The following is a 115,343-nucleotide window of genomic DNA, read 5'->3' as shown; positions in this document are numbered from 1 at the left end:
CTGGGCTCGAGCCAACCGTTCTTGATGCTCATCTTGGGCAAATGGCTGATGGGTTACCAAAGCAGTTAGCACAGCGCGGTTTGCTATGTCTTTGATCACTAAACGTTCTTGTGCATCCAGCTCAAAGCGCAAACGACACATATTGGTGTTGTGATTGACATAACCGTACGCCTCACCCTGCCCCTCTTTCATGACTTTTTCTAGTTCACTGTGAGGCACATATACCCAGCGGCTATCCCCTTTTTCCGATTCAGATACGGAAAGGTTGCTTTGCAGTAACACCAATTTCACTAAAGTCTTGGTGGGGCCAACTTGGTAATGTTTAGCTTGGCTAAAATCGTAGTGATATGACTGTTTCTTGCGCAGTCCTGTTGAGGTTTCTAAACGCAAATTCATCGCGAATTGTTCTTCAATTTCCTGCTGAATGTCGCTCAGCGACTCTTTAGCGTTATTGAGTTTAAACTCCACCTGCTTCTGATCAAAGGCATCTTCTAACGCATACTCTTTGAGCACAGACTGGACTATCTCTCTGGATTCTGGCGAGTTCCACAAGCAATGCTCAAGCAACAAAAGATCGAGCGGGTTGATACTGTCACGGCCATTAAAGAACGCACTGGCTTTAATAAGCTTAACGGCCTTTTTCCAGCGCCGGTCAGAAACATAAAGATCTTCTACCTCTTTCTCATGGGATTCGAGGCGCGTTTTTACTCGATACAGTTTATCGAAGACCTCGTCACTAATCGTCATTAGCTCAAGCTCTTGTTGCCACAAGTGATACTCTTCATCGGTAATAGTCAGCTCTGGTGGTACTCGAGCTTCTTGAGGAGTTCCGACGGTTAACATCGACTTAAAGTTCTGTCTGTCTTGAATTCGGTTCACAAACAGACGCACCAACATACGGTCATAGAGCGCATCTAAACCACTGTCTTCTTCCGGTAACTCGTTAGATGCAGAGACCAAAAGACGCATAGGCACTTTTTCAATGATGTTGCCATTTTTAAACGTCTTTTCGTTGACCACCGTTAAGAGCGTATTAAGAATTGCAGGCCCAGCCTTCCAAATTTCATCTAAGAAAACCACCTGAGCGGTAGGTAGATAACCTTCGGTTAAACGGACATAACGGCCGTTATCTTTCAATTCTTGAATACTTAGTGGACCGAACACCTCTTCAGGCGTGGAAAAGCGGGTCATTAAGTATTCAAAATAGCTGCTTTGATCAAAAGCCTGAATCAAACGTTTTGCGATCAAGCTTTTGGCAATTCCTGGGGGTCCTAAAAGGAACACACTTTCGCCACTGAGGGCAGCTAACAAACAGAGTTTGATCGTATGTTCACGCTCATAAACCCCTTCACTTAATGCTTTTGCTAGTTTATTGATACGTTCACAAAGCAAGGCCTTGCTTGCATGGTTAGCCTTAGGCGATGAAATCATAGTGGGTTCCTTGGCTAGCAAATAGAGTCTGTATTTTCATGTCATGCTTCTGTTGCATTGCGCTGCAAACTTGTACTTTTGTTCATTTGTGCGCAATTTTTAATTCAATGACCATATTTTTCATTATGTTTCTTTATTTATTGTTTGCAAATATAGGCAGAATAGCAACCTTAGTTTAACGAAAACGCCAAATGTATCTGGGTTAAAAACCCAATTTGCGCTATGGTACACACCCATTAAAGGGAAAATTATAAGATTAACGTCATGAACAGAATCATTCATCAGTGGAAAAAGACCATCGCACTTACCGAGCAAGAGATGGTTCTTCCCAACGGCAAATCCATTACTCACACCACCATCGCGCATCCTGGTGCGGCAGTCATCATTCCTATCACTGCAGAAAACAAAATTGTCATGGTGTATCAATATCGACCCTCTCTGCGCAAATGGATGCTCGAAGTTCCAGCAGGAACCATGGAGTTAGGCGAAAATCCGCTAACCTGTGCCGCACGAGAATTGGAAGAAGAGACCGGCTACAGCGCAGAAGAATTGACGGCATTAGGTCAGCTCACCCCGATGGCAGGCATGTGCGATGAAATCCAACATCTGTTCATTGCCAAAGGATTACACAAAACAGCACGTTATGAGTGTGATGAAGATGAGATTATTGAAGTTCGTTGTTACTCACTCTCTGAGCTTAAAACTATGGTCATCAATGGCGAAATTAGCGATTCAAAAACCATCGCTTGTCTCTATAAAGCCAAACTGTGCGGATATTTGGATTGACTCTTTTTGTTACCCTTTTTGTAAACTAGGGTAAAGACTTTATCCTATAATCAGACTCTGTGATTTCATTGAAGCGTTGTATTCTCATGAATCAAGTGACGAATAAACAAACGGTTAGGTTTAGTTTTTACTAAAATAAACCCAACTATCTTTGCCACTAGTTGATCTGGAGCGCACAACCACTTAGGCTCGTGCATCCAGCGAATTAATTACAACGACGATAATAATTTAGTGTAAACATGACAGAAAAACGACAAGGGCGCCGTAGTGCAGAAGACGCACTGAAAACCCGTTTTATCATTCTTACGGTCGCGGCGGACCTATTTTGTGAATTTGGTTACGCCAAAGTGTCACTGCGCCAAATCAGCGATAAAGCAGGTGTATCGCACAGCTTGTTGCGCCATCACTTTGGTAGCAAAGAGAAAATTTGGCATGCGATCAGTGATGGTTTGCATTCTTATATGTCTCAGTACATGAAATTGATCCTATCGCACATACCGCAGGAAACGCCCGCGAACATTATCCTGTATCGTTTCACTTTGCGTTTACTGGCGCACAGTTTAGTCAACCGCAAACCGATTCAGTTGATTGCTGATTCCGTACGTCAAGAAGAAGCGCTGTTCGATTATTACATTGGTACCGCTGGTGAAATCGAGCATCTTATTGAAGAGTTAGCCACTGAATATAATCACCAATTCCCAGATAAGAGTTTGAATGTGTGGGAAATGAAATGGCAATTACTCATGTTTGCACACAGTGCCGCGAGCCTAACCCCTTTCTTGAAAGAAACCTGGTCTCATGTCACCACCAATCTTGATGAGTGTTTGCTGCTGCATCTCAACTTGTTTAACCAAACATTAGTCGCCAAGTATCACGTCGATGAAGCCTATATAGAACATCCCCAAAGTGTGCAAGAACTGGTGTACGACATGAAATGCGACTGGGGTGATATCACACCGGCCTAAATGGTAGTAAACCGTTACACAGATTAAAAAAGGTGGCCTAGCCACCTTTTTTCGTTTTACGCTCTGTGCTCAAAACTCGCTATTTACTGCCGTGTTTACCACGTCCAGCATGAATCTTCAGCTTAGCTTTGAGTTTCCGTTTTTCTGATGAACGGCTGTTGCGTCTTGTGGTTCCCTCATCTGACACAGATTCACTAAATGTCGGTTCAAAACCGCTTAACCACTCTTGAGGTAAACGCTGATCGAGTAAACGCTCAATCGCAGTAAGCATCGGCTCTTCGTCGCGCGCCAAAAGGGACACCGCAAGCCCTGGATGTCCAGCTCGCCCCGTACGACCGATTCGATGTACGTAATCTTCTGCTTTGAACGGCATATCAAAGTTCACCACTTGCTCTAATTGTGCGATGTCTAACCCGCGTGCCGCCACATCGGTGGCAATAAGAGCTCGCACTTTCCCTGCTTTGAAATCATCAAGCGCTTTTTGACGTGCGCCTTGGCTTTTATCGCCATTAATCGAGACCGCTTTAATGCCGTCCAATTTCAACTCATCCGCCAGCGCATCACTGCCTTGTTTGGTTTTTACAAAGACCAATACCTGTTGCCAGTTACGCGAACCAATCAAGTAGGCCAAAAGCTCACGTTTACGCTTTTTATCCACCGGGTACACTTTCTGCTCAACGGTTTCTGCCGTTGAGTTTTGTGGCGTGACTTGCACCTCTTCTGGCGCTTCCATCATTCGATAAGCAATGGATTTTACTTTGGCATTAAACGTGGCAGAGAAAAACAGCGTTTGTCGCTCTTTAGGTAAGCGGCGCAGTACTCGTTGAATGTCTGGCATAAAGCCCATATCCAACATGCGATCAGCTTCATCCAACACTAAGGTTTGCGTGGTCGCAAGACTCAACGTCTTAACATGAGCATGATCAAGCAGACGACCCGGGGTTGCGATCAAAATATCGGCTCCGGCGACTAGCTTATTCACTTGCACTTTCATGCTGGTGCCGCCATAAACGGCAACGATGTTTAAAGAGGTGCCTTGGGCGTAAGCCTCTAGATTATCGAGCACCTGCTGAGCCAATTCACGGGTTGGAACCAAAATAAGCGTGCGCACTTCACCTTTAGTCAAAGGCTGTGCCGCTTGATCATCAAGTAGACGCTGAATTAAAGGCAAGCCATAAGCTGCGGTTTTACCCGTACCGGTTTGTGCTCCAGCCAACACATCGCGTCCGGCCAATACATGCGGTATTGCTTGTGCTTGAATCGGCGTTGGCTGATGGATATGCAAAGATTGAAGCTGAGAAATCAAAGCCGGATTGATGCCTAATTGGGCGAATGTTGATGGGGTGTCTGGCGTCTTTTCGGACATGATGTTTACCTGTTACCGTGAAGGACGCGAATTGTATCAGAACTGAATCCGTTTGGCTTCGTTTAACACTTGCGGATAAAAATCGGTAAATAGCGCCTGCAACTCAGCATAGTGAGTCAATAAACTCTCACTACAACGCGCCACGGGGGCGATACGTTCACTGCGCGTAGCAATACGCTTTAGCGCAAATTCAATGTTGTCCATCTCCTGATAAGACTCAAGCCAGCGTCCAGACCACATCCGCTCGGTCACTCGCAGATATTGCTCAGGTAAATCAGGCTCGTAGGATGATTTCACTTGTTGCTCAGCAGAAACGACAAACTCAAGCAATGCCAATTGGGAAAACTCTTGCCAACGTGTTGCTAAACAGTGATCCCAAAACATATCCAAGGCAATCGGAGCAAAACGCTGTAAGGGCTTAGGAAAAAGAGTTTTGGCTTGTTTAATAAGCTCATGGGTATCGGTATAAGCATCCACCCAACGATGAAGCAAAATTCCCTGCACGACGTCTTCACTAAAACGAGCTTGTGGCGAACCTTTAACAAAGTCTCCAAGCAGGTTACCAAGCAAATTACTTTCAACGTGATCAGCGATGTGCAAATGGGCGAGATAATTCATGCAGTACTAGAGAAAAAACAGAAGTGGAGAAAAACTTAAGCCAGCGCTAGGCGCTGGCTACTTGAGTTATGCGTGTGATGATTCACTTTCATCACTACGAGTTTCTTGATACTCAGTAAGATCAAAACCGATCTCCATTGCATCTAACAGTTCAAGACTATCGTCTTGCTTGTTCATTTGGTCACTCATAGTCGACCTCCTTCTTATCATTATTAACCCCGATGTATTCGTAATAACCACTTATCAATGGGTTGGCCTATCGCCACATTCACTTGTTATGAAACGCTCATTTGAGTTATCCCAATACGTTGGGTACTACCTAGCTAAACCTATATATCGTGTCGACGAACACGAGTTTCAAGAGCTTGGCCAGATAATGCAACGAAACCAATGTCGTTGTGTCCTTTTTATATCGCTTTTATGTCAAATAGATGACAAGCACAAAGCGAGCCTCTACGTGTAACACAAATTCGACATCCCTGTCACCACCACTTTGCATCAAAAAGCAACTGTAAAATTAATTGTACAAATTTGGATTTTTATTTTTACAAATAGATTGACTGGCAAGATTAAGTCTTAGAAAATAGCGGAAGAAACACAACAAACTGCTAGTTAGTTGACTAACAATCGAACAATACTCTTTAGCAAACACATTAATTCGTATAATAAAGTTTACATTATGATGAAATCAAAGCTTCTAGGTAGTACTTTGATCATTGCCGGCACCACCATTGGTGCAGGTATGCTAGCCCTACCGCTTGCCTCTGCTGGAATTGGATTTTCTACATCGCTGATGATCATGATCGCGTTGTGGATACTGATGTCATTTACTGCCCTGTTGATGGTTGAGATCCATCAATACGCTGACAGCAACGCGACGTTGCATACACTAGCGAAACAAATTTTAGGTGAGAAGGGCAAGTGGATTGCTACTTTTGCCATGCTATTTCTTTTCTATTCGCTATGTGCCGCTTACATCGCTGGTGGTGGTGCGCAATTTACCGACCGTATGCACGATATGCTAGGGTTAGATTTGCAAGGTCATGTGGGTACGCTGGTATTTACCATTATTGTTGCAGCGGTCGTGACTATTGGTACAAGTACAGTTGACCGCGTTAACCGCGTCCTATTCACTGGCAAAATCATTGCCATGGTGTTGGTACTCTTTTTCCTTGCGCCCAATGTGACCGAATCTTACCTGCTGAGTATGCCATTACAACAAGGCTTAATCGTGGCCGCTATTCCTGTAATTTTCACCTCGTTTGGTTTTCACGGCAGCATTCCGGCGATCGTAAACTACCTTGACGGCGACACTCCGGCACTGCGTAAAGCGATTATTTTGGGTTCTGCGATTCCATTGATCATCTACGTATTCTGGCAGCTTGTGACGCTTGGCGTGGTCAGCCAAACCGAGTTGGTGGATAACTCTGGCCTATCTGCCCTGATCAGCACTTTGGCGGTAAAAGTTCATCATTCCAATCTGAGCAATGTGATTGGCATTTTTGCTGACCTAGCCCTACTCACCTCATTTTTGGGTGTAAGCTTAGGTCTGTTTGAATTTCTTGGTGACATTTTGCGTAAGAACAGTAACGCAACGATGAATCGTCCGGTTGCTGCAGCCATTACCTTTGTTCCACCACTCGCATTCGCTCTGTTTTATCCTCAAGGCTTTATCATGGCATTGGGTTACGCGGCGATTGCACTAGCGATTTTAGCGATTTTCCTACCTCTGTTTATGGTAGTAAAAGTTCGCCAACAAGCGTCGTCAGCGAAATACCAAGTCAGTGGTGGTACTCCAGCTCTTGTTCTTACCGGTGTCGCAGGTGTACTCATCATTGGCGTGCAACTTCTCATCACTGCAGGTGTTCTACCAGCACTGGGTTAATCGCTCACTGCCGCAACCAACCACACCTCTTTACTCTTACCCCAGTCCATCATTCGGTGCGACTGGGGTAAGTGCTTTTAGTACCGCCTATTTTTGTTCGATCCATAAAAAGTTCAACACTCTGTCGCTTTAGTGCAACTGAACTGTCATTTTCCCCCAGCACACTCAACACCATAGGGTTCGACTTGACGGATTGCATGCTACACCTGCATCGCTATCAAAAAGTCAAAGTCATCAAGGTGAAAGAAAAAAGAGAGTTGGGATGCGCAAAATAAATTATTACTTATCCAGCGTGATGTATAGCCTGGTTCCCAATCCAATCATGCGCGGATATGTCAATTTCCGCCTCAACCGTCTAAGCACTGAACAACGTCAGTCATTACAACATCGGCTTAACTACTACCATCAAGTTCAATCCAGTTTCACCACGACCGCTAGCGCTAAACCAGTATCAGAATTTCGAAAGAATTGTGGCAGCACTTACTATTACGACATGCTCAAAGTGATCAAAGGGTTTGCACCCCATTTCGATTTTGACTTTATTCATGGTGATGTCACTGAGGTCCCGAGCTCTCCTACTTTTGTGAAAAGTCGCCCAATTGCAGGCAACAATCAAAACTCGATTTTGCTAAAGCTAAATGAAATTCGACACTATCGCTTTGTAAGAGATTCTTTAAGCTTTAGCGAGAAGTCGGATCAAGTGGTTTGGCGCGGCAGTGGTTTTCGCCCGAATCGACGTCTACTTTTAGAACACTATTTTCACCATCCTCGCTGCAACGTAGGTCGCACCGATACTGAAGATGCAGATCAGCTGCACTATGTTTTGCCCAAAATGAGCATCAAAGATCAGCTTAACTATAAGTTTATTCTGAGCTTAGAAGGCAAAGATGTAGCAACCAACCTCAAATGGATCATGTCCTCTAATTCGCTGGTGATGACACCTAAACTGGTCTATGAGACATGGTTTATGGAAGGGAAACTGGTTCCTGGAGTCCATTACGTTGAGCTTAAAGATGACTTTTCCGACCTGATTGAAAAAATGGACTACTATCTAGCCCACCCACAGGAAGCAGAACAGATCATTGCCAACGCTAACTTGTGGGTCGAACAATTTAAACAGCGCGATCAAGAGCGTTTACTTAGCTATTTGGTCGCAGAGCGTTATTTCGACCTGTCCCAGCTACCTCAACCCAAATCTGCCCCAGTTTGGCCTTGGCTTTGGAATAAAACCAAACCGACGCCTGAATCAGTTCAATGATTGTTCATCGTTGATGAGAAAATAGAACGCAAACAAAAAGCCGTCTGCCATAAGCAATAGACGGCTTTGTCTATAGAGAATTAAGCTAATTTGTACTTTAGAGTTTGAACTTGAACCAGTAGTAGAGGGTGTATTGATCCGTGTAGAACTCACTTGGATGATCCACCGGTAAACCTAATGATAAGGTGGTTTCATAACGTGGATGCGCTAACATCACTGAGAGTGCCGCGCCAACCACAGTGTCATTCGCGAGTGTGTAAAATCTATCTTGACCAATTTGCCCCATATCGACAGAGAGGACGGTCATTACAGTACCAACATCTTGGATATCGCCAAGATCATAATGAAAGTCGTTACGCCAAAAGTATCCTTCGCTTCCGGTAGTTTGCACGAACTCAAAGCCATGCAGAGCGTAATCGTTCACCACAGAAACAGGTGCATTACCCACTCGGTCTGAACTCCAGATCCCATAAAGATAAGTTGAGTAACCAAGACTGGACGTTAATGGATAGCCATAGCTAAGGGTCAATTCTTCTTTATGAACCTGTTGATAGGTATCCAGCGCTTGCCTAGAACCACTCTCAGACTCAGTCCACAACGTGGTGCGGCTCACCATAGGAACCAAGGTCAAATCGTTATCGAAAAGCTTGGTGCTGTACTCCATCGACAAGCTGATACGAGAGCTTTGCTCAGTGCGCACTCTTAAAAGCTCATCGACTTTTTCTTGTTTTAAAACGGCTTGCCCTAATGCAAAGCTAACCGAACCCAGTGCAGGAATAGCATCAACTAATGGCTCAACGGAGTACCATTGCCAAAGACGAGATGATGCGGCTGGTGCTAAATTCCAACGAACCGGAACAAGCTTGGTCGTCAAAGGTTGACAGGATGCTCTATCCCATCCTGTTTCTGTTACATAAGATGTAGAAATAGCAAGAGAGTCAAATGTCAGATCAGCCGGCTCACAGCGTTCATTTGATGAATTCAGATTAAGCAAAGGCGCAGACCAGCTCATCGCAGAGCTACTCATTAACGCTAGACTTAAAATGGTTTTGCCGACAGACACAATATCACCTCCGATTCTCAATGTTGGCAATTTTCATTCATTCTTAAGATCAATTTCAATACGACACGCAATCCAGTCGATCAATATCACATCAAATACCTCATTAGGATCATCGAACACTCACTTAGGTTATCGATAATTTTCACTTTATTGAGCTTACTAATGAAAATCATTTGTATTTGTCTTACATATATGAGAAAAAACGACCTTTGGTATTCACATTTTTACAATTTGCAATACGTTTCATAACAGAGACGTTGGTTAATAAGCAGTACAACAATGACTTCATTCGATTCTTTAATTGTTCGCCGTAACACTTTGCGAACTTGGCAGCAACACTTTACATTTTCGCCTCTTTTCCTTGCGATGCTCTCTTTACCAGCACTGGCTGAAGACGGACAGGCCGCGGCTAACCCCCAGACAACAGAAACCATCGTTGTGACGGGGCAACAGCATAAAACAACCTACACAATGCCAACCAGTTCGGTGGCGACACGCAGTAATGCCTCCATCATGGACATTCCTAAAGCAGTCACTACCGTCACCTCTCAGGTATTGCAAGATCAAGAATCGGATTCGTTGATTGATGCTTTGACCAACGTCAGTGGTGTAACTCAGACCAACGATATCGGCGGTAAAGAAGACGCGATCATTCGTCGTGGCTTTGGTTCCTCTCGTGATGGTTCAGTATTAACAGACGGCCTCAAAACTGCGCTACCTCATTCATTTAACGTCACGACCGAACAAGTTGAAGTGCTTAAAGGTCCTTCATCCACCCTTTACGGCGTGTTAGATCCAAGCGGTATGGTGAACGTGGTGACGAAAAAGCCACAAACCGAATTTGGTGCCAAAGTATGGTCCAAACTCTCGGCGATGGGGGCTGGTCGTTATGGTCAAAAATACGGTATGGATATTACCGATGGCATTAGCGACAGTAACTTTGCCTACCGTTTTATCGGCGAATATGAAGACAGCGATTACTGGCGCAATTTTGGCACCAACCGTAATTGGACTGTCGCGCCATCATTGATGTGGAGTACCGACAGCACTGAACTGGTTGTCTCATACTTCCACCAGCATTACCTGATTCCTTACGATCGTGGCACCATCTATGACACAACCAAAAATAAATTTGTTGATGTCAGCCGACGCACTCGCCTAGACGAAGCACTTTCAAAATACGAAGGTGATTCTGATATGGCAAAAGTTACGCTAAATCAGGCACTCAATGACACTTGGAATCTCGATACGCGTTACGCGTACTCGCAAGACGATTTTAAAGCCAATCAAGTTCGTACCTTAGGTTACAACTCAGAGACTGGCGCAGTGACTCGTCGCGCGGACGTTCGTGGTTTCTACAAAGTGAAAACACATGCGGTTCGCAGTGATTTGACTGGAAGTGTTGATCTGTTCCAAAAACAAAATGATCTGTTGTTTGGCGCATCATACGACAATGAAAAGACTCGCCGTTCAAAACTACAAAACTGTAATAAGAACTCTAATTTTAATGTCAACGATCCTACTTATGGCGAGATGGAAGGGTGTACTTATGACTCTTCAAGCTCTGTTTTGGAATATGAAACCATCAACACCGCTTCCGTTTACGGGCAAGATCAGTTCCACCTTAATGATGAATGGATCTTAGTTGGTGGTTTACGTTACCAACAATATGACATCGTGGCTGGTCGGGGCGATACAGAAAATACCGATACAGATGGTAATGCTCTGCTACCTAACGCTGGCTTAGTGTGGAAACTCAATCCTATGGTTTCCCTCTATACCAACGTGGGTAAAACATTTAGACCCAACAGCTCCATCACCAGTGAGTACGGTAACTTAGACCCAGAAGAAGGCATCTCATATGAAGTCGGCAGTAAATTCGACATTAATGAGCGCTTTAATGCCACTTTAGCCGCGTATCACGCACGTAAGAAAAACGTGGCTTACTCAGAAACGGTTAATGACAGTACTGTATACAACACCGCGGGTCTAGTTCGTTCACAAGGTATTGAATTTGATATGACAGCGCAGCTAACGGAACGCCTACAAGCGATTGGTAGCTACGCTTATACCGATACCAAAGTGCTCAAAGATCCAGATTACGAAGGTAAAGCATTACCTAACGTAGCAAAACATACGGCGTCTCTGTTCTTGTCGTATGACCATGGTAACCTAATGCAAGATAACGATGATCTTCGTTACGGTGGTGGTGTGCATGGCGCATCCAAACGCGCAGGTGACAACGACAACAGCTATTACTTACCTGAGTATGCCATAGCCGATCTGTTTGCTGCGTACACGTTCCATACCACCAATCCGATCAAAGTTCAGCTTAACTTGAACAACATTTTTGATAAGACTTACTACACCTCTTCCATCGGTAGTTCTGCCTACTCTATCGCTGTAGGACAACCGTTTAATGCGACATTAGATGTCAGCATGGCGTTTGGTGCGATGTAACAATCGCGCCAGGGCTCACAATCCGAAAGCAATGAGATGGGTTGCAACTGACAAAAAAACCACTGAAATACTCAGTGGTTTTTTTATTTATTTTCCGTAACAAGTTTTACGGTGCAAGTGTTTGCCAGAGCAAGTTTTTACCTTAGCAACGGCGCACTAAACTTCTGGATAACCCTGTGGGTTATGAGATTGCCAACGCCAAGTATCTTGAGTCATCTCATCTAAGGTACGTACCGCTTTCCAACCTAAATCGTTCTGAGCTTTACTTGGATCAGCCCAACACTCCGCAATATCACCTGGGCGGCGTTCAACCAACTTATATGGCACCGGTTTACCACACGCTTTTTCAAACGCTTTTACCATATCCAACACACTGTAACCATTACCTGTACCTAGGTTATAGATATGCAAGCCAGCTTGTTGACCAACACGGTTTAACGCAGCAACATGGCCATCAGCCAAATCCATCACATGGATGTAATCACGCACGCCAGTACCATCTTTGGTTGGATAATCGCTACCAAACACTGAAAGGAATTCACGACGACCAACAGCAACTTGAGACACAAACGGCATCAAGTTGTTTGGAATACCTTGAGGATCTTCCCCAAGTTCACCCGATGGATGAGAACCAACAGGGTTGAAATAGCGTAGCAGCGTAATGCTCCAATCAGGATTCGCTTTTTGGAAATCCGTTAAGCACTCTTCCACCATCAATTTACTGCGTCCATAGGGGTTGGTTGCACTGGTTGGGAAATCTTCGGTAATTGGCACACTCGCAGGGTCGCCATACACAGTGGCAGACGAACTAAAGACTAATGACTTCACGCCAGCTTCACGCATTGCAGCCACAAGGACTAGCGTTCCATTCACATTGTTATCGTAATACTCCAGTGGTTTTTGTACCGATTCACCAACCGCTTTTAAACCAGCAAAGTGAATGACCGCTTCAATACCATGCTGTTGCATAGTGCTGACAAGCAAATCCTTATTACGAATGTCACCTTGCACAAAGACAGGTTTAACACCAGAGACTTTCTCTACGCGCTCGAGTACGCTGGCTTTACTGTTGTAGAGGTTATCAAGAATAACAGGCGTCATCCCTGCCTCAATCATTTGAATGCACGTGTGGCTACCAATGTAGCCCATGCCACCTGTAACTAAAACCTTCATACCTAGCCTCCATTTAATGTTTGCCTGATTGTAACGGCTAATCAGAGGAAAATCACGGCCTTACCGAGTCAAACCGAGAGATTAACCCCACGTTGACATTACCCTGATCTCGGCTTAGAAAAGGGGTTAGCGTGTGATCAGTAACTTAGGTTACACTCGGCGCATTACGTCGAAAGTATTAGCTTAGGCGAAATACTCAAGCACACAGAAAAACTTGCACATCCGCCACGCGTTTTTCTGCACGAATCGAACATTCATGACTAGGCTTTAAATGGGCGCAGGTTGGACAAAAGGATACGCTAAGTGACCATACGAAACATTACGTTAAACTGCGATATGGGCGAAAGCTTTGGCGCTTGGAAAATGGGCGCAGATGAACAAGTAATGCCTTGGATTGACATGGCCAATATTGCTTGTGGCTTTCACGCTTCCGATCCTCATGTCATGAGCCGCACTATTGATCTGGCTATTGAACATGAAGTGATGATTGGCGCTCATCCAAGTTACCCTGATTTACAGGGCTTTGGCCGGAGAGCGATGGCGTTTTCGGAACAAGAAATCAGTGAGCTATTGATCTATCAAATCGGGGCGCTAAAAGCCTTGTGTGAGAGTAAAAATGCGCGTCTAGACTACGTTAAACCTCACGGTGCGCTCTATCACGACATGATGACACAGCCCGATGTGTTTCGCGCCGTGGTCGATGCTGTCTCTTGCTTTAATGTCCCGTTAATGATTATGGCAACGGCTAACAATCAAGATTTTTTGGATATCGCCGATTTGTATGACGTACCACTGCTGTTTGAAGCCTTTGCCGACCGGACGTATCAAGGTAATGGCCGTTTAATGCCACGTAGCGAAGCGGGTGCCGTCTTGACCAAAGAAGAAGATATTATCAATCAAGTAAAACAGATTGTGCGCTATGGCAAAGTTACCAGCGCGGATGGATTCGTTATTCCAATGGAAGCCGACACGCTGTGCGTGCATGGTGATAATAACGAGGCAATCGCGTTAATCGAAAAGATACGCTACCACCTCAATCCATAACGCACCTTCGCCCTCTTACTGGTAAACCACAGTTTACCAGTAAGATAAGCAGCGGTTATTCACCCACCACTCGTGCTAACGCTTGTGGATAACCGCGTTCATCCGCCATATCCAATGCTTTAGCTTCGACCTGCTGTGCGGTGAGATTCATACTCACAGGATGAGTTAACTCGATATCTTGAGATGCGTTTTCAGCGACCAAACACCACTCTTGAGCAATCTTTCGCACTGCAGATAGGGCTGATGAGCCTTTGACGATTTCAATACGGGCATAATGGTCGTCTTCGAAACTCACGTCAGCAGCTCGTAGGGTGGCATCGTCGCCAGGGATCTGCTGCGCACCAAACAGTGGCTTGCCCGCAATGCTCGCCGAACGAAACTTCGGCATAAACTGGCTCATGTGAGAAATAGCACGATCGGTACGTTCAATTTGAGCATCTAAGCTCCAGCCTTGATTTAGCTTCGCTTGCAAATAGCTAGGTAACACTGGCTGGGCAGAGCGTAAATCTGAGCTTACCAAACCGTCTTTAAACAGCGTGATACCTTCAGTCATACCATGCAGTTGAAACACCCCATCAGCGTACGGGGTAAGCTGCGCCATACCATTAGGTGTACCACGTTGACCGTGGAAAATGACCTCTGGCCATAGCTGCTGGCAATCAGGCCAATGCGTCACATAGGCCGCTTTAAACTCCACCAACCGCTTACGATAGTGACGAGCCATGTCATCGATAGAACCGGTCTGATAACCACAAGCGTTAATCACATAGTCGACCAGAACCTGCTCTTTAATACCACGCTCACTCAGTAACGTGACTTGCCACTGTGTTCCTGTGTATTCGAGATCAATCACTGTGGTTTGCGTGCGCACATCGCAATTAGGTAAACGCTCTAGCACTAACTCGGCGCTCGCGCCTAAACGAAATACGCTCCAGCCATATTCTTGCACAGCAATCAGCGGATACTTGATGGCATCAAGATCGATATTTTGTACGACGGGAATCATCCATTCATCGACGGTGCTAGGATGCTGAGGCTGGACGCATTGCTGCAGTGCCTCAAGTTCTGTGCGACTGTAGGTGCGAAAATAGTCTTGTGGATTACCCAACAGTTGATTACGAGCATCTTCATCGACCAAGCGTTGATAGGCCGAACGAATCGTATTTAAGCGCGGTAAGATCTCCAACGGATCACCCGGATCGCTGTGTGGCACTGCAATCACGGTTGGACGCTTATTCAGGGTGTGTGGATAAAGTCGTACCGTTTCTAATGATTGACGAAGTAATTCAATGCATTGCTGCTCAGAAATCTCGCGATAGAGATTGCCTCCCGCATGCAAGTGGCAGATCGGTGGTCCATTGACCAAACCTTCGCCCTTTTCGATCAAAAGCACGTCTTGACCTAATTCACCTAGATGCACTGCCGCCGTAGCGCCAGCCACACCGCCGCCAATAATTGCGATCTTAGGTCGGTTGGTTTGCAGGTCTGTCTTTACCATTACACTCTTACTCATCATTGTTGTGCGGCCATTCTAAAGCGAGTCGATTGTGAAAAAAATCACAAATTTTACGCGGTCTTAGCCTTTATCCATCATAACTTACACCATAGTAACAGCGAAGCAAACGAATGGCGAATCGACTTGTGGTACTAACAATATGCGTATACGTGAATACGTTTTTTTCAAGCCAAATATTTCAAAAAAAAAGCTTGACTGAGATCTTCGTGATCGTCAGTTTTTCGATTTTGTGCATAACGAATTGGGCTGATCCAACGGTGCTATAAAGGCTAGCGCCATAGTACAAGTTATCAACAGCCCAAGTTATCCAAAACTTTATCCACTGTTTTTGTGGATAACTAAATTTATCAGAAAAGAAAAAGCTAGCTAAACGCTTTATTTAAAGGGATTAACAAACGACGAAGCAAACTGCTCACTACCACAGCTAAGATGGCAAATGTTGCTATCGGAAGCACTATCCACAGCATAAAATGAAGCTTAGGTTGCATATCAAAGCCGTAGATCATAATCGCGCCGACCACGGCATCAGCCCCAATACATGCCACCCAACCTGCCACTAACGCCAGCAACCCAAATTCCGCCCAGATCGTGCGAATCACTCGTTGTCTGCTTGCCCCTAATGTACGATAGAGTTGAATCTCTTGTTGCCGTTGGCTCAAACTCAGACGCAGGAGTGTGAAAATTAGCAAAATCCCCGCGACAACGCCTAGTCCCGCCAACACAGTCATGGACCACACAATCTGCTGCAGGAGTTTTTCAATTTTGGCTCCCATTGAGCGGATATCAATTAAGCTCACCGTTGGATGCTGGCGAGAAAGCGTCACTAGCAACTGGTCATCCTTGGCACTAAGACGAAAACTCACTAGCCAAGTGGCAGGGACCGATGCCATCACATCAGGGCTAAAAATAAAATAGAAGTTGGGCTTCATCTGACGCCATTCTACATGACGCAGGGTATTCACTTTTGCAGTAAACGTTTCACTGTTAATCACAAACGTCAGTTCATCGCCTATGTTGATCCCGAGATCTCTCGCGAGATCTTCTTCGACCGAAACCGCGCCTTGAGCGTGCCAACTGCCTGCAACAATAGGATTGTAATCAGGTAAGGTTTCACCCCATGTAAAATTCAGCTCACGACCTAGCGCATCTTCCCCTTCCCGACCATTTGCACGCTCTTTCGCATTTTGCCCATTGATTAGCGTTAAACGACCACGCGAGATGGGATACGCCGGAGATCGTTCAACATGCGCCGCATCCAGTTCCTGTAGATAGCTCTCTTTTTCATAAGGCGCGATGTTAATGGCAAAGGCATTGGGCGCATCTGGCGGAAGTGTTTGCTGCCAATCGGCCAATAAATCGGTGCGCACCAACCACATCACCGCAAGCAGCATCAATGAGAGTGACAAAGCGCCAAATTGCAAAGCACTTGCAGACCCAGAACGTTGTAGTCGACCGATAGCCAGTTTAAATGTTGGGCTTAACGGCAAGTAGTTCGTCAATTTGGTGATCAGTAGCCCAACAATACCGAGCAATATAAACAGCACCACCATACCGATTAATACTAGCCAAATCAGCGTGTTGCCCTGATAGACATAAATCAAAGCGACCATAGGTAATAATGCAAGCCACCACGCTCTTTTGCGACCTTTCGCCGTTCCCTCATTCATCACCTGAGCCGCACGAATCATCAGCAGCCGATCGAGTGGAATGCCTAGCGCAGGTATGGCGATCAAAAGACTTGTGAGTAAAGCAAAACCTAATGGAGCCAACCCATAACTGGGTAACGGATTGGGGAGCATGTCAGTTAACGGAACACGTAGCAGCATTTCTAACCCAACCCCAACTAAACTGCCGAAAACAGCTGCCACACCATAGAGCACCAAGGTTTGAATCAGCAGCCAACGCACAATCCAAGTGCGACTTGCCCCTAGACTCTTCAACATAGCAATGGTTTGCTGGCGAGAAGCGACATAATGCTGACAGGTCAATACCAAGGTCGTCGCCGCCATGATAATCACTATTGCGACCGCCAAAGAGAGGTATTGCTGAGTGCGCTCAAACACATCACTGGTGCGACTGGTGCTGCTTTGATCACGCCAGCGATCGCTTGGCGTTAACACCACTTGCTGTTTCAGTGCCTCAATCGCGCGATTGCTGCCATTAACAAACAGTTGATACTGAACTCGACTCCCCATTTGCACAGCACCGGTTTTGGCCACATCATCTTGATGAATAAGCACTGCCGGCATTTGTTGGAAAGGATTAAAACTAAGCCCTGGTTCTTCGGCGACTCGCCCAGAGATCGTAAAGTCGGCATCACCAATGCTCAAACGGTCCCCAACATTGACGTCCAGTAAAGAGAACAGCCGTTCATCTAACCAAAGCTCACCCGGCTTTACGTGTTGATCAACCTGATTATTGGCTCTAATTAGACGCATCTCTCCGCGCAGAGGATAAGCACTGTCGACCGCTTTCACCGTGACCAATTGCATTTTGTCATCGGCGCTAAATGCCATGGTGCCAAACCGAGTTAACAGTGACGTAGTCAGAGGCAGATTATTGACAGCTTGCCAAGTTGGCTTAGTGATGGGATTGCCAGAAACCAGCACGGTATCTGCGGTTAAGGCATCTTTACCTTGTTTGACCACCACCTGCTCCATACGAGTAGCCAACGCGGTCAAGGCAAACACGCAAGCGATGATGAGAATCAGTGCAAGCGCAAGTGGCCAGAGTTTTCCATGGCGAATTTCGGCTAGGCTCCAACGCAATAAGCGGCCATTTAACTGACCTTTGGTCATTAACTGCGGCTGATTAGGATGACTCATACTCGCTCCTCCAGTTCGCCGGCATGCATGTAAAAGCATCGCTGACAACGAGCGGCGAGTTCTGGATCGTGAGTCACCAAAACCAAGGTTGTGCCGTTATCCTTATTGAGCTTAAACAGTAAGTCGATTACGGTTTGCGCAGTTGCTTGATCGAGATTACCCGTTGGTTCATCGGCAAACAGAATTTGTGGTTGAATCATGAAAGCTCGTGCCAAAGCCACACGCTGCTGCTCACCACCAGATAATTGTGCTGGAGAGTGATGTAAGCGATGACCCAGTCCCACTTGCTCAAGCAGCGCCTTGGCTCGTTCAGTGTTTTCCTTTTCGCCTTTGAGCAAGCAAGGTAAGGTAACATTTTCAAGGGCGGTTAAACTTGGGATCAACAAAAAGCTCTGGAACACAAATCCGATAGAGTTGGCTCTTAGCGCTGCTCTTTCCTCGTCATTTAAGGTGCTAAGCCCCTGTCCTAGTAGATGAACTTCCCCTTGCGTGGGCTGTTCAAGTCCAGCCAACAAGGTCATTAAAGTGGATTTGCCCGCGCCAGATGTCCCAACAATAGCCACCGTCTCTTCGGCATGAATTTGTAAACTAACATTTTTTAGGATTGTTAATTGCTCTTGTTTGGTGGAGACTACTTGAGTTAACGATGTCGCAGAAATAATGGATGATTGCATGATTCGAAGACTTTCCTTGCTGTTACTGTTGCTGTGTTCCACCAGCGCTACGAGTCAAACATTAATGATTCTCGGAGATAGCCTTAGCGCAGGTTACCAAATGCCAATCGAGCAGGCTTGGGCCAGTTTACTCAGTCATGAACTGAGTGAAAAAGGAAAAAATGTTACGGTTGTTAACGCTAGCATCTCAGGTGACACATCCGGTAACGGTTTAGCTCGGTTACCCGGATTGTTAACAAAACATCACCCTGATGTTGTATTGGTCGAGTTAGGGGCAAATGACGGGCTACGCGGTTTTCCTACTCCCTTGATTACCAATAACTTACGCCAAATTGTACAACAAATACAGGCCAGCAATGCAAAAGCACTTGTGATGCAAATTCGTATGCCTCCCAATTATGGCAAGCGCTATACCACTATGTTTTATGAGGTTTTTGCTAAGGTAAGTGAAGCGGAAAAAGTTCCTCTTATTCCCTTCTATCTTGAACAAATCATCACCAAACCAGAGTGGATTATGGCCGATGGTTTACACCCTAAGCCAGAAGCACAAGCATGGATCGCCAACTACATGGCTAACGAATTACTCCCATATTTATAACAAATATCACCACTTTTAATGGTCTAGCTCAATAAAGCCCCGCGGAATATAAGGTATTCTCGTCCCTTCTGTTCAACACGATGGTGACACTAATGCACATAGAACCCGTTATTAAGGGTGTGGTGGCAAAAACCGCCCATCCATTAGGTTGCGAGCAAGCTATCTTGCAGCAAATTGAGTTTGTTAAAAAAGCAGAGCCTATCACTCAAGGGCCAAAACGAGTTCTGATTCTCGGCGCATCTTCTGGTTACGGTCTAGCAGCGCGTATCGCTCTCACGTTTGGTGGCGCTCAGGCTGATACCATTGGCGTATCGTTAGAAAGAGCTCCATCAGAAACGCAAACTGGCAGCGCTGGCTACTACAACAATTACTATTTCAAGAAGCACGCGGAAAACGCTGGTAGAACTGCAGTAAATATCAATGGCGATGTGTTCTCTCAAGAACTAAAAGATCAAGTCATTGAAGCCATCGAAACCTATTTCGAAGGCGAAGTCGATCTCATCATTTACAGTATTGCCAGTGGCAAACGTCGTCAGGCGAATTCCGATCGTTTCTGGCATTCGTTTATCAAACCGATTGGTGACACAGTAGCGGGGTCGACGATCATTCTTGAAGATGATCGCTGGCAAAATCTTCAACTCACACCAGCCACGGATGATGAGCTGCACAGCACGATCAAAGTGATGGGCGGAGAAGATTGGGAAAACTGGGTTGATGCCTTAATCAACGTTGATTCTATCGCCCAAGGGTGTAAAACCATCGCGTTCTCGTACATGGGACCAGAGATCACTCATCCGATTTATCTTGATGGCACACTTGGCCAAGCGAAAATCGACCTGCATCAAACCAGCCACTCGCTGAATTTGAAACTGGCTAACTATGACGGCGGAGCTTACGCTACGGTGTGTAAAGCCGTTGTGACTAAAGCGAGTATGGTGATTCCGGGTCTGAGCCCTTATATGATCGCTTTGTATAAAGTGATGAAAGAAGCAGGCACTCATGAAAATACCATTGGTCAAATGCAACGTCTATTTCGCGAGAAACTCTACGGACATGACAAAGTACGTGTCGATGGCGAGCGTCTAGTTCGCATGGATGACCGCGAGTTGGCTCCTGAAACTCAGGCCAAAGTGAATGCCATCCTAAGCGAACTCAACGAAGCGAATTTCCGTGAACTTGGCGACTACGCTGGATTTAAGCAAGAATTTATGCAGCTTAACGGCTTTGGCTTTGACGCAGTGAACTACCAACAAGACGTTGACCTGAGCCAATACGTAAACCAAGACGACGAATAATGTCTTCGTTTTGACGCTGTGAATACGAATAGCCTGATGTTTCCTCACCAAGTGTGACAGAAAAATCAGGCTTTTTTGTGTTCATTTCCATCAATCTACAGCGAATGCTGCGCTAAGTTGCTATCCTGACTTTACTCTGGAGAATGCGGTTTCTATAATCCCCCTCCTTTTACCTCAGACGAGACGAGCTGTCATACTATGGATCAATTAACCTCAAGACTGAAAAAACTCGAAAAACAGAATTATCGTGCCTATCAGCAAATCAAAGGTGAATATGACTTCGGTGACTTCACCCTGTTTATCGATCACATCCAGTCCGATCCATACGCGCCAGCATCGCGTTTACGCGCATTTCGCGCTTGGGCACCCTCAGGATTGGCTTTTCTGCGCGACAAATCGGCAGCTTACCAAATTGCTGCCCGTGATTTTATCGCCCGCAGTTTTGCCCAATTTGCTCTGCATGAAAACGATGTGGAAATTGCGCTAACCGGTCAAACTGTGCTCGATTCCACCTCAGTGGTCTTTACCGATGAAGGGATTGAGCTGCGTTTTCGTGTCAATTTGCCAGCTGAAGCTCGCCAAATTCTGGCGAAAAAGGCCATTAACCTTCTAACCTTCCATCTGCCTAAATTCGTACGTCGTGCGACTATGGCGCGCGAATTGGACTTAGAAGCATTAGACCAACACTGTGTGGTCATTGAAGATCAAGAGGCGCTGCGCAATCAACTTGCTGAGCATGGCCTGATTGGTTTTATTGCCAATGGCAGCATTCTCCCACGCCTTGCCGGTAACAGTGATTTACCGATGAAAGAAGCGGTCGCATTCAGCGCACCAGAGTCACTTGCAGTGACTTTAATGACGCCTAACCGCGGCGCTGTGACGGGTTTGGGGATCAAAAGTGGCATCACTTTGGTCGTTGGCGGCGGTTTCCATGGCAAATCCACCCTGCTGACCGCGGTTGAACGTGGCATCTATAACCACATCGTTGGCGATGGCCGTGAATACTGTGTGACCGATCGCCAAGCGATGAAGATTCGTGCTGAAGATGGCCGTTGTGTGCACAACCTCGACATTTCAAATTATATCAACCATTTACCAATGGGGCGTGATACGCACTCTTTTAGTACGCAAGATGCGTCTGGTTCGACATCTCAAGCGGCTTGGCTGCAAGAATCCATTGAAGCTGGCGCGACAACTCTGCTTATCGATGAAGATACCTCAGCCACCAACTTCATGATTCGCGATGAGCGCATGCAAGCTCTTGTGAGCAAGGGCGATGAGCCAATCACCCCGCTGGTCGATCGTATTGGTCAACTGCGCGATATGTTGGGCATCTCAACACTGATTGTTATGGGTGGGTCAGGTGACTACCTTGATGTGGCAGATACTGTAATTCAAATGCACGATTACCAAGCCATTGATGTGACCGACAAAGCCAAAGAAGTGATCACTCACCATCCGTCAACGCGTAATAATGAGTGTGAGCACGAGTTACAACAAATTCCTGCTCGTCAATTTCATTGTGGTGGCTTACAGAAGATTCTTGCTGATGGCAAATTCCGCGTGAGCGCCAAAGGAGCACATACCTTACGTTTTGGTCGTGAAACTGTGGATTTATCAGCTCTTGAACAACTAGAGTCCGCTAGTGAAGTGAATGCGATTGGTTGGCTGTGGTTCCAGTTAGCACAAAATCCAGGATGGGCGAAAAAACCAGCAGAAACCATTCAAGCGATGCTGAGCCAAGAATGGCATAAAACAATGCCAAATCAAGGCGATTTGGCATTACCTCGCGTACTCGATGTGATGGCGGCGTTAAACCGCATGCGCCAAGCTCAGTTTAAAGCCTAACCGTTAAACTTAGGCTTTACCTAACATACTGAACTAACGTCAGTTATTGACTAACTGACGTTACTCAATTAGCTGAACATGTCCTGAAATTCATCTCGACGCAGAACATGCCAAGCTTCGCAAAGAATACGGAATTTTTCCGAATTTCCGTTCTCTCGATCCGGATGCCAACGCAGCGCTAAACGTCGCCAGGTTTTCCGAATTTGAGCTGCACTGGCCGTTTCATCTAATTCAAACAGTCGCAGGGCCTGCAAACGGCTCAGGTTTTTATGGTCCTCATCGCCACCAACGAACTTGCGATAACGAGTCCAAAACTCGTTCAATAACCGCTTCACTTCCCCTTCGTTGGCTTCGTAGTTTTCCCACTGCATATAGTAATCACGTAGTGGATTGTCGGTATCAATGTAATGCATCTGACTTTGGAACATAGGGCTAAGCACAATGTCCATGGCTTCAACTTGTAACCACTTTTCTGGGTAAAGGGTTTCTTGCAGTTGAAAGAGCGCATTCATCATCAGAAAATTGCGTTTAAATAGATCTTTTTCCGACGAATCATCAAGGGTTGGCATAAAACCAATCTCACCCAAATGAGACGCCAAGGTATGCACTTTCCAACCGGAAGGTTGATGTTTCAGAACTTCAAAAATCGGCCATACTAATGGGTTTTCCATGTAGCCCTGAAACGTCGCTGTGAGGTGGTGAGTTTCTGACATAGTGCGTCCACTGCGAATATCGTCATTCTATTCAAATCTATCCGATCGCTTTTGTCGAGTAACAACCTTGGCAACGCCATCGGATTTTGACCCCGAGTCCATTTCTCAATGACACCAAATCCCAGCGCATCATTGTCGTTCCATCTTCCTTGTCCCCTAGATGAAGCAAAAAAGAGAATCTCGTTCAAACAGTTAACTAAGGTATGACATGGCTCTAGCAATAAGAATAGGACAAGGTAGATAATAGATCAGGGTAAATGATTAATATTTTTAAAGAGTTACTAGGTTTTGCGACTTACCCCAAAAATCCATATCTTTGCAACAAATTGCAATAATACTGATTTTTGCGCAAAGTGACACACGGATGAGAACGATTTTTTACCCTATACCACTCGCTGCAAAACCCTTATAACATCGCAAGTCGATGTTTTTTGCATGGCATGTTTCACAATGGATTTCGCCATGCGCTATAACTGACTGCCATCAAGGACTGAATGCAACATGACCGTACCTCGCCAACTCACTTGGTTTACGCTCGGCTACGCCGTGCTATTTATTTTTTCCGCCGTTGCACCAAATTCACAATCGGTGTGGATTGCTGAAATCATCCCAGTGATGCTGATTTTGGCTCTCACGTGGTGGGGCTCAACTCTTGTGCCCTTAAGCAAAACTGCCTACTGTCTTATGTTCATTTGGATGGCAATGCACACGATAGGTGCCAAATACACCTTTGCTGAAGTGCCATTTCATTGGTTTAACCAACTGATTGGTTCTGAGAGGAATAATTTTGACCGCGTCGCGCACTTCGCTATCGGTCTTTATGCCTATCCCATCGCTGAAATCATCATACGTCGACGTTTAGCTCACCCATGGTTAGCGCGTGCATTCGCTCTGTTTGCGATTATGAGCGTCGCTGCTGGCTATGAAATCATTGAGTGGTGGTATGCCGACTTAGCCGGTGGCGAAAATGGAATCGCCTTCTTAGGATCTCAAGGGGATATTTGGGATGCACAGAAAGATATGCTGTGTGACACACTCGGTGCACTGTGCGCATTGAGTTTATTAAGCTGGCAATGTCGCCACAATCCTAAACGCTTCCAAGCTTAAAGTGGCGCATGCAATATCAGTAGAGTGATATCAAAGTAAGGTGATCCGTCACCTTATTTTTTTTGTGTATTTTGCTTAATCCAAGCGAGGTACGGGTGAAAACCTTCGGTGATCGGCACCTGCACGATTTGCGGAACGTCATAATCGTGAAGAGCAGTTAGTGTTTGCTCCACATCGGAGTAACACTCAAGTTGAGTTTTGATCACCAGTAACACTTCTTCTTCGTGACAGATCTCGCCCTGCCAAACGTAGTGACTACTGATGGGCATCGTTTGGATGCATGCAGCAAGCTTTTGCTCCAGCAAGACTTGGATCATTTGCTGGGCATTTTCCTGCTTGTTCGTTGTGGTTAAAACGATACAAAAATCTTGGGGGTTCATCTTTTACCTCCAATGGTACGGATGACGCTATTCTAGCGAAGTTGGCTAATGAAGTCATTTGGGCAACTCGAGAAATTGGCTTAAGTCCGCTAGATTCTGTAGAGACTCTACTTCTGGATAACCACACTCATGCATTCGAGCAGAGCCCTGCAGATGAAACGTTTTAACGCCCGCTAAGACACCAGCGGTAACTCCCTGCAATGTATCATCGATGTAGACACAGTCATCAAGGCGATAGCCCATGTTCATCGCGCAATAATGAATAAGATCGGGGTCGGGTTTCCAACTGTTAGCATCAAACCCAGAATAGATATGATCTTGGAAATAATCCGCGAGGCCCGCATTGGAAAGCATCTGTGCGATTTTTTCACGGGGAGCATTGGAAGCAATGCACATATCAATGCGCTGCTCTTTGAGTCGCTGCAGCAGCGCCTTAGCGCCTGGCATCGCCTGCAGTTCATTTTTAAATAAGGCATCAGTACGACGTCGATACTCTATCTCTAGCGCATCGACATCGGCGTGAACATGAGTCGCCATAAGTAGCTGATTTAATATATCTGCGCTTTTACCACCATCAAAATGCTTCATCACCTCATTGAGCGAGAGAATAACACCAATCTCGCGCAACAATTGCTGTAACACCTGACAGCACAAACGCTCGCTATCTACCAGCGTTCCCTCACAATCAAAAATTACACACTGCTTTTTTGTTTTGGTCATATGGTCTCCCCCTCTCAGCAGTGTAATCGCCAAGAAGTAAGGAGAAATGATGGACTTAACAGAATATTGTTAGGCTAATGAGGCAATGTAAATAATTTCAGCCCAAGTCACTAAAACCACTTTATCGAGCAGTGACTCTCGCTAAAGAACGTGACCTAAACAGGTGAAACTACCCCAAAAGAGGATTACCGCTGGGTTGCTCAAGCCAAAGTTGACTGTTTGGCTGTACCGCTTGGCTCTTTTTCAGCAGCGCTTGAATATAAGATTGCGTCGAGCTGTACAATGAATTGGGCAACATCACTACATCAGAAACCAGTACTTCACCATCGCTCTTCGTTAGAAGCGCGGCAGCAATTGGCTGACCATCAGCAAAGCCCAGGTAGAGATCACAAGGTTCTGAATAGATGATTTGAGTAAAAAACTCCACCAACTCATTTTGTGCAACTTCATCGGTTGCACGCTTGGCTTGCAGCAAAGCAAACATAACGGTTAAACGGTGGAAATCGACAAGGAACACACCATCGAGCTGTTCGTCAGTGACATCGTCACTTAATGACAGCGACACCACCTTTTGCGCATCCAAGAGCTCTTGATAACGAGCCCGACCTCGCAGACTTTCCGCAGTAGGAAACTCCACTTCGATTTGTTGCCATAGCCAGCTATTTTTTACTTGGAACACATTTGGGGTAACTTGAGTCATAGTTTTGTTTCACTTGTATAGAGACGCCTGTTCCCTCTCAAAATCAAATGCTAAACATGGTGAAAAAAGCATGTTGATATTCTTATTGAAACGGCATCTCACAGTTAGTTTGAGCATCAAAGGATGCCCGAGAGGCTATGAGCATACTGTTCATCCCTGGATGTCTCAAGCTCTTTATCACCTGATGTCGTCGTTACAGAGACAGTAATACCACTGACAGGGCCTGTTTTGGCTAATTCAAACTGCCTTGGCTCGCGTGACTTGATGAGAGCAGGGATATTTTGGTTCTGTCATCATCAGCTGTTATGATGAGGCATCAATAATCATGGAATTAGAATGATGTTAAAAAGAACACTTAGTGTTGCGTTGCTTGGCCTGCTACTTAGTGGTTGCGACAATTCAGAAGTGGGCGATGTCAGCTTGGGAATTTTCACCACCAAAGATATAAAGATTAATACGTTAACCGATCCGGACGTCCCTGGCGTTACTTGCCATGTGGCCAGTATCGAAGCCAATCTGAGTTTATCTGATCCTTCCGACTCATCGATTGCCTGTCGTCAAACAGGTGAAATCACCCCAGAGATGATCGCTAACATTGATAAATCAGAATCTGGCGAAATCGTCTTTAAAAAGTCAAAGAGCATTTTCTTTAAATCAATGAAAATTCGTCGAATTTTTGATGTTAAAAACCAGACCTTGATGTACATCTCCTACTCCACCAAAGAGACATCTGGCAGTTTTAAACATAGCCTTTCGACCGTGCCACTGTGGGGCACAAAAGCCTATAACGCTTACATTGGTGAGAAAAAATAGTCTCAGATTTTTCTAAGGGCACGGCTTAACATTGTTTAAATCGTGCCCTTAATAAAAGTGCAACTTCTCTGAAATTTTTGTGATATCATCCGCGAAAATTTTTGACTCGCACTCCCAACATGAAGTTTCCCGGACAACGCAAATCTAAACACTATTTCCCAACCCAAAATCGTGATCCACTGCTTAAGCAAATGCAGCAAACGCAAGAGCTTTTTCATCCGACCATCATTGGTATCGGTCAGACAATTGTGGACATTGAAGCTCGCGTCGATTCTGAGTTTTTAGAAAGATATCAACTCAGTAAAGGCCACTCTTTGGTGTTGGAAGAATCCAAAGCCGATGCACTGTATGCTGAGTTGGTTGAAAAAGACCTCATCACACACCAATATCCGGGCGACACCATTGGTAACACCCTACACAACTATTCTGTTTTAGCCGACAGTAAATCAGTGTTATTAGGCGTGATGTCGAAAAATATCGAGGTCGGTTCCTATGCATACCGTTACCTTTGCCTTACCTCTTCACGGGTGAACATGAACTATCTGCAAACTGTGGATGGTCCGATTGGCCGCTGCTACACCCTGATCTCTGAAGACGGTGAACGCACGTTTGCGATCAACGAAGGCCAGATGAACCAGCTTCATCCAGAGAGCATTCCAGAGACCATCTTTGAAAAAGCATCGGCATTAGTCATCTCATCTTATTTGATGCGTGGCAAACCTACCGATCCAATGCCAAGTGCCGTGCAACGTGCTGTCAATCTTGCTAAACAGTATCAGGTACCTGTCGTATTAACGCTCGGTACAAAATACGTGATCGAAGGTCAAGCACAGTGGTGGCAAGAATACCTAAAAGAGAACGTCTCTGTATTGGCAATGAATGAAGATGAAGGTCTTGCGTTAACTGGTCTTTCCGATCCACTCATGGCGGCTGATAAGGCGCTCGATTGGGTTGATCTTGTTTTATGTACCGCAGGTCCAATCGGTCTGTATATGGCAGGTTACGTTGACGCCGCCGCGAAGCGCGAAACGGAATCGCCACTCTTGCCAGGTAACATTCCTGAATTCAACAAATACGAATTTAGCCGTGCGATGAGAAAAGAGGTATGTGATGAGCCAACTAAAGTTTACTCACATATTGGTCCTTACCTTGGTGGCCCGTTAAAAATTAAAAACACAAATGGTGCTGGTGATGGTGCGTTATCTGCACTGCTGCACGATATGGCAGCGAACAGCTACCACTCGAAAAACGTGCCTAATTCAGCCAAACATCAGCACCCATTTTTAACTTATTCGTCGCTATCGCAGGTATGTCGTTACGCTAACCGAGTTAGCTATGAAGTGCTGACTCAGCACTCTCCACGACTATCTCGAGCCCTTCCTGAACGAGAAGATAGCTTAGAAGAAGCGTATTGGGACCGATAAAGACAAAAGAGCAGCGATCGCTGCTCTTTTTCTATTTGATTTCTAACATAAAATGGCATGATAATCTTACTAACGTATAAAAGGCCACCCAGACCTTTCGCGCAAATAGCATAGACTTTCAATTGAGTCCCAGCACTTTATACTGATTGAGATCGATACAACAAATATGACCATTGACTCTCTTTTCGCAATTATGCACCATGAGCTGGCTGTTTTATTAACATTTTTATTGCTATAACAACACTCCCTGTTTGCCTCATTCTGGGAAAACGACATGATTCGGTCCATAAAAGTAGATTAATTGCTCTATTTTACTGTGATACACTACTTTTATTGATGAATTTGATGATAGAAATTTAATCTAAATATCATAGTGATGAGTAACTAAGTAGTTAAAGATGTCCATAAATAATGATGAAAATAATCTACAACACCTACCTGCTGAGTTAAGCCACTATCAGCGTTTGGTGCAATTTTTGGATATTGTTTCCGAAGGGTTGTTTCACATGGACAACAGCCGCACGATCACTATTTACACTCCTGATTTCTATAATCAATTCGGTATTGATTCGACAACCCTTTCCTTAGATGAGTGGTTTCAGCTGATTCATCCGATGGATAGAGAAGTACTGCGCCAAAAAATAGACAATCATATGTTGATTGCTGAATCTCAGGATACGCACCGTAAAAATGAATTTCGGATGCGTAAAACCAATGGTCAGTATGTCTGGGTAGAAGCCACCGTTATATCAAAAACCAATCATTGTGATGGTTTCTATATTGGTCGACATCGTGATGTCTCTGATCAAAAGTTGATGGAATCGTATCTACGCCAAGCCGCCTTTTATGACAACGCTTCTGGTATGTCCAATCGCGTGAAACTTCTGTCGGATATTGAACAAGCGCAGAAAGAGAACATTCATACCACGCTAATTTATTTTCAGATCGACGACATTCGCTCCTATCTCAATCAGTATGGTGTCGAAGTAGCGCAACATTTAATTCATCATTTAATTTCCGCCATTCAAGCCATTCCTAATCATCTTACCGAGTGCTATCGAGTGCGCTCTGACGATTTTGCCGTCCTTTTGACTGGCGAATTCACCCAAGATGAACTGATGACGATGTGCCATGATATTTATGCCAAATATCTTTGCTCAATGAGAAATGATGGGCATCTGTATGGCGATCACATGAGTATCGGCGTTTATCCGAATATCAACGCCGATGTTGATGCAGAGCAGATCGTGAATATCGCTTCAAGAACATGCCAATTTGCGGCAGAGCAAAAGCAATCTAAAGTCGAAATCTACAGTGGCAAGACCGGTTATAAAGTAGACCGTTTCTTCTTTATTGAACGGGGTTTAAAAGAAGCATTGAATCGCCGGTCACTTAATGTGAAATTCCAGCCAATCGTTAGATCAGAAACAGGAGCAGTTGCCAGCTTTGAAGCCCTTGTGCGTTGGAAAACCCAAGAATTTGGTGAAATTTATCCTGATGAATTTATTCCAGTTGCAGAGAAAAAAGGTCTTATTGGTGAATTGGGTTACCAAGTATTTGCTAAAGCGTGTGAATTCATTAGCCAATACAATCTAAACAATCAAGTGACAACTCGAGTTAACGTCAATGTCTCTGTGCTGCAGTTACTTGACCGGTCTTTCCCTGAGCAAATTCGAGACATTGCTGATAAGGCAGGTATTACTACCCAATCCATCGTTTTGGAACTGACTGAAACCGTAATTTTAGATGGTAACAAGAACGCGTTACAGCAGTTACGTTGCTTAAGTGAGATGGGCTTTCAGCTTGCTTTGGATGACTTTGGTACTGGCTTTAGCTCGATTAATAGCTTTTTTGATCTGCCTATTAATCAAATTAAAATCGATCGCACCATGGCATGTAAAACGATGGAGAATGATGATTTAAATGAGTATTTGGAATTCATCATTCGCATGTGTCAGCACAAGTCGATTGCAGTGGTCATTGAAGGGATCGAAAACAGCGAGATGTATAAAAAGTTCCAACGTATGGGCGCGTCGTATCTGCAGGGATATTGGTTATCCAAACCGCTTTCACTCGCCAGTGCTAGCCACTATACGTTATCAAGCCAAGGGTCTTAATCAGAGATAATGGCATGATAAACAATATAAGTTTCATAAAAGATTCATTAAGTTACTCTGCAATTCAACAATAAATATCTCTAGAATCGATGCGACATAAGGAAGTGTTTCATCATGATTCTTAATCAACCCTATATCACTAACACGTCAGAAACCTCCTCCTCATCCTTGGAGTGGAAATGTCTTTTTCTCGCGCTATGTATTGTGTTTTTAGTCAATACTCCGATGAATTACATTAAATCAGGACGCGAAGAAGCGATTGCCAAACAATTATTTGTCATGGAACATACCTACCTTATCCACGACAAAATATTGAGATTATTATCCTCGATAGGGCAAACGGAAATAGCTCAGTCCTATCGCAAAGACCCAAAACCTTTTAATGAATTACGTAAACAGTTTTTAGCATCTCAAGATCTCATTCAAAATATCTCCATCCAGCTTGTCGACAAACCTACGGCAAAAATGGCACAGATCGTCCATGAGTCCTCACCCTATAATCAGTGGAATCCTAACCATCCTACGCAAAATTATCCGATTTATCGCAATAGGTATCCGATTGGTTATCTTTCTGTCACGCTGGATCTCTCAAAGTTCGCGAGTTATCAAGCACCTAATACGTTAGTGCTTGATGAAAAGAGCAATGCCATCATGAGTACGTTGCCACAAATAACTCAAGGCACTAAGTTTGTCGAATTGCATAGGCGCGCTTGGTACGAACTGCAAGCAACGCAAAGAGCTGCGGGTTTACTTGAGTATAAAACCTTTAGTTTGGCCTATCGTAAAGTCACGCTACCAGAACATAAGACGCTGTTTTTATTGCGCGTCATTGATAACAATGAGCTAGTACCCACCTATTTTTATCTGATTCTATTTCTAGGCAGTGCTTTAGTCGGAATTAGTTTTTACGTTTATCACATGCGTAAAACCCGCATAAAACTCACACAAATGACCTACTGTGATGCCCTTTCAGGGCTGTATAACCGTCACTATCTAACCAAAATCATTGAGCAAATCTCCGCACCACAACACTATTGGGTCTGCATGTTTGATATTGACCATTTTAAGCAAGTGAACGATCAACATGGTCACGATGTCGGTGATAAAGTGATTAAACATGTCTCGCATATTATGAAGAGTCGAATCCGAAATACAGATTACGCATTTCGCATTGGTGGTGAAGAGTTTATCGTGATTTTGAACGTCGCCAATTTGGTGGACGCGTTAGCAATAGTCCAGCGCATTAGAAGTGATGTGGAATATTTCACTGCTGCTCCTCAAGTAACGATTTCTGGGGGACTATGTCACTTTAATTGCCCTTGGCAAGAGTGTATCAAGCAGGCGGACCGCTTATTGTACGAGGCGAAACAGCGGGGAAGAAACCAAATTTGCTATCCTTCGACTCCTATTGTGGTTAATGAATTAGTCATACAATAAAAAAGGGGGACCAACGTCACCCCTTCTATCGTTAAGCACTATTTTGCTTGAGCTTGATAGTAATTTTCACGAAACGCCAAACTGCCCCACATGGCATTCGCATGCGCACGTAAGGTCACCGCGTCATCGACAGGTGCTTCGACCATGGTATCTGCTGCGGGGTCATAGCGATAAGTCGAAATCCCCTGCCCTGGTTGTAACACTACTAACTGGTTGTCTGCGGTTAGCCAGCCAAAGTTCTTATCCCTTTGCATCATGGCTCGTTGCTCATTCGCTGGTACAGGTTTGGTTAAGTCATAACCAATCATAGGGTTAACACTGTTGATACCAGCCAATGACAAAAGTGTTGGCGCAATATCAATCTGACTGACTAAGCGATTATCCAACTTAGGTGCAATACCGCCACCAAAAATCACCGCTGGAATGTGGAAGTGTCCAACTGGAATTGGCTGATTACCAAAAGTACGTGCATCGTGGTCAGCCACGGCAACAAATACCGTATCATTCCAGTAAGGTGATGCTTTCGCTTGGCGAATAAACTCACCTAACGCGTAATCAGAGTACTTAACCGCATTTTCGCGAGTTGCACGAGGCTCGTTGACATGTTCAATACGCCCATCAGGGAATTCAAATGGCGTATGGTTAGATGAACTAAATACCAGTGAGAAGAATGGCTTACCCTGTTGATGGAGCTGGGTAAACTGTTGATTGGCTTTATTATATAAGTCTTCGTCCGACGCGCCCCAAGAGCCTACAAAAACGGGATTGGTGAAGGTAGGCTGATCTTGCATATCCACAAAACCGTTGCCAAGGAAGAACGATTTCATGTTGTCAAAATGGCTTTCGCCACCATAGATAAATTGGGTGTGATAACCGCGACCTTTCAGCAAATCGGCAATTGTGAAAAAGTTGGTTTGGCTTTTACCTAACTTAACCACAGAACGCGCTGGCGTTGGTGAAAATCCTGTGGTCACAGCTTCAATACCACGCACAGAACGCGTGCCCGATGCGTACATACGAGTAAACGCCCAACCGTCATTGAAGAGTTGATCCATATTTGGCGAAAGGTCTTCACCGCCAAGGGATTTCACAAATTGAGCACCATGGCTTTCCAGCAGCAAAATCACGATGTTTTTCGGTTTGCCTTGGTAACTCGCTTCATGCTTAGCTAATGAAGGCTGCTTATCAGAGACAAAGTCACTGCTTGCGACATTCATATTGGCGCGAACTTGGTCAATGATCGCCTGTTTTGGCATCGTAGGATAGTAGTCAAACGCGCTGGCTTCTGACTCCATCTGTTTTGCTGCGAACATCACTGAATAAGATGAGTTAAGCACCAAATCGTTAACCAATGGATCAGCAGCAAAAGAGACCATCGCCGGGTTAAGCGGACGATGTTCAAACGATGAACGCGCCCCCATCACGCCCACAAGCACAGCAACAATGGCAATTACTGGACGCCAATACCATTTCGGATAGTGGAGGCTGCGAGTCGCATACCCACTGAACTTCCAGCCACCCCAAATCACTGCGATGGTGACTACGGTGCCAATAAATAGCTCCAACTTATAGCCAACCCAAAGCATGCTGAACACTTCTTTAGGGTAAATCAGATACTCAATAAATAAACGGTTAGGACGTAGGTCATATTCGGCGATGAAGGCTGGCGTCGCGACTTCCATATAAACCGCCAACCACAACCCAGCGGTGATCCAAATTCGCAGTAGGAACTTGACCACATAGCCAATACCACGGTCGCTTAATAGCAGTGCGCTGACTAAAGTGGGAACTAAAAGCAGATAGCAAACAGAGGCGATATCGACGCGAAACCCACTTACCAGTAAGCGAAGCCAACCATCCGCTTGTGAAATTCGATCAAATTGCCATAAACCTAAAGCAATTCTGGATATAGAAAAGATACATAGCAACACAATGGCGGTTCCCACTATTGGGAACAAAGGGCCGAATAAAGAGCGCAATCGTTTCAAAGTCAATTCTCTGTATAGCAACAAGTCAATCGAAGTAGTGTCTGGCACGAACCAGTACTCTCCCTGTAAACGTGTCGAATTATAGGAGAATTGCCATCAGTAACCATAACTAAATCAATTAACTGAGCAAAAATTGGTAACAATATATAGAAAACTGAGTGCTTTCGCACAGTCAGCCGATGCAAATCATGTACATCCACCGAAAATGAGATGGTTAGAAACCAAAGAGTGAGGCTTCCACCTCACTCTTTTCACCAACACTTGCTCGTCAACGATGTCTATGCCAACCAAAGGCGACTGCGACGCCAAGCGGCAAGCATGCCAAGAGCAATTAACCCCCACCAGGTGATACTGCCGCCACCAGAAGACGAGGACGTTGTGGAAACATCGCTTGATGAAGAACTGGTATCAGAGGAACTTGAGCTTGAACTGCTTTCCGCATAGGCTTCGCGCTCTGCATCGGTAGCGGTGTATTTGGCAGTAACATTGCCATCGATCACCTCTTGAATCCAATCTTCGTAATCATAGACTTCTGTAAATACCGCATCGACACCTGATGAACCTATTGCGGAGCCACAGGTGCTTGGGCCAAAACTGGTAATACCTACCTGAACCAAGCTGCCTGTATACTCAGTATAAATCGGTCCGCCAGAGTCTCCCGAGCAGATCCCGTTACTCAAATTGGTGGAGGTATTCGTGTCACTGCCTTTAAAGCAGAGCTGGGAATCATTGAGATTAGTTAGGTCACCTTGGCATGTGTCGTTGGAAACGTAATCCATTGAGGTTTTTAACAGTTCATCACTGACACTGCTGTTGGTCGAGGTTTTGCCATGACCAATCGCAGTAAAACTATAGTCATTGACATCATCATCGGTACCATCACTGCCAAGCCGATAAGAATCATCAGTGGGTAAGGTGCTCGAACCTGAGACATTCAATTCGGACTCAAGCTCAATGATCGCGATGTCATTAGGCCATAGATCGGTTGATGAATATTCGTAGTCATCGGGATAGTAAAAGGATTTCGCACGCACATAAGTGGCATTACTTGGGAAATCAGATAGGTTATCGACCTGAGCCACCACGGTATACAGCATATACGACTCATTGTTCTGGCTATCTTCATCGGTAATACAGTGAGCCGCGGTAAGTACGTGAGTGGAATCGAGCATGGTGCCACCACAATACATCCCATAAACATACCCCGTACTGTATTGACGGTAGTAGAACAAGTTGACAAAAGCAGGATAGGAAGACGCCGTCGTACTGGTGCCATTGACAATATAGGTAGACAAATCAGCCGCATAAGCAGTGATGGTCGACAAGAATAAAGAGGCGAAAATCAAAATGGATTTCATAATGAGAACCTGACTGTTTATCGCTCGAGATTATCTGAATCAAGTAGCCTATTTAAATCGTTTTACATCAATTTACACAGCTAATTAAGGTACTCATTGTTGTCGTACTGAAAAAAAATATCCTCCGGCATAGCCGGAGGTTTTTCATATGCGCCTATAAGGCTCTCCTACCAGCAGCGCCCTAGCAGGCGCATCGTGATCTGACATTTGCATATGACTATTTCTTGCGACCCGTAAACGGGTTACCTGAATATGGGATCGACAGTTGCTCTCCCATTTTATCTTGATCTAATTGATGCTTGATGTAACTTTGGATCTGGCTTGTATTTTTGCCGACTGTATCAACGTAATAACCCCGGCACCAAAATTCTCGATTTCGGTATTTGAACTTCAAATCCCCAAATCGCTCATAGAGCATCAAACTACTTTTACCTTTTAAATATCCCATAAAACCTGAAACACTCAACTTCGGTGGGATTTCTAAAAGCATATGAACATGATCTTTACAGCATTCAGCCTCGAGTATATTCACGTCTTTCCATTCACATAGCTTTCGCAAGATTTCTCCAACTGCTCGACGTTTTTCACCGTAGAACACCTGCCTTCTATATTTGGGTGCGAATACTATATGATATTTACAGTTCCATCTTGTGTGAGCTAAGCTCTTCTCGTCCCCCATATTGGGACCCCCTTTCAATTTCTGATTAACTCTTGTAGTTGCCAGACCACAAGGTATTTCTAACAAATTGAAAGGGGTTTTATAACTGACTTATAGCTATAAGCTCAACGGAACCCCCCAGCCAAGCTGGGGGTTTTCTCTGTACAATAACAAAATCAGCTCCAATAAGGAGCTGATTTTTCGTTGAATAATGAACTAAGGTGATAACTCGCTACAGCGCATTTTCTCGATGACTAATTCTGTTAGTCACCACAATGAGTTACTGCAATTAGTTATTGCACCATTAGTTAGCCACGATAATAACGCTGTGGCACAAAAGGCATTTTCGCTACGGTCATCGGGAGCATCTTACCGCGAACTTCCGCCATGATCGTGGTACCCAGTTCTGCATAGTCCACCGCAACATAGGCCATCGAAACGGGAACTCCAGCCGTTGGCCCAGCCGTACCACTGGTCACGACACCAATGCGCTCGCCTTGCGCTGAGAAAAGTTCAGTACCTTCACGAACTGGGGCTTTGGTTTCCCCGATTAAACCAATACGTTTACGGTTAACCGATTTATTCGTGATTTGATCCAGAATAATCGCATCACCAGGAAAACCACCAGCACGTTCACCATCGGCACGACGTACTTTGCTGATTGCCCAAAGCAAGCTGGCTTCAACAGGCGTCGTTGTTGTATCCAGATCATGGCCATATAAGCACAAGCCACACTCTAAACGGAGTGAATCTCGCGCACCTAATCCAATCCATTCCACTTCGTCATACGCAGTGAGCTTACGAGCTAAAGCCTGAGCGTTATCAGCTGGTACTGAAATCTCGTAACCATCTTCACCGGTATAGCCACTGCGGCTCACAATGCAGTCGACGCCATCGATACTCAACTGCTGAATGTCCATAAACGACATGGCGCTCACTGCGGGTTGCAAACGAGCCAAAACATCGGCCGATTTTGGCCCTTGCAACGCCAAAAGAGCGCGATCTTCAATCACTTCTAATGTGACATCAGCAGGCAGATGAGCTTGGATGTGAGCAATGTCTTGCGCCTTACACGCCGCATTAACCACCACAAATAAGTGATCACCTAAATTTGCCACCATTAAGTCATCGAGGATGCCACCTTGTTCATTAGTAAAAAACGCATAGCGCTGTTTACCCTCTGGCAAGTCGATAATATCGACAGGCACGAGCGCCTCTAGCGCTTTTGCTGCTCCAGCACCATGAAGACGTAACTGCCCCATGTGAGAGACATCAAATAGCCCTGCGGCATCACGAGTATGAAGATGTTCTTTTTTTACACCAAGTGCATATTGAACCGGCATGTCATAGCCTGCGAACGGCACCATTTTTGCACCCACTTCCAGATGCAAAGCGTGTAACGGAGTGTGAAGCAGTGATTCGTGAGCTTCTGTCGCGTGAGTCATTCTTTTCTCCCTTTAATTCGACTCATGATACGGCCAACGTGATCAATCGACGTTTCATCATTACCTGAGTTATGTGGGGGTAATGAATGAGCCACTGGCAATATCGAGAATGAGTGACCATTACTTTTATACTGTTGAACTGCATGAGATAAAAACCACGACACCAGCGCAGTTTTACACATTGAACAGCAATAATGGGTATTCCTTGTTTCCTATAGTAAACAAGAATGCTCATTTTTTCGCTTGCCGACAAGCAAAATCTACAAATATTGATCACGTTTAGTGGTAGAGATTAAGCCAACACAGCTTAACTGATGGGGAAAACAGCCATTTTTGGGGAGAGATGAACTATTTTACTTCAGAGATCAATAGCAAAATGTTCAAGCCAGTGAAAGCAAACGTTTGCTTTCACTATAGGAAACTTAAAAAGCGAATACTGCAGTACAGTGAAAGTGTTTACTTAGCGGTAACCCAAAGAATTAGAGCATCTTCATCACTTACCGACACCAGCATATGCCCCATATTGGCATCGTAGTAAACATTGTCGCCAGCGGCTAACCGCACCGGTTCATAGAACTCGGTATAGAACATCACCTCACCTTCCAAAATCAGCAAAAACTCCTCGCCATCATGACGAATCCACTCCCGATACTCATCAAAAGAACGAGCTCTTACGCGGCTTTTAAATGGCATCATCTTCTTATTTGAAAGCTGTGTTGCGAGTAATTCATGTTCGTAAGTTTGAGTCGGATGGGGTTTTCCCGTTCCTTTTCGAGTAATGTCACGACGCCCCGTAGCAATAATTTTCTTAGGTGGCTCAAATAGTTGTGGCATATCAATATCTAAACCATGCGCCAATTTTTGCATTGCTTGGAATGTCGGGGAAATCTGTTCGTTTTCGATTTTACTCAGTGTAGAACGCGCCAACCCCGTGCGTTGACTTGCCTCTTCAAGCGTCAAACCTAAATTGCTACGGATGGTTTTGATGCGTTCACCTAAACGTAAAGGTTCGATGTGAGTTGCTTCACTCGCTTCGCGAGCCAAGGTCATGGATGGGTATTCATCGTAAATATCTTCGGACATGATTTCCTGCACGTAATGTTTCCTGAACGGTTGCTCTCTTAATGTTGCACGAAGCGCTCCCAATAGAAAAGCAAACCTGCGGAAATATTCTGTGCGCCATGTATCAAAGCAGGGCTTTTTGTTTCCTATAGGAAATTTTTGTTTGATCATTTACTAAGCACAGAGTATGTTATCGGCATGTTAGGGAGCGGATTCTCCCACTGATTTATGGAATTGGGATGTGCAGCAAAATGGGGGATCAGAGTGTATTAGATACCTTGTTATTGACTCATGACCTTATGGATACGGACTATCTTCAGTGCAATATTGGCTTATCACAATACATAAAATACATCGTATCTGTTCGCTCTTAAGCGAATGGATTTTAGCGTGTTCTGTGTTCACCAAAATGGTTCGTTGCACCGTTATTTCTCATAGAAATCACGCTGTCCTATTGGCGCTTTCGGCTGTATTCAGTGAACACTGTGGCTGGTCATGGGTGTCTACATCCTCTCTTTTAAGTTCTGTTTCATCTTTATTACGCAACAAACTCGCCACGTTCAGTGCTGCTTTACTCTCTTTGACGCAACTTATAGTTGAAAAAGTTCGTGCTATCCAATCAGTGATCAGCGGCACAAACACCGTGGCATATCTGTTGCAAACTGCCATTGAGGCAGCTCTTCTGACGCTCTTCTCTTTTGCTAATCTGAGCTATTTCAAGATAACTACTCAGCTGAATGTTATCGCTTTCGCAAAAGGGTCACTTTATCTCGGTCAGAAGCGCCTATGCTTAGTTTGAGCAGGCACTTAGGTCACCGGTTTACCTTTAGTAAACCAAACTTTGAAGTATTTCAGTTAGACGATATTGGAAAACGTAAAGCTAACTCAATTAAACGCTCTATGGCGCGATGCCTCGTTTGAAACAAGTTACGTCTACGCTTTCTTGGAATGAATCATCTTTAGATCGGTAAGCTTATTTTTTGGAGATTGAGTAATGGATAAAACACTGAAGTTCACAGACAGCCATGAGTGGGTCCGCGACAACGGGGACGGTACGGCAACGATCGGAATTTCTGAACATGCCCAAGAAATGTTGGGTGATGTTGTGTTTGTTGAACTGCCAGAAGTCGACAGTGAGATTGATGCGGGTGATACTTTTTCCCTCGTAGAATCCGTTAAAGCGGCTTCCGATATTTACGCACCAGTTTCTGGTGTCGTTATCGAAGTGAATGAAGACCTCGAAGACAGCCCAGAGTTAGTGAACTCTGAACCGTACGACGGTGGTTGGATTGTCACCATTAAAATGTCAGACCCTAGTGAGCTAAACGATCTGCAGACCGCTGCAGAGTACGAAGCGTCACTGGAAGAGGAAGAAGACGAAGACGACGAATAACGTCCTCGTTTAGATTGGATGGCCCGAAGTTCGCTTCGGGTTGTTTTTAAAGTCACAATTTTCAACGACCTACCTCAGTATCGTTGTTGAGAAGGTAAGGAAACATGACTGATTTACTTCACAGCCTAAGTTCTGCCAATGAGTTCGTTGCTCGTCATAACGGCCCCAGCGAGCAGGATCAAAAAGAGATGCTCAATACCATCAAGGCCGACTCGTTGGCGGCGTTGATTAAAGAAACGGTGCCAGCCTCGATTCGTCTCGAATCACCGCTTACATTGGCGAGCGCCCAAAGCGAAGCAGAAATGCTCCAAACGCTCAAAGGGTTCGCCTACCAAAACCAAGTGAAAAGAACGTTTATTGGTCAAGGTTATTACAACACCTTCACGCCAAACGTTATTTTACGTAACGTCTTAGAAAACCCTGGTTGGTACACGGCTTATACCCCATATCAACCTGAGATTTCCCAAGGTCGTCTGGAATCGCTGTTGAACTATCAACAGATGATCATTGATTTGACCGGTATGGATATTGCCAACGCATCACTGCTTGATGAAGCTACGGCGGCAGCTGAAGCCATGGCACTTTGTCACCGTGCTGGCAAAAGCAAAAGTCAGAGTTTTTTCGTCGCTGACAGCGTGCACCCACAAACCATCGAAGTAGTGAAAACTCGCGCTGAGTTTTTAGGTTTTGATGTGGTTGTTGGAGCGATTGATGACCTTGCAGGCGCAGATGTTTTCGGCGCTCTATTGCAATACCCAACCACCACGGGTGATGTATTTGACCTCACCGACATTATCGCGAAAGCGCAAGCCAACAAAACCTTAGTGGCAGTCGCTACTGATTTACTGGCCTCTACCCTATTAAAACCTGCTGGTGAAATGGGAGCAGACGTCGTAATTGGTTCGGCACAACGTTTCGGTGTGCCAATGGGTTATGGCGGTCCACATGCTGCCTTTATGGCTACTCGTGATAAACACAAACGCACCATGCCGGGTCGCGTTATTGGTGTTTCGATTGATGCCAAAGGCAACCAAGCGCTGCGTATGGCGATGCAAACTCGTGAGCAACATATTCGCCGCGAGAAAGCGACGTCGAATATCTGTACCGCTCAAGCGTTGCTCGCTAATATGGCGTCATTTTATGCGGTCTATCATGGTCCTAAAGGACTGAAAACCATCGCGCGTCGTACCCATCATATGACTGCGATTTTAGCTGCAGGGCTGACCAAAGCCGGTTTTGAGCTGGAGCATAATCACTTCTTTGACACCATTACCGTCATTACTCGTAACCGAACCCAAAGCCTTTATGTGACAGCACAATCGCTCGACATCAACTTACGTAAATTTGATGATCGTTTAGGCATCAGCTTTGACGAAACCACATCGATTGAAGATGTGCATATGTTACTGACCGCCTTTGGTGCGATTGATTCAGCTTATGAACTCTCTAGTCGTATCGCTGAAAATGAATTTTCTGCCATTCCAGAAGCATGTCTGCGGACAACAGACTTCTTAACTCATCCCGTGTTCAACACTTACCACAGTGAAACACAGATGATGCGTTACTTGAAAAAGCTGGAAAACAAAGACTACTCGCTCACTCATGGCATGATTCCTCTAGGCAGTTGTACCATGAAGCTCAATGCGGCAGCTGAAATGCTACCCATTACGTGGCCAGAGTTTGGCGCATTGCACCCATTTGTTCCTAAAGAACAAGCGGCAGGTTATACCGCATTGGCCGAAGATCTGAAAGAGAAGCTCTGTGCCATTACCGGTTATGATGCCTTCTCGCTACAGCCCAACTCAGGCGCTTCTGGCGAATACGCAGGGTTGATTGCCATCCAGCGTTACCATCAAAGCCGTGGTGACCACAATCGTAACGTCTGTTTGATACCAAGCTCCGCTCACGGCACAAACCCAGCTTCGGCGGCCATGGCTTCAATGACTGTGGTAGTGGTGAAATGTGACCATAACGGTAACATCGATATGGCCGATCTTTCCGCTAAGATTGAAGCTCACAAAGAAAACCTTTCATGCATTATGATCACTTACCCATCGACTCACGGTGTGTATGAAGAGCAAGTGCGTGAAGTGTGCGATAAGGTTCACGCAGCAGGCGGTCAAGTATACCTTGATGGTGCCAACATGAACGCTCAGGTCGGGCTAACCTCACCCGGCTTTATTGGGTCAGATGTGTCACACCTTAACTTGCATAAAACCTTCTGTATCCCACATGGGGGCGGCGGCCCTGGCATGGGGCCTATTGGCGTAAAAGCACACTTGGCAGCGTTCTTACCAGGGCACGTTGAACAAGGCGTGGATGGCAAAGAGTACGCCGTTTCTGCCGCAGATATGGGCAGTGCATCGATTCTTCCTATTTCATGGGCTTACATCGCCATGATGGGTAGCGAAGGTTTGACCAAAGCCACTGAAGTGGCAATCTTAAATGCCAACTACGTGATGGAACGTTTACGTCCTCATTACCCAGTGCTTTATCGTGGCACGCATGGGCGCGTGGCACATGAGTGTATTATCGACATTCGCCCAATCAAACAAGCCTCTGGTATTAGCGAAGAAGATATTGCTAAGCGTTTGATGGACTACGGTTTCCATGCGCCAACCATGTCATTCCCTGTCGCTGGCACCCTTATGATTGAACCTACCGAATCAGAAGATCTCGCTGAACTGGATCGCTTCTGCGACGCCATGATCTCGATTCGTTTAGAAATAGAGAAAGTGCAAGCAGGCGAATGGCCTCTCGAGGATAACCCTCTGGTCAATGCACCGCACACTCAAGTGGATTTGATGAGTGCTGAATGGGCTCATGTTTATAGCCGCGAAACCGCTTGTTACCCGTCGTCCTACAGCAAAGCGATGAAATACTGGCCAACCGTTAATCGCGTCGATAACGTCTACGGCGACCGTAACTTAATTTGTTCATGCCCAAGTATTGAGAGCTATGAGTAGTTACTCGGTTATATAGCTTAGTAATATTAAGGGGAGCCATTTAGCTCCCCTTTCATTACATTAGTGATAATTTATATTATTACTAACGCTAATTACATCGACCAGTTTTCACATCCTGGTTTGTTTTTATCGATAATTAGATCACCTTCAACAGTGAATCGATTGTAGCCAAATAGTAATGAAAAAGAAGAAAAATCAGCAGTAACGTTAGTTAATGCAACAGCACAATGATCTTTTTCAATAGCTTCATCTGTCGCTTCTTTAATTTCTGGACGGCCGATAGGAACCAAAATAATTGGTCGTGTATCAGTTCCTTGTACACGTTGTCCTTTGATAAACTTGCCATTATTCAAATCGACATTTTTTGTTGATGCCAAAGTAAAGTCAACGACACGTTGTGCACAGCCAGTCAATAATAAAGAAGAAAGCACAGCACCTAAAAGCATTGTTTTTTTCATTTTTTAAACCAATTAGTATAGTAAATAGACGGTTGGCATATTATTAACACTATTAAAATAAAGCAATATAAAGAATAACTCAGCAATATTGATTGATGAAAAATACATCAAATATATTTCATTAAGAATCTTTTTTAATGCATTATTGATACTTAACATTTTAATAAAAATTATATCTTATTTGTTAAAAAATAATCAAATGGTATTATTTTCATATAAATAAGAGGCAAACTTTAGCATTTTCAACATACGTCCCCAATATCCCTAACAGCTCTGGGCTTTGCGATTGAGCATAGCGACGATTAAAAAGATTACAATTATCCAATGCTAATAACCATTACACTGCTGACGAAAGTAAAACCGAGCATCAATCACGATTAATTTTCAATATATCATCGATTAATTGGCTATCAGCGACCAAATTCTGTCATAGATTGATCAACTCCCTATTTAGAGGTAAAAAACGTAACAAATCTCCGTCGTCTAGCGTACAATCGCCTCAAAATAACAATCAAATATCTATTATGAATAACGTCATATTCGCATCACTACTTTGCGGACTGTTGAGCGCATGTTGCTCAGCAGGCGTAGAGCCGAATCAATCTGTGTCGGTGGCCAAACCCGCTACCAGCCCGTTAGCACAAGGCCGAGTTGCGGCTGGAGATCCTTCCGTTCCTGTACAAAGCGCAACCGGAACACTCTCGTCTGGCCCTTACATTCCAGTCAAAAGTGCGTTTAAACGTGCTAACGACGATGAATTTGAGAACACTCAAAACGCGGCACAATAATCTATTGTCTTTTACTGACAGCTGATCAAAGGTGTATTGAGTATTCATAGGTAACGGAGGATTTATGTCACAGCAGTATGCATTGGTGGGCGATATCGGTGGCACGAACGCTCGTTTAGCGTTATGTGCGATCGATAGCGGTGAAATCAGTCAACCACTCACCTATTCAGGGGCAGATTACCCAAGTCTAGAAGTGGTGATTAAGCAATATCTATCTGAAGTAAACCAACAGGTGACGACAGCTTGTCTTGCTATCGCTTGTCCCATTAATAGCGATTGGGTATCAATGACCAATCACAGCTGGGCATTTTCCATTCAGGAACTCAAACAGCAGCTACAGCTAGAACGCCTCGAAGTCATCAACGACTTTACCGCTGTTTCAATGGCCATCCCCGCCCTTTCTAAGCAAGATTATCTCCAAATTGGGGGCAAACAGCCTCAATCAGGAAAACCTATTGCCATTTTTGGCGCGGGTACTGGTTTAGGAGTCGCTCACCTTATTCAAGTCAATAACCAATGGCTTAGCCTTCCTGGTGAAGGTGGACACGTAGATTTCGCGCCTTGCAGCGATGAAGAAGACTCACTCTTAAAATGGTTACGCCAGCAATTTGGTCGAGTTTCGGCTGAGCGCTGTTTATCAGGACAAGGGTTAGTGCATATCTACAATCATCATGTAATTTCCCAAGGGCGCGAGCCAGAAGCGTTAACTCCCAAAGAGATCACCGAACTTGCGTTAGCCAAACAGAATCCGGATTGTGTTGCGACGCTGTCACTCTTTTGTATCTTGCTTGGACGTTTCGCAGGTAACTTAGCCTTGAATATGGGAACGTTTGGTGGGGTTTATCTTGGTGGTGGCATTGCGCCACGCTTTAAAGAGTTCCTAGTCAATTCTGGATTTCGCCGTGCATTTGAAGAGAAAGGACGTTTTAACGACTATCTAAATGCCATTCCGGTCTTTTTACTTACTCATAAAGAACCTGGATTGCTCGGTGCGGGAGCTTATTTACGCCAAGCCCTAGGTAAAGAGCTGTAATATTAAAGCTTAAAGATAAATTCGTTAGGGGAAGTTCATCAACTTCCCCTTTTTGATCGAGCGTTTCTAGGCGAGGTACAACATAAATGCAGCAGCAAATGCAGGAATACCGGAGATAAAAAGCATCAAGCCAGTACCAGCATCTAAATGCGCTGAGGAATTTCCAATTCTTGTTAGCTGACGAAATTCACCATTGGCGCGTACTGGTGCAGTATAGCGATCGAACCAACTGATTGTGCTTTGCGCTTTTGCACTCTTATCCGATACAAAACCGGCCAATGACCAGATAACTACAGCAATAAAGAAGAGAAAATCACATAAATTCTGAGGCTTAAAAAGATCAACAAAATGAGATAAGCCATAAACTACCGCAGCAGCGACGACGTTAATACCGAAAACCATAACCAACCATTTTTTCACTTGATACATCCTTATCTTGTATTCTTAGCATCATTTTTATCCTCAGTAGCCCTAAAACAGCGTGACTTATTGCTTGGCTACAAAAGGTCGCAGCATTAAACACCAATATGAAATTAAATGCACCAAAAATGGCCATTGGATACAAGGACAGACACTTTAAGGGGGTGCAACATAAAACCTCTGTCCCCCTCATCGCATACCTACACTCCTTAGCAGGACAGGCACCTTAAGAAACATCATTTTCATAGTCTCGTCTTAGAAGGACAGGCACTTTAAGATTCGTCATTTTCATGGCGTTACTCTTTAGGCATTGCGCTTTGATTTGGGTAGCGTAAACTCACACGCTGATTTCTCTAAAATCAAGTGTCTCCATATTGAGCAGTTGCTTCATCCGTGGATGATTATCGTTACCGCTGAGTAACAAAAACTGTTAAAATGCGCGCGAAATATTGATAAGGAAGCTGAAATGGCAGATTTTAATAAAATTTTAACTCCAGGCGATTACGAAAATGGCCTAGTGAACGTAGTTGTAGAAATCCCAACTGGTAGCAACCACAAAATTGAATGGAACCGTAAGCTTGCTGTGTTCGAACTAGATCGCGTTGAACCACAGATTTTTGCTAAACCAACTAACTACGGTTTTATTCCACAAACTCTTGATGAAGATGGCGACGAACTTGACGCACTAATCATCACTAGCGAACCACTAACAACTGGTATCTTCCTACAAGCTAAAATCATCGGCGTAATGAAATTCGTTGATGACGGCGAAGTTGATGACAAAGTTGTTGTCGTTCCTGCTGATGACCGTAGCAACGGTAACGCGATCAACTCTCTAGAAGATCTTCCAGCACAACTTATCAAGCAAATCGAATTCCACTTCAATCACTACAAAGATCTGAAGAAAGCTGGCACAACTAAAGTTGAAAGCTGGGGCGACATCGCTGAAGCAAAAGAAGTTATCGCTGAATCAATCCAACGTTGGAACGACCAATAATCGATTGATGCAGTTAAGTAACCTTACTCTTAAGTAAGAGTAAACCGTTACTTAAACGCACTATTAAAAGCCGCTAGCACGAAAGTGCAGCGGCTTTTTTATATCTATTTAAAGAGATAATGTTAGAAGGACAGGCACCACAAACTGCCTCACAAAAAAGTTCTACCCCTCTGCCACTTCTAATCGTAATCCAGCCTCTTCAAACAATGCTTGGTATGGATCATTTGGCGAAGAATCGGTGATACAGAGAGAAAAATCCTTGAGGTGACCCACCTTAACTGCGCCACGTTTACAGAATTTGGAGGAATCAAGTAACAAAATGGCTCTATCTGATGCTTTCATCATCGCCTTTTTTACCGCGACTTTTTCTGAGTCAAAATCCAGAACATAACCATTCGCATCGAGTCCAGAAGCACAAATCACGGCACAATCGGCGCTGTACGATTGAATGTCTTGACACGTTTTCGCTCCGGTTAAAGAGCCATCAGCACCGCGAATGACGCCTCCTGTCACCACAACCGAATGGTCCGTTTCAAGTTGAGACAACAACAGAGCCGCTGACAAATTATGGGTAATAATTTGCTTTTGTGAGAGCACTTCCATGGCACAAGCCAGTTGCTCACAGGTCGTGCCTGTATCAAGAAATAAACTATCAATCAATCGAATATGCTCTACGGCAGCATGTGCGATAGCCACTTTGGCTTGAGCCATCACCGAGGACTTAAAACTATGACCAAGGCGAACTTCTGGTTCAGCTTGTGTCACTCCCCCATGAAAACGCTGCAGAAGATTATCGCTACAGAGCTTTTTAATATCTCGGCGAATAGTCGGTTGAGAACAACCCAGCTCATGAGCAAGCAACTCGATAGAGGTGTAGCCTTGTTCACGTACGATTTCGAGCAATTTATTGTGTCTAACTTGGGACAAGCGATGATCTCCAAAGTGTCATATTGAGCATTTATGATCAAGTTTATCAGAGCCAACCAACAAGTTGCTCCTTTCAACTCAAGAGTCATAAAAAATTCATGAACACATTGTTTTCTTTAGATAAATCAACCAATACTTTACTTTATCGTCAGCAACCAACGCTCATTCGAGTTATCAATACTCAGTCTGATTTCGCGGCCAAAGCCATCCAATGTGGCGATGAATATGCCCTACTCGCACTGCTTTTTGCTCATAGTCGCGAGGTACAAATCCCTCCCGTCGGTGTGATTGGTCCCAAAGAAGCCACCGATGAGCAATATCAAGTGGCTAAGCAACTCGGCCAGCGCTTAGCTCAGTTAGGGCTGACCATAGTATGCGGCGGGCGAAATGGGGTGATGGAAGCTGTATGTTTAGGTGTGCACCTTGCAGGCGGCCAATCGATCGGCATTTTGCCTGGAGACCATTGGACCGAAGCCAACCAATACGTCACCTTTCCTATTGTTACTAATATGGGGCCGACGCGTAACTCATTGATAGCTCAAACCGCTTTTGCTTTGATTGCCGTGGGTGGCGGTTACGGCACGCTAACAGAAATGGCATTTGGCCTGCATTACAATAAACCCGTCTTTGCTTTAGCCAATGCACCTGAAGTCGATGGCGTAAAATACTATGAGGATATTGACCCCATCCTACATCGTGTCATTGACGCTTTGTTGCAACGTTAAGTCAAACCGATAAATAAAGCTTCAACGACACGCAATCAAAGTGTCACATCCAAACTTCATGATCACAAACAATCAAATTGATTGTTTAGAATCATGAAAAAGATCACTTATCTCTACCTTGTTTATCTCGCTCTTCCTATCGCCTTGCTGGCGGTAGGATCCTTTGGCCAAAGTTGGGTTAATACCCTGCTGCCAACAGGTTTTACCTTAGAGTGGTATCAGCAAATATGGAATTCAACGTCCTATCGCAGAGCACTTATCACTAGCGTCGAAGTATGCCTTGCCGCAGGATTATTAAACCTTGTTACGGTGACGCCTTGTGTTTATCTGTTACAAGTTTACGGTTCCTCTCGTTTGAAACAGTGGTTAAGGCTGAGCGCTTTACTGCCTATCGCTGTCCCGGAATTGGTGATTGGCTTTGGTTTTATTTTGGCCTTTACCAGCGATGAACTGCCGTGGCTTGGAGCCACCTGGCTACTTATCATTGGTCATTGGGTTTTAACCTTTCCCTACTTCTTTTTTAGCCTTCTTGCAGATAGTGAGAAATCGCCGCTTGAGCAGCTAGACAAAGTTGCCCAATCGTTTGGAGCCAACGGTCTGAAACGATTCATTACAGTGTTTCTTCCATTAGCAAGCCAATCGCTGATGACAGGCTTGATTACCGTAGCAGCCATTTCTCTTGGGGAATTTCAGCTTAGTAACCTGATTGCCGGCTTTATGAACCGCACCTACCCCACTTTATTACTGCAAGCATTCTATGGCGCAACAGGTCTCGCCTGCGCTGCCACCATGATTCTGCTACTCCTTGCAATGGTGATGTCATTTCTCTCCAGCGCGCAGCAGTGGTCCAAAAACAAGAGTTGTCCATCATGATCGAATTTAAATCGGTAAACTTCACTTATCCCAATAGCACTGTTGGTGTCCATGACATTTCTCTGCAGATCAATACTGGAGAACTGATCGCCATTTTGGGCAAAAGTGGTTGTGGCAAAACGACATTACTCAAGCTTCTTGCTGGATTTGAGCAGCCTAACAGCGGCGAGATTTGGATTAACAATGTCAATCAAGCCAACCTACCTTGTGCCAAGCGCCGCCTTGGTATTGTGTTTCAAGACTATGCGTTGTTTCCCCACTATTCCGTGCTTAAAAATGTCATCTATCCATTAAAAATCAATAAGATTGACAATGCTGAGCATAAAGCTCGGCGCATGATAGAACTGGTTGGTCTGTGCGGAATGGAGCACCGTCTGCCACACCAGCTTTCTGGCGGTCAAAGACAACGCGTTGCCCTCGCACGAGCCTTAGTTTTTGAGCCTGCGGCATTACTGCTTGATGAGCCGCTCTCGGCACTCGATGCTTCGTTACGCCATGAGATGCGCCAAGAGATTGTTAAGATTCAAAAAGAGCTGAATATGACCACCTTTTTGATCACTCACGATCAAGAGGAAGCCATGACCATGGCCAATCAAGTGGCGGTAATGCACAACGGACAAATACAGCAATGTGCATCACCACTGGAGTTATACCACCAGCCCAATAGCCTAGAAGTGGCACGCTTTGTCGGCAAAGCCAATGTTTTGCACGGTAAAGTGATAGCAGAGCATCAGGTGCTAACCGAGCTTGGCCCACTGACTGTGAATCAATCTTTAGTCACAGGGGAAAAAGTGGATCTGATTGTTCGTCCAGAACATATCCAATTAGAAACCAATCACCACGCGAGCAATCAATTCACGATTACTCGCCTGCACCAACAACAGTTTGTGGGCCACACCATGGAGTACACGCTGCAAGTTGGCGATGTCACTCTGCAAGCGTGCGCCCCGCACCTTAATCACCCATTAACACATTTATCTATTCCATCTGAATCTATTCATGTCCTGTACACGGAGACGTCACATGAAACTGCATAAACTTTCTTGCGCTGGTGCGGCACTGGCGCTTATTGCCTCTTCCTCTGTTTTTGCTCAAGCGCTGCAAGGGCCTGAGTTATACAAAGGAGAGCAACAACAATACGACAAAGCCTTAGATGAAGGCATGGTGGTCTCTTTTGACACCGGCCCTACTTGGGCAAACTGGGGAACCATGTTTAGTGCGTTTAAAAAACGCTATCCAGGTGTAGAAATTGTCTATAACGACCTTGGTTCTGCCGCGACCGTCGTTGCATTAGATAAGTCAAAACACCGCCCTCAAGCCGATACAGCGTATTACTTTGGCGCCTCAGCCATTGATGCGAAGCAAAAGAATTTGCTGACGGGTTATAAGCCAGAAAACTTTGTGCAAATTCCTGACGTGTTCAAAGACAAAGACGGAAAGTGGTTTACGATTCATACTCTTAACGTCGCTTTTTTGGTGAATAAAAAGCTCGTTAAAGAGGTACCTACCTCTTGGGCTGATCTGCAAAAAGCGCAATACAAAAACAGTATTGTCTATCAAGACCCACGCACCACAGGTCAAGGACAAGTCGTAGTGCTCGCGGCTAACCTTGCCGAAAAAGGCAGCATGACCAACATCAAACCAGGTGCCAACTACTTTGGTGAACTGCAGAAAAAAGGCAACGTGCTGCGCGTGGTTGGCACGACACCTTATGCTCAATTTGTTAAAGGTGAGATTCCTATTTGGATCGGTTACGAAAATGACGGTCTCAAAGCCGAGCTCAAAGACGGCATGGGCGACAACGTTGCCGTGGTGATTCCTAAAGAAGCATCATTGGCAGCTCCTTATGCAATATCAATGGTCAAAAATGGTCCCAACCCAGAAGCAGCAAAACTATGGCTGAACTTCATTATGTCTCAACAAGGGCAATCGATCTTTGCCGAAGGCTATGTTCGTCCAGTTCTCACCAACATGGCCTTGCCTGATTCGGTAAAAGATAAGTTAGTCAAAGCACCGCAAATCCATCCACTGGATCTCAATGCGGCGGCAGCGATTAAAGCCGACTTGGATAAAGCATGGTCGCAACAGGTACTAGGCCATTAATGACCCACGATTTAGTAGAAGGAATCAGAGCATGAAATTGGCAAAATGGGCAGTATGGTTTCCGATGCTTCCTGGACTCTTAGGCTACGGATTGTTTTTCCTGTTTCCTGTCATATTGGTCTTTTCAGAGGCGCTCAGTGCGCCTCTTGAAACCTTTAACCGAATGATATCGGACAGCTACCTACTCTCGAGCATCGGTGGAAGCTTGGTACTTGCTGGCAGTGCGTCATTGATGTCACTCATAGTTGCTCTGTTTATCGCCTATTTTCTCAGTCAAACTTCATCGCGGATGAGGCAGTGGCTCAGTATCGCAATTGCACTGCCCCTCGTGTTCAGTGGTTTGATTGTTGCTTACGGCTTTATTCTTACTTTTGGTCGCGCGGGATTTGTCACCCAACTGTTGGGACAGATTGGCATTCCCGAGGGACAATTTGGTAATGTGATTTTTACGCCAGTGGGCCTTGCGATGGCATATTGCTACTACTTGATCCCACGAGCCGTGTTTATTTTGCTCCCAGTGATGCTTAGTTTTGACTGGCAACAGATGAAGGTTTCCGAAAGCTTCGGAGCAAACCGCTGGCAGAGTTATCGTTACGTGTTCTTACCACAGCTTTATCCAGCAATGATCACTTCACTGTGTGTAATGGTCTCCGTCGCGTTAGGCGCCTATGGAACAGCATTGGCGTTATCGGGAACTCAGCTCAATATTTTACCTCTGGCTATCTACAGCAAAATCTCCGATGGCGGCACCGATTTTCCAGTTGTTGGTATGCTATCCCTATTATTGGTCGGCCTGTGCGTATTATTCACGTTGCTTGCCGATAAACTCAAGCAACGCCTTGAAGCCATTTAATGAAAAATAATGAAAGATGCCTGCCTTTCTTAAGGGGACAGGCATTTTAATTCCCTATCTTAAGAGGTCATAATTTTTAGAAAGACAGGCACCACAATTTTTGAATTCACTCGCATTCACCTCTATCACCGCTACTCATGCAGTGATTTTTACTGCAATCTGCAAATTCTTATCTCATCGGGCCTTGCATCATGACCACAGCCAGAAGCCAACAAATTGACCTTGCTGTCACCCCTTATTATCACTGCGTTTCACGCTGTGTTAGGCGCTCATACCTGTGTGGATTTGACGAAAAAACTCAACAATCTTATGAACATCGACGCCTGTGGCTCGAGCAGAGAATTCATCGTTTAGCACAAATGTACTGCATTGATATCTGCGCCTATGCAGTCATGAGTAATCACTACCATCTGGTAGTGCATGTGAATAAACAAAAGGCATTAGCGCTGTCGGAGCAAGAGGTAATGGAAAGATGGTCGATGGAACACCAACTCGACCCGCTACTCGCTCGTTATCAACAAGGCGGGATGACAGATAACACTAGCGTGCAGGTTTGTCAGGAAATCATCGAAACCTGGCGAGAAAGGCTTTACTCACTCAGTTGGATGATGCGAGAACTCAATATGTCGATCGCCATGATGGCCAACAAAGAAGATGATTGCACAGGACACTTTTGGGAGGGTCGTTATAAATCCCAGGCGTTGTTAGACAAAAATGCACTCCTTGCCGCTATGACGTATGTCGACCTCAACCCCGTTCGCGCAAAAGCGGCGGCAACACCTGAAGAGTCAGAACATACCTCGATAAAACTGCGAATCGAAGCGGTGAAAAATGCCCAGACAACACCTGATTCGCTACTCCCTTTTATAGGGAATGAAAGAGTATCGGCCCCTATGGGTATCCCCTTTCATTTGGACGATTATTTGCAATGGGTGGATTGGATCGGCAGACGAGTACGCAGCGATAAATTGGGTCATATCGATGCAGACTTACCTAATATTTTGCAACGATTAGACGATAGCCCCCCTCAGTTTCCGGACATCTGTAATTAATTAGAGCAACGTGGCTGTTTATGGGTTGGAAGCCAAGATAAATTGCATCAAGCTAAAATGCAGCTAAACCGGCAGCGCATTCAAGGGATTGCTGTCTAACCACATGCTTTGACCTAAGAAACTCACAAAACCAAATTCTGCGGACTGCCCTTGGCGTATTGCACCACATTTTCAAAGGCTTTGCCGAAATAGAGTTCATAACTGTTCTGCTCTACATACCCTAAGTGCGGTGACGCAAGAACATTTTCTAGTGTCAACAACGGCTCGTTAGCAGTGGTCGCTGGCTCATTAGCATAAACATCAATAGCAGCTTGTTTTGAGGGATGTTTTAGCAACGTTTGGTATAAAGCCCCCTCTTCTACAAGCTCTGCGCGGCTAGTATTCACAAACAGCGAATCAGCTTTCATCAATTCAAGATCAACACTCGTCACACACGCTTTTGTGACTTCATTTAAACGAAGATGCAAAGAAACAATATCTGCTTGAGTAAAAAACGTTTGTTTGGATTCAGCAGCATCAAAACCGTCTTGAACTGCCTTTTCTCTTGATGATCCACTGCCCCACACCAAGACATTCATACCAAAGGCTTGAGCGAATTTCGCGATGCGCTGCCCGATTTTCCCATATCCCCAAATACCCAAAGTTCGGCCATTAAGCGTGCGTCCCAGCCCTAGCGAACCTGAACTTTGCCAGTGCCCTTGCTGTAATTGATTCACGTACGCAGGAATATGGCGCGACGCAGCCATAATCAAAGCCCAACAAAGCTCTGCAGGCGCCACGGGAGAGCCAACGCCCTCCGCGACATCAACACCATATTGAGCACATAAGTTAGGGTCAATATGTTGGCTCACCTTCCCTGTTTGGCTAATCAATTTTAAACATGGGAGACGTTCTAACAAAGTCGACGTAATACATGTTCTCTCACGGATGAGGACCAAAACTTCGACGCCTTGTAAGCGTTCAACAAGCTCATCCTCGCTATAGGTTTGATTCAACACCTGAACGTCATGGTCCGCTAAGAGCGAAAAACAATCAAGGTGACGTACGGCATCTTGATAATCATCCAATATGGCAATTTTCATAGAAATTAAACTCCTAGCAAAAGACTTAACGTGCCTGTCCTTCTAAATATTTAAAAGTGTCTGTCCTTGTAAAAAGGTTTCACCGCCTTGACCACAACCGTACCTGCGATAAGGTCATGCCAGCCTTGTTTACGGCTGCTAAAAGCTATCCAGAGAAAGCCAAGACACAATGGAAAAGCGCTAATGTAATAACCAATATAACGAATAACCGAGCGACCAATACCAATCGGCTCACCCGTCATGGCGTTGACAATCTTCAACTTCAAGATCATTTTCCCCGGAGTTGCTGAGCGATAAACCCAGAAAATCATGGTGGCTATAAATGGGAAAATCCAACTAATACCGATACTTGAACTTGCTTGCATCTGCATGCCATTTTCCCAATTGAAATAGCTATAGGCAGAATCGGCAAACGGAAGAGCCACCAGCAACATCAACACAGTATCAATGATTGATGCCGCTAAACGAATCCAAAAACCTGCGTAAACCAGCATTTTGTCTTCCACGTAATATCCTTCTATTTGTTGCTTTGATACTGAGCATTCTGTTGTCTAGCGTTCTCACTTGTCAACAAAAGGGAACCGACCTTACTGTACCAATTTAGAGTGCCTGTCCTGCTAAGATTTTACGATAGCAAATGCCTCACACGGTGTACCTTGGTGATAAATCATCTGCCATCCTAAACCAGTAAAAATCCACGTCGAAGAACGTTTGGCAAATGCACTCGCCTTTCCTGCATCATCAATCCAGGCTGATTTATAGAGCAACAGTTGCACAGAAGGTTGCAAAGTAATGCACTCAAAGTCTTGAGCATGAAGATGCCCTTGGGCGGGCTGCTCTATCTCCATAAGTTGAACTGTCGTAGTAAAGTCGTAGGTGCTCCCTGAGCGCCCAACTTCTTTAAATTGAGGATGCAGCAACCGCTTCACTTCCATACTATTGTGACGAATTTCATACTGATGAAGAGCGGTTTCCTGTTCAATTAATATCTTCATAGCATCTTCCTTCTCGCCCTGTTTTTAATAGAAATGGTGCGCCTCTCTTAAGGTGCCTGTCCTTATAAGAAATGGCACTGATTACTTACTATCAGTCACATGACTTTTCGCCAAACCATAAATCGCATGGTCAACAATGCGGCCATTGAGATTTTCAGCACGAGTAATGATGCCTTCTAACGTAAACCCTAACCGTTCACACAAACTGCGGCTGGCCTTGTTCCCTTCAGCGGCTGCAATCTCCACTTTTTCCATATGATACTCTTCGAAAGCCACTTCAATTAACTTACGGACGACTCGAGTCATAATGCCACGGCCTTGATAGTCTTCACGTAACCAATAGCCGATTTCCACTTTCTTCAAATTATGATCGATGGAGTTAAAAGAGACCGTGCCGACAATCTGGCCTGAGAAAATCACTGAACAGGTTAACGATTTGCCTGCCGCATAGTTTTGCAGTGATGTTTGGATAAAGCTGAGAAAAAAGCCTTCGCCATCAGCGTGTTCGGGCCATGCAAGCCATTGACTAAGATAGGTTCGCTGCTGGGCAACAATGTCATAATAGGTTTTAGCAAATGAGGGCTGAATCAGAGCCAAACGTAATTCTTGGTCGATATCGAGTGTAAACATAGGTTCTCCTTTACCACTATGTAGACGATGATGAGTTAAGGTGCCTGTCCTTCTAAGAAAGTAAGACACAGCGGCGAAATTAAAGTGCCTGTCCCTCTAAGGAAGAGGAAGGACATATTCTAGTAAGGGCAACTGGCGGTTTTGTGGTTTACTAAACACCTCACCGATGCGCTTGGCACCTAAATGAAGATAAAAACCGGCTGCGTCGGGGTCAGATACAATCGTAAAACGGGCTATGTCTAGTGCTTGGCATTGATGAAGAATTTCGTTGAACACTTCGCGGCCAAGCCCTTTGCCTGCATAGTCTGGCAACAGCCATAGGTGGTCGAGATAGTTTGTCTCACCTTGCAACAAAGCAAAGAACCCAGCGATGTTATCCCCCACCACAACCAATTTGACCGTATTCACCACAATGTACGATGGCTCGATGCGTAAATCTTTACGCCAAATATCCAGCTGTTGCCGAGAATAGCCCCAATACCCTTTGGATTCGATGGCGATATCACTAAGCAACTCGCCGTGCTCTGGTTGCGCATCTTTAAAAGTAATCTGTTCCATTACAACCTCTTGGGGTTATTTGAAAAGGTTTTAAGATTTGGGTTTTTCACCTAAATACTGGCTAAAGCGCAGCAGATAACCGTCGGGGTCTTGCACGAGAAATTCGCGCTGACCAGATAGCATATCGCCAACGTCATACCAGCTCTCTTTCATCTCGCAATACAGCGCAATTTGAGCCGATACCAAACGGCCATGTACAGCTGCAATATCGGCTAACTCTATTTGGAAATTGATCCCACGACCTAACGGAAACTCTAGCGCCCCAGTGTTCCAACCCGATTCGTGAATCTGTTCCAGCATCAGTTGGACATTTTCCATATCTAGGTAGGCAAAATCTGGATTTGAACGTTGGTTACGAATCGAGAAGCCCAAAATCTCACAATAGAAATGCAGTGACTTGGAAAAATCGGTCACTGATAACTCAGGAACCATTGGGTTCCAATACTCTTCCATAAGTTCCTAACCTATTATTTAAAAACAATAAAAAAGCAGAATACGTTGTCAGAGCGAAAATAAACAGTGCAAATCGTTATCTTTCAATGTGAAAGCGTTTTGCCTAGGAAAAATGAAGAAGAGACAATGTGCATGAAGCGTCACTTATCATCATTTGACTCAGCTAAGTGATTCATTGGTGCCCAAGCTAATACCGTAGGATCACTGACTTTGTGTCCCCACAGCCAGCCATTAAGGAAAGAGTGAGCGACTAACCTCTCCCCCAAGACTAAGTTATGCTCTTTAGCGTGATAATCTTCGGTGACCACCGCTTCTTTCGCGTCTTTGGTAAGAATTTGCTTGGGTACCCAGCCCTCTTTGCCTTCGCCGCGACAAAATACCCAATTAGCCCAATCGCCTTGTGGGTTCGACTCTTCAACCCACGCTAATCGCTCACCTCTTTCAACCCGAATGGGTGATTCAGGCGCATCGTTATAAGGTTTTATTACGATAAAGTGAGTCACGCGCTCTCCTCCTGGCGTTTAATAGACAAGATGTATTACTTAGTCACATCAATCATACGGACAAACGTAAACGCATCGTTTTCAAAGCGGTATTCAAAAATCGCGCAGTTAGGAATGCCATTTTTAAGCACTTCTTCATGGTTTTCATGCCAATGCATCAAAAACTGTTTGCATGAACCGGCGTGAGATACCGCTAGAACTGTGTTGTGATCTGGCTTTTGCATGATCTCAGTACACGTTGCTACCACACGTTCACGCACTTTGGCTTTCGCTTCTCCGCCAAATTGCACGTAGTAGGTTTCGCGCATATCGACATTTGGGTGCAAATCTTCACTTTCTGATTCGTAGGTACCGAAATTGATCTCTTTAAGTCCTTTTAAGCGCTGATAAGGCATTTGTTGATGCGTCACGATTTCAGCGGTATCACAAGCGCGTTCAGAAGAAGAGCTGTACAGGTGATCCAATTCGATATTGTCGAAAAAACGCGACGCCATCTTAGCTTGTTCAATACCGGTTTCAGTTAGAGGGGAATCGCACCAGCCTTGGATTTTACGTCGTACGTTAAAAAGAGTTTGCCCGTGGCGCATTAAGTAAAACGTCGTTGCCATCAATCTTATTCCTTAAACTTTAAATTCTTGTATGTGTGTTTCTTTTAGTCACTGAGTTAACTTTTAATCACTGCATTAAGAATGCAGGGTTGGGCGTGACAAGGTGAGCAAAACCGTGTGCTTTCAACAGTTGCTCCATGATCTCTATCACTTTGCGACTAGTCGCATGACAAAGCAGCGGAGATTGAGTTTCCCGTAGCAGGATAAGCGTTGAAAGATGATCAATTTCGTGTTCAAAGCCACCGCCCAGTACCTCGGGTTCTAGTCGGTACGTTTGGCCTTGGTATTCAATGTCGATGCGTTTAGGGTTCCACCATTTTTCTGCAATGGTGATTAAAAGTTCAGGCCCTTTGATCACCGCATAGCGCGGCAAATCTTCAGTAATTGAACCGCCAATCCGACCTTGAATTGCCCCATCAAAAAGACACTCCACTGTCTGATCAACAGCTAGGTCTGGATAGGTTTGGGTGATCGTTGTACGCGGAAAAGGAACAGTGTGGCCGAGCACTCGGCATAAATCGGCAAACAGCCACAAACCATACACGCCAACATCCAGCGTTGCACCGCCGGATAACGTCGCATCAAAGATACGCAGTTGCGGATCGTAGGAATGAGCCCCACCAAACGCCGCTTCAATCGAGGTTACCTCAGGTTGACGCTCTATCAAAAACTGGCATAGCTGCTGATAAGCAGGAAATGCCACTGATTTCATCGCCTCAGCCAAAATCACGCCATTGTTAACGGCCAATTCAGCCATCGCATCCCATTGTTCAACACAGATGAATGCTGGCTTCTCAACCAGAACATGTTTCCCGTGGCGCAAAAAAAGTTCCACCAGCGGCACATGGGCGGGATGTATGGTAGCGACATAAACAGCATCAATCTCTGCATCGCTAGCCAACGCTTCATAAGAGCCATAAGCCACTTCACACCCATATTGGTCAGCAAAATCCTCGGCGCGCTGCTGTTGTCTCGCCGCCACAGCACCCAACACACCATATTGACTACTATTGACTAAATCGGTGGCAAAGCGGTGCGCAATTGCGCCTAATCCAGCTATGCCCCAACGTATTTTCTGCGTGGTCATCTCATCTCTCTCGTCACGTTATTGCTGCTTTAAAAGCGAATTATTTTAAGTTCTTTTCCATCGCTAAATGAGGGATGCCTGCTTCGACAAATTCGTCACCAAAAGAGACAAAGCCCAATTTACGATAGAAGTCGACCGCATGGACCTGAGCTCCAAGATAGACGCGAGCATAGCCTTGTAGCTCAGCTTCTTTGATTAATGAACGCACTACCTGCGCGCCAACACCTTGGCCGCGATACGCTGCCAAAACAGCAATGCGACCAATGTGCCCATCATTGAGCAAACGACCCGTCGCAACAGGTTGACCATCGATCGTAATCAAGGCATGAAGTGCATCGGCATCACAGCCATCAAATTCAAGTGTTGGATCGATTCCTTGCTCCTGAATAAAGACTTCATCACGTATGGCGCGAATCTGTGGCGCATACTCCTCGCTATAGCTAACGTTGGTTATGAACAGCATCACTATCCTTTTGACTCGATTACTAAATTGTTTTGAAGGACAGCATACCCAAATGTGCAATCCGTGGGTAGTCAGATAAATGAATCAGGGCAATTCATAGGATATTTAAGCGAGTCCGATTTCGTATTTTAAAGGCTAAGGCAAACTAACACGACCAAAAAGTGGTCGCTGTAAAAAACAGCGACACACTATTCGATCAGTAGATTTACCAACAGTAGATAGACCAGAAGCAGATAGACCAGCTTAGCCGCGCATTTAAGACTTGAAACATCTAAGACTCGAAGAAGCGCACTTGAACATCTTTTGGCTTCGCGTAGTAAGGATATGAGGTCACGATAAGATCTGCGCCAGCTGACGTAAATTCGGTGATGTTCTCCGGAGTCACTCCACCAGCAATGCCCAGTTTGGTCGATAGTTGATGCTTGACCAGATAAGCTTTGCATTTAGCAATATCGGCGGGAGAAAACTTATCAAGTTGCAACACGGCAGCACCAGCTTGCGCCCAGTTGAGCGCATCTTCCACACAATGTACTTCTATGATGGCTTTATGCTCTGGTGATCGTTGCTCGAGAAAAGCGATCATCTCTTGCGGATCTAACGGGTTAAACTGACGATGTTCAGCAAACACCAAAATGCTTTCAGAAGTTCCCAAGCGATGCATGATGGCGCCGCCACTTCGCACCGCCTTAACCGAAAGCACTTTGGTATAAGGAACTTGCTTGCGCGTGCACGCGACAGGAATCCCTTGAGCACCATCGACCATCCTTTTTGCAGCCGAAGCAACACCACTCATCCACTCCATCAGCACTTGAGCCGATTTCCATACCGTAAATAAAGCATGGGCAGAACCATGCGCCGTTAGGATAGGTTGATGCGCCGCAATGGTTGCGCCAGACTGTTGATGCACAGTGACCGTTGCCCCTTTTATTTCGAACATACGAGCAACCTCTTCTACACCACTCACTGTCATTTCATACCTTGCACCAAGCTCTATGCGTAGCGGTTGGTTACCATTAATCAGCAAATCCGTCGTTAAGTCGCCAAACGGTACGTCGTCTGCCATCAGTTGGGCTAGTGCTTCGTCACTTAATACTCTCTCCATGAAATCCTCAATCCATTCATATTAATAGCATATGCCATAATGAACTCGTTTAGCTTCACTTGCAAATAACAAAACGACGCTAGCGGTTAGATTTCAGCGGGGTGGGCTTGAGTCGCATTAACCAGCAATTTATAGATTAACTCTGTTGTCTCTGCGGGCTGATTGATCTTGCGACAGTTCTCAATCACTGGGCCGCAAATCTCATTAACTTCTAGGGTTCTGCCCCGTTCCATATCCACCTGCATTGAGGTTTTTATGTCGTGAAAGTTGCAGATGAGATCAAACATCTCTTCAACATCCTCTTTAGTTAGCGACACACCTGCAGCATTCGCCGCGCGCGCAGTCTCTTCCATCATGGTATGAACCGTGCGGCGTAAAATGGGATCGGTAGTAATCGCGCCAGTTTTGAGATCGGTCAGGGCGGTGAGTGGATTTACGCCATTATTGATCACCAATTTGCGCCACAGCGCGTATCGCACATCGGTATAGAGTCGGTTAGGAATTCCTGCATCGGAAAAGACTTCTGCTAAGGTTTGACACAAGGTCGCCATTTGAGGGTTATCTTGCGCGGTAGGCCAAGCGCCAAAATCAATTTGCCCAGCCCCTTGGGCACTAATGTGTCCAGGGCTAACAATATGCCCACTCACATAAATACCTAATCCCCCAATGGTACGCTCCACACCTAACTGCTGCTCAATCAACGCTTCATTGGTCACCCCATTTTGAATCGATAAAATGGGTGTAGTTGCCCCTTGTAACCATGTTTTCATTTCAGCCAGCATAGCTTGAGTTGCACCGCCTTTCGCTCCGAGGATCAAAAGATCAAAACTGCTACAGGAGTGCTGTTTCATCAACCCAGCCACATCGGTCGCATCAACAGAGCCATGAAATTGCGTATCGGGGTGGTCAACGAGCAAGCCATTTTGCTGCAATGCTTGAAGATGCTCTCCTCGAGCGACTAATACACATTGATGTCCGGCCTGAATGAGGCGCGCTGCGTATAAACAACCGATACCACCAGCACCAAGCATGGCAAATTTCATGGTCTACTCCTTTACTTAAATAGAATCCTTACATTGAGTCTGTGAAGCAAGCCAACAGCCATGTCTCCATTAACAATGCCTTTGCTAACTGCAATGCCTTTCCTAACGCCAAACGATTTTCTGGATAAGCAAAGGGTTTAGCGTTACGAAAATCGCAGAGACAAGGTATGATGTTCGCATACAGACTAGTGATACAGCCAACATAAACGCATGCGGTTGGCATCGCAAGTGATATCCCGTTTGCCACTCTTTGCTCATCATCAAATTTGGCCAGTATCACTTTTCACTTATTCACATGAGTCTTAGTATCAACAGTAGAATTCGAACGTAGATGTCTACGTGTTACTCAAAGTCATCTACTTAAATAATATTATCTTAGTTAAAAATGAGACTGGTCTTTTCATGACGACAAACGACGGCTTACCCATGCCACAACGCATCGGAGCGGTGCTTACCATTGCATTGGGTATCACTATGGCAGTGCTTGACGGCTCGATTGCCAACGTGGCCTTGCCCACCATCGCTAACGAATTAAACACCACCGCCGGCGCCTCCATTTGGATCGTCAATGGTTATCAATTGGTCATCACCATGACCTTGCTCTCGTTATCTTCACTAGGTGATATTGTCGGCTATCGTCGCATTTACAAAATTGGCTTGGTGCTGTTTTCTGCGATGTCGTTATTATGCGCCCTGTCAGATTCGCTATTGACCTTAACTTTAGCGCGCGTAATGCAAGGCTTTGGCGCAGCAGCGTTAATGAGTGTCAATACCGCGCTTATTCGACTGATTTATCCCAAAAGTAAGTTGGGACGAGGGATGGGGATCAACGCCTTAGTGGTCGCCATTTCCGCTGCCGCAGGGCCAACCGTCGCAGCGGGTATTCTCTCTTTTGCCTCATGGCAATGGCTGTTTGCGATTAACGTTCCGGTTGGGATCATCGCCTTAGTACTGGCGCTTAAATACTTACCAGCCAATGATTCTCTAGGCGGTCGTAAATTTGATGCAGTAAGTGGCGTGCTTAACGCACTGACCTTTGGTTTGTTTTTCATCGCGTTTACCAGTTTCTCCCATCAACAAGATCTTTTGTATGTCGGGTTTGAGCTGCTGGCGACGTTGATCGTCGGCTTTATTTTTGTTCGTCGTCAACTTAGTAATCCATTCCCATTATTGCCCGTCGATCTACTACGCATTCCAATTTTCTCGTTGTCGATTTGTACGTCTATTTGCTCCTTCTGCGCCCAGATGCTGGCAATGGTTTCCATCCCCTTCTATTTCCAACGCACTTTAGGGCTAAGCGAAACAGAAACAGGTTTACTGTTGACCCCGTGGCCACTGGCAACGATGGTATTAGCGCCGATTGCCGGACGCTTGATTGAAAAAGTCCATGCGGGAATTTTAGGCGCTATTGGCCTTGCGGTGTTCGCTGCCGGGCTCTTCTCACTGGCAATGTTACCAACTTCACCCGATTACCTTGATGTGGCATTGCGCATGGCACTGTGCGGTGCAGGCTTTGGTCTATTTCAGTCCCCAAATAATCACACCATTATCAGCGCTGCGCCGCGTAATCGCAGCGGCGGTGCCAGTGGCATGTTAGGTACGGCGCGATTGATAGGTCAAACCTCGGGCACAGCGCTGGTTGCCCTGCTGTTTAACCTTTTTGCTGACCATGGTACTCACATTTCGCTGATTACCGCAGGCTCATTTGCCTTGGTGGCCGCGGTAGTCAGTGGCCTGCGTTATAAAGCGCATTAATCTAGATATCTTCGGCTCACATAATAAAAAGGCCAAGACTGCAAAGGCAATCTTGGCCGATTCATCAATAATCGATAATTAAGTCGTGCTCTCAACCTATTGCAATTTCAACGCGTTCTGCGCAGGCTCATAGCCAACTTTAGCCGCTGCTTGCAATAGGCTTTTCGCTTGAGCTTTATCTAATTCGCCACCCAAACCTTTATCGAGCATATCCGCCAAAGCAACCATGGCTGGTGCAGCCACTAAATCACCTCGTGCTGCTGATTCATTGAACCAATAGCGTGCTAAACGCAAATCCTGCTTCACCCCTAGCCCTTTTAAATACATTCCACCAAGATAATATTGCCCGGTAATATCGCCTCGATTGGCCGCCAGTTGATAAAACTCGGCTGCCTTTTTCTGATCTGCTGGCACAGCGATACCCTGTTGATAGAACCAACCAAGATAACGTGGTGCTTTCATATCACCTTGCTGAGTGGCCTCACTAAACAATGCCAACGCTTTTGCCTCATTTTTATCCGTGCCTAATCCTTGCCAATAGAGCTGACCCAACAACGACTTGGCATGTGCATTCCCTTGTTCACTAGCAAGACTTAACCAATGAAATGCCTCTTGATTGTTTTGCTCTGCTCCGTGACCTCGGAAATAGTTTTCACCTAAGCGTGATTGAGCTTGTTGGTCACCACTTTTGGCCGCCGCAACAAGTTGAGAAAATGGCAAGTCTGGGCCATGTTGGTGGGTCATTTTTTGTTGATATAACCAATCAATAACCGGCTGATAGGTATAAGCAATTCGCCAGGTATTCAGGTGATTACTGCCACTATCTTCCGTCTGATTCACTGGAACAACGCTGCCCTTTTTAAGCGCCACATAATGAATATCGGCATCGGTCGCGAGCATTGCTTTAGCATTAGCGGCGATCTCTTGCGCGGAGGCCGTTCCACTCCAGACAGCACTGGTCAGGGTTGATCCTTGCTGCTGTAAGGTCTGTGTGATGGCATTCATGCCCGGATACGCTTTGGTATCTCCTTGAGACACGACAATCCAAAGGGGTTTATGCACCAGTGGGGTGACTTGAGTTGGGTTCCACTGACCAGCAACCAAGTAGGATGCTGCGAAGAGTTCGGGGTATTCGATATTCATCGCAATCGACAGCATACAACCACCCGATTGCCCGGTGGCGTAGACACGATTGCGATCAATCGAATACTCTCTTTCTAACGATTTGATCAAGCGTGCACTGATGTCCATCGCATCCGAATGTTGGTTAGTATCATCAACTATTTGTGTATCAAATTGCGGAGCTAACACAAAGCTCGCGTGACGTGCTTGATTAGCAGGCTCACTCCAAACTGTCGCCCCTAAACCTTGCCATAATGTCACGCGAGGATCTGAGCTGGTTGCCCCCGCATCATGACCAAAAAACACCATAGGATAGGTACGCGTTGCACCGTAATCCTTGGGGATATAAAGATTGTATGTGAGGCTTTTTCCAGTGACAGGATCATGGAACACTCTGGTGACAAAGCGTTTTGCGCTTATCTGCTCAACGTGACTCGCTCGATAAGTGAGATGATCAGGTTTGACTAACGCTCCAGAATTCTCTTTAATCGCTTGTTGCTGAGTCAAGGTGACTTGGAATTGCCCAATCGCAGGCGCTTTAAATTGCATTGGGTGATGACCACCTGCACTGTCATCCGGCTTTTGCATCGGCCGCTCTCCCGATGGTCGATTTCCTTTTAGTACCTGAGTCGATAACTGAGGATTGGTACTGTAAATCAGCGCGTTACGTGCTGAACTGTCCACATCCAAGACCACATAAGCACCATTTGTTGCTGGGTGCTCTCCTAGGTTATCTGAGCTGGTGTAACTGCGAGTAATAGTTTGCCCTGCAATCTCAAACGAACCGTTCGCAAGCGAAGAGCCATTAATCATACTGTCGTAATGAATCACGACTTTAGTGAGACGCGTACCATCACCAAAAGAATCTCCAACTAGGTTAATAGATTGAATATTGGCCGCGATGGCAGATTGGGCTCCTGTCAGAAAAACCCCCATCAGGATAGCTTTGGTCAGTGTGTGTAATTTCATTTTTGTTCTCTTTTTCATCCATCTCCCTTCGTCAACAAAGCTAGTTGAGTATGGGGAGAATCACCACATCGTTTTAATAGGGAAAGCTTTGTCGTCTAGAAAAATAGGATAAAGAGAAGTTCACACAACCGACATTATCAATTGTTATCACTCTGATAATTGGGAGTTATAAATAAAAGTGGCGAAGAGCAAAAAGAGACTCTTTTACAAAGTGGAGCGGCGGTTACGACGGCAACGATCTGAGCAATAACGCACACTTTCCCAGCAGGTTTGCCATTTTTTACGCCAAACAAATGGCCGACCGCAAACCACACAAATTTTGCTGGGTAAATCGGCTTTCTTTGACATTTTGCTCATGATTGGTTCCTTGTCGCCGCTTCGCACCTCTTTAAGCTTAATGAGCCAATTTAAGAACGGCCACTCCGGCGACAATAAACATCACCCCAATGTAGCGAAACATCGAGGTCGGATCGCCATAACACAAAACACCAACAAGAAATGTTCCTGCTGCGCCAATACCCGTCCAAACCGCATAAGCAGTCCCCATCGGAATGGTGCGTTGCGCCAAAAACAGCAGTGAACCACTGATGACCATAAAGGCAACAGCCATAATAATTCCCATCCATTTCGTCGAATCGGATTGCGCTAGTTTTAAACCGATTGGCCAACCAATCTCCGTTAATCCTGCCAACACCAAATACCACCAACTCATAGATCCACATCCTCATTAAAAGTCAGACAGTTAGCTCACATAATCGGATATTTTTAGATTATTTATCGTGTGAGATTGCGAACTATTGTATCAATGATTATGATGAGTAAAAGTTAATAACTATCGAATATTTTCATATGTTGAGTCTAGAGCAGATCCGCATGTTGGTGTTATCCGCTGAACTGGGTTCTTTTTCTGCCTGTGCTAGAAAAATGGGTAAAGTTCAGTCGGCTGTTAGCCATGGTATTAATACCCTGGAGATCGATTTAGGGGTGGAGTTATTTGACCGCAGCGCACGTAATCCGGTGCTCACTCCTGCGGGCGAACGTTTGATGCGCAGTGCCAAGACCTTATTAGCGCAATCTGATGATCTCGAACGCATGGCCGAATCGATTCATCATGGTGAAGAGAGTTCACTGATGGTCGCTTATGATGATGGCCTTTTCACGCCCGAACTCGCGCAACTATTCAATCAATTTTCGGCGCAATTTCCCTATATTCAGTTGGACTTGCGCAGCATTGCCTCGACCGATATCAGCGATGAAATCGTGCATGGTGAGACCGATTTAGGCATTATGTTTTCCGAAGTGGAAACCATCAAGCAGGTCGATTTTTGTTATGTGGGTAGCATTGATTATATTGCGGTATGTCATCCTGATTTTCCGCTAGCCCATCTAGCGGTTAATTCGGCGTCTGACCTCACGCCATATCGACAAATTGCGGTGCGTGGTAAGAAGAAACAAGAGTCGCAGTCGCTGATTACTCTCTCACCCAAAGTCTGGTGGTGTTCAAGTTATCATGCGGTCATGGCTTTGGTAAAACAGCAGATCGGCTGGGCCTATTTGCCTGCCTTTATGGTCAAAGAGGCGATTGAGCAGCAAGAGCTACAAAATATCCAAGTGGCATTTGATCACAAACCTTGGTCTGTCCCCGTGGATTTAGTATTTAAAAAAGGCGCCAATTACGGTCCCGCTTACCAATGGTTGTTTGATGCGCTCAAGCGAACTTATGCCGCTTAACTAGCGCGATTTGGTAGTGACTCGTCACTACCTAGATTTGATAAAAAAAGCAGCAAAGGCATCACGCGCTTTGCTGCTTGGTTTTATCACTCAACTTTGCCCTATCGTTCTAAGAACGGGGCTGCTGATAATGGCTTAACCCACTTTCGGCATTACTTCTTCTGTACGGTAAGTGAGTACTTCATAACCGGTTGGTGTCACCAGAACGGTATGCTCAGATTGCGCAGATAACTTTTTATCTCGTGTAACCACAGTCCAACCATCGCGTTTGCTTTTAATCTTTGCCGTGCCCTGATTGATCATCGGTTCGATGGTAAAGGTCATCCCCTCTTTTAACAGCATACCGGTATTGGCTTTGCCGTAGTGCAGTACGTGAGGAGCTTCATGCATCTCTTGACCAATACCGTGACCACAATATTCGCGAACCACACTGTAACCATGAGTTTCAGCGTACTTTTGAATCGCGTAACCGATATCGCCTAATCGGGCGCCCGGTTTTACCTGGCGAATGCCTTCCCACATCGCTTCATAAGTCGATTTGACAAGCTTTCTCGCCAATGGGTTAGCATCGGGCATAACGTACATTTTGCTGGAATCGGCAATGTAACCGTTTTTTTCTAAAGTAATATCCAAGTTAATGATATCGGTTGGTTTGATCACTTCATCCACTTTTGGCATGCCGTGACAAACCACCTCATTGAGAGAAGTATTCAAACAGTATTGGTAATCGTACTGACCTTTACTCGCCGGACGAGATTTCAGCTCATTAACAATAAAGTCTTCCACTTTGTCGTTGATGTCCATGGTCGTGATACCCGGCTTAACAAAGTCATCAAGCATGGCAAATACCTGAGCCAGCAAACGGCCAGACTCTCTCATCAGCTCAATTTCTTCTGCTGATTTAATGGTCACTACATCACTCATCAACCACTTCCTCTGCTGAGAAATCCATCGGTAGTTCGACATTTTTCATCAACTCATTGATGATTTCGTTAAACGACATCTGCGGATTTTTCTCCGCTAACATACCGATTTTCATCCAAAATTCCGCTTGAGAATTGATTGAACGAAGCATCACTGCACTGGCCTTGCGAATCTCCTCGTGCAGTTGATCAGAAATTTTTACAATACCCATAATATACGCTTTATATACACAACATATACGGAGTGTATTCTTTTGATAACCGATGTCAACCAGTACGGATACGTATCTTGTTGCCACTACAGCAATTATTCCCCCTGTTTTATACGCCGGATAACATCACATCTGAAGCACAAATAAACTTACACATTGGTATTTCCCATCTATATTTTTTCTATTGACCAATTCAATAAAGACTTAAGTCAATAGTCACATCATTGTTGTGCCATGTTGCGAACAGGTTTGAGGGAACACATGAAAATTAAGACCAAAATATTGGCAAGTTTTGCCGTGTTAACACTGCTCATGGGGGCGATCATCTTCAACGCCTTAAAAGGGATTAATTCGCTGCAAGCGGAACTCGACTATATTATTGGTCCGGCGTGGTCAACGGCAGATGGTGCGATGGAAACCACCATTGAAATCCAAGGTCAGATGCTGGCGTTGAACAAACTCACTGAAGGTGCCTCTTTCACTGAAATCGATGGCGAGTTACAAGAGCATATTAGCAACGCAGACTCGGCCTTAAATGAAATGTTCAGTGCTGCTTTAATCCCTCAACAGCAAATTGACACCCTTAAAGCCTTTTATTCTCGCTATCAGCAATCTCGCGACAATCTGATTAAGACTTATCGCAACTTCGCTCAAGCCAAAGAGAACTTCCATCAAAAATCTAACCAGATTGTTGAATTTGGCAAAGAGTTGGAAGAAGTCGGTGACCAAGCGGTGGAATACTTAGAATCCAACCCCAACGAAAAATACAGCTGGGCCGATGAAATCGCTCCACGCTGGGCGGCAGCTGATGGTGGGATGGAGTCGAATATCGGCTTATTGTGGAAACTATATCATCTCGAATCATTGTTAGATTCGGGGGATATTGAGCAAGGACGTGCTGACATTAAAGAAGCTAACCAATTTCAGATGGATGCGGCCAACGAGATGTTTTCCACTCCTACCTTTAACCGTAATGTGGGTGGGAAATGGGGCAACAAAAGTTACAAAGAAGTGTATTTGGCACTCAGTCAAGAGCATCAAACCGCTCTGGATCAGCTAGTGACGGCTTTCGCTAACTATCAGCAATCAAATCAAACCTATACCCGTGATTCCAACGCACTCATTGAAGATATGAGTAAAGTCGAATCGATTGCCGACGAAACTGTCGACAGTCATAAGTCGATTATTGATAACGTGAAATCGACTCTGCAACAAACGATTATGCTTACCATCATCGTCGTTGTCGTTATCGCAGTCGCCTGTTCAATTTGGCTCACACGCTCAGTGCTTAAACCGATTGCTCGCGTCCAATCCAGCCTGCAAGACATCGCCGACGGTGATGGTGATTTAACCAAACGAATCGAGATTGAATCGAATGACGAATTGGGCGAATTGAGTAATACCTTTAACCGTTTCATCGGCAAAATTCAGTCGCTAGTGAAACAGACTCGGCAATCTATCGACCAAGTGAGTGGCGAAATTAGTACCTTCAGTCGCACTTCCGAACAAGCCAGTAACTTAATCAAGCAGCAAAACAGTGCAACAGGTCAAATGGTGAATACCATTGATGGCGTGCTTGCCAACGCAACAGATGCCGCCCAAAGCGCCCGTAGTGCAGCCGAATTGGTGAAAAGCATTGAAGGCAATACACAGCGCACCTTAGCGAGTGTGACGAGTGCGACCAAAGAGGTTAATCATTTGGTTGAATTGGTTAAACACGGTACTGAGGTGATAGATTTTGTGAAAAGTGATGTCGTCAACATCGGTACTGTGTTGACCGATATCAGTGGCATTGCAGAACAAACCAACTTACTGGCACTCAACGCAGCAATTGAAGCGGCCCGAGCAGGTGAACAAGGGCGCGGCTTTGCGGTTGTAGCGGATGAAGTACGTAATTTGGCGAACCGAACTCAACAAAGCACTCAGGTGATCCAAGAGCGCATTCAGAAGCTGCAACAAAGCGCTGATGAAGCAGTGAGCGTCATGAATGCCTCACAAGAGAAAGGTCAAAGTACCGCAGAGACGACCACCCAAGCGCTAGAAGCGCTCGATATGGTAGTGAGAGAAATATCGCACATCGCATCGATGAATGTGCAGACGGCCAATGCGGTCACCGCTCAAGAGCAGGAAGCGCATAATCTATCGCAGAACGTTAATCACATTAACGATCTCTCATCGAACACCGCCAGCCAAGTCTCTGAGACCGTACAAATTACCCGCTCGATTGCGAATTTGCAGCAGCAATTGCAGCAACAAATTGCCAATTTCAAGGTATAAATCAGCTCCCTCCCAAATGGACAAGGGCAAGCTCAATGCTTGCCCTTGTTACTAGCTCTGACTCGTAATTGCTTGCGCTTTAGCAATGGGCTCGTACCCGTTAATCACCGACCATCATTGGGCGTTATGATTAGGCAATTCGTACCACGCTAGTTAAATTCAAAGTTTTGGCTTGATACTCATTCACATAAGCACCAGCCAATTGAGTGGTAGCTTGATTCAGGTGCAACACATCCGCTTCACGCAAGTCAGAGTATGACAGATCCCAATCCACAGCTTCGCATGCATTAACCAGTGACCCTGCGAAATTGCAGTGCGACATCACCACTTGATTCACTTTAATATCACGCAGCTGGCAACCGGTTAGGTTGACACCATCGATCACAAGGTGGCTTAACTCCATACCTTGGCAATCACATTGACGCAATGTTAATTGGCTTTGAGCTGTCGCAGTACCTGCAAATACGGCGTTAGAGAGTACCATATGTGATAGCTGACAAGACTCTAGGCGCAGGCCAATCGCCTCTACATCTCGCCACACCGTATGGCTTAAATCACACTGCTGGAACAGTGCACCACTTAGGTTTGACTTGGAAAAATCACACGGAGTCGGCGTCGAAACAAAAACACATTCACTAAAATGCACACCGCTCAAATCAGCTTCGATGAAAGAACATTCGACAAATTCACACTGCTGAAAAGTCATTCCAACCAAACTTTGTTGGCTAAAGTTGACCTGATGAAAGCGAATAGCCGTCAATACCTGGCCATGAGTGGCAATTAAGCGACTCACCTGCTGCACATCGGCAGCCTGATAATGATGAAGTATGTGTGTCATAGTGGCGTCATTTCTCTTGGGGCAATACCTCTCTTTGGCAATACAAAAAAGGGCACCCGTAAAATCAATCTTAACTGAAACCGGAAAGACCTCATGCAACTTGGCAAAGCAAAAAGCTTAGCCTGATGAGATCAAATTAATACATAGAATATCCGTTGCTATCAGCTAAGTCTCTAATCGATTTAGCAAAACTGGGAGTTTATTGATCTTTGTAAAGTATTAGCGAACAAGAAGCGGTAAAAAACTAGAAATGCTGCCAGTGAGAATAAAAAAGGAACCGCTGCGACAGGGTTCCTTATCATCACCCCCAAACATATTTCGTCACAGTTCAGGGGGAACTTAAGAGATATACACCTAAAAATCAGCGAAATTCAGGATACTGTTTAAGAAATTCTTGTTTATCAAATGGCAACACAATCGGCTGCTGATGAAACCATTGAGTTAATGGTCGGGTATCGAGCGTATCAAATGCTTTGCCGAATTTTTGTTCTGGTTTGAAGCGGATGAAATCGATCCATTGTTTCAATTCAGAGCCTTTTTTGTCATAGGCAGAGTAAGCCAACAACGCTGAATTATACTCCTTCAATTCCTCTCCATAGCAGGTGGAATTTGCCATATATTCCAGATAAGAAGCGGCCGCGTATTTTTGCTCTTTGGTAAGAGAAGTGAACCAATCATCGTCAATCTTGTTGAGAAAACCACGATTTTTACTGCACTGGTCTACCTTCATTTCAAGGTTAATTTTTGCTTCATCTTTTTGCTGCTCAAGATACTGTTGCCATGACTGACAGTAGGCACTAAACGGGGCTAAGAGCAGTAAAGCAAAGAGCGCTTTTTTGAAGGGGGCAATTTGTGTTTTGTAAGCCATTCTTTTTCCCAGACTTTTATCGAAGCACTGTGCTTCTATCACCAACTTAGGGGATATAGTGTATGGATTATCTGGTAATTGGCGTCAAAATTGGTGCAATTTACTGTCATTTCAGCGCAATAACCCATAATGGACTTTGAGCGCTACTGGATACCTTTTATCTCACTAAACGAGAATACCTATTCACGACAATTTAAATAATTAATATATAATTCATATAGTTATAATTTTACTATGAATAATAAAACACAAAAAGTTTGAAGCAAGTCAAACAATTGCAGATTGGGGGTAGATTTTTTATTGCGCATTTTTTCTTCTGGTCATAATATCACGCTGCTTCTTGATGATAGCCAATCCGAGTACATCACAAGCTGTTTTGTGGCAAGGCGATAGAGCAACTATCCAAGAGTGACTTTGACGGCGTTTGTTTATTCAACGCTTTTATTTTCGCTCCGCTTTTCCACACCCACATACTCTGTGGGAAAGCTTGCTATTTGTATGGGAGGCCGCCATGGCTCATTCGGTATTGGATTTTTCCGCATTCTCTGCTCTTTCTGCAGAAGAAACTCACCTAATCGAAACTTCAGTTGCTCAATACGGCGCGCCTTTGTTGTTATTGGATTGCGATACTGTTCGCTCTCAATACCGTGCATTGAAAGCAGCTCTACCTGATGTGACTTTGCACTTCGCGCTCAAACCACTGCCACACCCAGCAGTCGTTCGTGCTCTGCTTGATGAAGGTGCTAGCTTCGATCTAGCCACTTCAGGTGAAGTGGATTTAGTAGCCAGCCAAGGTGTTCCAGCGGAAAAAACCATCCATACTCATCCTATTAAACGTGATATCGACATTCGTGACGCGCTAGCTTACGGCTGCCAAGTTTTCGTGGTCGATAACATGAATGAACTCGAAAAGTTCATTCCATACCGTGATGAAGCAGAGTTGTTGATTCGTTTGAGTTTCCGTAACGCAGAAGCGTTTGCTGACCTATCGAAGAAATTTGGTTGCTCTGCAGAAAGCGCTATCAAAATGATTGCTCGCGCTCAAGAGCTGGGTATTCGTATCAAAGGGCTCTCATTCCATGTGGGTTCACAAACGACCAATCCAGACAAATATGTTGAAGCGATTCACGCTTGTCGCGCAGTGATGGAAGATGTGATTGAACTTGGTTTACCTGCACTAAGTACGTTAGATATCGGTGGTGGTTTCCCAGTGAGCTACTGCAGCAAAGTGACTCCGATTAAAGAGTTCTGCCGCCCTATTAACGCTGCCTTAGCCACTTTGCCTGAAACAGTGCAAGTGCTTGCAGAACCTGGACGCTTCATTGTCGGTCCAGCAGTGATGAGCGTAGCTTCAGTAATGGGTCAAGCGGAACGTGATGGCGAAACTTGGTACTACCTTGATGACGGCGTATACGGTTCATTCAGTGGTTTACTGTTTGACCACGGTAACTACCCAATCATGGCGATGAAACAAGGTGAACGTTTCCCAAGTGTACTAGCAGGGCCAACTTGTGACAGTATCGACGTGGTTGCAGAACACATCATGTTGCCAAAATTGGACAACGGCGATTTGTTAGTAACTCGCGTGATGGGCGCTTACACCAGTGCTACAGCAACCGACTTTAACTTCTTTAAACGTGCGCAAACCGTGGTGCTAAACGACATGGCAGCCGACCGACGAATGATTGGTTAAGTGCTCGCTTTAGCAACATCATCCAATACGACAAAAGAGGCGCAAGCCTCTTTTGTGTTTTATTACTCAGCGTCATTAGCAATGCTCATCGCCTATTTCGCAAATAGCTGTCCCATATCTTGAAACGCTTTAAATTCCAAAGCATTGCCGCATGGGTCTAAGAAAAACATGGTGGCTTGCTCCCCTACTTGCCCCTTAAAGCGGATGTAGGGCTCAATCACAAACTTGGTATCATAAGAACGTAAACGCTCTGCCAATGAGTGCCAATCATCCCAATCTAATACCACACCAAAATGGGGAACGGGAACGTCGTGTCCATCCACTGGGTTGGTATGTGCTGACTCTTGTGATGTGGTTTTTGGGTGTTCATGGATCACCAATTGATGGCCAAAGAAATTAAAATCGACCCATTGCTGCGAAGAGCGCCCCTCTTCTAGACCAAAGATTTCGCCATAGAAATGGCGTGCTTTTGGCAAGTCGTAGACCGGAATTGCCAAATGAAATGGATTTATCTTCATAACTTCCTCTGTTTTCTTTACTTTCCTGTTGTTTTTCTCTCAACGTCACCAAGGTGCGAATGAGGTAACGCTTTCAGCATACCAAACACCACTCGAATAAAAAGACGTTAATATTTATCTCGCTGCATAAACATTAATTATCAATCCCAATGCGGGTTGCAACGCCTTAACGTTCGCCATGCTACTTTAGTCAAAAAGTAACGGAGATCATCCATCGATTGATCTCGTTGGCTACATTTAACATCAAGCTAACAAATCAATGGATAGGTCGCTTATGTTTTTTCGCCGATGGGGTGCTTTTATTCTCCTGTTGCTTGTCGCAACTGCAGTAGCGATGGTGCTATTTGGCTGGCACCAAGCCGTGTTAATCGCCCTAGCGTTATTGGTTTGCCCACTCACCTTTAGGCATTTACACCGCGTTAATGCTTTAGAAATCGTTAAACCTGACAGTATCATTGCGCCTTTGATCGCAGAGGAGATGAGCCGCAATGCGGTCAGTGCAGCAGAAACTTCCTTTTCGGTTGATCAACTCAAAGTCAAAGCGGCGAATCAGTTAAGAGCGATTGAAAATATATCCAGTTCATCGAATGACATGACCTCCACTTTAGGTGTGACATCTCAATCGGCAGGAAACGCTCTCGATTCCGCGCAAGAGATGCAAAATATCAGCCTACACGGTATGGCTGAGCTGGAATTAGCAGTAAAGGACATGCAAGAAATTTCGGCACAAACAACGGCTTCAGTCCAACAAATTAATACCTTGGATGCGCAGATCGACCGGATCAAAAATGTCGCTCAAGTAATTGAAGATATTGCATCGCAAACCAACTTACTTGCTTTAAATGCTGCGATAGAAGCCGCTCGGGCTGGCGATCTCGGTCGTGGTTTTGCCGTGGTTGCCGACGAAGTTAGAGCTCTGGCAGAGCGCACGTCACAAAGCACAGGAGAAGTGAGCCAAATTGTCGGGCAAATTCTTACCGAAACAGGGGAAGTGACCCAAAATATCGAGGCGCTATCAGCTAAGGTGGAGAAAGGCACTGACAATATTGAGTCCGTTGCCCGCCAACTTAAAAGTATCACCCAGCAGTCCCAAGAAGTAGAACACCAAGTGTCTTCCATTAGCCATGGTGTCGAAAGCAATCAAGAAGGCTTGCAGACCATAGGACATTCGATTGAGCAGGTTAAATCGGAGCTTGCGCTAACCAATTCACAGTTAGAGACACTGCAAAAAGAGGCAGAACATCTCATGTTGATGGCAGAGCCAGTAATGCAGTGTTGGTTGAGCACTATGAACAAAGCGTTCACTGGCCTTTCTATCAGTGGGCTTCCCAGCTCGCTCAGCAGATTGGTCAACAATTTGAACAAGATATACAGGCCGGTAAAGTAAGTCGCACCGCGCTATTTGATCGCAAACACACAGTGATAGCGGACACCAATCCGGTTAAATATCACACCCAATTTGATCAATACTGCGATGCTGTCTTACCGAATCTGCAGGAACCTATCGTGAAACAGCATAAAGACATTATTTATGCCATTGCGACTGATGACAAAGGGTATGTACCGACTCACAACAATCAATTTTGCCAGCCGTTAACGGGCAATCCTCAGCAAGATATGGTCGGAAATCGAACTAAACGTATCTTTGGCGATCGCGTAGGTCAGCGCTGTGGCAGCCACACGCAAACCATGCTGTTACAAACCTATAAACGGGATACGGGAGAAGTGATGCACGACCTCTCCGTTCCTGTCTACATCAATGGCGAACATTGGGGCGGCCTGCGCCTTGGCTATAAACCGCAGCATGGTAGTCATTAAGTGTGGCTAAATTTCGTAATTTGCCTTGATGCCAATATCAAAATGGAGCGGCATTCGCCATTTTGCGATAGCAAGGCGAAGATAGATGAGTGCAGAAAACAGCAAACAGAAACCAGCAACACTTAACCAAGATTGATGTAATGCCAAAACCACCAAAATGAGCAACAGTGGCATTGCTTTTAAACCAAATACACGAAAACAAAATGACTCTTTTAACGCTATCCCACTTGCAGTAATAGCGAAAAAACCGAACGATAGCCACACGTACTGGTTAGCATCGATGACCAGACACACTAAGCCAATCCATGTACTCCAACTAATGATGACGCGAACAACTTTACTATAAACATGAATATTTGCGGCACACAAAGTGGCACTAACGGCTAAGACAATTTGATTGGTATGAAGGGACAACACGGGCCACGCAATTTGGTAAACCGTCGAGAAGTAAGAGTATCCCAGCGATGAAAAACTCAATGCGACCAGCGTAATACCGATTCGGTAAAGAATGACGCTTAAAATGTCGAAATGATCGAGAGTTTCTTGGTATTCAGGATTAGCCATGGCTATCATCCACAGAGAAGGTGTGGGTTAGTATAACCATGGTTTAAGGTTATTCAATTGACATTACTGCTTATTTCTACAAAGACTCAACAACACCCAAAGACTGTTGGGATTTCATAAACTGAGTTAGGGAGTCTTCGTCAATGAGCAAGTTATGCTCTTCATCAAGAATTGCCTTAATCTCTGAAATGGTTTTTGGTTCTTTAATCGTTTCTAAGATCGCCTTAGCATCATCGTTGATCTTCAAAACAGAATCTTCAACTTTTAGCAGATACTCTTTACCAATTTTAGTGATGATGCTGCTGGGTGTAAGCTGATACTTCATTCAATTCTCCAATGAGAGCGCAATAACTCTATCAAATTCTTTATATAACAGTCTATTAGATAGTAAAAAGTTCAAATCTTCAACATCAAAATCCGTCAATTTTCTTATACTTATGCTATTTTTTTCACTTAAGATATATCGATAAAGATCACTACATGATTTGGTCAATTTATAGTCCGCAATATTCTCAAATCGTGAATCAGAAATTTTTACTATTCCGGTATTTTCAACAGTATGAGTTAATGAGTATTTTCCAGATTTCCAGAAATCGATCATATCCTGTATTTTATGATGGAGATGTATGCGTTTTTTTGTTCTATTTTCATCAAAATCAAAGTGATATGCCAGGTTAAAAACTTCGTCTTCATTTAACTCAGGATACATATAAAAATAAGATTTAACTGGTATAATATTTTTTATACCATTTTCTATTGGATTTAAAAAAACAGGACTATGTCTATCCAACCTAAATGGGCTTGATGCATCTGGCGGTTGTAAATGATATAACAATGGTATTACATCAAACATACTTTCAACTGATTCATCCGTTTCACCAGGTATGTTTAATAAAATATTCCAATCAACATCAATTCCAAGCCTAGCACTATTAACAAGGACCGATATGTTTTGTATCGCAGTTACACCTTTCTTCATTGACTTTAATATATGTGTAGATAAACTCTCTATACCAGGTTGAATTCTCATAACCTTAGCATTTTTCAAACTTAATAATTCTTCATAGTTAGCATTAGATTTTATCTCGTAGAAATAGGTAATGTTAGATTTATTATCTATAAGCTTAGGCAGCATTTCACGATAAAAGTTTTGTGGTATTATATTATCCACAAAAGCTAGTTCATCGATATCATTGCTATATAGTTCTTTTAAATAGTTTATTTCAGCAATAACCTTATCAGGATCTTTAGCTCTATATCCTATAGACCCACCATTCAAACCACAGAATGTACATTGAGCTCTTTGCCCCCATGAACATCCTCTAGAGGTTTCATAAAATATATAAGGTTTAATAAATATCGGTAAAACAGAACCTCGAAACCTTTCAAAATAATCCTCATAATCAGGAGCACAAGATACATTTAAATCAGCCAATGTAGCTGCTCGAGTCATTAATGGTATATCTTGATTTCTAATTAGAACTGAAGGATGCCGATAAATTTCATTTTTCGATACGGAATTCAAGTAATCGACAAAAGTTTGCTCACTTTCTCCCATAAAAAGACAATCAACAAATTTAAAAGAATTAAATAATTGCTCTCCCATAGGATAGTCTAATGCAGCGCCACCAAATACTATGATGGACTTTGGCCTGATCTTTTTAATTTCTTCAGCAAGCCATAACGAAGGTCTAATTTGCTGGAAAAGACATGTGAAACAATAGATATCAGAACCTTTAAATGCTAGCTCCTTTCCCTTATCGATGTACCATTGCCTTATCTCCAAATCCTCTTCATTAAGTTCAACCAAAGATGAATGATAAATACGAGAAATTAAACATTCACCTGCCATATCAACTGGTGAACTATTAACCATTTTTTGATAATCACTTAAACCAAAATGCTCAACAAAATCAATATTAACATAATTAATACTGACATCATGTCCTAAGTTGACTGCATGTGATTTTAATATGGACAACCCCAGAGAAGGTCTATCAACACCAGCATAGGGTGCGCAAATCATTTCAATTTTCAATCTAATTCCCTTTATTAGACTATGCTATTGGGACTTGTTGTTATCCTTATCATAACACGAAGGGAATAATTTATAAATAGATATAGCGGCATGAATGAATAGTTTCTATATTTTTCATTTTAATAAAAACAAGGCAGATAATATTAAATTACCTGCCTCTATTCAAAGCACATTAATAATAATTGAAATACAATTAAATAATGTTTTTACCAGAATTTACTTTAACAACTTCAACAACTGGTTGCGCAACTTTTTTTTCGTTCATAATGCCGTTCCACATAATGATAAACAAATTTAATTAATAATTTCATTGATTTTGCCAACTACTGTCGACATAGATGAGATTAATTCACCCATATCTATCAGGTCAATAATTAGTTAACGCGGATCCTATTATGTCCGTTTAGTGGACATAAATCGTCTCTTACAATAATTCAGATAAAAACCTTACAAAATCTATTACAATGAAACATTGCATACACAAATATACATTTATAATGAAAAAAGAATTTTACTTTCTCTCAATAGCTTATTTGTTTTCTTCCACAGCTCTGTCAAGTTTTTTGTTAATACAACAATATATTACTTTAGACAAATTGGGTAAACCAGAGCTTGTCGGATTACTACTCGCTGTCAATTTTCTACCTAAAGTTTTCTTCGTGCCTATTGGAGGATATATAGCTGATAAATACTCAAAAAAACGTCTACTTATATTAACAACCACTTTTAGAATCCTACTACTTTTTTTAACTTTATACTTGTCATTGAATAATAATTTGTTCATTATTCAATTATATTTCATTTCTTTTTCATTCGGGTTGTTAGATGCGCTATTTATCCCAACAGCAAATGCATGCCTTCCATATTTAGTTGATAAAATTGCCCTACATAAAGCCAATTCCATATTTACCGCAGCCAATCAACTAGGAGTGATACTTGGTCCAGTGCTTCTCAGCTATATAATAGACTATATGTCTATAAGTTCTGGACTTTTATCTACAACAATAATTTTATTTATATGTCTAATATTTATCTCATTGATCACTATAAAACATGTTACCAGGAACAATATAAACTCAAAATCTAATAGCTTAATTTCTAGTATAAAGGTGATAAAAAGTCTAAACTTTGGTTATGACCTTGGCCTTTTAGCATCAACGAGTTTCTTTTTTACTGGTGTACTTGTAGTCCTAACACCACTGCTTGCGTCAGACAACTTTGGTGACGGAGCAAAATATATTGGAGGGTTAAATGCAACATTTGGTATTGGTGTCATTGCATTTTCAGTAATCACCCAGATAGTTTCACTCCCTCAGAATATTACTCTTTACTCTGCAACCGTCTCTTTATCCCTGTTAATTGTAGGCTTATCTCAAGCAAGAACCGGGTATTCTGTAACACCAATTTATTTTCTTCTAGGAGTCATAATTTCTTGGATTAATGTCACAGTGATGACTAATTTGCAACGAAATTCCCCAAAAGAAATGATTGGGAAAACAATTGCAGTCGCTGTATTTATTAGCCAGATGTGCTTACCTTTTTCATTTGGTCTAATTAGTTTATTAACTAATTGTGGATTTTCTTCCCATGAATTGACGTTGTTGTACGGCGTAGGGTTAATGAGTTGCTCAACTATCATTAAATTTTTGGGCTATTCTGTGAAGAAACAGGCATTTAGGTAATGATTTATAGATAAATAAGATATATAATTCATGGTATTGTTTTCGCTTCCTTAAACTATCATTACTTTGATGGAATTGTTAGATTTATAGCCTAGTTACTATGTATAGTTTAAGGGATTGACATTCGTACTCGCTTGTAGATTTTGGGATGGTTAAATCTTTATCATGAAACAAAATATATATCCTTTTGTTGCAGAAGAAATAAAAAGACAACTGAAAACTAAAGCAATTAGTTATAAACAGTTAGGTGAGTATCTTTGTGTCTCTGAAAAGACTATTACACGGTCTTTAAATAATCACCAAGAGTTAAGCTTAGAACGTTTATCATCTATTTGTATGATATTGAATATTCAGTTGTCTACTCTTCTTTCTGTTGCAGAAAAGAACATGTCAAAAATACATTACTTTACTGAAGAGCAAGATAAAGTAATGTCAACGAACATTCGCCTATATCAACTTCTAGTTGAAGTTTATGATGAGCAAAATATTAATATTCTTGCTGCAAACCAAGGGTGTACAGTTGCAGAAATGTACCTCTATTTACGAGAACTAGAACGCGTTGACTTGATATCAATTGGTACGAACAACATCATTACTGTTAATATACCTAGACATACCGTGTTTCATCCTAATTCTCTATATGCAGCAAAAATTCGGCATGCAACACTAAATTCACTTACTCGCTCTTGCTGTCATCCAGATAATAAAAGTGCTTCAGTAAAGATAGTAAACGTTGAATTATCTAAAGAAGAGTATTCGGTTTTTCTAGATGACATGAGTAATTATTTCTTGCAACTTATAAGGGATTTACATCGAAAAAGTAAAGGTGCTCGTCAAGATTACACCATTGCACTTCTTGCTAGCGAAGGCCAATATTACCCCTATCAGATTGAAGAAGAGTTCGGCTCAAATAGCGATAGTACAAAGTAATCTGGGACGACTCGTTTTCTAACAACGACACCTCATCCTCAAGCAGTAAAGTGACTCGCTATGAGTCATTTTACTGCTTGTCAGCCTCTTTATTTTGAGGCACTCTGCAAACTCTCTTTTGCTTAAATTCCACCCATTTTTATTTGATTCATCACCTAATTAGCTGGTGACAGGATCGTTTTCTTGATGGTTGGCGACAACTAAGGATTCAGTATGTCTTTTCGCGATAAACTGTTGGCTCTGGCAATTGTGATTGTCTGGGGAGTTAACTTCGTGGTTATCAAAGTGGGTTTGCAAGGAATGCCACCACTGCTCCTCGCGGGCTTACGCTTTGCTTTTGTTGTATTTCCTGCCATCTTTTTTGTTAAACGCCCTCACCTACCTTTTAAATGGCTACTTCTTTACGGGTTAACAATCAGTTTTGGTCAATTCGCTTTCTTATTTTGGGCGTTAAAGCTGGGAATGGCCGCAGGTCTCGCCTCTCTTATTCTGCAAGTTCAAGCGTTTATCACCGTATTTCTTGGCGCGTTGCTACTAAAAGAGAAGATCAAAGTCCACAATCTCATCTCCATCGCCATTGCAGCGTTGGGAATATATCTGTTGGCAACCACTCAAGCACAAAGTGCAGCGAGCCTTTCGTGGTTTACTTTAGTGTTGATCATCGGCGCAGCCAGTTCTTGGGCCTTTGGCAACATAACCAACAAAGTGATTATGGCAAAACATACGGTGCCAACCATGTCCCTGGTGGTGTGGAGTGCGCTCGTACCGACTTGTGCTTTTGCTATTACCTCACTGGTTTTTGAGGGAAGCGACGTCATTGTTCAATCTCTAGTGCAGATCAAATGGCACAACGTGTTAGCACTGGCTTATCTCTCTTATCTTGCCACTATCGTCGGTTACGGCGGTTGGAGCTATCTACTTAGCCGTTATGAAACGTCTTTAGTGGCTCCATTATCTCTGTTAGTTCCCGTCTTTGGTTTACTGAGCGCGATGCTTTTACTTAATGAACACCTCACGCTACAACAAGTATGCGGTGTGGTTGTCGTTGCCATCGGATTGATATTTAACGTGTTTGGTTCGCGCTGGTTTGCAGCTCGAGCATCCGTTAATACCGCAGCTCCAACCGGTAAATAACACCAGATAACGAAGAGTGGCTTCGTCTATAGCATAGCCAATATCTCTGATTGGGCATTTTCTAAAAGACGTTGCTGCTCTTGTTCATCAGTGATCATTTTGGCAATAGTAACGGCTCCGACAAGTGCGGCCATAATGGTTCGCGCTTTGTCACTCACCGTATCGGCGGTCAGCTCGATTTTACGGATTCGACTTAGCGCCCAAATGCGTTTTTCCAACATCATTTTGACGTTCTCATAGGAACGCTGAAACAAAATTCGCACTTGCTCGTTATCCGTGCCAGATTCATTAAATAGCACCACTTCCGGCCCCAACTTTTCTGTGGTCGATTGATTAAGTCCCCAGTAATTGGTAACTAATGCTTTGAGTTTATTAATACTCAGTGGGCTTTTCACCAATCTTGCCTGGCGACTTTCCGCAAGCAATTCAGAAAAACAGGCTTCATAAAGCGCCTCTTTAGACTCAAAGTGCGCATAAAAAGCGCCATGAGTTAAGCTGGCTTGCTTCATCACTTCGCCGATGGATATTCTTTTAAATCCATAACGACAAAATAAGTTCTTTGCAGACTGCAAAATCTTATTTCGTGACTTTTCCTTGTGGTTCTTATCGTATGGCATAAATGCCCCCCATTACATGGTAGATATTATCTTGATCATATTATGGCCAGTGTTACGTTTTGAGTTCATCACAATATGTTCAATATGGAGAGCATAATGAACTCGCCAATCGTTATAACAGGCATGGGCATCGTTAGCCCACTAGGCTGCCAAGTTGATGTCGTTTGGAAACGACTCATCGCTTCCCAATCTGGTATTGTCAACATCGACCATTTCGCTACCGCCGACCTTCCCGTCACTGTAGCAGGACAAGTGCCCACCATAGATCAAGACCCTAATGGTGGATTTGACGTCGATAACTATATTGAAAAAAAAGAGCAAAAGAAATTGGACCGCTTCACTATGTTTGCTCTTGCCGCTGCCCAACAAGCGCTAACTCAAGCCAATTGGTTTCCGCAAGATGTTGAAGAACAAGAAGCAACAGCAACAATTATCGGTTCGGGGATTGGTGGTTTTCGAACGATCACCCAAGCACAAGACACCATGCAAACGCGCGGCTACAAAAAGCTTTCCCCCTTTACCGTGCCAGCTTTCCTCGCCAATTTGGCGGCAGGAAATATCTCAATAAAATATGGATTTAAAGGCCCCATTGGTTGTCCAGTGACCGCATGCGCGGCTGGCGTTCAAGCCATTGGCGATGGCATGCGTATGATTCGCAATGGTGAAGCAGAGGTAGCCGTCGTCGGCGGAGCCGAAGCGTGTATCGACCCTTTATCTCTCGCAAGTTTTAATGCACTAAAAGCGTTATCAACCAATTCCGATCCCCACGTTGCATCGCGTCCCTTTGACCAAGACCGCAATGGTTTTGTGATGGGAGAAGGCTCCGGTGTTTTAGTGATTGAAACTCTCGAACATGCGCTTAAACGTGGGGCAACACCGCTAGCGATTGTCAGTGGCTATGGCACCAGTAGCGATGCGCACCATATTACCGCAGGGCCTGAAGATGGCGCAGGCGCTGCCCATGCTATTCGCCGTGCACTTCGCTCTGCCGATTTGACTCTCGAAGATATTCACTACGTTAATGCTCATGCCACCTCAACTCCTGTGGGGGACAAAGCGGAAATTGCTGCCCTGCGTAACGTGTTTGATGCCTATTTGCCAAACGTACCGATTTCCGCCACCAAATCTGCGACTGGCCATCTACTCGGCGCGGCAGGTGGTGTGGAAAGTATCTTCACCGCCATGGCTGTTATTCATAGCGTAATACCTGCGACGTTAAACCTTGAGCACGTAGATGAATCAATGCAAGATTTGGATCTCGTACCACTTAAAGCCCGTCATCAATCAGTGCCTCATGCTTTGTGTAATGGGTTTGGTTTTGGTGGCGTGAATGCAGCGTTGATCATCAGTCAGTACCAGTAAATCGCTACAATATGATACTTCATGGCAGATTCTTGAGTTGATAAAAAGCCGGACAATTTGTCCGGCTTAATGGATTTAGCTAACTGTAACTTTGAAAGTTATTGAACTTGAGAAAGCCATTTATCCGACTTAAACCATTTGTCGTAAATACGTTCGTAAGTACCGTCACCACGAATTTGCTTCATGTAGTTATTCAGCAGATTTAAGAAATCGTAATCACCACGACGAATAGCCCAACCTAGAGGTTCAAAGGTAAAGGGTTGATCTAAATGAACTACCTGACCTTTATGCTGCGCTTCGTACATCGCGTTGTAAGGTAAGTCGTAAACAAATGCATCTGCTTTACCATTCATGACCTGCAATACGGCATCAGCAGAGGTATCGTAAAGATCCACTTTGGCATTAAACAGGTACTTGCTTGCGCCAATCGCGCTGCTGGTTCCCATTTGCGTTGCTACTGTGTACTTCTTATCGTTTAGGTCACGGTAAGAGTGGATTTTGTCTTTTAGCTTAGGCGAGATAAGAATGGTTTGACCCATTTTTAGATAATCGTCAGCAAACAGTACGCTTAAGTTACGTTCTGTCGTCACTGTCATCCCCGCGATGAAATCACACTTGTTGGTTTTCAATGCTGGTACAATACCATCCCACGCCGTATTGACTGGGACAAACTTCACCCCCATTGAACGCGCCAAATGTTTTGCGACATCGATATCAAAACCGACGTATTGACCATTTTTCGCCGTCATTTCAAAAGGGAGATATCCGGCTTCAAAACAAAGTCTTAACTCGCCTGATTTGAGAATTTGATCAACGGTATTTGATTCTGCAGATGCAGATACGCTAGTGGCAGCTGAAGCGATAAGCGCAGCGCCAACCAAGGTACGACGAAGTACTGTTGTTATTTTTTTAGATGTCATGTTTGTTAAATTCCATTCTTGTTCTGTATTCCTCATTGAGTGCCCATAAACTAACGAAATTTGCGCTTTAATAAAAGAGAGAACTGCTCTAAAAACCAGCAGTTGATTGCACTATTTGGGTTAGCAGGGGTCTATCAGGTGCTCACTGAATATCGAAGCACATCTCGATAGTACTCACTAAGTCTTTAATCATGGTCGGAGTTAACTGGCTCGTCGCAACACGAATATGAGGAGTGGCTAACTTCTTCATAAAACGGTTTCCCGGAAATACTGCATATCCGTGAATCGCCAAAGTGACTAAAGCGAACTGCTCTGAGGGAACAGGAATCCACACACTTAAACCCGCCTCGCCAACGTATGGAATATTGCGCGCCGTTAATGCATCGGTTAACCAAGTCCGACGTTGTAAATAGGTTTGTTTGGTTTGCTCTAGATGAGCGGAGACTTCGGGATTACTTAATAGATAGGCTGCGGCGTTTTGCAGCAAGCGGCTAGTCCAGCTTGCGCCAAAATTGCGATACGCTTGAATCGATTTGGCCAAATGTTTGGGCGCTGATAACACCGCTAAACGTAAGTCTGGGCCAAGACTTTTGGAATAAGTTCGAATATGCACCACTTTTTCTGGGTAGTACTGTCCAAATGTCAAGGCTGGCGTCGTAGCGATACCACCAATACCATCATCTTCAATCACTAGGGGGACTTCTGCCAGCAAAGGCATAAGCTCTGCCAAACGTGATGCACTCACACAGCAGCCGGTCACCGAGTGAACTCGAGGTTGATAAACAAACGCCGCCAATTTATGCGTTAAGGCTTGCGCTAGTGAATCGGGTAATGGCCCTTGTTCATCACATTCAACTGGAACGACTCTTGCCCCGAGATTTTCAATGAGGTCAAGCAACCGCGCAGTCGTCGGGTCTTCTACGGCAATCCAAGTTCCCGGTTGAATTAAAGCAGAAATGGTCGCTTGCAGAGCATCAAATCCTCCATTGGTTGCCATCCACTCCTCTGCTTTATATGGCCAGTTAGGTTGAACCGCGCGTTTTAATTCCGGTGTAATGAATTCACGACGATAACTATTGAGATCTTCACTTTGTGTCGCATGCAAAAGGGCTTGAGATAATGGCGGTAACAACCGTGGATCAGGAGAGGCATAGGTTAAATCGACTTTGGTCTTTTTGCCAAAGTTGCCCACATTTTCAAAACGCATCGGTCTTGGCGCTGGATTATCACCACTGACCCACACCCCATTTCTGCCACTTCCACTGATCAAATGGTTCTTTTTGAGCGTACTCCAAACCGATGAAATCGATGCGGGACTCATCCCCAACTCTTCAGCCAAGCTTCGCACTGAAGGCAATTTTGCGCCAATTTCCAATGCACCAGATCGGATCAAAGCAGTCATCTCAATGGTAATTTCTTGAATATTCATTCCTTTTAATGCATCAGATAGGTGCGCCACACTTATGTCTTTTTCCATAAAATATTATCTTTGTTCAGTAACAAAAAAATCATTGTACACCACAAAAATCACAATTAGGATAAATTTACATCAGTTGTAACCCGTTTGTTTTAAGGAGTAAAACAATGACAACTCAAGTGAGGCTAGCGGTACGTGATTGGGATTATCTAACCCCTATGCTGCTTAACGAAATTGATCTAGGTGATCTCGATATTCAGCTTACTCGCGTCAATACCCTTGTGGACGATTGGGCTAGTCACCCTGAATTTGATGGCGGTGAAATGTCACTTAGTCGCTACAGCCAAATGATTGCCAAGGGCGAGAAAAAGGTCATCGGAGCCCCCCACTTCTTAATGCGCGGCTTTCGCCACCGCTGCATCATTGTCAAAAAAGAGAGTCCACTGACGACGATTGAAGATCTTGCAGGTAAACGTATCGGCTTAACCGGTTGGCAAGATTCAGGTAATACTTGGACTCGCGCCATTTTTCGTCACCACAATCTCAATCTCACCGATGTTCATTGGTTTGTCGGCCGCTTAACAGCTCAACATCCTATCGTCGACAGACTCAACGGGTTTGGTGCTCCTGGCCATATCGATGCATGCCCAAATGAACAGCCTATGATGGATATGTTGGATGAAGGCACTCTTGATGCCGTGTGTACTCCATTTATGCCCAGTGGTTTTTTCTCTGAACAATCGGCGTATCGCCAACTACTGCCTCATTTTGTCGCAGATGAAACCGAATACTTTCATCAACGTGGTTATGTACCAGGCATTCACATTCTGATTTTGAAACCGGAATTTCACCAAGCCCATCCACAGATTGCCCAAAAAATCAGTGCCGCGTTTGACCGCTCCTACCAAGTATGGATGGAAAAACGCGCTAAATACGCCGACACCACACCTTGGATATTGGCTGAGATTGCTCGTACGCATCAAACTCTGCCTGCCGATTGGAACAACAATGGCATCGCAGCAAACCAGCAGATGCTGCAAGACTGGTGTGACGAACTGAAAGCCCAAGAGATCATTAAGCGCGAGCTGACCATCGATGCGCTCTTCCCTGACGAACAATGGTAAGGACAACCCATGAAAATGAAAGTAGGACTAGGACAATTCTCCGTAGCAAAAGAGTGGCAAGAAAACTTGCGCATCTGTCAGGAGTACATGCGTCAAGCTAGTGAACAACAAGTCGACCTGCTGGTCTTTCCGGAAGGCATTTTGGCGCGAGATATCGCTGACCCGGATTTGGTACGCCGAGCTGCGCAGCCTCTCAATGGCCCATTTATGACTGAGCTACTGAGTTTTAGTCGCGATTTTACAATGACTGTGTTTATGACAGTCCACGTTCCAAGCGACACTCAAGATGGCAAAGTGTGGAACATTCATCTTGCGATTTGCCAAGGTGAAATCATTAGCCAATACAAGAAATTGCATCTGTATGACGCATTTTCAATGAAAGAGTCCACCAATGTCATTCCCGGCTCCGAAGTGCCTCCACTGGTCGAAGTGGCAGGATTTAAATTCGGCATGATGACCTGTTATGACTTGCGTTTCCCTGAACTTTCGCGCCGCTTAGTGTTAGATGGTGCTGATGCGCTCATTCTGCCAGCCGCTTGGGTAAAAGGCCCATTAAAAGAGCATCACTGGGATACGTTAGCGACCGCTCGCGCTCTAGAAAACACCTGCTACATGATTGCAATCGGCGAATCAGGTCCACGCAATATCGGTTTGAGCAAAGTGATTGACCCGCTAGGTGTTGTGACCTGCAGCGCTTGTGAACAAGATGAACTGGTCGTCACGGAAATTAAGAAAGAGCGAATCGCTTATGCACGCCAAATCTTACCTGCACTAGAGAACCGCTGCTTTAGCAAACCCACTTTAATGACAGAATAATCAGAGATAACAAGGAAGTTAATCATGAATAAACTGACCACACTACTTACGACCGCATTGATTGGCCTTGCTAGTAGCGCCGTTTATGCAGAGATTCCTAAGCAAACCTTTAATCAAGATTTGCACAATATGTTGCCCGCCGATATTCAAAAATCAGGGAGCATGATTTCCGTTGTGAATGGCTCATTTCCTCCCTATACCATAGTCAAAGGCGGTAACCAATTTGACGGAGCCGCAGTCGATTTTGATCATGCCATTGGCGAACTGCTAGGGATTAAAATTGAACACAAAAATGTCAGCGGTTTATCGTCTATTCTGATGGGCATAAAATCGGGTCGTTACACCTATGACGCAGGTCCTGTCGGGGATTTTGCTAACCGTGAAGAGAGTGTTGATTTCGTCGACTTCGTGCAAGAGTACGTAGTTTTCGCGGTGAAAAAAGGCAATCCGAAACAGATCGAAGGGATCGAAAGCACTTGTGGTTTACGTGTCTCTGTGATGGCCGGCGGCTCAGCAGAGCGTGTTATCCGCAAACAATCTCAAGATTGTACAGCGCAAGGCAAAAAGCCTGTACAAGTCCTCTCATACACCGATCAACCAACCTCTATTTTGGCAGTTGAATCCAACCGCGCTGATGCTTTCTTCTCATCACAGGCACCATTGAGCTATTTCGTCAAAATGTCGAATGGTTCACTTGAACTCACTGGTACAGGCAAAGCCAATGGCTTTGATACCCTTTACCAAGGTGCGGTCGTACCTAAAGGTTCATCGTTGGCACAAGTGCTGAAAGCCAGCTACGAAGAGCTGCATAAAAATGGCACTTACGATGCGATCCTCAAGAAATGGGACTTAACTGGTAACCGTCTTGATGCGCCAGGAATCAATCTCGCCACCACTACGAAATAGAGGTAACCTTATGATGAATAATGGAATACGCCGTCATAATGTCGACCCAAGAGATGTCTCAACCGTTAAACGTAAAGTGCCTTTGGGCACTTTTATTGGTGCGTTAATCGTTATTTTAGTTGGGCTTAAATTGCTGACACTCATTGCCACCAATCCCAATTTTGAATGGAATACCGTTAGCGAATATCTGTTTAATGATGCAGTCATGAGCGGCCTAAAAATGACCTTGGTCCTGAGCTGTATCGCCATGGTGATTGGCATTGTCATTGGGCTATTTTTGGCAATAGCCAAAATTTCGCACAATCCGATATTACGTTACCTGTCATCGCTCTACATCTGGATCTTTCGCGGAACGCCACTGTTAGTACAGTTGCTCTTTTGGTACAACTTATCCAGCTTATTCCCTGAACTATCGCTGGCCATTCCATTTGGTCCAACGTTATCGAGCTGGAACACCAATGATGTCATTACACCATTAACGGCAGCGTTAGCAGGATTAGCCCTCAATGAAGCGGCTTACATGGCTGAGATCATTCGCGGTGGTTTAGTCTCGGTTGATGACAAGCAGTTTGAAACTGCGCACTCATTTGGTATGTCCAAAGCACGAGTTTATCGTCGTATCATCATCCCTCAAGCAATGAAATCCATTGTGCCACCAACTAGTAACCAATTGATCAATATGGTGAAAGCCACTTCAATGGTGAGCATGATTGCCATGGGCGACTTACTCCATGAAGTTCAGAATATCTATAACTCGAACTTTAAAGTGATTCCGCTGTTAATGGTTGCCGTCCTTTGGTATTTGTTTATCACCTCAATTTTGAGTGTGGTGCAAAACTTCATCGAAAGTTATTACAATCGCTCGGACCGATATCAATCCAAACCCTCTTGGATTCGCCGCCTATTCACACCGACCCGTACCGCGACCGTCGCCAGCAAACCAGTTGCCACTAAAACCACAGACACGGTCAAACCTGCCCCAAAACGTGTCCCACACGCTGTTGCGGCAAATCAAATGAATCAAGGAGTTGCTCATGAGTAATGCCATTATTCAAGCCCATAACGTGCATAAAAGTTTTGACAATATCGAAGTGTTGAAAGGCATCAATATGGAGGTACAAAGCGGTGAAGTGGTGGTGATTCTTGGCCCGTCCGGCTCCGGAAAGTCGACGTTTTTGCGCTGTATTAATCAGCTCGAACAGATGGACAGTGGATTCATTACTGTCGCCGACCAACAGATCGGCTATGTTTTTGAAAATGGACAACTCCACCATGCCTCAACGCGGCAAATTGCTAAACAGCGTGAAAAAATCGCCATGGTGTTTCAGCAGTTTAACTTATATCCACACATGACAGTGCTTGAAAACCTGATCGAAGCCCCGGTCGGTGTGCACAAATACCCCAAACAGGAAGCGATTGAGTATGCGTTGCAGCTGTTAGAAAAAGTGGGACTCGCCGACAAAGCAGATGCCTATCCAAGCCAGCTTTCCGGAGGTCAACAACAACGAGTCTCGATTGCTCGCGCATTGGCGATTAAACCAGAAGTGATTTTGTTTGATGAACCCACTTCCGCACTCGACCCAGAATTGGTAGGCGAAGTGTTGCAAACCATGCGTGACCTGGCCAATCAGGGGCTAACAATGATAGTGGTGACTCACGAGATAGGCTTTGCCAAAGAAGCTGCCGATAAAGTGATTTTTATGGACGGCGGCGTTGTAGTCGAAGAAGGCACACCTGAACAGGTGATTTCAGCTCCTCAACATGAGAGAACACAAACGTTTTTGAGCCGGTTTATGTAACGGCTCAATGCAAACAAAACAGGCAGGGAGTTGCCTCCCAGCCTGTGGCTCTGTTCTACTTAATAACGTTTAGTAACTAGATTCTGAAAAACGCTAAGAGATCACGCTGTTCATCCGCACTGTCTGCCAGTGATTTACTGGTTTGAGTCGCGCTTTTCACCCCATTTACGTTTTCATGCACCATATCCACCGTCATGGAGATATTCATCGAAATATCATCCGTCACGGTTGTCTGTTCATTAGATGCGGTTGCAACCAGGTTATTCATGTCCGAAATCAGGTTAACGGCTTGAGAAATATCGGCAAACGCTTTACCCATACTTTCGGCAATTTGTTTGGATTCAGCCACTAAGGTTAAGTTCGATTGCATAAATTCATCGGCTTTTTCAGCCTGAACTTGCAACTTACTAATGATATCTCGGATGCTGATAGTGGACTCTTGAGTCTTGGTGGCCAGTTTACGAACTTCGTCCGCAACCACCGCAAAACCACGCCCTTGTTCACCAGCACGCGCAGCTTCAATCGCGGCGTTTAGTGCCAGTAGGTTGGTCTGTTCAGAAATGTCGTTAATGGCCTGAATCACCACTTCAATGTCTTGCGAGTACTCTTTAAGCGTATTAACGATCTTAGCCGCTTCATTCATTGAAGAGCCCATTTTGTTAACGATGGCATCGTTACTTGCCAGTGATTTATGCCCAATATGAACGTTATCTAATGCTGCGTTCGCTGAGGTTTTCGCCGAGCTGGCGTTTTGGCTGATCTCCTGCGCCGCAGAGGCCATTTCCGTAATCGCGGTCGCCACCATCTCAACTTGACTCAGCATGTGCTGCGAGTTGCTTTCCGACTGACCCATCACGGTTTCTAACGAGTCAGAGTAGTGGTTAAGCTGATCTGCAACCGAGGTGAGCTTTTTGGTGATGTCATTGAAATGATGTGCTGACTTATTAAAGCTGTCCGCCAACAAGCCCAGTTCGTTGGTGCCCTTCTGTTCGATACGAACCGTTAAATCGCCTTCCGCCATCTTGGTGATCGCCGCTTGAACGTGTTGTACAGAAGACGAGAGATAGCGAGAAATGATCACCGCAATCACCGCAACAATCAGTATCGCAATCACCACAGCAGTAATTAAGATCGACATTGCGCTAGCATACACTTCATCACCGGTTTGGCTCGCCTTTTTCGCAGCGCGTCCATTGAGTGCTGACAGTTCATTTAGCACTTCGGAATAAGCACTATAGGCCTCTTGAGAACGGCCTAAAAACAATGCTTTAGCTTGATCATTGAAGTTTTTCTCCGAGAGCGCTAATAGCTCTTTTTGCGTCGACAGGTAATCGGCATAGAGGCGATTAAACTTATCCACCAGCGCTTGCTCTTCCGGGCTCGAAATTAACTTCGCGTACGCTTCATAAGTTTTGGCGACCTTTTGCTTCGCTTCGTTAATCTCTACGTTTGCTCGTGCAATTTCCTGTGCGTCTTCCGACACAATGTGGACCGATTCAATGGTACGCAGCTCTGCAGTTTGGGTATTTAACCGCTCAATAAGCTGCACAGAAGGTAGCCAGTTCGTGGAAATAATGGTGGATTGTTCGTTGATCGTACCCATTTGAGAAATGGATATCGTTAATACCGTAATGAGCGCTAGCAATGGAATCAAAAATCCCATCATCAATAAGCGCCCAATTTTTATGTTATTCATAGTCAGCCATCACTCAAATGATCCAAATTAACCCCAAAAGCGTAGTTGATGAAATTCAAGTTAGCCATGACAAGCCACTCGGTGGAGCACTGATCCCTATCACTTTTTTATTGTTTGACCATCACTTGAAAAAGTTGACGATGCTGCTGACCTCATCCAAATGAGTTAGCGTCACTAAAATGTGACCTTTGCAGCTTATTGCACATAAAATTTCACCCTTCTCACATTACTTAGGACTGGCTGGGTAAGTGCATCTAAGTGCACCTATCCTAAACAACAGGTTATGCAACATTTCTAGATCAGCATTGATCTTCTAGGGACTGGAATAACGTTCAGGTACTTTATGAATATTCACACGAAATTTTCGATCGGGACGATCGATTCCATTTTAAAACACATTGGTAATGACGCATGTCGCTTTTTCGGCCACTCCTCCTTTCATCTTCTTCCTCCTGAAGACAAAACCAGTAAATACTCTGGCTTAGAGATTCACCTTGGCAATGGTTACTCTTTGGTCATTCAGTCCTATTTAGGCAAAGACACCGGACATTCGGTGATAGGTTTTGACGAGGAGGAATCGGTGTTTCGCCGCCTCTATCTGAAAAACCTCGGTGGCGATATGTTTGAATGTGACCGAGAAAATTTGTGCTTTTTCATTGATGGAGTGATTGCAAAACTTGCCGAAATAGACGAATTAATCGTTTACTAAACATAACGTTATGTTAACAAGCCCTCATTAAACATGTGGGCGAAATCTAACATACTGAATTTGTTTATCAGCAACCATTGATAGTGTGCTAAGGCTCTATTACACTCGCGCGATGGACATGCTGATACTATTCAAGTTTTACCTCATTTTCGGGCTAGCATTTTTCGCTATCTTCTTTGCGATTTTCTTTCGCAATTTGAAGAACAGCCGAATTACCATCGCTCGTTACCTTCCCATGTTTGCAGTTTTTGGTTTACTGCAAGGGTTTCATGTTTGGTCCGACTTCTACCTCTTACTTTATGAGCATGAATTCGTCTCATCCAAAGGGCTCGATACGTTTCGTGCGTTGAAAGTATGGGGATCGTTTCTTACCTTAGGCACTTTTGCCTGGAGGATGATGGATCACACCAATTGGAAACGGATTGTTTTCATTCGTGTCACGATGATCATCGTCTTAGCGACCTTCACTTTGGGTCTGCTTTACCGCTATTCGCAGATGGACTATTCCACCTTTATTAACCAAACCTTAAACCAGATTCGTTGGATCTTTGGTATGGGATCGAGCGTATTGGCTGGCGCGACAGTGTACACCTACGCCAAACGTATTGAAGGGGAAGGTTTTGGTAGTGCGCAGCCTTTTCAATGGCTCGGCATATCTTTGATTAGCTACGGTTTCAGTGTCGGTTTTATCGACTCGAGCATGAGCATATGGTTCCAGACCTTACGTTTGCTCTGTGCTTACGGCATGTTGCTTGCACTGTGGTACGCCCTGCGGGTATTTGATGAAGAGCGTGATAATCAGCTGCAATCCACCATTCAGATCTCGCAACAAGAAGCGAAATTAATTGAACTGGGCGAACTGACATCCGCGGTTGCCCATGAAATCAAAACCCCAATCAGTAGTGCGATGATGAGTTGCGATCTACTGGAAATGCAGCTTTCCCACGATGATAAGTGCAAAAAGCAGATAGACAGAATACGATACGGTTTGACTCGTGCTTCCGAAATCAGTCAAGAAGTCTTAAACTACGCACATCACAAACAGATTAAACGTATGCCGCTTGAGTTGCATAAAATTGTGGCCTCTGCCCTCTCTTTGAATCAGTTTCGACTCGAAGCGTTTAAACTTGATATTGCAATAGATAACAAACTTCAGATTTCTGGCGACGCAGGATTACTTGAAGAGGTGTTCAGTAACATCATCAGTAATGCTGTTGACGCAAGTAGCGGCGAAAAAGTCCTCCATATCCACGGATATCAGGACAAATTGTTTGCCATTGTTACCTTTTCCGATCACGGTGGTGGCATGCCAGAGCATGTACTACAAAGAGCAACACAGCCTTTCTTTACCACTAAGACAAAAGGGGAAGGCACAGGAATGGGCTTGGCTCTGTGCAAACAAATCATTTTGCAACACAACGGTGAACTTCGCCTCTATAACCAAGACAAAGGGTTAACGGTCGAAGTGAAACTACCAAGGAATACGCAATGAATTTACAACTTCTCCTAGCCGAAGACGATCCACAACTCCGCGAGGTGTTGATGGAAGCACTCACCATCGAAGGCTTTGAAGTCACAGCATGTGATAATGCAGAAGATGCGCTCGACAGTGCTGCCAATCAGCATTTTGATTTGGCGCTGTTTGATGTGGTGATGGGCGGGATGACTGGCATAGACGCACTCACCACTTTGCGCCGCCTACAACCTAATATTGGCATCATCATTACCACTGCCTTTGCAACGGTCGATATCGCTGTGGATGCGATGAAGAAAGGCGCCGATGAGTTTTTAACTAAACCGTTTAACTTAGCGGCACTGTCAGTAACGTTGAAACGCGTTCACGCTGAACATGCGCCGAAAGCCGCCATTGACGAAAGCGAACATGACCTGATTTTCAGCGCGTTATCTAACCCGATTCGTCGTTCTGTCGTGAAACAACTTAAAGTGCACCGTAAACTGAAATTTATGGATTTATGCCGCGTCGTTGGCGTGGAAGATCACACCAAGTTCAACTTTCACTTACGCCAATTAGTCAATAGTGGCTTAGTGGCAAAAGAAGATGGCCGCGTCTACTCGCTCACCACACAAGGTCAGCAGATCTACTCCAGCTTACTGCAGTAATATCATTCTAAGGCTTTATCGCCTTCACTATGCATAACGAGGGAGCGTACTCCCTCGTGCTATTTTGCCCCAACCTTAATTAATAGAGTTTCTGCTGCACCAGCATAGCTTCCACCGAAGGGGTTGTAAGGCCAGCGATAGATTGATGCTGACTGAGCTTGTCGCGAATATCCGTACTGCGAATTGCCAATCGCTGTGGGCACGCCATCACCGACCAGCGTTCTAGGATCTCTTGCGCACGATAGAATTTGCCAAAATTAAATAGATTATCAGGGCCAATAACGAAAGTGAGCTGCGCATCTGGATGTTGCGTTTGCAGTGCGTCAAGGACCGCATACGTGGTCACGCTCTCTTGTGGCTGCACCAGTGATGATTCGATGTTCGAGAGCTCTAATTTATCCCATTGCAAATCACGGATAAAAGCGTGCAGAAGTTGGCAACGAGTTTGGTAATCCAACATATCTTTACCCCAAGCGTGGGAGATACTGGGCACCAACAAAATGCGATCAAAGTGTCCTAATGAATCAATGACACTTTTATGCCCCAGTGTTGGTGGGTTAAAAGCGCTACCAAAAACAGCAATTTTCTGCATATTTTCCTCTATTCACTGAGAAATCTATCTTCTCGGTTTTCTAATTTACTGATTAAGGTATGATACTACGATAGTTTTGTATTGCTTGCAGGAAAAGGAACCGTAATGGAACAAATTATTCGCGAACAGATGCATGTACTGGCGAGCATCGACCCAAAATTCGAAATTGAACGCCGTATTGGCTTTATAAAACGCAAATTACAAGAGTCTGGCTGTAAATCATTGGTGCTAGGTATTAGCGGCGGTGTTGACTCAACCACATGCGGCCGTCTAGCTCAACTGGCAGTAGAATCACTGAATGAAGAACACAAAACTGATGCGTATCAGTTTATTGCCGTTCGTCTACCTTATGGTGAGCAAAAAGACGAAGATGAAGCACAATTGGCACTCTCTTTTATCAAACCAACTCACTCTGTGGCAGTTAACGTGAAACCAGGTGTCGACGGCATTCACGCTGCAACGCACGACGCTTTAGGTGAAACAGGTCTGCTACCAAAAGATGAAGCCAAAGTTGATTTCGTAAAAGGTAATGTGAAAGCTCGTGCACGTATGGTGGCACAATATGAAATCGCAGGTTACGTCGGTGGCCTAGTGCTTGGTACTGACCATTCAGCGGAAAACATCACTGGTTTTTACACCAAATACGGTGATGGTGCTTGTGACTTAGCGCCTCTCTTTGGTTTGAGCAAACGCCAAGTACGCCAAGTAGCAGCAACTCTTGGCGCACCAGAATTGTTGGTACACAAAACACCAACAGCGGATCTTGAAGAGCTCGCACCACAAAAAGCGGATGAAGAGGCACTGAACCTCACTTACGAGCAGATCGACGACTTCTTAGAAGGCAAACCTGTTTCAGCCGAAGTCTCAGCTCGTATTGTGGCCATCTTCAAAGCAACTCAACACAAACGTCAGCCGATCCCAACCATCTACGACTGATAAATAAAATTCTATTCATGACTCCGATGAGTTAATGAATCCTAAAAAAGCCAATAGCCAACCAAATAGGTTGGCTATTTTTTACCCTTAACTACGCAGAAATAAACATAATTACAACAAAATAGATCAAAATAATTTACCAATTAAAACAATAACGTGAACTCATTCATAAACCCCAAAAATACTTTTTCATACATAATTTTGTGTGAACAGAGCTTCATATTTTTTGTTATCGGCATCGCAAAATAGACGCAGATTTTTCGTTTCACTCCTACTCTAGAGAGCAATGCTTATGTTGTATTTGGAATTCGTGTTCCTATTGCTGATGTTGTATGTCGGTTCCCGTTATGGTGGTATCGGATTGGGCGTCGTGTCCGGTGTCGGTTTGGCAATCGAAGTGTTTATCTTCAAGATGCCACCTTCCAATCCGCCAATTACGGTGATGTTAATCATCTTGTCCGTTGTGACTTGTGCGTCCATTTTGGAAGCAGCGGGCGGCCTTAAATACATGCTGCAAATCGCGGAACGTTTACTGCGTAAAAACCCTAAACGTGTCACCTTAATCGCACCATTTGTTACCTATGTGATGACCATGATGCTCGGGACCGGTCATGCGGTTTACTCCATCATGCCTATCATTGGCGACGTCGCTTTGAAAAACAACATTCGCCCAGAACGTCCTATGGCGGCGGCATCTGTTGCTTCTCAAGTGGGTATTACTGCCTCTCCTATCTCTGCAGCCGTGGTTTACTACTTGGCTCAAGTGTCTGAAATCAATCATAACATCACCCTTCTTTCCATTTTGATGGTTACGATTCCAGCCACCCTGTTTGGTGTTTTACTAATGGCACTTTACAGCCTACGTCGCGGCAAAGAGTTGGATGATGATCCTGAATATCAAGCACGCTTAAAAGATCCTGAATTCAGAGCACGTATTGAGAGCACCACAGCAACAACGTTGAACGAAAAACTGCCAGCCTCTGCACGTAACGCCGTACTGCTGTTTATTCTTTCACTGATCACCATCGTAATTATCGCGATGTTCCCAAGTGTTCGTACCATCGACATCGCCAGCAAACCCATTTCAATGACGGTGATCATTCAGATGATGATGCTGTGTTTTGGTGGTTTGATTCTGCTGATCACCAAAACTGATCCGAAAAACGTGCCTAATGGCGTGGTATTTAAATCTGGGATGGTGGCTGCGATTTCTATCTATGGTATCGCATGGATGTCAGACACGTATTTCCAATACGCAATGCCTTCTTTCCGTGCCGGCATTATTGAAATGGTAACGGCTTACCCTTGGACCTTCGCACTGGCACTATTTATTGTGTCTGTCGTGGTGAACTCACAAGCGGTTGTTGCTCGTATGATGTTGCCGGTTGGCTTAGGCTTAGGTCTATCTCCTGCCCTCGTGGTTGGTTTGATGCCTGCCTTGTACGGTTACTTCTTTATTCCTAACTACCCTTCAGATATCGCGACCGTAAACTTCGATATCACAGGGACAACCAAAATTGGTAAGTGGTATTTTAACCACTCCTTTATGTCCATCGGTTTAATCGCGGTGATTGGCGGTTGCTGTATGGGTTATGTGTTAGGCCAAATCGTGATTGGCTGATGTTCTAACCTTGTTGTTCTTTTAACCTAGTTATAAGCCAAAGGCGAGCCTAGCTCGCCTTTTTTTGTGACTCAGTTCTTATCGTTCTACGACCTGAGTTAGGGCTAACTTATGCCACATCTTGACCAGTAGAAGCTCGCCAAATGCGATACCACTGCTCACGTGTCAATTGTAATGAAAGTCCCGCTACCGCATTTTTTACTCGTTCAATGTTACCTGAACCAATAATGGGCAAAGGTTTCGATGGGAAACGACGTACCCAGGCGTAGATCACTTGTTCACGGTTAGCCGCGCCTGTTTCTTCCACCAACGCATCCAATTCTGCTTGAACTCGTTTGGTTCTGTCATCGGTTGCGTTAAAGAGTTGCCCACCCGCCAAGCATGACCATGCCATAGGGCGCACACGCAAACGCTGTAATTGGTCCAAGGTGCCATCATCGGCAACCGCAAAATTGAGCGGGTTGATTTCAACTTGGTTGGTCATGAGGCCATTGGGCATACGCGATTGCAGCAGCTCAAATTGACTTGGTGTGAAATTAGACACCCCAAAGTGAGCCACTTTGCCACTTTGCTGCAAGCGTTCAAAACATTGTGCCACTTCATCGGCTTCCAGAAGCAGATCAGGGCGGTGAATTAACAGGGCATCAATTTGTTCCACGCCAAGGCTAGCAAGAGAACGCTCCACCGAAGCAGTAATATGTGCAGCTCCCGTATCATAGTGTTTAATTTTACTGTCAGGAAAAGCGTCACAAGGGACAATAATATCGCATTTGGTGACAATCTGAATGTGCTGGCGCAGCTCAGGTTTTAGCGCCAATGCTTGACCAAAATTGGCTTCACAATGATACAAACCGTAGATATCGGCCAGATCGACGGTGGTGATGCCAAGCTCAATATGCTGTTCTAAGAAACGAGTACGTTCTTGAACTGACATATTCCAATCATCTAAACGCCAATAGCCTTGGACTAGTTCTGAAAACAACGGGCCAGACGGCGCCATTTTTACCTGTTCAACCATATGAATCTCCTATTTTTTGCCATAGTAAAGATGCATACGAACAATCACAAAGCCGATGAGTAACTCTGCATGTGAACTCACAGTTTCAATTTCATTGTTTGAGCTATATCGCCTTTGGCTAGGTTTGTCCTTCTTGTTTATTCATATTAGTGACAACGTCACTAATATCAAAAGATGCAAATAGAAAAGCGAGAATAGAAAAAAGCGTGCCCTTAGGCACGCTTCGACATTGCTCAACATCTTCGTGTTGAATAACGCTTAGAAGGTGTAACCAACTGATGCCATGAAGACAACAGGGTTGATATCTACGTCAGTTGATACTTTATCTCCACCTAATTTGTAGTGCGCAGTGGTTTCAATGTTGGCATACCACAGTGATGCGTTCACAAACCAAGAGTCGTTTACTTGGTAATCCACACCGATATTCGCTGCAAGACCCCAAGAATCATCTAGATCCAAGTCAGATAGACCTGCTGCGCGACCAGTATTGTTGAAATGCGCGTCAAAGAAAGTGGTGTAGTTCACACCCACACCCGCGTATGGCTGCCATTTAGCCGCTGGTTCATTGAAGTAGTATTCAACCATCAATGTTGGTGGCAACTGTTTAGTGGTTGCGATATCACGATTTAGCAGATCAGTTGAAATATCATGAGAAAACGGAGTTGCTGCTAGTAGAGAAAGACCAATATGATCAGTCACCATATAGTCGAACGTTAAACCAAGTTGAGTGTTGGTGTTAACGGCAAGCTTACTTGTTGTACCAGTGATATCTTCACTATCGTCTAGAGGGATAACTGATGCGATACCAGCGCGCATGAAGAAATCACCTTGTTGGTGAGCAAGTACGTTAGTTGAAGCTAAGGCAGATAGGACTGCTAATCCACATAATACTTTTTTCATTTGTTATTTTCCTTTATTAGGGCTAGTCATTATTTTTCTGCTGCGCAGAGTAGCACAGAAAAACCACACAATTTTGATGGAAATCAATTTGTAACAATCTAACCCTATAAAAATAACTATATGCAACTTTCATCACTATTTTATGAGTAATATTCATCGCTATTACAAGCGCTTAGCAATTAGTTCATTTATTTTCATTTTCTATTCTTGAAAAGAAATATACCCTACCCCATATAGTAAACAGGTTGGATATGATGCCAACCTGAACAATGTGACTAGAAAGCACTCAATCTCAAACAGGAGATATATTATGAACTTGATTCCACGTGATTCTTGGTCAGACTTCAATCGTTTGTTTGATAATGCGTTTCCGTCTATTCGACCACGTTTTGAATCCGAATTCTTTTCTCCACGCGTTGATGTGGTAGAAAAAGAAAACGCTTTTGAAATCATTGCCGACTTACCCGGAGTCGCCAAAGAAGACGTCACAGTCACCTGCCATAACGGCACCTTGACTATTGAAGCCCAAACTAAGAAAGAACAAGAGAAAAAAGAGGGTGACCAAGTTATTCACCGTGAACGCTATCACGGCAAAATGGTTCGCAGTTTCTCTTTGGGCGACAATATCAATGATAAGGAAATATTTGCTGAATTCACCAATGGTGAGTTGCATGTGAATATTCCAAAAATGGAAGCTCAAGCAGAGCAAGCCAGAACTATCGCGATTAACTAAAAGCGTCTTTCTCAACAAGTGTTTATCAAATGACACTGTGATGTTCCGAGATACCTTAATGGGTAGACGCTATGGTTAAATCCTATAGTGAATAGTTAAATGCTAAAGGTAGCTCCCAATGGGGTGCTACCTTTTTTCATTGTGAAGCGTGATCGATATTGCATATTGCAGCGAACAAACTCTTTAAACTCGTTCGTACTGGATTGTAACTGTCTCGACAGGCAAAACCTGGGCACTTTTCGAAGTGTCCAGGTTTTTTTATGTCCAGTTTTTGTGTCTTAACCCTTGGTTATGTTCGCCACTTAAAATAACAAAGAGACCCTACGATGAAAAAAACTCTCATGGCTTTGCCGCTTGCGCTGTTACCGTTAAGTATCATGGCTGCCACCCAGCAACCTAAGCTGACTTACCAAACCACTCCAACGCTGACCGTCAATCATCTGCAATTTAAAGACTTGAACCGCGATGGCATTCTTAATCCTTATGAAGACTGGCGTCTGTCTGATGAGATTCGTGCGAAAGACCTCGTGGCTCGCATGACCTTAGCGGAGAAAGCCGGTGCCATGATGCATGCCTCAGCCCCTTCGCCAGAGAGCGTGTTAGGTCGTGGCCCTGTGTACGACATGAAACAGCTGACCAAGATGATTCAGCACGACAATGTTAACGCCATGATTACCCGTTTAGATGGCGATGACCCAACCCGTTTCGCTGACCAAAACAACCAACTGCAAGCATTAGCAGAACAAAGTCGCTTGGGCATCCCTGTCACCATCAGTACCGACCCACGTAACGCCTACCACTATTCTGCGCATGATGACATTGACAGTGCAGCCGCAGGCAAATTCTCCCAATGGCCTGAATCCCCTGGCTTTGGCGCGATTAACGATCCGCAATTGACTCGCCAATACGCAGATATTCTGCGTCAAGAGTATCGTGCTGTCGGTATTACTGAAGCGCTTTCACCACAAGCAGACATCGCCTCTGAACCTCGTTGGGCTCGTATTAACGGTACGTTTGGTGAAGATCCCAAAGTAATCCACGACATGGTCGAAGCCTATGTTGAAGGGATGCAAAATGGCCGTACTGGGCTCAATTCAGGCAGTGTCATTACCGTGGTAAAACACTGGGTTGGCTACGGTGCTGCTAAAGATGGTTGGGATAGTCATAACTCTTATGGCCGCTTTGCCGATTTTAAAGACAACAACCTTACACAGCACATTTATCCGTTTGAAGGAGCATTTGATGCCAATGTTGCCAGCATCATGCCTACTTACTCAATCTTGCAAGGTGTGAAAGTCGACGGCCAACCGATTGAACAAGTGGGTGCTGGTTTTAGCCACTACTTGCTCACAGACCTTCTTCGCGACAAGTATCAGTTCAAAGGCGTCATCTTAAGTGACTGGTTAATCACGTCAGATTGCAACAACTCTTGTCAAAAAGGAGCACCAAAAGGTCAAGAAGGAAGACCTGAAGACCTTGGCATGTCATGGGGGGTGGGCGATCTTTCTAGCGAACAACGCTTTGCCAAAGCAGTCAAAGCTGGGGTCGATCAATTTGGTGGTGTCGCAGACCCACAACCGATTATTCAAAGCGTCAAAGATGGCCTAATCACTCAACAAGAGGTCGATCATGCCGTCACCAAAATCATGGTGCAAAAGTTTGCAACTGGTCTGTTTGAAGCGCCGTTTGTGGATGCGAGCATAGCCGGACAAAGCCTTGGCGCACCACAAAATCAAGCTATTGCAGATGAAGCGCAAGCGCGTTCATTGGTGCTATTGAAAAACGATCATCTATTGCCTTTAACAAAAGGCACCAAGGTGTATTTGTACAACATTGAACCTGACGCTGCTCAAGCCGCTGGACTGACTGTGGTAACAACGCCAGAAGCCGCTGATGTTGCTCTAGTACGTGCAGAAGCGCCATTTACTCATCCACACCCTAACTTCTTCTTTGGCGTTCGCCAACATGAGGGGCCATTGAACTTTGATGACAGTAATCCAGACTACAAAATGATTCAGTCACTGAGCAAAAAATTGCCTACTGTTGTGAATATCTATCTCGACCGTCCAGCGATTTTGAACCAAATTCAAAAATCCTCTGGCGCGATTTTGGCCAACTTTGGTGCTAATGATCAGGTGCTGATGAACGCGATCACGGGTGAACACCCAGTCTCCGGTAAACTGCCATTTGAACTGCCAAGTTCAATGAAAGCCGTAAAAGCTCAGCATTCAGATAAACCACATGATTCAGCCAATCCACTTTACCCAATTGGATTTGGCTTAACGCTGTAGAAATTATCAAGGGGCGCGATGCGCCCCTTCATTTATTTGCCGATATGGATTAGCGGATATTGGTTAGCGAATGCTAACTCGCGACCTACTGAATTTTCGTAATATATGGCGTGATCTTGCGCATTAATATTTCTGCATTGGTCGGTTTCACAATGTAATCAACCGCACCGGATTTGATCGATTGACTAAACACTTCTTTATCAGAAAAACTGGTCAGCATGATCACTGGAATGGTTGCTAATGCCGGTGTGCTTTTTAGCAAAGTCAGCGTCTCAAAACCATTCATCACCGGCATATCGATATCAAGCAAAATCAAGTCTGGCTGAGTTGATTGGGACTTTAATAGCACTTCAACACCATTGCCAGCTAATTCCACCTGATAGCCACGCGGTTCTAATATCGACCGAATGATCTTTTGCATCACAGGTTGATCATCAGCCACAATCACCACCGGAAGACGAATTTTATTGGCGTTCAATTTCGGTTTAGCGCGCTCAACACTGTGCTCAAAAGAAACCAGCGTCTGTTCATGGTGACTTTGTAACTGCGATACTTTAGGTGCTATTGAACGCCTTGATAACAGATGGTCAAAGTCAAAGCGCTCGCCCTCGGGCAGTTTGTTGACCATATCCTCTAACATGTTCATCCACTGTTGGCGGCGACTATCGACCGGATCTTCTTCGAGCAAACCAGAAAACATCGAACCACTGCGATGACGCTCTTCTGCCATCCGCAGCAATAACGAATCGAGCTCCGTATTACTCTTGGTGATCTCGTTGGTCATTGAGCGACTTTCCATCTCTGCATAATAGAGATCAGCGCGGGTCATCGCATGCTGACTCACCCGTTTAAGCATCAATTGCACTTTGCCTAAATCATAAATCGGTCGCATTGTCTCATAGCTATAAAAGAGATTATTACGACACATGGCAAATGCCGACGCCCGTTCATGCTTATCACATATCAGCACCGCTTCGCTGGGATATTTTTGCCACAGAGATGGGCTCTGCTGGCTTTCCACATCGCGAATAAATTGCAACGCGGTTGCCGGCGAGCCACAAGCAAAAACAAATACCGCACAATAATGTGATTCTTTGAGCAACCGCAAAAATCGTTCTAAATCATGCTCCATGCTCAATTCATAAATAGAATGAAAACAAGGTGCCACCACCGGTTTGATAATATCGAGCACATCCAGTGTGTCATAAAACAAAAATGCACTTAATTTAGCATCAGCTTTCATAGCCTCTCCTATTCCACTGGTTACTCATCACGATGTTACAATCCCCTGTTGCTGTAAATGTTGTTCTAACTCGCTCATCTGCTGGTCAATTTGCGCAATCCATCCGGTTATCGCTTGATACGACGATGGTTGTTTCTCAATCAAATGAAAGAGTTCGCTGATTCCTAACACCCCACTTGATGCGGCCGCTCCTTTACATCCATGAGCGATACGGCGAATCTGCTCTGATTGCTGGTCAGCTAATGCCTCTTCTAATTGGGTTCTCTCCACGACCAAGTTTTGCCAAAACATCAATAAAACTGCCTCAATCAACTCCTGATCATCAGAGCCAATCACATGCCTCAAGGCTTCGTAGTCGACCGGCGTCTTGGTGGACTCTATGATCGGTGCTTGCTCAGATAACGTATCGAACTCCTGGGGCTTAACTTGAGTCGATGACCCTTTCGCCGACAGAGATTTCTGCGTTTCTATGCGAGTCACATGTTGGTTGAGCATTTTGCGTAGCGCTTTCATCTCGACCGGCTTAGCAATGTAGTCATCCATTCCCGCGGCTAAGCAGCGTTCAGACTCTCCCGCCATCGCATTAGCGGTCACTGCAATGATGGTTGTCGGTGCCTGCTGCTGATCATATTCCCAGCGACGAATTGACTTCGTTAATTCAAACCCATCCATCACCGGCATATGGCAGTCGGTCAACACCAGCGCGAATTCTCCTTGGATAAAAGCATTGAATGCATCAGCACCGTTATTTTCCATTTGATAAGAGAATCCCAATTGTTCTAGCTGCTTGGCCAATACGAGCTGATTGGTTGGCTGATCTTCGGCGCATAAAATTCGAAAATCATCGCGGTGCTTAATTGGCTGTAAATTTTTCACATCTTGATGCGACTCTTTCCAATCCACATCTGGACTTTCCATGTCACACAATACCGCTAAGCCAAAGCGCAACTCCGACGGCTTAAGCGGATGACTTTCAATATGGTAATCACCACTATCTTGCGCCTGCTCAGCGCCAACAATACGTAAACAGCGTTGTTGAACATCAGTGATGTCACGATCATGATCGGTAATCAAAATATCGGCGGTGTGTTCTGCCACTAATACCATCTCAAAACCAAGTAACACCGTCATCCGTCGACACAAACGCTGCCAAATGGGGTTATCACAATCAATAGCGACACGGTGTGGCGGAAATACGTAAGGGTGCTCACTTTGCGAATGAGCCTTCGCGGGTAATACGATACTGAATGTGCTACCAATATCAGGTTCACTTTCCACCAAAATTCGCCCGCCCATCATTTCGGCAAAGGACTTAGAAATGGTAAGCCCGAGCCCCGTGCCACCATATTTACGAGTCGTCGATGAGTCTGCTTGTGTAAACGGCTTAAACAATTCAGCCACTTGGCTATCGGTCATCCCGATGCCATTATCTTGAACACAAATCCAGACTTCTTCATGCTCTTGATCATAGTGACTGCTCACTTCGATACAGCCTCGATTGTGAAACGAGCTGGAAAACTTAATCGCATTACCGAGCAAGTTCATTAGCATTTGTCGCAGCCTGACTACGTCCAATTCCAGTAACGCTGGCAGACGAAAATCGTGTTCGATGTAGATATCCACGTTTTTATTAAGCGCACTGACCCAAAGTGCCTCAACACTTTTTTCCATCACCGAGAGCACCGATGTCGGAGAGAGTTCCACCGACATTTGCCCTGATTCAATTTTGGAAAAATCCAATACGTCATTGATCACTTCGAGCAACGAAAATGAGGAGTCACGTACGGTGCGCACCATACGCTGCTGTTCGTCGTCTAATGGCGTGCTTTGCAGCAAATCGATCATGCCGATCACCCCATTCATTGGCGTACGAATTTCATGGCTCATAGTGGCTAAGAAACGAGATTTTGCATCGTTAGCCTGCTTCGCTGAACGGGTTTCATTTTCCAGTTCACCGCGAATACGGTACTCTTCGGTCACATCCACATTAAGGCCATAGACCTGCTGCGGTTTACCTAATTCATCGGTCACCACATATGCCGCCGCCTTGACCCAGTGCTCTTTAAACGTCAGGTTGTTGATGATTCGAAATTCGTATCGATAGGTAAGACCTTCATCTTGTGCCAGAGTGTACTTGAATGCCTTTTCGGCATCGTTGCGATCATCAGGATGAACGCTGTAACGCCAATCGTCGTTCGTCACTGGCTTGCTCGGATCAATACCGTATAACCGATACATGTTGTCATCCCAAAGCAGTTCATCTTTGGCGAAGTTATACGACCAATTACAAATTCCCCCAGCTAGTGAGGAAAGTTCTATCCCTTTAAGTAACGCATTACGTTCATCATTGGCATCTTTGAGCTGCTTTTCAAACGCTTTGCGTTCGGAGATATCTTCCAACACGGCAATGGCATACAAAGGTTGCTCGTCGCTGTCTCTCACCAAAGAGACCGACAATGTTGCCCAGAAGGGTTCGCCACTCTTGCGCAAATAGCGCTTATCCAAGTTGAAGGTCGCTACTTCACCAGCAATTAATCTTTCGATGTGTTCATTGACCACATCTAAATCTTCTTCATAAGAGAGTAGCCGCAGTTTTTTGCCTAACAGCTCATGCGCCTCATAACCGAAACTATCGCATAACTTGCTGTTGACCTCTAAAAGCTCACCAGTCAAAGTCACACGAGCAATACCAACGGCAGCAGTACTGAATGCAGCGCGATAAATCACTTCGCGTTCGTGCAGCTCTTGCTGAAGCTGCCTTTCACGCGCGGCAATCCCTTCTTGTTCAGTGATGTCACGAATCACACCAACATAGGTCGCTTCATCGTCATCAAAGCTCGCCCCAAACGTCACTTCGACTGGGAATTGGCGTCCAGAGCGATGTTTGGCGGTTAACTGATGCAAAATGCCAAGGGTCTTTTTATCAAACAGCGCAATTTCAGCACTCGGCGTTAAATACGCTTCCTCTAACCCAATGCTAGGTAAGAGAAGGTCTAATCTTTCTCCAATAATTTCATGACGTTGACGACCAAAAATCAGCTCTAACGCGCGGTTGATTTCCAGCACTTGTCCCGCTTCACTGACCACCACCATGCCATCAATCGCGGTATCAAATACCGCTCGCAAACGGCTTTCCGCCTCACGGCTCGCGTGCGTGCGATCTTCAACTTCACGTTCTAACGCCCATTTACGTTGATCTTCTTGGCGTTTTAACTCGGTCATATCATGGGACACGCCAATGTAATGTGTGATCTCTCGCTCTTCATTAAACACAGGATCTAAACGCAAATGGTTATAAAAAAGCGTGCCATCTTTTTTATAGTTACGCACAATCACGGTACAAGATGTGCCGGTGCAGATCGCTTGTTTAATTTGGTTCAGCTCTTCTTGATCGGGTTCTACTCGGTGCAAAAAACCAATGCTGCGACCTAAAAATTCGTCAGCACCATAGCCTGTCAAAATCTCCATCGCCCGGTTAACAAACACCACTGGGTGATGGCGCACTTTGACATCACAAATCACCACACCTGACGTCGTTGAATCCATGGCTCTTTTTTGCAAGCGCATCATCTGCAAAAACTGGTCGTTGCTTGCCATCTGTTGATCTTGCGTTCTCAAGACGGTGTTAATGCCAGCCATCGCTCGGCTCAAATCACCGAGTTCATCACTGCGTTCTGTGCCATCAATCGGTAACTTGCGCTGGCCCTGCTCCATTAACTGACCGGCGTTCACTAAGCCTCTCAGCGCTAACGAATAATGGAAAATCAAATAACCAACGGTGAACAAAATCGCCACCAGCACGACGACCAAAATCACTATCGAGTTAGCTTGCAGCTGCACGGTTTGGGCTAAGGCTTCCGCACTATCAATTCGAATTAAGATAGACCAATTGAGTCCTGGGAAATCGAGTACAGCTTTGTCATGAGCGTAACCCGTCACTTGCTCGATGTGTTTACGTGAGTTCATCGACAAGTTAGCACCAGTTAGCCCCGCTACAGCTAACTTCGCTCCTTCCACGCCCTCTTCAGCAAGGTTTAAGGTGCCAAGAACGGCAAAATCGCGTTGGTAGTCGGCTTGGTTTTGTGACAATGGATCCATGTCGACAATCACTCGCCCTTCTTCATCGAGCAGCGTGATTTCAGTACTCGGTAGCCCGTCAGACGAAAGAATTTGATAGGTATTGGAAATTAAATCTTCTATCGCAGAAAAATCCATCAAGTTAACCCAAACGGCGATGGTCTCCCCTGACGCATTAATAATGGGTTTGGCAAACAGCAAATCGTAGTAATTGCCATCCTGGTCGAATGCATCACGCAGCGGCCCAGTCACATACACAGCATCAGCAGCTGAACTATCGAGCGCATCGCCTCGAAGAACCGCTTGAAACCATGGTTTGCCCGCTATTGATTGTGGATTCACTTTTAACGAATGGAGCGTTTTACCGTGGCTATTGGTGGTATTTGCAGCAAGAAGATGACCTTGGGGATCAAACAGGGCAATACGGCGATATACCTTGTAATTATTGACGAAGGTATTGAGATTTTTTGTCAAGTCAGGTGCTTGGGCATGAATATGCTGAACACTATTAAGCCCCTTGATAGCGAGCGGGAAAATGGAGGTGTCGTGATAGCGCTCAAAGAGATTTCGCTCGATCAGTTCCATCAATAGCTGCGATTCTCGCTCGACGCGATATAAGGTAGTCTCTTCTAGGATCTGTTTCCCTTTCAAGCCAACACTATAAATACCGATAATGGCAATCAAGCTACTTATCGCAAACAGCAGAGGAATTTTAACGGTTAATCTCATGTAATGACTCACCAACGCCATACCAAACTCAGTTCATTTAGCTTGGCTAAATGAAAGACTAAGCACACGTCTAGCCATCATCGTTGCAATGCCGAGTAACAAGGCTCACACGAACCTATCTGCAGTTAAGAAGGGAGCAAAATAGGCGATGTTTTATAATAAAAATCGTCTGAGATAGAATACGGTATTCATATGATTTGTCATGTGATGAATACACATTAGTGATAAAACACCTATTAAGTATTAGAAAAACAGAGCCTAAGTCGGCTCTGTTGGTCGGTAAACAATCACACTCTCTTATTTAAGTTCAAGCTGCGAAACCGCGCGTGAAATGTTAAATACGGGCGTTTTTTGCGCAAAATCAGCGAGTTTGTCTGCATCCAATCCAGCGACCAATTGGTCATTTGGTTTTTCAAACACATTCACACTGGTAAAAAACTTCAACAAGGTATCGTTACCATCTTTGATGAGCGCTTTTTTCAGAGCTAATGTCTCTTGCTCTGAACAACCGTACATCTTGTCTTGATAAAGATAGATCACCACGTTTTTCTTCTGTGCAGGTTTAAGCGAGTTAAACCATTGGTTATCTTTCGGGAAGGCATACTGACTGGTTCTAGCCTGCTGAATGCACTCTCCGTAAGCATCATCCCAAGTCGTTAACGCTTGAACACTGTTGGTGTCTTTTACCGGTTGGGGGGCCTTAGATTGAGTGGCACAACCCGCAAGTAAGGCGGCTGAACAAATCGTGAGTGTGAGTAAAGGTTTCACTGACTGATCTCCAAATCCATGAATGTGTCAGCGAGTTAACCATGTGTGATTTAGAGCCGTGTAAGTAGCACGTCAGAGTTGTGCACAATCTCAATACCACTGCGCACACCCTCTGCTTCTTTTCACTCAGGTAATTAAATCACACTATATTTTTCAAACAGTTGAGAGATGGTCGGCGCTTGCAACCACGTCCAGTCATGGGGTAAAGCAATGTCTGGATTTTGTTTAGTCACGATACGCGCATTCTCTTCGTCGTTCGACTCACTATAAGCAGCCAAATGGGAAATCAACTGCATCTCCCGATCATCTTTAATGGGGCTTTGATACTGCTCTATCATGCCCCAGCCACTATCCCAAGGCAGCATTTCAACGCCGCTTAAGGCGAACAAGTCACGCAGGATACTCCCTTTGATATAAGTGAGACCATGAAAGTGCAAAATACCAAATTGATCTGGATGCGCTTGTCCGTCCATGCAAAGGTGCCAAGCTTTTCCTGCCGAAATGAAACGCTCTTCAGGGAGATCATAGGGATCAAAAGTGATCGCTAAACGGTGCATCTGCCGTTCATCGAGTTGCGCGTCGACTCGAACCCAGCGCCGCTGCTCTTGATGCCAATATTCACATATCCAATGATCTTCAAAAGTGTCAGGGGTGAGATAATCGGCGTACCCACAACGGATTCTGGCAGGAACATCATGCAGACGAATCAACGCACATAACATTAAAGCAAAGTGGCGACCAACAACGATCACCCGCTTATCGGGATTGAGATAACTGACCATGTCGACGGGTTGCCGCTGCGACAACACCTTGAGGATATCGAGGGAACTGCGTAATTGCATTTCACGATGAGCCACGGCAAGCGTGGTATAACAGTGATAACTTTCGAGCCAATAAGCGTGAATGAGGTGGGCTTGAATCCATTGGCATAATGCAGGAATATCGGGCGCGATTAAACTGAGCTCGTTCTTAAATATTCCTAAGTCAGTGTACTCGCTATAAAGATTGTTATTCCAATCCATAGTGGGCATCTCCTTAACACTAACCTTTCGATCGGTACCCTACCGTGGTTAGCTAATGTGCCTAGCGAACAACTCGCCATGCAAAAACTTACCGCAAAGCTCATTTGCACTAAGTTCTTAGCGTTATATTAAAAAAGCATCTCATAACGAATTGCGATAGAGCACACGTTTTAACACTAGTACAGCAATACAAAAGCGCATGAGTCACACCAGCCATTCGCTCTTAATTAATAGTAAAAGTAGGCGGTGATTTTTCCCGTCATTTCCTCGCTGTACCAATGTTGATACCCAACTTCACTGCGCAAAGCGGTATTGGTCGTGATGCTCCAGTTCCAAGTCGCATTCACCTGAGAACGCGATAAAACAGTATCACCAAGTAAGCGCAGCCAATCCCCCTCAATTCCTAAACGATGCTGTGCCCCCAATGAGTACAGCATCCCCGCACGCACACCAACGCCCGTAACCCAATTGTTGTCGGTTAATGGCCCATGGTTAATTTCACCATTGATGAGTCCATAAACGTGTAAACCATCGGCTCGTCCCCACGCTTTCCCTGCACCACCATTGATAAACAGACGATGAAGCTGATGACTATCAGGACGATCAAGACCAAACTTCATATTCCAAGCCAAGCTATCAAACACGCGATTACTGGGCGCAAGCGCCATCGCATCAACAATGTACCAATGATCCAGTCGTGTGATTCCTTGGTCATCCATCGTGATACCAAGATCGCCGAAACTGATCTGAGCGCCGGGAATAAACCCAGCCTGCGCATCAAAGAGATCGTGATAAGAGGGACGCCATTCGAACTCAGTCCTATCACTGCTCGCTTGGTGCAACTGACGCCCAAGTCCGAAACGCGCTGAACCGTGCCCTTGATCCGGTGAAGTGTGCGGTTGCGGAACATCTGGGTAGGGCGAAGGCGCATCCAGTTTACTGCGTGCAATCAAAATATTGGTTAGTTGTTTTGCCGTAATATTGCGCGCCAATCCCTCATCATAGAGTTCGAAATTCAGCCACTCGTAAGCAAATTCCAAAATAGCGGCCTGCTCGCTAGGAGAAAATTCATCCGCATCAGGATAAATACCCTCTTCTTTTAAGCGGCGAGTCGCTAGATAAAGGCGTTCATCAACAAAGTCGGATTCATGCAACAAACGCGTTCCAAACGCCGCGCGATAGTCAGGGCGTTCGGTGAGATGGGCATCCACCAACGCCTTGACTGTATCTGATGGGGTTGCTGCATAGGGAAATTGACTGACTAAGTCCAAATCATGATTAGCTAATTGCAACAGTGCCAACAGCTGATAAGAACAGTTTTCATCAAAAAAGTAATAATCGAATTCCGCTTGCTCCAACTCCCATAGATGCAATAGCACCCGCTCCACTTCCGCGTGCGTAAAACGCAGTGGGTACTCCCAAATATCTCGAGACTCGATATCATTGTATTCCCGCACTTTTTTGTAATACGGCATCACAGTAAAGCGACCAGGATAAGAGCCCACTAACCCTTTGAATGCGTAAAGCGCCGCATTATCGTCGGTTTGTGGCTGAGCAGCGAAGTTAATGGCATAAGCCACCAGTTCACTGTTCTTGTTTTGGTTGAGCGCGTCGATACGCAGCAGAGTATGACCAAACATCGACGATGGGTTATTCATAAAGGCGGTCGGAAAGACCAAGGTCAATTTATCGGGTGCCATCGCCTCTTGCCATTTATTAAGCTCCGGGCAATCAAGGGGGGGCATCGGGTGACTAAGCTGCTTTTCTAACCATGCATAGCGAGCGGGAAAGGTGCAGCGCATCATTTGCCGTTGCACCATGTCTGGCTGGTATAAAGCCAAAATGGTCGCTTGCAACTCTTGTTTCGGGTCGGTTTTACCGTGAATGGAAAGAAAAAAGGTCGCAGAATCCACAGTACTTTTGTACTGGTAACGTAGTGCCGGCAAATAGTGGCCCAGTTTAAGCCAGTAAGCATCTTGGCTTAATACATCAATATCGAATTGGGGAACTTCAATTGGAGAAACATCTTGTTGATTTGCCATCCCAGGCAGACTAACAAGCCACAGTGCGATTGTCGCTATCCATCGACTTTTTAACATACGGTTGAGTTACCTCAGCAAGCAAAGTAAGTAGGAATGCATCAGTGATTCTCTTAACACTGATAAAAATAGCTTAGCGTGAAAAGCCAAAACATGACTAACTCATTATTTTTAAATAAAAAGTGCCTCAACTAGAGGCACTTATTTAAGATAACTCGATGTTAAATTGCGTAGCTAGATAACGTTGCGTCTTTAGAGATCAACGCATTCAAGTTATTCAGGACTTCATTGGAAGTAACGTTTTCAGAGCTAAACACCACCGCGAAATTTTGTTTCGCCATAGTGTTAAAACTGGCTTTGTCTGCGTCTTTAATGCCCCACACTTCAGACAAGGTATTCAGGGTCTCCCCCTGACCTTTGGCGATATCGCGTGCCAAATTGTCCATATTGCCATCAATAAACATGGCAAGTTTCTGTGCAGAATCAATGGTTCCAGTGCCATCACAACCTAACGTACCAAAGGTAATACCAAAGGTTTGGTTACCTGACGTGGAGTTAGTGGTGGCACCTAGAATTTTAAATACTTTGCCGCTTTTTCCGTCAAATATCATGGTGCCCAAATCGTGTAATACCACTTATCCAAAATATTGAGAGGTTATGATGAAATCATCCATGTTATGCAGTGCTATCGCCTTAGCGCTTTTGAGCGCAGGTGCGAGCGCCGCTGAAACCACCCACACAGGTAAAGGAACCTTCTATGGTTATGGTGGCGGTGGTAATTGCAGTTTTCCTACGCCAGATTCCACTATCTACACTGCCGCAATGAATAAGACCGACTACAACAATTCCCAAGCCTGCGGTGGTTACGCTCAGGTGACGAATACTGATACCGACCAGACGGTGATTGTTCGAATTGATGATCAATGTCCGGAATGTGCCGAAGGGTCGATCGATTTAGACCAAAAAGCCTTTGCGC

General features: G+C 44.7%; 104 protein-coding genes and 1 pseudogene (2 of these 105 cut by a window edge). 48 read left to right on the top strand and 57 right to left on the bottom strand.

Going from position 1 to position 115,343, the window contains the following annotated elements:
- On the bottom strand, window positions 1–1,431 hold the 5' portion of the coding sequence (locus OCV11_RS18680) for an ATPase RavA domain-containing protein (RefSeq protein ID WP_261897534.1). The gene continues 213 nt to the left of window position 1, outside the view; 1,431 of the gene's 1,644 nt are visible here — the first part of the coding sequence; the start codon lies at window positions 1,429–1,431; its stop codon lies off the left edge, out of view.
- 264 nt (window positions 1,432–1,695) lie between these two features.
- Between OCV11_RS18680 and OCV11_RS18675 the strand changes: the two genes are divergently transcribed.
- Together OCV11_RS18675 and OCV11_RS18670 are read left to right on the top strand one after the other, a co-directional pair.
- Complete coding sequence (locus OCV11_RS18675) at window positions 1,696–2,217, top strand: NUDIX hydrolase (protein ID WP_261897533.1); 522 nt, start codon at window positions 1,696–1,698, stop codon at window positions 2,215–2,217.
- A gap of 239 nt (window positions 2,218–2,456) precedes the next feature.
- Window positions 2,457–3,182, top strand: a complete 726-nt coding sequence (locus tag OCV11_RS18670) for a TetR/AcrR family transcriptional regulator (RefSeq protein ID WP_261897532.1) — start codon at window positions 2,457–2,459, stop codon at window positions 3,180–3,182.
- A gap of 79 nt (window positions 3,183–3,261) precedes the next feature.
- Here OCV11_RS18670 and OCV11_RS18665 read toward each other — a convergent pair whose 3' ends face one another.
- From OCV11_RS18665 to OCV11_RS18655, 3 genes are all read right to left on the bottom strand, one after another.
- Window positions 3,262–4,548, bottom strand: a complete 1,287-nt coding sequence (locus OCV11_RS18665) for a DEAD/DEAH box helicase (RefSeq protein WP_261897531.1) — start codon at window positions 4,546–4,548, stop codon at window positions 3,262–3,264.
- A 36-nt stretch (window positions 4,549–4,584) separates the two neighbouring features.
- Window positions 4,585–5,166: an acyl carrier protein phosphodiesterase gene (locus tag OCV11_RS18660; protein ID WP_261897530.1), complete on the bottom strand. Its 582-nt coding sequence runs from the start codon at window positions 5,164–5,166 to the stop codon at window positions 4,585–4,587.
- Window positions 5,167–5,232: 66 nt separating this feature from the next.
- Window positions 5,233–5,355: a hypothetical protein gene (locus OCV11_RS18655; protein WP_261897529.1), complete on the bottom strand. Its 123-nt coding sequence runs from the start codon at window positions 5,353–5,355 to the stop codon at window positions 5,233–5,235.
- Window positions 5,356–5,845: 490 nt separating this feature from the next.
- Here OCV11_RS18655 and OCV11_RS18650 point away from each other — a divergent pair, with 490 nt between their 5' ends.
- Window positions 5,846–7,051, top strand: coding sequence for an aromatic amino acid transport family protein (locus OCV11_RS18650; protein ID WP_261897528.1), 1,206 nt, complete (start codon window positions 5,846–5,848; stop codon window positions 7,049–7,051).
- A 262-nt stretch (window positions 7,052–7,313) separates the two neighbouring features.
- Entirely contained in the window at window positions 7,314–8,309 is a 996-nt protein-coding gene (locus OCV11_RS18645; RefSeq protein ID WP_261897527.1) for a glycosyl transferase family 90, read from the top strand.
- A gap of 97 nt (window positions 8,310–8,406) precedes the next feature.
- Here OCV11_RS18645 and OCV11_RS18640 read toward each other — a convergent pair whose 3' ends face one another.
- Window positions 8,407–9,372: a ShlB/FhaC/HecB family hemolysin secretion/activation protein gene (locus OCV11_RS18640; RefSeq protein ID WP_261897526.1), complete on the bottom strand. Its 966-nt coding sequence runs from the start codon at window positions 9,370–9,372 to the stop codon at window positions 8,407–8,409.
- 279 nt (window positions 9,373–9,651) lie between these two features.
- On the opposite strand from OCV11_RS18640, the gene OCV11_RS18635 reads away from it, so the two are divergent.
- Window positions 9,652–11,832 (top strand): TonB-dependent siderophore receptor, encoded by a 2,181-nt coding sequence (locus OCV11_RS18635; RefSeq protein ID WP_261897525.1) that lies wholly within the window; start codon window positions 9,652–9,654, stop codon window positions 11,830–11,832.
- Between the two features lie 156 nt (window positions 11,833–11,988).
- On the opposite strand, the gene galE is transcribed toward OCV11_RS18635, so the two are convergent.
- Window positions 11,989–13,005, bottom strand: coding sequence for a UDP-glucose 4-epimerase GalE (gene galE / locus OCV11_RS18630; protein ID WP_261897524.1), 1,017 nt, complete (start codon window positions 13,003–13,005; stop codon window positions 11,989–11,991).
- Window positions 13,006–13,308: 303 nt separating this feature from the next.
- Between galE and OCV11_RS18625 the strand changes: the two genes are divergently transcribed.
- Window positions 13,309–14,049 carry a 5-oxoprolinase subunit PxpA gene (locus tag OCV11_RS18625; RefSeq protein ID WP_261897523.1) on the top strand — a complete coding sequence of 247 codons (741 nt, stop codon included), beginning with the start codon at window positions 13,309–13,311 and terminating at the stop codon, window positions 14,047–14,049.
- Between the two features lie 55 nt (window positions 14,050–14,104).
- On the opposite strand, the gene OCV11_RS18620 is transcribed toward OCV11_RS18625, so the two are convergent.
- The 3 genes from OCV11_RS18620 to OCV11_RS18610 form a co-directional block, all read right to left on the bottom strand.
- Window positions 14,105–15,547 carry an FAD-dependent oxidoreductase gene (locus OCV11_RS18620; protein WP_261897522.1) on the bottom strand — a complete coding sequence of 481 codons (1,443 nt, stop codon included), beginning with the start codon at window positions 15,545–15,547 and terminating at the stop codon, window positions 14,105–14,107.
- Between the two features lie 380 nt (window positions 15,548–15,927).
- The gene (locus tag OCV11_RS18615) at window positions 15,928–18,363 is read right to left on the bottom strand and encodes an ABC transporter permease (RefSeq protein ID WP_261897957.1); all 2,436 of its coding nucleotides are present in this window, start codon (window positions 18,361–18,363) and stop codon (window positions 15,928–15,930) included.
- Between the two features lie 23 nt (window positions 18,364–18,386).
- Complete coding sequence (locus OCV11_RS18610) at window positions 18,387–19,064, bottom strand: ABC transporter ATP-binding protein (RefSeq protein WP_261897521.1); 678 nt, start codon at window positions 19,062–19,064, stop codon at window positions 18,387–18,389.
- On the opposite strand from OCV11_RS18610, the gene OCV11_RS18605 reads away from it, so the two are divergent.
- The 3 genes from OCV11_RS18605 to OCV11_RS18595 all read left to right on the top strand — a co-directional run bounded on the left by OCV11_RS18605 (window position 19,063) and on the right by OCV11_RS18595 (window position 22,805).
- Window positions 19,063–19,662 carry an arylesterase gene (locus OCV11_RS18605; protein WP_261897520.1) on the top strand — a complete coding sequence of 200 codons (600 nt, stop codon included), beginning with the start codon at window positions 19,063–19,065 and terminating at the stop codon, window positions 19,660–19,662. The two genes, OCV11_RS18610 and OCV11_RS18605, sit on opposite strands and share 2 nt — an antisense overlap.
- A gap of 92 nt (window positions 19,663–19,754) precedes the next feature.
- Window positions 19,755–20,957, top strand: a complete 1,203-nt coding sequence (gene fabV / locus OCV11_RS18600; protein ID WP_261897519.1) for an enoyl-ACP reductase FabV — start codon at window positions 19,755–19,757, stop codon at window positions 20,955–20,957.
- Between the two features lie 198 nt (window positions 20,958–21,155).
- Window positions 21,156–22,805: an ABC-ATPase domain-containing protein gene (locus OCV11_RS18595; RefSeq protein ID WP_261897518.1), complete on the top strand. Its 1,650-nt coding sequence runs from the start codon at window positions 21,156–21,158 to the stop codon at window positions 22,803–22,805.
- 68 nt (window positions 22,806–22,873) lie between these two features.
- On the opposite strand, the gene OCV11_RS18590 is transcribed toward OCV11_RS18595, so the two are convergent.
- Window positions 22,874–23,518: a DNA-J related domain-containing protein gene (locus OCV11_RS18590; RefSeq protein WP_261897517.1), complete on the bottom strand. Its 645-nt coding sequence runs from the start codon at window positions 23,516–23,518 to the stop codon at window positions 22,874–22,876.
- 501 nt (window positions 23,519–24,019) lie between these two features.
- Between OCV11_RS18590 and OCV11_RS18585 the strand changes: the two genes are divergently transcribed.
- The gene (locus OCV11_RS18585) at window positions 24,020–24,625 is read left to right on the top strand and encodes a DUF2238 domain-containing protein (RefSeq protein WP_261897516.1); all 606 of its coding nucleotides are present in this window, start codon (window positions 24,020–24,022) and stop codon (window positions 24,623–24,625) included.
- 53 nt (window positions 24,626–24,678) lie between these two features.
- Here the strand turns inward: OCV11_RS18585 and cutA are convergent, their stop codons facing one another.
- From cutA to OCV11_RS18570, 3 genes are all read right to left on the bottom strand, one after another.
- Window positions 24,679–25,005: a divalent-cation tolerance protein CutA gene (gene cutA / locus OCV11_RS18580; protein ID WP_261897515.1), complete on the bottom strand. Its 327-nt coding sequence runs from the start codon at window positions 25,003–25,005 to the stop codon at window positions 24,679–24,681.
- 54 nt (window positions 25,006–25,059) lie between these two features.
- Window positions 25,060–25,725, bottom strand: a complete 666-nt coding sequence (locus tag OCV11_RS18575; protein ID WP_261897514.1) for an HAD-IA family hydrolase — start codon at window positions 25,723–25,725, stop codon at window positions 25,060–25,062.
- Window positions 25,726–25,894: 169 nt separating this feature from the next.
- Entirely contained in the window at window positions 25,895–26,425 is a 531-nt protein-coding gene (locus tag OCV11_RS18570) for a hypothetical protein (RefSeq protein ID WP_261897513.1), read from the bottom strand.
- A 339-nt stretch (window positions 26,426–26,764) separates the two neighbouring features.
- Here OCV11_RS18570 and OCV11_RS18565 point away from each other — a divergent pair, with 339 nt between their 5' ends.
- The 4 genes from OCV11_RS18565 (at window position 26,765) to OCV11_RS18550 (ending at window position 32,216) form a co-directional block, all read left to right on the top strand.
- Window positions 26,765–27,238 carry a CreA family protein gene (locus OCV11_RS18565; protein ID WP_261897956.1) on the top strand — a complete coding sequence of 158 codons (474 nt, stop codon included), beginning with the start codon at window positions 26,765–26,767 and terminating at the stop codon, window positions 27,236–27,238.
- Between the two features lie 119 nt (window positions 27,239–27,357).
- Window positions 27,358–28,662, top strand: a complete 1,305-nt coding sequence (locus tag OCV11_RS18560; protein WP_261897512.1) for an inosine/guanosine kinase — start codon at window positions 27,358–27,360, stop codon at window positions 28,660–28,662.
- 398 nt (window positions 28,663–29,060) lie between these two features.
- Entirely contained in the window at window positions 29,061–30,779 is a 1,719-nt protein-coding gene (locus tag OCV11_RS18555; protein ID WP_261897511.1) for an EAL domain-containing protein, read from the top strand.
- A gap of 114 nt (window positions 30,780–30,893) precedes the next feature.
- On the top strand, window positions 30,894–32,216 hold the full coding sequence (locus tag OCV11_RS18550; protein WP_261897510.1) for a sensor domain-containing diguanylate cyclase: 1,323 nt from the start codon (window positions 30,894–30,896) through the stop codon (window positions 32,214–32,216).
- Between the two features lie 38 nt (window positions 32,217–32,254).
- Here the strand turns inward: OCV11_RS18550 and OCV11_RS18545 are convergent, their stop codons facing one another.
- The 5 genes from OCV11_RS18545 to OCV11_RS18525 all read right to left on the bottom strand — a co-directional run bounded on the left by OCV11_RS18545 (window position 32,255) and on the right by OCV11_RS18525 (window position 38,748).
- Window positions 32,255–34,162: an LTA synthase family protein gene (locus OCV11_RS18545; RefSeq protein WP_373332845.1), complete on the bottom strand. Its 1,908-nt coding sequence runs from the start codon at window positions 34,160–34,162 to the stop codon at window positions 32,255–32,257.
- Between the two features lie 320 nt (window positions 34,163–34,482).
- On the bottom strand, window positions 34,483–35,562 hold the full coding sequence (locus tag OCV11_RS18540; RefSeq protein ID WP_261897509.1) for a S1 family peptidase: 1,080 nt from the start codon (window positions 35,560–35,562) through the stop codon (window positions 34,483–34,485).
- A 217-nt stretch (window positions 35,563–35,779) separates the two neighbouring features.
- The gene (gene tnpA, locus OCV11_RS18535) at window positions 35,780–36,241 is read right to left on the bottom strand and encodes an IS200/IS605 family transposase (protein ID WP_261893050.1); all 462 of its coding nucleotides are present in this window, start codon (window positions 36,239–36,241) and stop codon (window positions 35,780–35,782) included.
- A gap of 287 nt (window positions 36,242–36,528) precedes the next feature.
- Entirely contained in the window at window positions 36,529–37,665 is a 1,137-nt protein-coding gene (gene gcvT / locus OCV11_RS18530) for a glycine cleavage system aminomethyltransferase GcvT (RefSeq protein ID WP_261897508.1), read from the bottom strand.
- A gap of 456 nt (window positions 37,666–38,121) precedes the next feature.
- Window positions 38,122–38,748 (bottom strand): helix-turn-helix domain-containing protein, encoded by a 627-nt coding sequence (locus OCV11_RS18525; RefSeq protein ID WP_261897507.1) that lies wholly within the window; start codon window positions 38,746–38,748, stop codon window positions 38,122–38,124.
- A gap of 973 nt (window positions 38,749–39,721) precedes the next feature.
- Between OCV11_RS18525 and gcvH the strand changes: the two genes are divergently transcribed.
- Window positions 39,722–40,120, top strand: a complete 399-nt coding sequence (gene gcvH / locus OCV11_RS18520; protein WP_261897506.1) for a glycine cleavage system protein GcvH — start codon at window positions 39,722–39,724, stop codon at window positions 40,118–40,120.
- Between the two features lie 104 nt (window positions 40,121–40,224).
- The gene (gene gcvP, locus OCV11_RS18515) at window positions 40,225–43,086 is read left to right on the top strand and encodes an aminomethyl-transferring glycine dehydrogenase (protein WP_261897505.1); all 2,862 of its coding nucleotides are present in this window, start codon (window positions 40,225–40,227) and stop codon (window positions 43,084–43,086) included.
- Window positions 43,087–43,178: 92 nt separating this feature from the next.
- On the opposite strand, the gene OCV11_RS18510 is transcribed toward gcvP, so the two are convergent.
- Entirely contained in the window at window positions 43,179–43,544 is a 366-nt protein-coding gene (locus OCV11_RS18510; RefSeq protein ID WP_261897504.1) for a hypothetical protein, read from the bottom strand.
- A gap of 524 nt (window positions 43,545–44,068) precedes the next feature.
- On the opposite strand from OCV11_RS18510, the gene OCV11_RS18505 reads away from it, so the two are divergent.
- Complete coding sequence (locus OCV11_RS18505) at window positions 44,069–44,332, top strand: hypothetical protein (protein ID WP_261897503.1); 264 nt, start codon at window positions 44,069–44,071, stop codon at window positions 44,330–44,332.
- Between the two features lie 64 nt (window positions 44,333–44,396).
- The gene (glk, locus tag OCV11_RS18500; protein ID WP_261897502.1) at window positions 44,397–45,365 is read left to right on the top strand and encodes a glucokinase; all 969 of its coding nucleotides are present in this window, start codon (window positions 44,397–44,399) and stop codon (window positions 45,363–45,365) included.
- Window positions 45,366–45,431: 66 nt separating this feature from the next.
- On the opposite strand, the gene OCV11_RS18495 is transcribed toward glk, so the two are convergent.
- Window positions 45,432–45,785 carry a hypothetical protein gene (locus OCV11_RS18495; RefSeq protein WP_261897501.1) on the bottom strand — a complete coding sequence of 118 codons (354 nt, stop codon included), beginning with the start codon at window positions 45,783–45,785 and terminating at the stop codon, window positions 45,432–45,434.
- 466 nt (window positions 45,786–46,251) lie between these two features.
- Between OCV11_RS18495 and OCV11_RS18490 the strand changes: the two genes are divergently transcribed.
- Window positions 46,252–46,782 (top strand): inorganic diphosphatase, encoded by a 531-nt coding sequence (locus OCV11_RS18490; RefSeq protein WP_261897500.1) that lies wholly within the window; start codon window positions 46,252–46,254, stop codon window positions 46,780–46,782.
- A gap of 162 nt (window positions 46,783–46,944) precedes the next feature.
- Here OCV11_RS18490 and OCV11_RS18485 read toward each other — a convergent pair whose 3' ends face one another.
- Complete coding sequence (locus OCV11_RS18485) at window positions 46,945–47,709, bottom strand: DeoR/GlpR family DNA-binding transcription regulator (RefSeq protein ID WP_261897499.1); 765 nt, start codon at window positions 47,707–47,709, stop codon at window positions 46,945–46,947.
- Between the two features lie 98 nt (window positions 47,710–47,807).
- Between OCV11_RS18485 and OCV11_RS18480 the strand changes: the two genes are divergently transcribed.
- The 6 genes from OCV11_RS18480 (at window position 47,808) to OCV11_RS18455 (ending at window position 53,315) form a co-directional block, all read left to right on the top strand.
- The gene (locus OCV11_RS18480) at window positions 47,808–48,434 is read left to right on the top strand and encodes a TIGR00725 family protein (protein WP_261897498.1); all 627 of its coding nucleotides are present in this window, start codon (window positions 47,808–47,810) and stop codon (window positions 48,432–48,434) included.
- A 93-nt stretch (window positions 48,435–48,527) separates the two neighbouring features.
- On the top strand, window positions 48,528–49,307 hold the full coding sequence (locus OCV11_RS18475) for an ABC transporter permease (protein WP_261897497.1): 780 nt from the start codon (window positions 48,528–48,530) through the stop codon (window positions 49,305–49,307).
- The gene (locus tag OCV11_RS18470) at window positions 49,304–50,344 is read left to right on the top strand and encodes an ABC transporter ATP-binding protein (RefSeq protein WP_261897496.1); all 1,041 of its coding nucleotides are present in this window, start codon (window positions 49,304–49,306) and stop codon (window positions 50,342–50,344) included. The genes OCV11_RS18475 and OCV11_RS18470 overlap by 4 nt, the downstream gene beginning before the upstream one ends.
- Window positions 50,331–51,410, top strand: a complete 1,080-nt coding sequence (locus tag OCV11_RS18465) for an extracellular solute-binding protein (RefSeq protein ID WP_261897495.1) — start codon at window positions 50,331–50,333, stop codon at window positions 51,408–51,410. Before OCV11_RS18470 ends, OCV11_RS18465 begins: the two co-directional genes overlap by 14 nt.
- A 31-nt stretch (window positions 51,411–51,441) precedes the next feature.
- Complete coding sequence (locus OCV11_RS18460; RefSeq protein WP_261897494.1) at window positions 51,442–52,263, top strand: ABC transporter permease; 822 nt, start codon at window positions 51,442–51,444, stop codon at window positions 52,261–52,263.
- A gap of 191 nt (window positions 52,264–52,454) precedes the next feature.
- Window positions 52,455–53,315, top strand: coding sequence for a transposase (locus OCV11_RS18455; RefSeq protein WP_261897493.1), 861 nt, complete (start codon window positions 52,455–52,457; stop codon window positions 53,313–53,315).
- Window positions 53,316–53,437: 122 nt separating this feature from the next.
- Here the strand turns inward: OCV11_RS18455 and OCV11_RS18450 are convergent, their stop codons facing one another.
- The 12 genes from OCV11_RS18450 to OCV11_RS18395 form a co-directional block, all read right to left on the bottom strand.
- Complete coding sequence (locus tag OCV11_RS18450) at window positions 53,438–54,397, bottom strand: D-2-hydroxyacid dehydrogenase family protein (RefSeq protein ID WP_261897492.1); 960 nt, start codon at window positions 54,395–54,397, stop codon at window positions 53,438–53,440.
- 50 nt (window positions 54,398–54,447) lie between these two features.
- Window positions 54,448–54,903, bottom strand: a complete 456-nt coding sequence (locus OCV11_RS18445; RefSeq protein WP_261897491.1) for an RDD family protein — start codon at window positions 54,901–54,903, stop codon at window positions 54,448–54,450.
- 111 nt (window positions 54,904–55,014) lie between these two features.
- Window positions 55,015–55,392: a nuclear transport factor 2 family protein gene (locus tag OCV11_RS18440; protein ID WP_261897490.1), complete on the bottom strand. Its 378-nt coding sequence runs from the start codon at window positions 55,390–55,392 to the stop codon at window positions 55,015–55,017.
- Between the two features lie 81 nt (window positions 55,393–55,473).
- The gene (locus OCV11_RS18435) at window positions 55,474–56,022 is read right to left on the bottom strand and encodes a GNAT family N-acetyltransferase (RefSeq protein ID WP_261897489.1); all 549 of its coding nucleotides are present in this window, start codon (window positions 56,020–56,022) and stop codon (window positions 55,474–55,476) included.
- Between the two features lie 96 nt (window positions 56,023–56,118).
- Window positions 56,119–56,580 (bottom strand): GNAT family N-acetyltransferase, encoded by a 462-nt coding sequence (locus OCV11_RS18430; RefSeq protein WP_261897488.1) that lies wholly within the window; start codon window positions 56,578–56,580, stop codon window positions 56,119–56,121.
- A gap of 30 nt (window positions 56,581–56,610) precedes the next feature.
- The gene (locus OCV11_RS18425) at window positions 56,611–57,033 is read right to left on the bottom strand and encodes a bleomycin resistance protein (protein WP_261897487.1); all 423 of its coding nucleotides are present in this window, start codon (window positions 57,031–57,033) and stop codon (window positions 56,611–56,613) included.
- A gap of 140 nt (window positions 57,034–57,173) precedes the next feature.
- Complete coding sequence (locus OCV11_RS18420; protein WP_261897486.1) at window positions 57,174–57,536, bottom strand: SH3 domain-containing protein; 363 nt, start codon at window positions 57,534–57,536, stop codon at window positions 57,174–57,176.
- 35 nt (window positions 57,537–57,571) lie between these two features.
- A complete protein-coding gene (locus tag OCV11_RS18415; RefSeq protein WP_261897485.1) occupies window positions 57,572–58,144 on the bottom strand; it encodes a histidine phosphatase family protein in 573 nt (190 codons plus the stop codon).
- 67 nt (window positions 58,145–58,211) lie between these two features.
- Window positions 58,212–59,231 carry a Gfo/Idh/MocA family protein gene (locus OCV11_RS18410; RefSeq protein WP_261897484.1) on the bottom strand — a complete coding sequence of 340 codons (1,020 nt, stop codon included), beginning with the start codon at window positions 59,229–59,231 and terminating at the stop codon, window positions 58,212–58,214.
- Between the two features lie 40 nt (window positions 59,232–59,271).
- Entirely contained in the window at window positions 59,272–59,694 is a 423-nt protein-coding gene (locus OCV11_RS18405) for a GNAT family N-acetyltransferase (RefSeq protein WP_261897483.1), read from the bottom strand.
- A 271-nt stretch (window positions 59,695–59,965) separates the two neighbouring features.
- Window positions 59,966–60,796 carry a ModD protein gene (modD, locus tag OCV11_RS18400; RefSeq protein ID WP_261897482.1) on the bottom strand — a complete coding sequence of 277 codons (831 nt, stop codon included), beginning with the start codon at window positions 60,794–60,796 and terminating at the stop codon, window positions 59,966–59,968.
- A gap of 86 nt (window positions 60,797–60,882) precedes the next feature.
- A complete protein-coding gene (locus tag OCV11_RS18395; protein WP_261897481.1) occupies window positions 60,883–61,839 on the bottom strand; it encodes a ketopantoate reductase family protein in 957 nt (318 codons plus the stop codon).
- Between the two features lie 402 nt (window positions 61,840–62,241).
- Here OCV11_RS18395 and OCV11_RS18390 point away from each other — a divergent pair, with 402 nt between their 5' ends.
- On the top strand, window positions 62,242–63,594 hold the full coding sequence (locus OCV11_RS18390; protein WP_261897480.1) for an MFS transporter: 1,353 nt from the start codon (window positions 62,242–62,244) through the stop codon (window positions 63,592–63,594).
- Between the two features lie 96 nt (window positions 63,595–63,690).
- On the opposite strand, the gene OCV11_RS18385 is transcribed toward OCV11_RS18390, so the two are convergent.
- From OCV11_RS18385 to OCV11_RS18375, 3 genes are all read right to left on the bottom strand, one after another.
- Window positions 63,691–65,685 carry a hypothetical protein gene (locus tag OCV11_RS18385; protein ID WP_261897479.1) on the bottom strand — a complete coding sequence of 665 codons (1,995 nt, stop codon included), beginning with the start codon at window positions 65,683–65,685 and terminating at the stop codon, window positions 63,691–63,693.
- A 204-nt stretch (window positions 65,686–65,889) separates the two neighbouring features.
- Window positions 65,890–66,042, bottom strand: a complete 153-nt coding sequence (locus tag OCV11_RS18380; protein WP_373332840.1) for a DUF2256 domain-containing protein — start codon at window positions 66,040–66,042, stop codon at window positions 65,890–65,892.
- A gap of 37 nt (window positions 66,043–66,079) precedes the next feature.
- Entirely contained in the window at window positions 66,080–66,397 is a 318-nt protein-coding gene (locus tag OCV11_RS18375) for a DMT family transporter (RefSeq protein ID WP_261897478.1), read from the bottom strand.
- Window positions 66,398–66,534: 137 nt separating this feature from the next.
- On the opposite strand from OCV11_RS18375, the gene OCV11_RS18370 reads away from it, so the two are divergent.
- Entirely contained in the window at window positions 66,535–67,416 is an 882-nt protein-coding gene (locus OCV11_RS18370; RefSeq protein WP_261897477.1) for a LysR family transcriptional regulator, read from the top strand.
- A gap of 135 nt (window positions 67,417–67,551) precedes the next feature.
- Here OCV11_RS18370 and map read toward each other — a convergent pair whose 3' ends face one another.
- Both map and OCV11_RS18360 read right to left on the bottom strand, forming a co-directional pair.
- A complete protein-coding gene (map, locus tag OCV11_RS18365) occupies window positions 67,552–68,340 on the bottom strand; it encodes a type I methionyl aminopeptidase (RefSeq protein ID WP_261897476.1) in 789 nt (262 codons plus the stop codon).
- Window positions 68,333–68,551, bottom strand: coding sequence for a ParD-like family protein (locus OCV11_RS18360; RefSeq protein ID WP_261897475.1), 219 nt, complete (start codon window positions 68,549–68,551; stop codon window positions 68,333–68,335). Before OCV11_RS18360 ends, map begins: the two co-directional genes overlap by 8 nt.
- Window positions 68,552–68,812: 261 nt before the next feature.
- On the opposite strand from OCV11_RS18360, the gene OCV11_RS18355 reads away from it, so the two are divergent.
- Window positions 68,813–70,828 (top strand): methyl-accepting chemotaxis protein, encoded by a 2,016-nt coding sequence (locus OCV11_RS18355; RefSeq protein WP_261897474.1) that lies wholly within the window; start codon window positions 68,813–68,815, stop codon window positions 70,826–70,828.
- A 130-nt stretch (window positions 70,829–70,958) separates the two neighbouring features.
- On the opposite strand, the gene OCV11_RS18350 is transcribed toward OCV11_RS18355, so the two are convergent.
- On the bottom strand, window positions 70,959–71,666 hold the full coding sequence (locus tag OCV11_RS18350; RefSeq protein ID WP_261897473.1) for a pentapeptide repeat-containing protein: 708 nt from the start codon (window positions 71,664–71,666) through the stop codon (window positions 70,959–70,961).
- Window positions 71,667–72,027: 361 nt separating this feature from the next.
- Complete coding sequence (locus tag OCV11_RS18345) at window positions 72,028–72,534, bottom strand: hypothetical protein (protein WP_261897472.1); 507 nt, start codon at window positions 72,532–72,534, stop codon at window positions 72,028–72,030.
- 511 nt (window positions 72,535–73,045) lie between these two features.
- On the opposite strand from OCV11_RS18345, the gene OCV11_RS18340 reads away from it, so the two are divergent.
- Complete coding sequence (locus OCV11_RS18340) at window positions 73,046–74,227, top strand: type III PLP-dependent enzyme (RefSeq protein ID WP_261897471.1); 1,182 nt, start codon at window positions 73,046–73,048, stop codon at window positions 74,225–74,227.
- Window positions 74,228–74,319: 92 nt separating this feature from the next.
- Here the strand turns inward: OCV11_RS18340 and OCV11_RS18335 are convergent, their stop codons facing one another.
- Window positions 74,320–74,745 (bottom strand): VOC family protein, encoded by a 426-nt coding sequence (locus OCV11_RS18335; RefSeq protein ID WP_261897470.1) that lies wholly within the window; start codon window positions 74,743–74,745, stop codon window positions 74,320–74,322.
- Window positions 74,746–75,004: 259 nt separating this feature from the next.
- Between OCV11_RS18335 and OCV11_RS18330 the strand changes: the two genes are divergently transcribed.
- Window positions 75,005–76,132, top strand: coding sequence for a methyl-accepting chemotaxis protein (locus OCV11_RS18330; RefSeq protein ID WP_444546128.1), 1,128 nt, complete (start codon window positions 75,005–75,007; stop codon window positions 76,130–76,132).
- Window positions 76,133–76,251: 119 nt separating this feature from the next.
- The gene (locus OCV11_RS18325; RefSeq protein ID WP_261897468.1) at window positions 76,252–76,563 is read left to right on the top strand and encodes a hypothetical protein; all 312 of its coding nucleotides are present in this window, start codon (window positions 76,252–76,254) and stop codon (window positions 76,561–76,563) included.
- A 6-nt stretch (window positions 76,564–76,569) separates the two neighbouring features.
- Here the strand turns inward: OCV11_RS18325 and OCV11_RS18320 are convergent, their stop codons facing one another.
- From OCV11_RS18320 to OCV11_RS18310, 3 genes are all read right to left on the bottom strand, one after another.
- A complete protein-coding gene (locus OCV11_RS18320; RefSeq protein WP_261897467.1) occupies window positions 76,570–77,127 on the bottom strand; it encodes a DUF2301 domain-containing membrane protein in 558 nt (185 codons plus the stop codon).
- A gap of 76 nt (window positions 77,128–77,203) precedes the next feature.
- Entirely contained in the window at window positions 77,204–77,452 is a 249-nt protein-coding gene (locus OCV11_RS18315) for a hypothetical protein (protein ID WP_261897466.1), read from the bottom strand.
- The gene (locus tag OCV11_RS18310; protein WP_261897465.1) at window positions 77,453–79,165 is read right to left on the bottom strand and encodes a RiPP maturation radical SAM C-methyltransferase; all 1,713 of its coding nucleotides are present in this window, start codon (window positions 79,163–79,165) and stop codon (window positions 77,453–77,455) included.
- Between the two features lie 497 nt (window positions 79,166–79,662).
- Here OCV11_RS18310 and OCV11_RS18305 point away from each other — a divergent pair, with 497 nt between their 5' ends.
- From OCV11_RS18305 to OCV11_RS18295, 3 genes are all read left to right on the top strand, one after another.
- On the top strand, window positions 79,663–80,847 hold the full coding sequence (locus OCV11_RS18305; protein ID WP_261897464.1) for an MFS transporter: 1,185 nt from the start codon (window positions 79,663–79,665) through the stop codon (window positions 80,845–80,847).
- A gap of 165 nt (window positions 80,848–81,012) precedes the next feature.
- Window positions 81,013–81,777 (top strand): helix-turn-helix domain-containing protein, encoded by a 765-nt coding sequence (locus OCV11_RS18300; RefSeq protein ID WP_261897463.1) that lies wholly within the window; start codon window positions 81,013–81,015, stop codon window positions 81,775–81,777.
- 213 nt (window positions 81,778–81,990) lie between these two features.
- Window positions 81,991–82,911, top strand: a complete 921-nt coding sequence (locus OCV11_RS18295; protein WP_261897462.1) for an EamA family transporter — start codon at window positions 81,991–81,993, stop codon at window positions 82,909–82,911.
- A gap of 26 nt (window positions 82,912–82,937) precedes the next feature.
- On the opposite strand, the gene OCV11_RS18290 is transcribed toward OCV11_RS18295, so the two are convergent.
- Window positions 82,938–83,528 carry a TetR/AcrR family transcriptional regulator gene (locus OCV11_RS18290; RefSeq protein ID WP_261897461.1) on the bottom strand — a complete coding sequence of 197 codons (591 nt, stop codon included), beginning with the start codon at window positions 83,526–83,528 and terminating at the stop codon, window positions 82,938–82,940.
- A 96-nt stretch (window positions 83,529–83,624) separates the two neighbouring features.
- Here OCV11_RS18290 and fabF point away from each other — a divergent pair, with 96 nt between their 5' ends.
- Entirely contained in the window at window positions 83,625–84,890 is a 1,266-nt protein-coding gene (fabF, locus tag OCV11_RS18285) for a beta-ketoacyl-ACP synthase II (protein WP_261897460.1), read from the top strand.
- A 98-nt stretch (window positions 84,891–84,988) separates the two neighbouring features.
- On the opposite strand, the gene OCV11_RS18280 is transcribed toward fabF, so the two are convergent.
- Both OCV11_RS18280 and OCV11_RS18275 read right to left on the bottom strand, forming a co-directional pair.
- Window positions 84,989–85,810 (bottom strand): transporter substrate-binding domain-containing protein, encoded by an 822-nt coding sequence (locus OCV11_RS18280; protein WP_261897459.1) that lies wholly within the window; start codon window positions 85,808–85,810, stop codon window positions 84,989–84,991.
- 142 nt (window positions 85,811–85,952) lie between these two features.
- Window positions 85,953–87,287 carry an aminotransferase-like domain-containing protein gene (locus OCV11_RS18275; RefSeq protein WP_261897458.1) on the bottom strand — a complete coding sequence of 445 codons (1,335 nt, stop codon included), beginning with the start codon at window positions 87,285–87,287 and terminating at the stop codon, window positions 85,953–85,955.
- Between the two features lie 107 nt (window positions 87,288–87,394).
- Between OCV11_RS18275 and OCV11_RS18270 the strand changes: the two genes are divergently transcribed.
- Genes OCV11_RS18270 through OCV11_RS18250 form a run of 5 tightly spaced genes read left to right on the top strand, consistent with a single transcriptional unit; the run spans window position 87,395 to window position 91,872 of the window.
- Window positions 87,395–88,351 carry an ABC transporter substrate-binding protein gene (locus OCV11_RS18270; RefSeq protein WP_261897457.1) on the top strand — a complete coding sequence of 319 codons (957 nt, stop codon included), beginning with the start codon at window positions 87,395–87,397 and terminating at the stop codon, window positions 88,349–88,351.
- Window positions 88,352–88,360: 9 nt separating this feature from the next.
- Window positions 88,361–89,167, top strand: a complete 807-nt coding sequence (locus tag OCV11_RS18265; RefSeq protein ID WP_261897456.1) for a deaminated glutathione amidase — start codon at window positions 88,361–88,363, stop codon at window positions 89,165–89,167.
- Window positions 89,168–89,191: 24 nt separating this feature from the next.
- On the top strand, window positions 89,192–90,073 hold the full coding sequence (locus tag OCV11_RS18260; protein ID WP_261897455.1) for an ABC transporter substrate-binding protein: 882 nt from the start codon (window positions 89,192–89,194) through the stop codon (window positions 90,071–90,073).
- 10 nt (window positions 90,074–90,083) lie between these two features.
- On the top strand, window positions 90,084–91,115 hold the full coding sequence (locus OCV11_RS18255) for an amino acid ABC transporter permease (protein WP_261897454.1): 1,032 nt from the start codon (window positions 90,084–90,086) through the stop codon (window positions 91,113–91,115).
- Window positions 91,108–91,872 (top strand): amino acid ABC transporter ATP-binding protein, encoded by a 765-nt coding sequence (locus OCV11_RS18250; RefSeq protein ID WP_261897453.1) that lies wholly within the window; start codon window positions 91,108–91,110, stop codon window positions 91,870–91,872. Before OCV11_RS18255 ends, OCV11_RS18250 begins: the two co-directional genes overlap by 8 nt.
- 76 nt (window positions 91,873–91,948) lie before the next feature.
- Here OCV11_RS18250 and OCV11_RS18245 read toward each other — a convergent pair whose 3' ends face one another.
- A complete protein-coding gene (locus OCV11_RS18245; protein WP_261897452.1) occupies window positions 91,949–93,568 on the bottom strand; it encodes a methyl-accepting chemotaxis protein in 1,620 nt (539 codons plus the stop codon).
- A gap of 343 nt (window positions 93,569–93,911) precedes the next feature.
- On the opposite strand from OCV11_RS18245, the gene OCV11_RS18240 reads away from it, so the two are divergent.
- The 3 genes from OCV11_RS18240 to OCV11_RS18230 all read left to right on the top strand — a co-directional run bounded on the left by OCV11_RS18240 (window position 93,912) and on the right by OCV11_RS18230 (window position 96,398).
- Window positions 93,912–94,277: a hypothetical protein gene (locus OCV11_RS18240; protein WP_261897451.1), complete on the top strand. Its 366-nt coding sequence runs from the start codon at window positions 93,912–93,914 to the stop codon at window positions 94,275–94,277.
- Between the two features lie 118 nt (window positions 94,278–94,395).
- On the top strand, window positions 94,396–95,769 hold the full coding sequence (locus OCV11_RS18235) for a sensor histidine kinase (RefSeq protein WP_261897450.1): 1,374 nt from the start codon (window positions 94,396–94,398) through the stop codon (window positions 95,767–95,769).
- Window positions 95,766–96,398 (top strand): response regulator, encoded by a 633-nt coding sequence (locus OCV11_RS18230; protein ID WP_261897449.1) that lies wholly within the window; start codon window positions 95,766–95,768, stop codon window positions 96,396–96,398. The genes OCV11_RS18235 and OCV11_RS18230 overlap by 4 nt, the downstream gene beginning before the upstream one ends.
- Window positions 96,399–96,477: 79 nt before the next feature.
- Here the strand turns inward: OCV11_RS18230 and OCV11_RS18225 are convergent, their stop codons facing one another.
- A complete protein-coding gene (locus OCV11_RS18225; RefSeq protein WP_261897448.1) occupies window positions 96,478–96,990 on the bottom strand; it encodes a nicotinate-nicotinamide nucleotide adenylyltransferase in 513 nt (170 codons plus the stop codon).
- 105 nt (window positions 96,991–97,095) lie between these two features.
- On the opposite strand from OCV11_RS18225, the gene nadE reads away from it, so the two are divergent.
- Together nadE and OCV11_RS18215 are read left to right on the top strand one after the other, a co-directional pair.
- On the top strand, window positions 97,096–97,926 hold the full coding sequence (gene nadE / locus OCV11_RS18220; RefSeq protein WP_261897447.1) for an ammonia-dependent NAD(+) synthetase: 831 nt from the start codon (window positions 97,096–97,098) through the stop codon (window positions 97,924–97,926).
- A gap of 292 nt (window positions 97,927–98,218) precedes the next feature.
- Complete coding sequence (locus tag OCV11_RS18215) at window positions 98,219–99,547, top strand: anaerobic C4-dicarboxylate transporter (RefSeq protein WP_261897446.1); 1,329 nt, start codon at window positions 98,219–98,221, stop codon at window positions 99,545–99,547.
- 109 nt (window positions 99,548–99,656) lie between these two features.
- Here the strand turns inward: OCV11_RS18215 and OCV11_RS18210 are convergent, their stop codons facing one another.
- On the bottom strand, window positions 99,657–100,565 hold the full coding sequence (locus OCV11_RS18210; RefSeq protein WP_261897445.1) for an aldo/keto reductase: 909 nt from the start codon (window positions 100,563–100,565) through the stop codon (window positions 99,657–99,659).
- Between the two features lie 258 nt (window positions 100,566–100,823).
- The gene (gene ompW, locus OCV11_RS18205) at window positions 100,824–101,465 is read right to left on the bottom strand and encodes an outer membrane protein OmpW (RefSeq protein WP_261897444.1); all 642 of its coding nucleotides are present in this window, start codon (window positions 101,463–101,465) and stop codon (window positions 100,824–100,826) included.
- A gap of 310 nt (window positions 101,466–101,775) precedes the next feature.
- On the opposite strand from ompW, the gene OCV11_RS18200 reads away from it, so the two are divergent.
- A complete protein-coding gene (locus tag OCV11_RS18200; RefSeq protein ID WP_261897443.1) occupies window positions 101,776–102,198 on the top strand; it encodes an Hsp20/alpha crystallin family protein in 423 nt (140 codons plus the stop codon).
- 326 nt (window positions 102,199–102,524) lie between these two features.
- Complete coding sequence (locus OCV11_RS18195) at window positions 102,525–104,489, top strand: glycoside hydrolase family 3 protein (protein WP_261897442.1); 1,965 nt, start codon at window positions 102,525–102,527, stop codon at window positions 104,487–104,489.
- A gap of 85 nt (window positions 104,490–104,574) precedes the next feature.
- On the opposite strand, the gene OCV11_RS18190 is transcribed toward OCV11_RS18195, so the two are convergent.
- From OCV11_RS18190 to OCV11_RS18165, 6 genes and pseudogenes are all read right to left on the bottom strand, one after another.
- Window positions 104,575–105,732, bottom strand: a complete 1,158-nt coding sequence (locus OCV11_RS18190; protein WP_261897441.1) for a response regulator — start codon at window positions 105,730–105,732, stop codon at window positions 104,575–104,577.
- Between the two features lie 27 nt (window positions 105,733–105,759).
- Window positions 105,760–110,538 (bottom strand): PAS domain S-box protein, encoded by a 4,779-nt coding sequence (locus OCV11_RS18185; RefSeq protein WP_261897440.1) that lies wholly within the window; start codon window positions 110,536–110,538, stop codon window positions 105,760–105,762.
- 297 nt (window positions 110,539–110,835) lie between these two features.
- Complete coding sequence (locus OCV11_RS18180; RefSeq protein WP_261897439.1) at window positions 110,836–111,306, bottom strand: hypothetical protein; 471 nt, start codon at window positions 111,304–111,306, stop codon at window positions 110,836–110,838.
- 134 nt (window positions 111,307–111,440) lie between these two features.
- The gene (locus OCV11_RS18175; protein WP_261897438.1) at window positions 111,441–112,328 is read right to left on the bottom strand and encodes a transglutaminase-like domain-containing protein; all 888 of its coding nucleotides are present in this window, start codon (window positions 112,326–112,328) and stop codon (window positions 111,441–111,443) included.
- Between the two features lie 227 nt (window positions 112,329–112,555).
- Window positions 112,556–114,427, bottom strand: a complete 1,872-nt coding sequence (locus OCV11_RS18170; protein WP_261897437.1) for an Lnb N-terminal periplasmic domain-containing protein — start codon at window positions 114,425–114,427, stop codon at window positions 112,556–112,558.
- A 161-nt stretch (window positions 114,428–114,588) separates the two neighbouring features.
- Window positions 114,589–114,987 (bottom strand): annotated as a pseudogene (locus OCV11_RS18165) (DUF3015 family protein); the annotation flags it as partial.
- Window positions 114,988–115,024: 37 nt separating this feature from the next.
- Here OCV11_RS18165 and OCV11_RS18160 point away from each other — a divergent pair.
- Window positions 115,025–115,343, top strand: the start of a protein-coding gene (locus OCV11_RS18160) for an expansin EXLX1 family cellulose-binding protein (protein ID WP_261897435.1). The gene runs 365 nt beyond the window's last position; the window shows 319 of its 684 coding nt (coding positions 1–319); the start codon lies at window positions 115,025–115,027; its stop codon lies off the right edge, out of view.

The organism is Vibrio porteresiae DSM 19223, assembly GCF_024347055.1.
Lineage (GTDB): Bacteria > Pseudomonadota > Gammaproteobacteria > Enterobacterales > Vibrionaceae > Vibrio > Vibrio porteresiae.
Note: the sequence above shows the minus strand (reverse complement) of the source record. Positions and strands in the feature narration are given on the sequence as shown.

Bases quoted from the DNA above. Each gene is read 5' to 3' on its own strand.
- OCV11_RS18675 (WP_261897533.1), top strand. From the start codon at position 1,696: ATGAACAGAATCATTCATCAGTGGAAAAAGACCATCGCACTTACCGAG.
- OCV11_RS18670 (WP_261897532.1), top strand. From the start codon at position 2,457: ATGACAGAAAAACGACAAGGGCGCCGTAGTGCAGAAGACGCACTGAAA.
- OCV11_RS18665 (WP_261897531.1), bottom strand. From the start codon at position 4,548: ATGTCCGAAAAGACGCCAGACACCCCATCAACATTCGCCCAATTAGGC.
- OCV11_RS18660 (WP_261897530.1), bottom strand. From the start codon at position 5,166: ATGAATTATCTCGCCCATTTGCACATCGCTGATCACGTTGAAAGTAAT.
- OCV11_RS18655 (WP_261897529.1), bottom strand. From the start codon at position 5,355: ATGAGTGACCAAATGAACAAGCAAGACGATAGTCTTGAACTGTTAGAT.
- OCV11_RS18650 (WP_261897528.1), top strand. From the start codon at position 5,846: ATGATGAAATCAAAGCTTCTAGGTAGTACTTTGATCATTGCCGGCACC.
- OCV11_RS18645 (WP_261897527.1), top strand. From the start codon at position 7,314: ATGCGCAAAATAAATTATTACTTATCCAGCGTGATGTATAGCCTGGTT.
- OCV11_RS18635 (WP_261897525.1), top strand. From the start codon at position 9,652: ATGACTTCATTCGATTCTTTAATTGTTCGCCGTAACACTTTGCGAACT.
- galE (WP_261897524.1), bottom strand. From the start codon at position 13,005: ATGAAGGTTTTAGTTACAGGTGGCATGGGCTACATTGGTAGCCACACG.
- OCV11_RS18620 (WP_261897522.1), bottom strand. From the start codon at position 15,547: ATGGTAAAGACAGACCTGCAAACCAACCGACCTAAGATCGCAATTATT.
- OCV11_RS18615 (WP_261897957.1), bottom strand. From the start codon at position 18,363: ATGACCAAAGGTCAGTTAAATGGCCGCTTATTGCGTTGGAGCCTAGCC.
- OCV11_RS18605 (WP_261897520.1), top strand. From the start codon at position 19,063: ATGATTCGAAGACTTTCCTTGCTGTTACTGTTGCTGTGTTCCACCAGC.
- OCV11_RS18610 (WP_261897521.1), bottom strand. From the start codon at position 19,064: ATGCAATCATCCATTATTTCTGCGACATCGTTAACTCAAGTAGTCTCC.
- fabV (WP_261897519.1), top strand. From the start codon at position 19,755: ATGCACATAGAACCCGTTATTAAGGGTGTGGTGGCAAAAACCGCCCAT.
- OCV11_RS18595 (WP_261897518.1), top strand. From the start codon at position 21,156: ATGGATCAATTAACCTCAAGACTGAAAAAACTCGAAAAACAGAATTAT.
- OCV11_RS18590 (WP_261897517.1), bottom strand. From the start codon at position 23,518: ATGTCAGAAACTCACCACCTCACAGCGACGTTTCAGGGCTACATGGAA.
- OCV11_RS18585 (WP_261897516.1), top strand. From the start codon at position 24,020: ATGACCGTACCTCGCCAACTCACTTGGTTTACGCTCGGCTACGCCGTG.
- cutA (WP_261897515.1), bottom strand. From the start codon at position 25,005: ATGAACCCCCAAGATTTTTGTATCGTTTTAACCACAACGAACAAGCAG.
- OCV11_RS18575 (WP_261897514.1), bottom strand. From the start codon at position 25,725: ATGACCAAAACAAAAAAGCAGTGTGTAATTTTTGATTGTGAGGGAACG.
- OCV11_RS18570 (WP_261897513.1), bottom strand. From the start codon at position 26,425: ATGACTCAAGTTACCCCAAATGTGTTCCAAGTAAAAAATAGCTGGCTA.
- OCV11_RS18565 (WP_261897956.1), top strand. From the start codon at position 26,765: ATGTTAAAAAGAACACTTAGTGTTGCGTTGCTTGGCCTGCTACTTAGT.
- OCV11_RS18560 (WP_261897512.1), top strand. From the start codon at position 27,358: ATGAAGTTTCCCGGACAACGCAAATCTAAACACTATTTCCCAACCCAA.
- OCV11_RS18555 (WP_261897511.1), top strand. From the start codon at position 29,061: ATGTCCATAAATAATGATGAAAATAATCTACAACACCTACCTGCTGAG.
- OCV11_RS18550 (WP_261897510.1), top strand. From the start codon at position 30,894: ATGATTCTTAATCAACCCTATATCACTAACACGTCAGAAACCTCCTCC.
- OCV11_RS18540 (WP_261897509.1), bottom strand. From the start codon at position 35,562: ATGAAATCCATTTTGATTTTCGCCTCTTTATTCTTGTCGACCATCACT.
- tnpA (WP_261893050.1), bottom strand. From the start codon at position 36,241: ATGGGGGACGAGAAGAGCTTAGCTCACACAAGATGGAACTGTAAATAT.
- gcvT (WP_261897508.1), bottom strand. From the start codon at position 37,665: ATGACTCACGCGACAGAAGCTCACGAATCACTGCTTCACACTCCGTTA.
- OCV11_RS18525 (WP_261897507.1), bottom strand. From the start codon at position 38,748: ATGTCCGAAGATATTTACGATGAATACCCATCCATGACCTTGGCTCGC.
- gcvH (WP_261897506.1), top strand. From the start codon at position 39,722: ATGGATAAAACACTGAAGTTCACAGACAGCCATGAGTGGGTCCGCGAC.
- gcvP (WP_261897505.1), top strand. From the start codon at position 40,225: ATGACTGATTTACTTCACAGCCTAAGTTCTGCCAATGAGTTCGTTGCT.
- OCV11_RS18510 (WP_261897504.1), bottom strand. From the start codon at position 43,544: ATGAAAAAAACAATGCTTTTAGGTGCTGTGCTTTCTTCTTTATTATTG.
- OCV11_RS18505 (WP_261897503.1), top strand. From the start codon at position 44,069: ATGAATAACGTCATATTCGCATCACTACTTTGCGGACTGTTGAGCGCA.
- glk (WP_261897502.1), top strand. From the start codon at position 44,397: ATGTCACAGCAGTATGCATTGGTGGGCGATATCGGTGGCACGAACGCT.
- OCV11_RS18490 (WP_261897500.1), top strand. From the start codon at position 46,252: ATGGCAGATTTTAATAAAATTTTAACTCCAGGCGATTACGAAAATGGC.
- OCV11_RS18480 (WP_261897498.1), top strand. From the start codon at position 47,808: ATGAACACATTGTTTTCTTTAGATAAATCAACCAATACTTTACTTTAT.
- OCV11_RS18475 (WP_261897497.1), top strand. From the start codon at position 48,528: ATGAAAAAGATCACTTATCTCTACCTTGTTTATCTCGCTCTTCCTATC.
- OCV11_RS18470 (WP_261897496.1), top strand. From the start codon at position 49,304: ATGATCGAATTTAAATCGGTAAACTTCACTTATCCCAATAGCACTGTT.
- OCV11_RS18465 (WP_261897495.1), top strand. From the start codon at position 50,331: ATGAAACTGCATAAACTTTCTTGCGCTGGTGCGGCACTGGCGCTTATT.
- OCV11_RS18460 (WP_261897494.1), top strand. From the start codon at position 51,442: ATGAAATTGGCAAAATGGGCAGTATGGTTTCCGATGCTTCCTGGACTC.
- OCV11_RS18455 (WP_261897493.1), top strand. From the start codon at position 52,455: ATGACCACAGCCAGAAGCCAACAAATTGACCTTGCTGTCACCCCTTAT.
- OCV11_RS18450 (WP_261897492.1), bottom strand. From the start codon at position 54,397: ATGAAAATTGCCATATTGGATGATTATCAAGATGCCGTACGTCACCTT.
- OCV11_RS18440 (WP_261897490.1), bottom strand. From the start codon at position 55,392: ATGAAGATATTAATTGAACAGGAAACCGCTCTTCATCAGTATGAAATT.
- OCV11_RS18435 (WP_261897489.1), bottom strand. From the start codon at position 56,022: ATGTTTACACTCGATATCGACCAAGAATTACGTTTGGCTCTGATTCAG.
- OCV11_RS18430 (WP_261897488.1), bottom strand. From the start codon at position 56,580: ATGGAACAGATTACTTTTAAAGATGCGCAACCAGAGCACGGCGAGTTG.
- OCV11_RS18425 (WP_261897487.1), bottom strand. From the start codon at position 57,033: ATGGAAGAGTATTGGAACCCAATGGTTCCTGAGTTATCAGTGACCGAT.
- OCV11_RS18415 (WP_261897485.1), bottom strand. From the start codon at position 58,144: ATGGCAACGACGTTTTACTTAATGCGCCACGGGCAAACTCTTTTTAAC.
- OCV11_RS18410 (WP_261897484.1), bottom strand. From the start codon at position 59,231: ATGACCACGCAGAAAATACGTTGGGGCATAGCTGGATTAGGCGCAATT.
- OCV11_RS18405 (WP_261897483.1), bottom strand. From the start codon at position 59,694: ATGCTGTTCATAACCAACGTTAGCTATAGCGAGGAGTATGCGCCACAG.
- modD (WP_261897482.1), bottom strand. From the start codon at position 60,796: ATGGAGAGAGTATTAAGTGACGAAGCACTAGCCCAACTGATGGCAGAC.
- OCV11_RS18395 (WP_261897481.1), bottom strand. From the start codon at position 61,839: ATGAAATTTGCCATGCTTGGTGCTGGTGGTATCGGTTGTTTATACGCA.
- OCV11_RS18390 (WP_261897480.1), top strand. From the start codon at position 62,242: ATGACGACAAACGACGGCTTACCCATGCCACAACGCATCGGAGCGGTG.
- OCV11_RS18385 (WP_261897479.1), bottom strand. From the start codon at position 65,685: ATGAAATTACACACACTGACCAAAGCTATCCTGATGGGGGTTTTTCTG.
- OCV11_RS18380 (WP_373332840.1), bottom strand. From the start codon at position 66,042: ATGAGCAAAATGTCAAAGAAAGCCGATTTACCCAGCAAAATTTGTGTG.
- OCV11_RS18375 (WP_261897478.1), bottom strand. From the start codon at position 66,397: ATGAGTTGGTGGTATTTGGTGTTGGCAGGATTAACGGAGATTGGTTGG.
- OCV11_RS18370 (WP_261897477.1), top strand. From the start codon at position 66,535: ATGTTGAGTCTAGAGCAGATCCGCATGTTGGTGTTATCCGCTGAACTG.
- map (WP_261897476.1), bottom strand. From the start codon at position 68,340: ATGAGTGATGTAGTGACCATTAAATCAGCAGAAGAAATTGAGCTGATG.
- OCV11_RS18360 (WP_261897475.1), bottom strand. From the start codon at position 68,551: ATGGGTATTGTAAAAATTTCTGATCAACTGCACGAGGAGATTCGCAAG.
- OCV11_RS18355 (WP_261897474.1), top strand. From the start codon at position 68,813: ATGAAAATTAAGACCAAAATATTGGCAAGTTTTGCCGTGTTAACACTG.
- OCV11_RS18350 (WP_261897473.1), bottom strand. From the start codon at position 71,666: ATGACACACATACTTCATCATTATCAGGCTGCCGATGTGCAGCAGGTG.
- OCV11_RS18345 (WP_261897472.1), bottom strand. From the start codon at position 72,534: ATGGCTTACAAAACACAAATTGCCCCCTTCAAAAAAGCGCTCTTTGCT.
- OCV11_RS18340 (WP_261897471.1), top strand. From the start codon at position 73,046: ATGGCTCATTCGGTATTGGATTTTTCCGCATTCTCTGCTCTTTCTGCA.
- OCV11_RS18335 (WP_261897470.1), bottom strand. From the start codon at position 74,745: ATGAAGATAAATCCATTTCATTTGGCAATTCCGGTCTACGACTTGCCA.
- OCV11_RS18330 (WP_444546128.1), top strand. From the start codon at position 75,005: ATGGATAGGTCGCTTATGTTTTTTCGCCGATGGGGTGCTTTTATTCTC.
- OCV11_RS18320 (WP_261897467.1), bottom strand. From the start codon at position 77,127: ATGGCTAATCCTGAATACCAAGAAACTCTCGATCATTTCGACATTTTA.
- OCV11_RS18315 (WP_261897466.1), bottom strand. From the start codon at position 77,452: ATGAAGTATCAGCTTACACCCAGCAGCATCATCACTAAAATTGGTAAA.
- OCV11_RS18305 (WP_261897464.1), top strand. From the start codon at position 79,663: ATGAAAAAAGAATTTTACTTTCTCTCAATAGCTTATTTGTTTTCTTCC.
- OCV11_RS18300 (WP_261897463.1), top strand. From the start codon at position 81,013: ATGAAACAAAATATATATCCTTTTGTTGCAGAAGAAATAAAAAGACAA.
- OCV11_RS18295 (WP_261897462.1), top strand. From the start codon at position 81,991: ATGTCTTTTCGCGATAAACTGTTGGCTCTGGCAATTGTGATTGTCTGG.
- OCV11_RS18290 (WP_261897461.1), bottom strand. From the start codon at position 83,528: ATGCCATACGATAAGAACCACAAGGAAAAGTCACGAAATAAGATTTTG.
- fabF (WP_261897460.1), top strand. From the start codon at position 83,625: ATGAACTCGCCAATCGTTATAACAGGCATGGGCATCGTTAGCCCACTA.
- OCV11_RS18280 (WP_261897459.1), bottom strand. From the start codon at position 85,810: ATGACATCTAAAAAAATAACAACAGTACTTCGTCGTACCTTGGTTGGC.
- OCV11_RS18275 (WP_261897458.1), bottom strand. From the start codon at position 87,287: ATGGAAAAAGACATAAGTGTGGCGCACCTATCTGATGCATTAAAAGGA.
- OCV11_RS18270 (WP_261897457.1), top strand. From the start codon at position 87,395: ATGACAACTCAAGTGAGGCTAGCGGTACGTGATTGGGATTATCTAACC.
- OCV11_RS18265 (WP_261897456.1), top strand. From the start codon at position 88,361: ATGAAAATGAAAGTAGGACTAGGACAATTCTCCGTAGCAAAAGAGTGG.
- OCV11_RS18260 (WP_261897455.1), top strand. From the start codon at position 89,192: ATGAATAAACTGACCACACTACTTACGACCGCATTGATTGGCCTTGCT.
- OCV11_RS18255 (WP_261897454.1), top strand. From the start codon at position 90,084: ATGATGAATAATGGAATACGCCGTCATAATGTCGACCCAAGAGATGTC.
- OCV11_RS18250 (WP_261897453.1), top strand. From the start codon at position 91,108: ATGAGTAATGCCATTATTCAAGCCCATAACGTGCATAAAAGTTTTGAC.
- OCV11_RS18245 (WP_261897452.1), bottom strand. From the start codon at position 93,568: ATGAATAACATAAAAATTGGGCGCTTATTGATGATGGGATTTTTGATT.
- OCV11_RS18240 (WP_261897451.1), top strand. From the start codon at position 93,912: ATGAATATTCACACGAAATTTTCGATCGGGACGATCGATTCCATTTTA.
- OCV11_RS18235 (WP_261897450.1), top strand. From the start codon at position 94,396: ATGCTGATACTATTCAAGTTTTACCTCATTTTCGGGCTAGCATTTTTC.
- OCV11_RS18230 (WP_261897449.1), top strand. From the start codon at position 95,766: ATGAATTTACAACTTCTCCTAGCCGAAGACGATCCACAACTCCGCGAG.
- OCV11_RS18225 (WP_261897448.1), bottom strand. From the start codon at position 96,990: ATGCAGAAAATTGCTGTTTTTGGTAGCGCTTTTAACCCACCAACACTG.
- nadE (WP_261897447.1), top strand. From the start codon at position 97,096: ATGGAACAAATTATTCGCGAACAGATGCATGTACTGGCGAGCATCGAC.
- OCV11_RS18215 (WP_261897446.1), top strand. From the start codon at position 98,219: ATGTTGTATTTGGAATTCGTGTTCCTATTGCTGATGTTGTATGTCGGT.
- OCV11_RS18210 (WP_261897445.1), bottom strand. From the start codon at position 100,565: ATGGTTGAACAGGTAAAAATGGCGCCGTCTGGCCCGTTGTTTTCAGAA.
- ompW (WP_261897444.1), bottom strand. From the start codon at position 101,465: ATGAAAAAAGTATTATGTGGATTAGCAGTCCTATCTGCCTTAGCTTCA.
- OCV11_RS18200 (WP_261897443.1), top strand. From the start codon at position 101,776: ATGAACTTGATTCCACGTGATTCTTGGTCAGACTTCAATCGTTTGTTT.
- OCV11_RS18195 (WP_261897442.1), top strand. From the start codon at position 102,525: ATGAAAAAAACTCTCATGGCTTTGCCGCTTGCGCTGTTACCGTTAAGT.
- OCV11_RS18190 (WP_261897441.1), bottom strand. From the start codon at position 105,732: ATGAAAGCTGATGCTAAATTAAGTGCATTTTTGTTTTATGACACACTG.
- OCV11_RS18185 (WP_261897440.1), bottom strand. From the start codon at position 110,538: ATGAGATTAACCGTTAAAATTCCTCTGCTGTTTGCGATAAGTAGCTTG.
- OCV11_RS18175 (WP_261897438.1), bottom strand. From the start codon at position 112,328: ATGGATTGGAATAACAATCTTTATAGCGAGTACACTGACTTAGGAATA.
- OCV11_RS18170 (WP_261897437.1), bottom strand. From the start codon at position 114,427: ATGTTAAAAAGTCGATGGATAGCGACAATCGCACTGTGGCTTGTTAGT.